Source organism: Shimia biformata, assembly GCF_016888515.1.
Lineage (GTDB): Bacteria > Pseudomonadota > Alphaproteobacteria > Rhodobacterales > Rhodobacteraceae > Shimia_A > Shimia_A biformata.
In genome coordinates this window covers 1190426-1304625 of record NZ_JAFEJK010000001.1, presented here as the reverse complement: position 1 = coordinate 1304625, position 114200 = coordinate 1190426, and the positions used below count along the sequence as shown (strand labels likewise).

The window sequence follows — 114200 nt, the reverse complement described above, 5'->3', positions numbered from 1 at the left end:
AGGTTCTGTCGGCGATGGGACCAAATGCCGAGGTCGGGCTGCACCCGATTTCCAACTGGAACAACCCCGAACCCGAGATCGTGCTGGCCGTGTCTTCAAAAGGCCGGATCGTGGGCGCAACGCTGGGCAATGACGTCAACCTGCGCGACGTCGAAGGGCGCTCCGCGCTGTTGTTGTCCAAGGCCAAGGACAACAATGCATCCTGCGCCATCGGGCCGATGATCCGGCTGTTCGACAAATCATTCAGCCTGAACGACGTGCGTGCCGCGGAACTGGACCTGACGGTGACAGGTGAGGACGGGTTTGTCCTGAAAGGCCATTCGTCGATGAAGGAAATCAGCCGTGGCCCCGAAGACCTGGTTACGCAGACCATAGGGCGGCACCATCAATACCCTGACGGGCTGGTCCTGTTCCTGGGCACGCTGTTCGCACCGACGCAGGACCGGGATGTGCCGGGTGAAGGCTTCACCCACAAGGTCGGAGATGTGGTCGAGATCACGTCCGCCGGGTTGGGCACATTGCGCAATACCGTGCGCCTGTCGACCGAATGCGCCGAATGGACTTTTGGTGTCAGCCACCTGATGCGAAACCTCGCGGCGCGCGGCCTGCTCTAGCCCATCGCACGGGTCAGCGCGGCGTCGGCCAAGGGGCGGTGTTTCCTGACCGCCTCGTCTTTCACTGGCCCATAGCCGCGCATCTCAAGCGGTGCGGACAGGAATGCGCGCACGTCGCTGGCGTTTTCGTTCGTGACCTTGCCGCCAAGCCGTTGCAGCCCGGCTTCGAACCAGTTGATCAGGTCGCGTTCCATCCGGCGTTCCGCCGTATAGCCGAACGGATCCAGCGCGGTTCCACGCAGGCGTTTCAACCTGGCAAGTCGCCGCATCGCTGCGGCCATCCAGCCCCCGAAGGCGCGTTTCATCGGCCGTCCGCGCCCATCGCGGCCCGGAGACAGCAGGGGCGGCGCCATGTGGTATTTGACGGTAAAGCCCGGCTCGAACATCTGGTTCAACTTTTCCTCAAACCCCGCGTCCGTGTGCAGTCGCGCGACCTCGTATTCGTCTTTGTAGGCCATCAACTTGAACAGTGATTTCGCGGCAAGCGAGGTGAATTCCTCGGACACGTCCGCAGGCAGTCCGGTGGAAAAACCGTCGATGGCCTGCTTGTAGCGCCTGGCATATGCGTCATCCTGATAGCTGGTCAGAAACTCGGCACGGCGCGCGACGATGTCCGCCGCTTTCATTGGGTCCGGTCGGTCATCGTTCAGTCGCACCGCCTCAGGGGTCGCCGCCGGACCGCGCCCGAGATCAAACGCGCGGGCGTTCTTTTCGACTGCCACGCCGTTCAGCAGGATCGCCTGTTTCAGCGCCGCCTCGCTGACCGGCACCAGCCCCTGCTGCCAGGCGATCCCCAGCATCAGCACATTGGCAAAGACGCTGTCGCCGAGAAGGGTCTCGGCGGCCTTGTTTGCATCGAAACCAAGGACGTTTTCGGCCCCGACCGCATCGCGGATCACCTGCTCTCGCGCGGCAACCGCAAGGTCGGCATCGCGGTGCAGCACAACATCCCCGGTCGGCATCTCGGCGCGGTTCAGCACCATGCGTGTGCCGGGGCGATAATGCACCGATGCCTTGGGAGAGGACGACACGACGATGTCACAGCCAATCACCGCATCCGCGTGTCCCTGATCAATCCGCACCTGATGGATCGCGCCGGGTGTCTCGCCCAGCCGAATGAAGCTGAGAACCGTACCGAATTTCTGCGCGAACCCGGTGAAGTCAAGCACGGACGCCCCCCGCCCCTCGAGATGTGCCGCCATGGTGACAAGTGCGCCAACCGTCACAACCCCGGTACCGCCCACCCCGGTCACCAGAAGGTCAAACGGCTCGGACAGCGACGGCAGTTCAGGCGCGGGCAATCCGGCCAGTAGCGCGGGCACATCGATGTCGGCGCTCTGCCGTTTGCGGCGGCTTGCGTTCTCGACCGTGACAAAGGACGGACAGAACCCGTTGAGACACGAGAAATCCTTGTTGCAGTTCGAAAGGTTCACACGGCGTTTGCGGCCGAATTCCGTTTCGACGGGTTCGACGGACAGGCAGTTCGATTCAACCGAACAGTCGCCGCAGCCTTCGCAGACCAGTTCATTGATCACGGCAAAACGTGGCGGATCATCCATCTTGCCGCGTTTGCGGCGGCGGCGTTTCTCGGTGGCGCAAGTCTGTTCATAGATCAGGGCCGTGACGCCCTTGATTTCGCGCAGTTCGCGCTGCACCGCATCCATCTCGGCGCGGTCGTGGAACGAGGTGCCGATGGGGAAATCGGCGCGGTTGAACTTGCCTGCATCGTCGGACACCAGCGCGATCCGCTCTACCCCCTCGGCGCGGCAGGTCTGGGCGATGCCTGCGACCGAGACCGGGCCGTCGACGGGCTGGCCGCCGGTCATCGCAACCGCATCGTTATAGAGGATCTTGTAGGTGATGTTTGTGTTGGCGGCGACCGCCTGACGGATCGCCAGCGACCCGGAATGATACCACGTGCCTTCGCCGAGGTTCTGGAAAATGTGCTTGCCGCCATTGAACTTCGACGCCACCACCCACGGCACGCCCTCGCCGCCCATTTGGGCATAACCGACCGTCTCTCGGTCCATCCAGCTTGCCATCACATGACAGCCGATGCCGCTGGCCGCCTTTGAGCCCTCGGGCACTTTGGTCGAGGTATTGTGCGGGCATCCCGAGCAGAAATAGGGCGTGCGGGTCGCGCCGTCGACCTTCAGGACAGGGGGTTTGGTCGCCGTCAGTTGTGCCGCCTTTTCAAGCAGATTTTCCTCCGGGAAAAACGCATGCAGCCGTTCGGCGACAACAGGAACCAGTTGCAGGGGGCTGAACTCACCCGTCCATGGCAGCAGCGGGTCCCCTGCGGCGCGGTGTTTGCCCACCATCTTTTTCGGCTTGGCGCCGGGCCAGTCATAGAAATACTCCTTGAACTGGCTTTCGATGATGCCGCGCTTTTCTTCGATCACCAACACCTCTTCCTTGCCCTGCACGAAGTCCAGAGCATCGCGCCGGGCCAGAGGCCAGACCATGCCGACCTTGTAGATGTCGATCCCCAAACGACGGCAGGCGGTCTCATCCAGCCCCAGAAGGCGCAGCGCTTCCATCAGGTCGAGATGGCCCTTGCCGGTGGTCACAATGCCATAGCGGGCATTGGGGATTTCATAGATATGCCGGTCAATGGGGTTGGCTTCGACAAAAGCCTCGACCGCGTCCAGCTTGAAACCGATCCGGGTTTCGATCTCGGGGCTGGGCAGGTCGGCGTGGCGGACGTGCAGCCCACCGGGGGGCAGCTTGATTTCGGGATGAATGAACGCGCGGTCCTCGGGCAGGTCCACCGACATGCCGGATTCGACCGTTTCCGAGACGGCCTTGAACCCGACCCATGTGCCGGAAAACCGGCTGAGGGCCAGCCCATAGGCGCCATACTCAAGATACTCGGCCACATTTGACGGGTTCAGCGTCGGCATGAACCACGACATGAAGGCGACGTCGGATTGATGGGGCATCGACGACGAGACACAGCCATGGTCATCGCCCGCGACCACCAGCACACCGCCTTTGGGGGCGCTGCCATAGGCATTGCCGTGTTTCAGCGCATCGCCCGAGCGGTCCACCCCCGGCCCCTTGCCATACCACATGGAAAACACGCCTTCGACCTGCGCGTGGGGGTCAAGGCTGGCTTGTTGCGCGCCCAGAACGGCCGTGGCGCCAAGGTCTTCGTTCACAGCCGGCATGAACTCGATCCGATGCTCTTGTGTCAGATCGCGGGCGCGCCAAAGCTCAAGGTCCAGACCGCCCAAAGGAGAGCCACGATAGCCCGAGACGAAACCAGCGGTGTTCAGCCCCGCTGCCCGGTCCCGGCGCGCCTGGTCCAGCATGATCCGAACCAGCGCCTGCGTGCCGGTCAGAAAAACGCGGCCCGAGGTGCGGGTATAGCGGTCTTCCAATTGATAGGTGGTGAAATCGTGTGACGTTTTGGTCATGGCGCGCCTCGTTCCTCCCGAGAGTGAAATGGTACGACGCACAAGCTGCAAAATCTGACCAATTTACCGTGGTTATCGCGCCATTTTCGGGTATTCTTGTCAAACGAAGCCACAAAGATGAAAGGCATTTCCGAAAATGCGACTGGACCAGAGAGATTGGACCCTATTGTCCCTGTTGCAGCGGGATTGCCGCATTTCCAATGCAGAGCTTGCAGAAAAGGCGGGTATGTCGGCCTCGTCTTGCTGGCGGCGGGTGCGGACCTTTGAAGAGGCTGGGCTGATTTCGCGCTATGGTGCGGTGGTCGAGCCTGAGATTGCCGGGTTAGGATTTCAGGCCATCGTGCATGTGCAACTAACGCGCCATGACCGCGAGAAGCTGGACGAATTCATCGAGGTGATCGGGAAGTGCCCGGAAGTGATCGAGTGTTTCGCTACAACGGGACAGGCCGATTATCACCTGCGCGTGGTGGTGCCGGACATCGCCGCCTATAACCGCTTTCTTGAGGACACGCTGTTTCGGCTGCCCGCCGTCGACAGCGCCCAGACCAATGTCGTGCTGCGCCGATTGAAGCAGAACGCGGGGCTTGCACCGCGTCGTTAGGGTCAGTTCGCCGCGACCTGCGCGCGGACCTCGGCCAGGGCCGCGCTGTCGGGCAGGATCGCCATCGCCTCATCAATCACCGACGTCGCCTTGTCGCGGCCCTCGGCCACCATCGCGATCCGGGCCAGCATGACCCAGGCATCTTCGCGCTGGGGATCCATGCGGACCACCTGTCGAAACGCGCCCTCGGCCGCCCGTGTGTTGCGCATCGTCAGCGCCATGCCGCCCAGAACCATGTGCGTTTCGGGGAAATCGGCCCGCGCCTGAAGCGTGGCACGCCATTCTGCCATCGCTTTTTGCAGCGAGGCCTTGGTGTTCACGGTCAGCCGGTCGGCGGGGGCATCGAGAAATGTCTTGGCCGCCTCGATCCGCACCATTCGAAGCGGATCGTCGAGAAGCTTGCCCATTCGCTGTGCGCGCACCTCGGGCATCGCGCCACGCTGGACCGAGATCGCCCCCGCCCGCACCAGCGGGTCAGCGTCCCGCAACAAAGGCGCGACTGTGTCCGCAACCTCCTTGTGCGGCACCTGCGACAGCAGCCACAGCGCGGTTGCGCGGGCAATCCCCGGCATATCTCCATCCAGCGACAGCGCCAGAAGCGGATCGCGTGCGGCCACCGGGTCTGCGCGCCCTGCCGCCAGCGCCCGGCCGAAATGCGGCCGTTTGGCCGCGTTTGGATAGCGTTTGGCGATCTCGGCAGCGGCCCATTCCGCGCCTTTGTCATCGTGGCAGTCATTGCAGGCATTCGGCGTGCCCAGCTCCACCGACAGGTCCGGGCGCGGGATGCGGAAACTGTGGTCGCGCCGCCCGTCGTTGCCCATATAGACCCGCTCGATCATGTGGCAGCTTTTGCACTCGGCCCCGATCGACCCTTTCGGGTGGAAATGGTGGTCGGCGCTGTCATAGTCTTTCAACGTCAGGCTGGTGAAATCCGGGTTTCCTGCGGGTGAGTGGCATTGCGTGCAGACCGTGTTGTCCTCGGCCTTGGGTGCGCCGCTGTGGGCATCGTGGCAATCCATGCAACCCACCCCTTTGGCATACATTTTCGATTGCAGGAAAGATCCGTGGACATAGACCTCGTCCAGAATCTGACCATCGGCGTGGTAGAGGCCGGGTCTCAGGATGGCGAGGCCATAGGCATCGTCAAAGGGGGTGCCGGGCACCGGGTTGCCGGCACCAAATGGTTCGCGCCGCGAGTGGCAACCGGCGCATTGCGCGATTGTTTCTTGCGTCCCGGCACTGGCGAAATCCATCGAGAACCCGTAGCCCTTGGGCGCGGGCAAACTGGTTTTGGTCCAGTCCACATGCTCGGATCCGGGGCCATGACAGGCTTCGCAGCCGACCCCGATCTCGGCCTGGGATGACGCGTAAGTGTCACGCGCCGGGGAATAGCGTTTCTGGAACCCGGTGGCATGGCACTCGGCGCAGCGGGCATTCCAGTTCTTGTATGGGCCGGACCAGTGCAAACCGTCGTCCGGCGGCAGGGATTGATCGGGATAGAGGTGGAACCACCCGCCCTTCTCGACGTCCCAGACCACGTCGAAGCTTTGCAACCGCCCCGGCTCGGTCTCGATCAGGTATTGCTGCAGGGGCGCGATGCCGACGACGGAATGAACTACATATTCGTTGACCGTACCATCGGCTCCGATGATGCGGACACTGTATTGCCCGTCAGCTTCGGAAAACTGATAAAACACCCCGTCATGGGCATAGTCGGTGCCGTTGAAATCGGCCAGCACATTGGAGGCGCTGGCCTTGGTCCAGGCCTTGGCGTGATGCGACTGCGTCCAGGCCGCGCCCGCCTTTTCGTGGCAAGCGATACAGGTTTCGGAACCGACATATCCTGCCCCCGACTGCCCGGGCCGCGCTTCTTGTGCGGCGGCGGGGAAGATGATGTCGGTCATGAGAACGGCAAGCATGGCAAGGACGCGGATCATGAAAAGCTCTTGTTGTCGTGTTGGACCGGGTTCAAAGGCGCAAGCCCATCCGCGCGGGTTTTCGCTGGCATGTCAATCTTCAGGCCGCGGATGGCCTGTTCAAGCGCGCCCCATGCGGCGTTCTGATCGCCAGCCCCGTCGCCATAGGTTGCGGCCCCAAGAGCGGTCAGCGCGTTGCGCACCCGTGCCTGGGAAGTCGCGTCGATTGTTACGGCGCGCGCCGTGATCAGGTCCAGCCCGGCCATTACCCCGGCAAGGTCACGCCCCTTGCACGCGGCAAGCGCCTTGTCGCGGCCAAACCGGGACGAGGCCATGTAGCGCGCCCTGCGAACTGCCTGCCATTCGACCACGCGCCGACATATGACACGGCGCAGGAGAAGCAAAACTGCAATCAGCACAAGCGCCCCACCCCCCAAAAGCACCAGGATTTGGGGCGACAGGCGGGATCGGTCGCTGGCAAAAGGCGCATCGACCGCCAGCGGGACCGCATCAACCACCGCCGTCTCGATCTTGCCGGTGTCGAGGTTGAACCATTGGATCGAAACCGCATCCGCCTGCCCGCCGCCACCGGATTGCGCCAGGTAAGTCACGCTTTCGGTGCGGCTGCCACTGATCTCGCCGCGCTGAACCTTTTCCTCAAGCACGGGTTCGGACGGGTAGATCGATACGCCCTCGATCTGTTCCGGCTTCAGCAGCGGAGGCAGAAAGACAGGAGACGTGCCTTCTACCTTGGCCACAAGTTTGCGGGTGACGCTGTCGCCCGGCAACAGCGGCGCTTCGGCACCCTCGATGGTCTGGGTCAGGGTCAGCCCGGTCGCAGCAAGAAACGGGTCCAGCCCCTCGGCCCCTGCCGGCACTTTGCCCAGCAGTTCGACCGAACTGATAGTGACCCGGTCTTCGCGGGGTTGGTTGGTCTCGGGGTCGGCCCAGGTGACAAGTGCCTCTTGCTCGGGAAAGACAAAGCGTCCCGGCACCATGGGCGACACCTGATAGCGCCGCGATACCCCGGACCAGGCGACTCCGCCGACCTGTTCGGTCACCGGGGTCGTGGCCCGGTCGGGCAGGCGCACGATCATGTTGATCAGTTCGAAACTGGGAAAAACGACCGGTTGGGTCATCCATGTCGGCACAAGAATGGTGACACGCAAATCAACGGCCTGACCGGGGATGGTCTCGGACTCTGACAGCTCGACCCGGACCTCGGGTCGCACGGTCTCCTGCGCCGCAAGGCCAGTCGCGACGCAAAAGGCAAATATCAGGGCAAGGACGCGGATCATTCCCCCTGCCCCCCTGATGCACCCGCGTTGTTGACCGACTCGAACAGGAAGCGAGAGCGCAGGAAATCGCCGGTGCTGGTGTCGACGGTGTTCATCCATTGCTCGGTTGTAAGTATCTGGTCGTCGCCCCGTGGCTGACGGTCAGTTTGGGTTTCCGCCCCTCGGCCTTCCTCGTTGTCAAAGACCACGTCGTCAGCGCCGATGCCGCGTTCCTCGCCGGTATCGGACGCTTCGCGCGCATCCTCGACATAGGCGACGATCTCGCGGGCAAGCTCAAGGTTCTCCGCCGCACCGGGGAAATCCGGGTCACGGTCCAGCGCGACTTCAAAGGCGCGGACCCCGTCACGGTATTGGCGGAACCGGATATGGGCATTGCCCTGCAAAAACGCGGCCTCGGGCGTGTCGAGCCGGCTGGCAACCTCGATCGCCTCTTCGTAGCGCCCTGAACGGTAAAGCGCATAGGCTTTCCACATGGGATCGGCAAAAAGGTCGGCCGCGCGGCTGAAATCCTTGCCGCGATAGGCAAGATATCCCTGCTGATCCGGGGTCAGGAACCAATCGGCAATCCCATCGGCCCGCGCCTTGTCCGGGGCAGCGGGGATTATGGACAGCGCCAGCAAAAGCGCCGACCAGCGCATGGTCCAACCCTGCCGGAACCAGAACAGCGCCAGAAGCGCCGCGGGGATCGCCAGCCACCAGCCTCGGTCCTCCCACGGCTGGTCGGAATCCTGCAACAGCGCTCGACGATAGTCGGCGTTCAACAATCGGTCCAGGCGGTCGATATCGGCATTGTCCGGCGTCGCGCGCACAACCGGGCGGCTGCCCAACTGGTCCAGTCCACGGTCGTCGACCCCGTCGGGCAGCATGGCCAGCACCGCGACCGTTTCAGCCCCACCTGCCCCGTTCAAGGCGGCAAGGTCCACCGTCTCGATCCCATCGGTCACGAACAGGATCGCACCGGCGGTTTCGGTTTCCAGGATCGTCGCGGCAAGATCGAGTGCAACCGTGGCGTTGTTGCCCTCTTGCGGCATGATCTCGGGCGTCAGCCCTTCGAGATAGGGCAGGATCACGTCCGGATCCTCGGTCAGAGGCAGCACGCGATGCGCGGTTCCGGCATAGGCAACCAGCGCCGTGCGCCCGCCATTGCGCAGCGCCAGAAGGTCGCGGATTTTGAACTTTGCCCGCTCCAGTCGGCTGGGCGGCAGGTCGGGCGCGGTCATCGAGGGCGTCACTTCCAGCGCAATCACCAAGGGGCCGGTCTGGGCAAGAAACGGGTCGACCTGCCGGGTCCAGCTTGGCCCCGCAGCGCCGATCACGCAGCACAGCAGAACCGCCGTCGCATGGTCGATGGCCAAAATCCTGCCCCGTCCCCGGTCACCGACCAGAAGCGCGTCGCGCAGATGCGGCGCAAGACCGGGCATATCGGCATCCTCTTTCGTCGCGGCACGGCGATTGAGCCACCACAGAACGACCAGAGGCAGCACCAGCAGCAACAGCCAAGGCCGCAGGAAATGAAACGCCTCAAGCGCCAGGGCCAGATCGGTGAGGATGGCCTCGTTCATGCCGCATCCCCCTGCCGGATACGGCCATAGGTCAGGACAGTCATCGCCAGCAGCCCCAGCACCGCAGCCACCGCAAGGAACCAGCCCGCCAATGCGGTCTTGGGACGATAGCTGACCGTCTCGACCAGCCGGGGTGTCAACGCGTCGATGCGGTCATAGACGTCGGCCAACCCCGCCACGTCGGAGGCAAAGAAGGAACCGCCCCCGGTCCGCTGCGCGATCCCTTCCAGCGCGGCCACATCAACCCGGTTTTCGCCTGCCCCGGCCGGGTCACCCACCGCGACAGTGTGGATCTCCACCCCTTTCGAGGCCGCGATCTCGGCAGCGTTGAGCGGGCTCATCCGGCTGCCGGTGTCAGCGCCATCTGACAGAAGGATCATCAGCCGCTGGTCAACCTCACTGACTTCGAAGGTGCGGATGCCAAGGCCAATGGCGTCTCCGATGGCAGTATGCGGCCCGGCCATCCCCACTTCGGTCTGGTTCAGCAGGTCCTCGATCGTGGTCAGGTCGGCGGTCAGGGGCGCCTGCAGGAAGGCGCGGGTACCAAAGACAATCAACGCCACCCGGTCGCCGGACCGGTTGGCGACAAATTCGCCAACCACGTTTTTGACAGCTTGCAGGCGTTGCAGCCGCTCGCCAGAGGCGGTCTCGAAATCGACCGTGTCCATCGAACCCGAGATGTCGATGGCCAGCACAACGTCGCGTGCTGACTTGGTCAGTTCTACCGGCGCGCCAAGGCGGGCGGGCTGCGTGAGCGCCACGACAAGCATCGCCCAAACCAGCACCGCAACCGCCATCTGCAACCGCGTGCGGCGCAGGATGACCGACCCCGCCGCCGCCTCGACCTGACCGACCGTCACGATCTGGCGGAAGAAGGGAAAGCGCAGCGCCGGGACGCGTTCGCGCCGGGGAGCAAAGAACCGCCACACCACGAATGGCAGCGGCAAGAGGACCAAGGCCCAGGGCGCGGCGAAAGAGATCATGCCACCCCCTCGCGTCGATGGTGCTTGATCCAGTTTGCCGCGGCCTCGCGCAAGGCGGTCACGTCCGGGGGCGGCGCGTCAACGGGCGCACGATACGGGCTTTGGGTTACAAGGCGGCCCGGTTCTGCGGGAAACCCGCCGGTTCTGTCGAGAAACCGCAACCAGTCGTCGCCCGACAGGCTGGCGACCTCTGTTCGGGGAAAGCCCGACAGCGCGGTGCGCCGCAGGGCCTCTGCGATCCGGCCGGGATCATTGCCCGCGTCAGCAAGTGCGGCCAGCCCGTGCCGCCGATAGGCGTTTTCGCGACGATGGGCCAGCCAACGCCAGCCGCCATAGGCCAGAGCAACGAGAACCGCCGCGCCAAGCACCGCCCAGCCTGCCGTCTGCGGCACCATCGAAATCGCCGGTGGCTCAGCTGGAGGAACCAGCTGGTCGATAAGGTCGGCCAGCGTGACCGGGGCGTCTTTGGTCTGGTTGCTCATACCGGCCCAAGCCCCATCAGGCGGCGCATCTGCGGCAGGCTGTCCTCGGTCGTCGACAGGGGCAGGACCGGCACGCCCAGACTGCGCTGCCAGTCATGCACCGTGGCCAGACGCCCCCGCGCCATATCCGTTAAGTCGCGGTGCATCTCCTTGTCGCCGGTGTTGATTTCGGCCTGCATGACGCCGTCAGAGATCACCATGCGCAGCCCTTGCGGGATCTCGTCCGCCATCGGATCCGAGACCAGTCCAAGCACAAGGTCATTCTTGCGCGACAGGGCAGAAATCAGCTTGTGCGTCAGGCCGTCGATCACGTCGAAGTCGGAAAACACAAGGATCAGGTGATTGCGTGGTGCGATCCGGCGCACCGACTGCAGGACCTGGTTCAGGCTCATCGGGGCGACATTGGGTGCATCGGCCCTGAGCAGGCTGTTGGCATCCGCGATTGCGGTCAGAAAGCGGTTCAGCGCGACGCGGCTGCGCTGGGGGCGGATCTCGGCGATATGGGTGTCGCCAAAGACGATCCCGCCGACCCGGTCGCCCTGATCGAGAATGCGATAGGCGGCCAGCGCCGCGCATTCCGCCGCGGTCACGGATTTCATCATGTGGAGCGAGCCGAAGAACATCGACATGCGCTGGTCCACGACAATCAGGGTCGGGCGGTCCAGTTCCTCGGTGAAAACACGCACATGGGCCTTGCCAGTGCGCGCCGTGACCTTCCAGTCGATCGAGCGCACGTCATCCGAAGGCAGGTATTCGCGCAACTCTTCGAAATTCAGCCCCCGCCCCCGCATCCGCGAGGCGTGACGGCCGTTCAACGCGCTGCCGACGGGCTGGCGCGGCAGGAAGGACAACGAGCGCGCACGCCCCTCAAGCTGGCGCAGATGTGCCAGGCTGACCGACACACGATGGTCGGCTGCAGGATCATCGGGACTGGCGGGAAAGGTGCCTGTCCTTATGCGCGCGGCCCGATCCATCAGCCCGCGATGCTCATGTCAACGCGACCTGGGACAAAAGCTCCTCGACCACGCGGTCGGGGGTGACACCTTCGCCCTGCGCCTCATAGGTCAGGCCCAGACGGTGGCGCAGCACATCCGGTGCGATGGCGCGGATATCGACCGGGTCGACGTAATCGCGCCCGTTCAACCACGCATGGGTCCGCCCGCATTTGTCCAGCGCGAGCGAGGCGCGCGGGCTGGCGCCGACCTCGATCCAACGCTTCAGGTCGGGACCGAAAGCGTCGGGAAACCGGGTCGCATTCACGATATCGGCCATGTAGCGATCCATCGCGTCCGAGACATGGATCGCCACGATCTCGCGCCGGGCGTCGAAGACCACATCCTGAGAGATCGTGACCTTTTTCTTCGATTTGCCCCCCGACTGCGCGGTGGCGCGGGCCTCTTCGCTGCGCACCAGGCGGATCACCTCGACCTCGTCCTCGACCGGGGGATAGGTGATCAGGACGTGCATCAGGAAACGGTCCATCTGGGCCTCGGGCAAGGGATATGTGCCTTCTTGTTCAATCGGGTTCTGGGTCGCCATCACCATGAACAGCGGCGGCATTCTGTGGCTGGTGCCCGCCACGGTGACCTGCCGTTCCTCCATCGCCTCCAACAATGCCGCCTGCACCTTGGCAGGGGCGCGGTTGATTTCATCGGCAAGGACGATATTGGCAAAGATCGGCCCCGGTTCAAACCGGAACTCGGATCCCTTGTCGGATTGGTAATAGACCTCGGTGCCGGTCACGTCCGACGGCAGAAGGTCCGGGGTGAACTGGACGCGGCTGAACTCGCAATCCAGGTTTTTCGCCAGCGCCTTGATCGCGCGGGTCTTGGCCAGGCCCGGCAACCCCTCGACCAGAAGGTTGCCATTTGCCAAGAGGCCGATCAGCAATCGGTCGATCACCTCGCGCTGGCCGATGATGGCTTCGCCCATCAGCCCGCGCAGGGTTTCGATCTCGTCCCGTGCGGTCATGTTCTTCTCTCCTGTGGTGTCAGAGGTCTCGTGGCGCCTTACTTCGGCGCCACGGGAAAGACCTTGGCCCAGTCATCCGCCATATCGACCAGCAGCCAGCCCCGGTCCGCGGCCTCGTCCTGACCCCGGTTCAGAACTCCGACATGACCCTCGCGGTCATAAGCGAATTCCCGTTCCGCGTCGGTGTGATGCACGATCAGCCCCAGCCGCGCGCCATCGCCGCCCGTTGTGAACTCCAACATCTGGAAATCCCCGTCCGAATTCCCCGCCGCCAGAATCGGACGCCGTCCGATGTGGTGCATGATGCCGACGGGCTTGCCTGCCTTGTCATCGACGAAGAAAAGGTCCGCCCCCTTGATGATCTGCGGCACGCCATCGACCACCTCGTAGCGCGACGTCACGGACGAACCGATCACCTGTTCCGGCGGGATGCCATAGGCGTCCTCGGCAAAGGCGCGGATGAACTGCACACCGCCGCCCGAGACGATATAGGTCGAAAAGCCCTCGTCCCGCAGATAGGTGAGAAGTTCCAGCATCGGCTGATAGATCATCTCGTCATAGCGCATTCCGGTCGTCGGGTGGCGCGCTTGGTCCAGCCAGGACGAGACATTGTCCATGAACTCGTCCAGCGGCACGTCCGAATGCGAGGCGCGCACGACCTCGATCAGACCTTCCTCGCCGGTTTCCGCAAGTGCGTGATAGTCCATGGCAGCCGCCGCCCTGAGTGCGTCCGTGGTCAGAATCGACGGATCCGCCGCGGCCATTTCGGCGACCTGTTCAACCGCGAAGATCAACTGGAAATAGACCGGCTGTTCCGCCCAAAGCGTGCCGTCATTGTCAAAGACCGCAATGCGGGCCGACGGTGTCACGTAATCCGCGCTGTCGGGATCGGTCACAGTCTCGACAAATGAAATGATGGCCGATTTATTCGCCCCTTCATTCCAGGACGGCAGGGGATCGGACAGCGCGGGCGTTGCCGCCAAAAACAGAGCCAAAATCAGTTTTTTCATAAATCAGTTCCTTTCAAATCCACCGTCACGCCACATGGCCCCGACATTTCGTCTCTTGTGCAATTTCGCTGGAATCGCACAGCTTTCACGTCCACCGGGGAAATCCACCCGGACGTTTGCGAAGAATGTATCCCGGTTTCGGACCAAGACAATGCATGTTCTGACTGCTGCACAATCAGGCATGTATTTGCCGCCCCCTGCCCCACCTGGGTCAGACGGAAACCCGGGCTGGACATTTGTCAAAAAACCAATTCAGTTATGGCGGTCCAATGAACAGGAGTGTCCCATGTCCCTACGTCTTTCCGTTGCATCGCTTGGCCTGATTGCCGGCCTCGCCGCCAGCCCCGCCATTGCAGCCGGGGATTGTGCCGCCGGCAAGACGCTGGAAGATGGCAAACTGACCATCGCCACGGGCAACCCGGCCTATTTCCCCTGGGTGATCGACGACGCGCCGGAAAAAGGCGAAGGCTACGAGGCCGCCGTTGCCTATGCCATCGCCGCCGAAATGGGATTTGCCGCCGACGACGTCGTATGGGTGCGCGCCGGGTTTGACGAGTCGATCCAACCGGGCGCCAAGAGTTTTGATTTCAACCTTCAGCAATTCTCGATCACGCCGGATCGCGAGAAGGTCGTTGATTTCTCTCTGCCATATTATACTTCGGCGATGGCCGTCGTGACCACACAGGCCGTGATTGATGGCGGCGCGGCCGCGACGCTTGAGGGGCTGAAAACGCTGAAATGGGGCGCGGATGCCAATACCACCGCAGTTCCGATGCTGATGGACCTTGTTGCGCCCGACAGTGACCCGCTGCTTTATAACGACAACACGGATGTCACCGCCGCAATACAGGCGGGCCAGATCGACGCGGCGCTGTTTGATCTGCCCACCGCGCTTTATCTGGCTGCAGTCGTGGTCGAAAACGGCGCGATCCTTGGTCAGTTCCCGGCCGACCGCACGGACAACCCCGACCAGTTCGGTCTGTTGATGGAAGATGGCGCGGCAATCAAAACCTGCGTTGACGAGGCGATCACCGCGCTCACCGCAAGCGGTAAACTGGCGGAAATCGAAGCCACCTGGCTGTCCGAAACCACCGGCGTCCCCGTCATCGAGTAATGGCGGGCAATCAAGGCGGCGTGACACGTCGCCAGGAATACGAAAAAAGATTGCGGCGTCGGTCGCTTTTTGTCGCGGCCAGTTCCACACTGGCCGTGCTGCTGGCAATTGTCGTTCTGGTGCCGCGTGCACCGGGCTGGGAGCGTGTTCAACAGAGCTTTTTCAATGCCGAGGTTATTGCCAAGACATTTCCCAAGCTCTTGAACGCCTTTCTTCTGGACGTGGCGATCTTTGCCTGGTCCGCGCCCCTGATCGCGGTTCTGGGGCTGGCGATCGCGCTGGCGCGTGATGTGCGCAACCCGGTACTCTACCCGCTGCGGTTGTTCGGAATCGTCTATACCGACATCTTCCGCGGCGTGCCTGTTGTGCTGGTGGTCTACCTGATCGGGTTTGGCATTCCCGGCCTTGGCCTGCCCCGCCCGTGGAACTCCCCTTACATATGGGGCACGCTGGCGCTGGTGTTGACCTATGCGGCTTATGTTGCCGAGATTTTTCGGTCGGGGATCGAAAGCGTACATGCCTCTCAGCGCAACGCCGCGCTGTCACTTGGTCTGAGCGGTGCTGATGCGATGCGTTTCGTGGTGCTGCCCCAAGCCATTCGCAGGGTCATCCCGGCGCAGATGAACATGCTGATCGCGCTGCAAAAGGACGTGGCGCTTCTGTCCTTCATCGGCCCGGTCGAGATCTTTCGTCAGGCCGGGGTGTTCAAGTCGCTTCTGGCGAATTTCACGCCTTATGTCGTGGCCGCGGCGATCTTTCTCGTGGTCACGGTTCCCGCAACCCGTCTGGCCGATCATCTGATTGCCAAGCAAAACAGGGCGCGCACGTGAAACTTCGACTGGAAAACCTGCGAAAGTCCTTCGGCGACACTCTGGTTCTGGACGACATTTCCCTCGATGTCGCAGAGGGCCAGATGGTCTGTCTGATCGGAGCGTCGGGTTCCGGCAAATCGACGATCCTGCGCTGCATTAACCTGTTGGAACCGCTGGACGATGGCGCCATCTGGCTTGACGGACAGGACATTGCCGCACCAGCCCTGGACCCGCAGCCGATCCGCCAAAGGATCGGCATCGTGTTCCAATCCTTCAACCTGTTTCCGCACATGACGGCGGCAGAGAACGTCATGCTCGCCCCGCGCCGGGTCCACGGCAAGTCGCGCGATGCGCTTCTCCCCGAGGTTTCCGCCCTGTTCGAACGCTTTGGTCTGGGCGACCGGATGGATCACTATCCCGACCAGCTGTCCGGCGGCCAGCAGCAGAGGGTTGCCATTGTGCGCGCCCTTGCCATGAACCCCGAGATCATGTTGTTCGACGAGATCACATCGGCCCTTGATCCTGAACTTGTTGGCGAGGTTCTGGAAGTGCTGACAACGCTCAAGCGCGAGGGAATGACCATGATCCTGGCCACACATGAAATGGATTTCGCCCAAAGCGTCGCCGATCATGTCTGCTTCCTGGACCGAGGTCGCATCATCGAACAGGGGCATCCCGACAAGATTTTCGACGCCCCGACGCAACCGCGCACGCAGGATTTTCTGTCACGCGTATTGCGTCGGCGGTAAGCCGCCATTCTTGTCAAAATTCCTTAAAAATACCGCAGATCGCGTTGACAAATCTTAATTTGGACACAATTCCTCGATACAACCCAGAGTAACGCGCACCAAACAAAAACCGCTGTATGAGCGTATTGAGTAGGTTAGTCGATGAAGATACTGGCAGTTGATGACGATCCGCTAATCATCCACATGTTGGACGGCACCCTGAGCAGTCTCGGGTATACCGATGTGGATTTCGCGCTTGGTGCAGAAGAAGCGCTTGAGATGATGTCCGCCGCGACCACACCCTATGAGTGCTTCCTTCTCGACATCCAGATGCCGCAGGTCACCGGGATCGAGCTGTGCCGGACGATCCGGTCGTCGCGCCAATACTCCAACACTCCGATCATGATGCTGACGGCAATGAAGGAGAAGGTCTATATCGATGAAGCCTTCGCCGCCGGTGCCACCGATTACCTGACCAAGCCGTTCGACGTGTGCGAACTCGGCGCGCGACTGCGGGTCGCCTTTACACTGCGCACCGAAGCCCTGCGGCGCCAGGAGTCGGAACGTACCGCCCATTCCCTGATGGTCCAGGTCGAAGAGAACCGCCGCTTCGATCTTGACGAGGCGGTGACGATTGCGGGCATTCCGCGGGTTCTGAATGCGCTCGCGCTTGAAAATTATATGTTGCAGCTGTCGCGCGGGACACGATTCCGTTTTGCCGCGATCGGCGTGGCGATCGAGAACGTCTCGGCCCTTTATGCCCACAACAGCCCGACGGAATTCTATGACCTTCTGACCGAAGTCGCAGATGCGCTGTTCGAGGCAACCCGCGGCACCGAGACGATGATTTCCTATCTCGGAAGCGGCATCTTCGTCCTGGTGGTTCCGCGTGTGAACAACCTGGATTCAGAAGCCATCCGCGATCAGGTGAATGCCGACCTTCAAGAGGTTTTGGAATTTGACGACCAAAGTGCAGGCGGCATCACGATCCGCACCGGAGAACAGGTAAACTCTTCGTTCTTTGGCAGCGATCCCGTTCGGCTTGTTCAGCGCGCGACCGAAGCCCTTGTCGCGCCCTCAGCTCAAATGCGGTCGAAATCCTGGATTGACCTGAGAGCCGGTTGACGTCATTGATTTGAACATGATGACACAAGATATCCCGCCCGAGATTGCAAAGGCGCTTGCAGAGGTGCGCCGCAGTTTTTCCGGCGATCTGGTCTATGTGATCAATGAAATTGAAGAAGCGAAGAAGCTTCTTGGCAGTTCGGCGACGCTGCGGGCGGGGCTGGACAAAATTGCTTTCGAAATCCACAAGATCAGCGGCGTTGCTGGCGGCATTGGCTTTGGTGAGCTGGGCGATGCTGCGGGTGATCTGGACATGCGCGTGAAGGGATTGCTGCGTGCAGGGGATCCGATCAGTCTGCCCAGTGATCTGGAGGACGAGATCGAGACTGTCCTGGACATGATGGAAGATCTGATCGAATTCTGATCGGATATTCAGGCGGGCACAACCGCCATTCCTAGCTCGCCCTAGCCGGCGGTTTGCTGACACTTATTCCAGATTTCGGCCACTTGCGAAGGCAACTCAATGGGGTTGAACGGCTTTACAATAACATCCGCCGCCCCGAGTTCCCGTAGCTTGTCATAGTCCGATTGCGCCGCCCGAGCGGTCAGGAAAACCGCCGGGATCTCCCAATAACCGGGAATCTTGCGCAGCTCCTTCAAGGTCGTTTCACCATTCATTCCCGGCATCATGAGATCCAGCAGAATGATGTCCGGCGTCAAGTCGGGGGCCGCCGCAAGCGCAGCTTCTCCGCTTTCGAATTGATAAAGCTCGTATCCACCCACGCTGACCAAGGAAATCTTCGCCAGATCGCGAATGTCGGCGTTGTCTTCAACATGCAAAATCGTTTTAAGCAATTGCTTGTCCTCCAAGCTGAGTTTCGCGTCACTCTCTATCGTTTACTTCACCATTTCCGTCCCGCGCCGTGTCCCAGCGTGGCAGGGTGAACTTGAACACGGTTCCCACGCCCATTTCGCTGCTCACCGAGATAGAACCGCCATGCAATTTGACCAGTTCGTGGGTGATCGCCAGCCCTAGCCCCAGGCCTGTGCTATTGCGCTCTTGGGACGTGTCGGCCTGCACAAACCGTTCAAAAATATTCGGCAGTGCTTCTTGCGGGATACCTGTTCCGGTGTCTTTGACCTCAAACTGGATCATGTCCCCCACCGGCCGAGACTTGACCGAGATTTCCCCGGATTCGGTAAATTTAAGCGCGTTGCCAACCAGGTTAATCAGGATCTGCCGGAACCGCAGTTCATCGCACCAAAGCGGGGCGTCGTCGACATTCTCGGTAATCGTCACCTTGCTGTCGGGATGCAGCGACTTCAGCTCGCTCAACACGCTTTCAACCACGGGAACCGGCTGAACCTTGGCCCGTTCAATGCGCATCGTGTCGGCCTCGATCTTGGACAGGTCGAGGATATCCACGATCAGTTGCATCAGTTGATTGCCGGAACTGCCAATGCGCTCGGCCAGCCTGACCACTTCGTCCCTGAATGCGCCGGCCTTTGTTTCAAGGTCTTCCGATGCAACTGCGCTGACCTCAGCCTCAAGCTCGCGGTAGGCCGGTAAAAACTCTGGTTTGGTGAGGAAGGCATTGTAGCCCAGCATCACCGTCAAAGGTGTCCGCAATTCGTGGCTGACCGAGTTCAGGAAGTCGGTCTTGGACTGATCCGCTTCCTGCGCCGCGCGCATGGAGGAATAGATCCAAGTTACATTGGACGAAACACCGCGATACCCTTGGAATTCGCCGTCCGAACCGAACTTGGGCCGTCCCGAAGTGCTCATCCAGATCGGTGCGCCGCTGCCATCGGTGAACTTGGTGATGTAATTTGAAAAGCCGCGCCGCTGAGACAGTGCACTGCGGACCCGGTCACGTTCGTCGCGTGCTTCACCCTTGGCTCCGACGTCGAACAGATCGCTGCGGCGCTTGCCGAACAAGGTTTCGACCGGAATGCCCGTCGACCGAGAGAACCCCTCGGAGATAAAGACGATCCTGTCGTCGGCATCGACTTCCCAGAACCACTCTGCCGACAGGTCCGACAAATCGCGGAACCGTTCCTGCAATTCGTCTCGCTCGGCAAGCGCCTCGGTCAGTTCGGCATTTGCTTTTGTCAGCGCCTCTTCCTGCCGCTTGAGGTCCGTCACGTCGACGCGGAAGGAGGCCATCCCCCCTTCGCTGGTACGGCGGTTTTCACCGCGCAGGTGCAGGTTTTCAGCGGTGGTTTCTTCTATGGCCCCGGACTGGGCAAAGAACATGTCCATCCGTTCCTTGAGCCACTCTTCCTCGCGGCCAATGGCATCGGGATACTGCCCTTTGCTGATCCCCTTCCGAAGCAGGTCTTCAAGTTTCTCGCCTGGCTGCACATAGCCGCTGCTGCGAGGATACATCGCGCGCGCGGCGGAGTTTATCATCAGCAGGCGGAAATCGGCGTCATACAGCCAGAAGCCAAATGGCAGCGCTTCAATGGCATCCTTGAACCGGCGCTCGGCCAGTTCCGCCCGCTCACGGCTTTGCACCAACTCGGTGTTGTCGGTCCAGATCCCGGCGCGGCCGCCATCGGGGGTGCGTGTTTCGATCACGCGAAGATGCCTGCCGTCACTCAGCGCCTGAGCAATTGCGCCATCGGCCTGCTTGTGTTGCAACAGTCGGGTCTCAAGCCATTCTTGTTCCCGTCCCTTGGCTTCCTGGTAAAGCCCCTTGGTCAACCCGTATTCGAGAATTTCCCGAAACGTCGCCCCTTCTACAATCGCTGAAGACGCACCCTTGTAGATTTCGCGGAACTTTTCATTAAACAGGACCAGCCGGTCTTCGGAATCAAACAGGGCAAACCCGTCCGGCAGCGCCGCAACCGCATTTGAAAGCCGCCGTGCCATCATCTGATTGCGCAGCCGCAGAGTCATGATCGAGTGATAGACGCCGCAGGCCAGAAGCCCGGCAACCAGCCAGAATGACATGATATTGCGGGCATGGGGCGAAATCGTCGCCCAACCACCGATAGGCAACGCTGCAACTTGCCAGGTTTCGGAAAGCGCTTGCAGTTCAATCTGAATGGCGTCCGTGCCAAAAAGCGCTTGGTCTCCGTAGATGTCCTGCCCCGTTGTCACGTCAGACGGCTTGCGGCGGATGGCAAAGTCGAAGCGTTTGGCGAAGGCGTCCATGCCCGCCTGCTGGTAAAACTGTTCGGCCGACATCACCACCGATACCACCCCACGGAAAAGCGGCGGTTGATCGTCGCCCGAGTACACCAGGATTGGCTCTCGGATCACATAGCCGTCATATCCCTGAAGCAGTCGCGTCGGGCCATCCAGTATGACCTGTTGCTCCCGCTTCGCGCGTTCGACTGCGGCGACCTGTGCCGGAACTTCGGCCAGACTGCGCCCAAGAACCCCGGCGTTTTCCTCGAGAGGATGAACATGGGTCAGCGTCAGATCACGCACAATCGCAATATTCACGACGGCATCGTCAGAATGCAGAATCCGCGCTGCCTGGATGCTGAAATCTTCCTGGCTGATATCCGAGTTCAGTTCGATCGCACCCGCCAGCCCGCGTGCCGCCAGCTGTTTTCGGGTCAGGTTCACCGATACGTGGTCAGCAAATGGCACAACCTGGTCAAAGACTTCGCTGCGCTGAGTGCTGAGGTAATCTCTAAAACTCAGACGCTCCGTGACCAGCCCGACCGACGCGAAGGTCACGAGAACCAGTAGATATCCAAAGGCAAACGTCTTTCCGATCTGCACCCGCTGTCACCTGCTCAACTTATACGCACATCCTTGCACAAAACTTCCACCCGGGGAACCCATCTCTTGCCCGCACTTTCAGAACCGTGTTCCGGGTGCGGGTCGCTGGACCTGCAACCGGCGCGTTCAGTGACGGTCAAAGTTGGACATGGGATCATTTGGCTGGAAGTCTGCTCGGTGCCTGCACGTGTTATTGCCTCACCAATACCACGCGTATCGGCAAGGTCAAATCCAAGAGGTCACGCCAACGCCTTATGTCCTGACAGGAGCGACGGCCCCTGGATTGATCTTGGGATCAATCCTCCGACAGAAGGGCTGTCTCGGCATTCGGCGGTTGGCCCGTCTACCCTCGGTCGATGTTCACGAGGTCGCTGGTCACCTGGTCCATACGGGTCACGCCCGACAGGGCCATCGCAACCGTGGCCTCTCGTTTGAAGGCCGACAGCAGGTCGACGACCCCTTGTTCGCCTCGGGCAGCAACGGCAAAGGCCCAGGGACGGCCGATCATAACCCCGCTTGCGCCCTGTGACCGGGCGCGGAACACGTCAAGGCCGCTGCGCACGCCACCGTCCATGATGATTTCGGCCCGATCCGCCAACTTCTCGACCACCGCGGGCAGCGCCGAGATGCTGGAGGCGACCCCATCCAGCTGGCGACCGCCGTGGTTCGACACGACAACCCCATCGGCCCCCGCGTTGACGGCGCTTTCGGCATCTTCCGGGGTCAGAACGCCCTTGATGATCAGCTTGCCCTTCCAGATGTCGCGCAGCCACTCGATGTCTTTCCAGGTGACCGAAGCGTCGAACTGGCTTTCCACCCATTCGCGGTATTCCGCGACATTTGTCGCGGCGGGCACATAGGTCGACAGGTTGCCAAACAGATGCGGCTTGCCCTTGATCCCGACGTCCACAAGCCAGCTCGGATGGCTGAGGTAGGACAGCAGCCCCGACCGAAGCCGGCCCCAGGCGTTGGCGCCCCCGGCAATGCCGTTGCGCGTATCGCGATACCGTTCCCCGACAACCGCAAGGTCGACGGTGAACACCAGGGTGCGCACGCCGACGCCCCAGGCCCGCTCCAGAATTTCTTTCACCACCTCGCGGTCGCGCAGCATGTAAAGCTGGAACCAGAACGGAATGTCAGAGACACCGGCCACTTCTTCCAGCGAACAGATCGACACGGTGGACAGGGTGAATGGAACGCCTGCGCGATCTGCGGCGCGCTTGGCCTGAACCTCGGCCCGGCGCGCGAACATACCGCACATGCCGACCGGCGCCAGCGCCACAGGAAGCGCGGCCGGGGTATCGGCGATGGTTGTCGACGTATCCACACCCGAAACATCGCACATGACCGTCTGGCGCGGCGATAGGCGCTGAAAGTCGCTGACATTCCGGCGCAGGGTGACCTCGCCATAGGCGCCGCCGTCGATGTAGTCGAACAGGAAGCGGGGCAGCTTTCGTTCAGCGATCCGGCGGTAGTCTTCGGTCGTGACGGGAACAAGGTTCATCGTTGGCATTTCGCGTTACTTTCTGGATCGCTAAGGGGTTACCGCTGCGGCATCGGAACCGGGTTGAGTGGCTGCCCCTTCGTCAGGAAGGCGGCCACGTTGCCGACGAAGCACTGGACCATATCGGTCCGGCATGCGCCCGTGGCGCTGCCGATATGCGGCGTCAGAACCACATCGTTGCGGGCCAGAAGCTCGGGCCGGACCGAGGGTTCCCCGTCAAATACATCGAGACCGGCACCGGCCAGATGTCCGCTTTCCAGCGCGTTGCACAGAGCGATTTCATCGACGATCCCGCCACGCGCGGCGTTGATCAGGACACTTCCCTTTTTCATCGCCGCCAGCGCATCGGCGTCGATCAGGTTGCGGGTCGCTGGCGTCAGAACCGTGTGAATCGAAACGATATCCGCCTGCGCCAGCATGTCATGCAGGTTTTCGACATAGCGCGCGCCGATCTCTTGTTCCGCATCCGTCATCTGGGCCAGGTCGGTATAGATGATCTCCATCCCGAACCCCTTGGCGCGGCGGGCCACAGCACGGGAAATCGCACCGAACCCGACCAGACCCAACGTCTGCCCGTGCACTCGCACACCCAGCGGCGGCGCGGATTGCGCATCCTTCCACTGCCCTTCGCGCAGGAAACGCTCGCCTTCTCCTACCCGGCGACAGGCCGCCAGGATCAGGGCAAAGGCGAGGTCGGCGGTGTCTTCGGTCACCGTCGGCGTGTTCGAGACCGTGATACCCCGATCGGCGGCAGCCTCAAGGTCGACATTGTCGAAACCGACACCGATGTTGGCGATCAGCTTGACACTGTCGGGCAGCGCTTCGATGGCCGCACGGTCCACCGGATCAAGCGCGGTGCTGCCATAGATACGGGTGCCGGCAGACACCTCGGACGCGGCGGCGACAGGTTGAAAGCGAAGTGTATCCTCACCCAAGGGAATCTCGGGCAAGGGAAGCGGACGGGAAAGGGCGACGACGTGGTCCATGTCGGGTCTCCTGATTATCCTTCGGCGGAAAGGCGTTCGAGGCGGGCAAGGCGTTCGGTATCGCGCGCGCCCCCCTTGTCGGCAGAAGCCGCAATCAACCCATAGACACGCAGCGAGGTCGACACATCGCGCACACGCGACGTGGGGCGCCATGCCTTGTCGCCACGGGCGTTCATCTCGGCGCGGCGGCGGTCCAGTTCCTCTTGCGGCACATCAAGGGTGACGCTGCGGTTGGGAATGTCGAACTCGATCGGGTCGCCATCCTGCACCAGTGCGATCACACCGCCCGCGGCGGCCTCGGGCGAAACGTGTCCGACCGACAGGCCAGAGGTCGCGCCAGAGAAACGGCCGTCCGTGATCAGAGCAGCCTTGTCGCCCAGCCCGCGGGCCTTGAGCAAACCGGTCGGCGTCAGCATCTCACGCATACCCGGCCCGCCGCGCGGACCTTCGTAGCGGATCACGACGACGTGGCCTTCCTTCACGGTGCCGTCCTGGATCTTCTCCAGCGCCTCTTCCATGCTCTCGCTGACAATTGCGGTGCCTCGGAATTTCCACAGCACATCCGGCACACCCGCCGATTTCACCACGCAGCTGTCCGGTGCAAGGTTGCCACGCAGAACCGCCAGACCGCCGTCCTTGGTAAAGGCGTGTTCGGCGCTGCGGATCACGCCGTTCTCTCGGTCTGTATCCAGCGATTTGAACCGGCTCGACTGAGAAAACGCCTTGATCGAGCGGATGCCGCCGGGACCGGCCGAAAACAGCTCTTGCGCCTCGGCGTTGCCGGGGTTGGTGATGTCCCAGTCGCCGCAATATTCCGCGACCGGCTTGCCCAGCGCGGTCGGGTTGTTGCCATTGAACAGCCCCGCTTTCAGCAATTCGCTGGCCACGGCCATCACGCCCCCGGCGCGATGCATGTCTTCGATAAATACCTCATGCGCGGACGGCGAGACCTTGCACAGGCACGGCGTTGTCCGGCTGATCCGGTCGAAATCGTCGATGGTGAATTCGACGCCGGATTCCTGAGCCACGGCCAGAAGGTGCAGGATCGTGTTGGTCGATCCGCCAATGGCCATGGTCATGCGCACGGCATTCTCCAGCCCCTCGCGCGAACAGATCGAGCGCGGCAGCACGCTGTCGTCACCGTCACGGTAATAGGCATAGGACATCTCGACGATGCGATGCGCGGCCTTCCTGAACAGGTCTTCGCGGTCGGTATGCGTGGCGACGATCGTGCCGTTCCCCGGCAACGCCATGCCCAGTGCCTCGGTCAGGCAGTTCATCGAGTTCGCGGTCCCCATCAACGCGCAGGACCCGCAGGTCGGACAGGCGTTTTCTTCAACGGCATCGATCTCTTCCTGGGTCGCATCCGCGGCGCCCGCGACATAGATCGTGTCGATGGCATCGATCTTCATGTGCTTGCCGCGATAGTCGAACTTGCCCGACTCCATCGGCCCACCCGAAACAAAGATCGTCGGAATGTTCAGACGGTTGGCGGCCATCAGCATGGCCGGGGTGATCTTGTCACAGTTGGACAGGCAGATCAGCGCGTCGATGGCGTGGGCGTTGGCCATGTATTCCACCGCGTCCGCGATAATCTCACGGCTTGGCAGGGAATACATCATCCCCTCGTGACCCATGGCGATACCGTCATCCACGGCAATCGTGTTGAATTCCTTGGGGACCCCGCCGGCCTTGCGGATTTCGCGGGCCACCAGTCGACCCAGCGCCTGAAGGTGGACATGCCCCGGCACCATTTCGGTGAACGAGTTGGCAATGCCGATGATCGGTCGGCCGAACTCTTCCGGCAGCGTTCCCGTTGCACGCATCAGGGCGCGCACGCCGGTGTTCATGTGTCCAACGGTAACCTTGTCTGATCTCAGCTTCATGGCAGCAATTCCTTATGCATTTTCCGACATCCGCCGCTGCGCGAGCAACTGGGCGGCAGCGTCGGTTGTCATGTTGTCTTGGGTGGCAATCGCAAAGATTGCGGCAAGCGTTTCGCCAATGCCGTCGATCTTGGCATCGCGTTCTTCAGGAGTGATCAGCCCGGCATCCTTGCAGCCGTCAATGGCGCCTCCGGCACTGACCACATAGTCAGGGGCCCACAGGATCCCGCGCGCAGTCAAAAGATCGGCGCAGTCCGGGGTGGCCAGTTGATTGTTGGCACAGCCACAGATCGCTTGGGCCTGGATCGTGGGGATGGTCTCGGGCGACAGCACCGCGCCCATGGCGTTGGGCGACAAGAGATCGACATCGGCGGTCAGGATGTCCTCGGTCGAAACCACGGTAGCGCCTGCCGCACGCGCATTTGCCAGCGCGGCCTGATCGATATCGGCAACCAGAACGGTGGCGCCGTCCCGGATCAGCATTTTGACCAGTTCGCCACCGACACCACCGGCGCCCTGCACCGCGACGCGCAGCCCATCGAACCCCTCGCGGTCAAAGGCGGCCTGCACGGTCGCTTTCATTGCCGCCATACAACCCAGCGCCGTCGGCAGCGCGGTTGACCCCGACTGGTCGGCGCGCCCGGTGACGTAACGCGTGCTGCGGGCCAACTCGGTCATGTCCTCGGCGTTGGTCCCGACATCAGGCCCGCCCACATAAAGCCCGTTCAGACCTTCGATATAGCGCCCATAGGCCGCCAGAAGCGCGGGTGTCTTGAGCTGTGCAGGATCGCCGATGATCACCGATTTGCCACCGCCAACGGGAATCCCGGCCAGCGCAAACTTCTGACTCATCGCCTTGGACAGGCGCAGCACGTCGGTCAGCGCCTCGTCATCGCTTGCATATGGCCGAAAGCGGATCCCACCGCCCGACATGCCGTTCACAGTCCGATGCACGGCATGGACCGCGCGCAGCCCGGTGTCGGCATCCGTGACATGCGTGATACGCAAATGGCCGTCATATTCGATATGGTCGAACACGCTCATGCGACCTGCGCCTCGGGCGATTGAATGGCGGTTTTCAGCTCTTCCCGGCGTTTTGCGGCGGCCTCGGCGTGACGTTCACGCACATGGCCATAGCCGCGGATATGCTCTGGGAGGTCGAGAAGTTCCGTGAGTGTGGTGGCCGTTGTGTCGGTCCAGTTTTCCAGAGCAAAGTCGATATCGGCCTCATATTCGGCCAAAAGTTTGCGGGCGAGTTTTGCCTCGGCATTGTTGCGGAAGGGATCAAGAACCGTGCCGCGCAGTTTGCGGAACCGGTTCATCAAGCCAAAGAACCGCATCGCCGTCTTGCCCTTGACCGCCCCCTTGACCGCCTTGCCGGTCTTGGGATCGGTGCCGCCATAGGGCCACGCACCGAAATAGAAGGTCAGGTCCATGTCCCCTTCGAAGCTTTCTTCCAGCTGTTTCTTGAACTCAGGCCGGGTGTAGAGGCGCGCGACCTCCCACTCGTCCTTGACCGCCATGAGCTTGTAATACCCTTTGGCGACGGCCCGCTGTGCGGCCTCGTCCAATCCGGCGGCTTTCACGCGCGCCAGCATGTCCGTGTAGCGCTTCGCGAACCCGGCGTCCTTGTAGGCGGTCAGTTGCTCAACCCGGATCGCGATCACCTCGTCCAGCGGCGTCTCGCGGCGCGCATCCAGAAGGATGGGCGCATCGTCACCGGCCAGCTTCGCCGCCGCCTCCGGGTCGGCCATGGCCAGACGGCCAAGGTCAAATGCGCGCTTGTTCTTTTCAACCGCAACACCGTTCAGTTCGATCGCACGGTGAATGGCGTCCATCGACAGCGGAATACCCCCCTGCTGCCAAGCCGCGCCCATCAGAAGCATGTTGGCAAAGACCCGGTCGCCCATGATCTTTTCCGCCAGGTGCTGGGCATCCATGCCTCGTGCCGCGTCGCCAAGAACGCGGTCCAGACGCTCAAGCTGCTCGTCGCCGTTCAACTGCCAATCCGGGTTTTTCGAAAACTCGGACGTGGGCACGACGGTTGTGTCGGTTACCGCAACCGATTTTCCCGGAGTCAGCTTCGACAGTGCCTCGTCGCCCGCGGCAACAACAAGGTCGCAGCCAATCAGCGCGTCCGCCTCGCCCGCTGCGATACGCGTGGCGCGCATGTCTTCCGGCGACAGGGCAATCTTGATGTGGCTATGCACCGCACCGTATTTCTGCGCCAGCCCGGTAATGTCGAGGTTCGAGGAATAGTAGCCATCGGCATGGGCGGCCACGGCCAGCGTCTGACCAACAGTCACGACCCCTGCCCCACCGATCCCGGAAACCAGAACCGACCATGAACCGTCGATGGGACGGGCGGACGGCATTGGCAGATGGCTGACGTCGATCGCGGCATCCGATGCCTTGGCCTTGCGCGGCTGCGCGCCGCTCACGGTCACGAAGGACGGGCAGAAGCCTTCGACACAGGAAAAGTCCTTGTTGCACGAGGATTGGTTGATCTGGCGCTTGCGGCCGAACTCGGTTTCCAGCGGTTCGATCGCCATACATGCCGACACGGTCGAACAATCGCCGCAGCCTTCGCAGACGGCGGGGTTGATGAAGGCGCGCTTGTCCGGGTCGACCCACTTGCCGCGCTTGCGCAGACGGCGGCGCTCGGTGGCGCAGGGCTGGTCATAGATCAGCACGGTCACGCCGGGCTTCTCGCGCAGTTCCTTCTGGACCAGTTCCAGCTCGGTGCGCGGATGCAGGGTTACGCCGCCGCTGATGAACGGCTTGCCCGCGAACTTGTCGGTCTCGTCGGTGACAAGCGCAATGCGCTCGACACCCTCGGCCTTCAACTGCTCGACCATCTGTTCCGGGCTGATCTCGCCGTCATGCGGCTGGCCGCCGGTCATCGAAACAAACCCGTTGTGCAACAGCTTGTAGGTCATCGGCGCACCGGCAGCGATGGCGGCGCGGATGGCCATCAGGCCGGAGTGGAAATAGGTGCCGTCGCCCATGTTGGCAAAGACGTGTTTTTCGTCCGTGAAGGGGAACTGGCCCAGCCACATGCCGCCTTCGCCGCCCATATGCGAGACCGAGTTGGTCTTCATCGGGTCGCGCAGCATCGCCATTGTGTGACACCCGATCCCGGCCAGCGCGCGGCTGCCATCGATCACTTGAGTCGAACGGCCATGCGGGCAGCCCGCGCAGAAGGACGGCAGACGCACCGCACCGCCACCCAGCGCCGGCGGCTGCTCGGGCGGGTTGGGCAGGGACAGTCCGGCATCGGCGTCGGTTTCGTTTGCAACCCGCACCAGAACCTGCGTGATCTGGTTCGGGTTGATCTCGCCATGGCCCGGAAAAGCACATTCCGCCGAGTCCGAGGCATAGGCCTGCCCTGCAAAGGTCTTGCCCACGATGCGCGGCGCAAGATCCGAGCCATAGAGGATCGCCCGGATCTGATCTTCGAGAAGCGGGCGCTTTTCCTCGACCACGATCACCGTGTCCAGACCCTTGGCGAATTCGCGGATCGCTTCGTCATCCAGCGGCCAGACCATGCCGACCTTCAACAGGCGCGTGGGCAGATTGCCCAGCTTGCCATCCTGATAGCCCAACCCGGCCAGAGACTGGTTCAAGTCCTGCCAGGACTTGCCCGCTGCGATAATGCCGATGCGGGCGTTGTCCGCACCGCTTTGCTGGTTCAGGTGGTTTGCGCGGGCATAGGCCAGCACTTTCTTCAGCTTCACATCCCACAGCAGGCGTTCCTGCTCGGGGATCGGCGTAAAGGGTTTGATGGCCGTTTCCGCCGGGTTACCCTCGGGAATGACGATTGCGGGGCTGTCGGGCGCGACATAGACAGAGCCGCCGCCTTCGACCACGTCCGTGACCAGCTTCATCCCCACCAGCGTACCGCTGAATCGGCTCATCGCGATACCGTGAAGACCGAAATCGAGGACATCCTGCGCATTGGCCGGCGCCAGAAGCGGCGCCCCGAGCGAGGCAAAGCTCAGGTCCGAATAGCAGGCCAGGGTCGAGGATTTCGCGCCGTGGTCATCCCCCACCAGCAACAGCGTGCCGCCCTTGGGGTTGGTCCCGGCAAGGTTGGCATGCCGGATCGGGTCCATCGAGCGGTCAAGCCCAGGTGCCTTGCCATACCAGATCGAGAAAACCCCATCGACCTTCGCACCGGGAAACAGGCCGACCAGCTGACTGCCCCAGGTCGCGGTGGCGGCCATGTCCTCGTTCAATCCGGGCTGGAAGACGATGTTGTTTTCCTTCAGCGCGGCCTCGGCCTGCCACAGGCTCATGTCATAGGTGCCGACGGGCGAGCCGCGATAGCCCGAGATGTAACCCCCGGTGTTCAGCCCCGCCGCCGCATCGCGCTTGCGCTGCTGAATCGGCAGACGCACCAAGGCTTGCATGCCGGTCATGTAGACCCAGCCCTCTTCCTGCGTCAGGCGGTCCTCCAGCGTCATTTCAAGGCGTTTGGTCGGTACGTGCTGGGTCATCGTTAAATCTCCTGGCAAATCAGTTCAGGCAAGCAGGTCACTGGTGGCAATCGGGCGCAGATATCGGGTCAACTGCATGTTGGGGGTGGTCGAGAAATAGGCGATCACAAGATCGCGGTCGGCCGAGACATAAAGCCCCTGATCCATGAAACCGCCCTTGTAGAAATCGCCGTCGGGCCAGATGCAGTCCCATTGCCGGGCATTGCCCAGCATGGTGTCGTCCCCAAGGCGATCGACGAAGACCGGCCCGTCATACCCGTTCATGAAAAAGGCTTTGTCACGCACGCCGCCGCGAATGCGGGCGATTACGTCGTCGCTGACGACTTGCTGTATGGAGATGCGCGACCAACTGGGCGTATAAAGCATCCCGAACCGCGCCATGTCCCGCAGAGTCGTGGAAACGACCCCATGTGCCAGCGCGACACCATCGGGCGTCAGATGAGCCTGAAACGGACCGTCAGCGCGCAGATGGGACCAGACGTTCCGGCGGAACTGTTCAGCCCAGGGCAGTCCCGCGACTGTTTCGGCGAGGAACACAAGAACTTGCGTGCAGGGCGAACCATATTCGAATTTCTCGCCCGGCGTCCCGACGCGGCGGCTGGATTGCAGCACCTCAAGAAGGGTTTCGACCTTGCCGTTCACGGGATGTCCGAATTCGGCAAGAAACGCCCGGATCGCGTTTGAAGTCGGATCCGCGCGCGTGGCCTCGTTTTCCTCACAATCCATGCCCGGGGTCATGTCCATGACTTGCCGGACGGTGACATCATGCCATTCGGTGTCGCGCAGCGCGGGAATGTAATCGCCGATCAGACCGTCATCATCGATCAACCCGGCGTCGATCAGATACTCGATCATCAAACCTGCTGTCGGCTTTGCACAAGATGCCCAGAGATGCGGTTGGTCGGCGCGCAGGTCTGGATAGCTTTCGACGACGATCTTGCCCGACTTGACTACAATAATCCCGCGCGCGCCACTTTGCGGATGCTCGAGAAAATCCTTCAGGGAGAGCGTGCCAAGGTCGGTTTCCGCCTCGATTTCCATCACCGCGTCATTGGGCGCGTCTTCTAACCCACCGGGCGCGTGCGGCGAATGCACCAGCGCCGTCGGCATGGTCTCCGAGATATGCGTACACCACCAATGCGCAACCTCGCCGCATTCCAGCAGTTTCGGCACAGAAACCTGGGCACGCATTCTGTATCTGTGATCGGCAGAACGATCGGGCATGGTTTCCTCCTGCTATTGCGCCAGCGTGTTTTTGTGAATCGCACCGTTTTTCATGATCAGGTGCAGTGTTTCCGCCGGTCGGGTAACAACGTCGATATCGTCAAGGGGATTGCCGTCGATCAGCAAAAGGTCCGCAAACGCGCCTTCTTCGATCACGCCAAGCTTGCCCTTGTAGGGATTGCGCGGGCCGCTCATCGCCAGCAACTCGCCGGAAAGCGCGGTCGCCTGCCGCATCACCTCAAACGGGGTGAACCATTTGGTGCGGAACTTGAACTCGTCATTGACGCGGGCCAGCAATTCGGGATCGGTGATGATGTCCGAGCCAAATGCGATCTTCTCAAAACCGATTTTCCGCGCGGTCGTCATCATGTTGTCGATGCCATCATAGGCTTCGTCATGCTTGGCTTTCTGATCCTCGGTATATCCAAGGGGATGCTTGGTATAGACAATCACCTGCGGCGAGAGCCAGATACCCTGATCCATCATCATCCGCAGCGTCTGTTCAGTGGCAAGGTTGGCATGCTCGACGCATTGCACCCCATTCTCCACCGCGCGGCGGATGCCCTCATCGTGGTAGGCGTGAGTGCAAACATAGGTGCCCCAGTCCTTGGCGGCGGCAACGGCAGCCTGCACTTCACAAGGCAGGAATTGCGTCACATCCAGCGGGTCGGCATAGGACCCGGTGCCGCCCGTGGTGCAGATCTTGATCTGGCTTGCACCGCGCCGGAACGCCTCGCGCACCGCCACCAGCACACCGTCATGGCCATCGGCCACGGCAACCATGTGGTATTTCATCGGCACCGACGGTTCATTCAGGATCGCGGCGCATTTCTGGCAATCCTGGCGGTGATCCGAGTGACCGGATGTTTGCGAGATCATCGGCCCCGAGGGATAGATGCGCGGTCCCGCCAGAACCCCAGCGTCGATATTCTTTTTCAGGGAAAAGCAATTGCCGCCCACATCGCGGATCGTGGTAAAGCCGTTCATCAGGTAGGTTTCAGCCGCGGCGGTCGCCTTGTATGCCCAGTAAAACTCGTCCGAACCGAATGCTTCGGGAAAAGACATCTGGAACATCACGTGGGCGTGGGCGTCAATGAAGCCCGGGCTCATCACGCGACCGGCTGCGTCGATCACCTGCCAGCTGGCATCGGCATCGATGCCCTTTGCGATATTGGCAATACGGCCATCGGCCACCAGCACGTCATACCCGTCCAGCAGTGTGTCGGATGTGCCGGTAAAGACGCGCGCGTTACGAAACAGAACCGGCGTGCCGTCACGTTGCCCTAGGATCGGGCGCGGGTGTGTGCTTGTCTGTTCCATCATTACCTCACATTTCCGACTTCAAGGAGCAGCCGCCATGTTTCAGTCACTACTCGTTGTACGCGTCCTACCCGGTCAGGGACCGGCGGCCATGAAGACATTTCTCGACCGCGGCGTTCTCAGCGAATGCGCCGATGCGATTCCGGGGTTCATCGACGGCGAGTTGCGCGCCAGTGTCGAAGATCCCGACCGGGTTTGTGTCCTTGCCCGCTGGCGTGACGCGGAAAGCTATCACGCCTGGGGCACACATCCGGCGCGCGCCGCCCAGCTTGCCGACATCGGCCACCTTGTGGCTGAAATCGAGCTGGCCGAAGTCTTCGGCCCTGTCTTTCAGGGCTGAGACGGCGCGCGTCATTACAGCAGACCCAGCGACAGCCACGGGAACACGGTGATCAGGATCAGGCCCAGAACCATGACGGCGATATAGGGCAGAACCGACATCACCAGTTCGCCAAACTTCTGCTTGAACGTGACCATGGCCACCATGAGGTTCATGCCAACCGGTGGTGTCAGGTAGCCGATCTCAAGGTTCACGATCATGATGATCCCGAAATGCACCGGATGGAACCCATAGGCCTGTGCCACCGGCATCAGGATCGGCCCCAGGATCAGGATCGCCTCGTTGGTGGTCATGAAAGCACCGACGATCAGCAACAGAACGTTCACGATCAGGATAAAGGCGATTGGGTTGGTGATCCACATCTCGGCCAGTTCCACCATCTGCGCCGGTACACGGTATTCCGTCAGGATCAGGTTCAGCGACAGGGCCACAGCGATCAGCGGGAACAGCGCCCCACCCAGCTTGGCGGTTTCGGTGACCACGTTGAAATACCCTTTCAGGTTCATTTCGCGGTGGATGAAGAACTCGATGAACAGGGCATAGACCAGCGCCACGGCCGCACTTTCGGTGGGCGAGTAATAGCCTGAATAGATACCGCCCAGCAGGATCACAGGGAACAGCGCCGCCCAGATGCCTTCGCGCAGCGCCTCACGCAACTCGGTCCAGTCCATCTTCTGCGGCGGCTGGTTGCGGTTGGCCCAGATCGCATAGGCCGTCATCAGCCCGATCAGTACCAGCCCCGGCAAAATGCCAGCCAGGAACAGGTCGACAATCGACGTCTCGGTGACGAGACCATAGAGGATCAGCGGGATCGACGGCGGGATGATGATACCCAGCGTACCGCCCGAGACAACCGTGCCCAAGGCAAAGCGGTTGGTATAACCCGCTTCGCGCATGGCCGGATAAAGCACCGAGCCAACCGCGATCATGGTCACGATCGACGAGCCCGAGATGGCCGCGAACACCGCACAAGAGATAATCGCCGCAACACCCAGCCCGCCACGGGTCGGAGCAGTGATGGCGCGCACGATCCGCACAAGACGGCGGGCGGCGGTGCCTTCGGTCATGACCGCGCCGCACAAGAGGAACAAGGGCACCGACAGGATCAGTTCCTTGTTGAGCGAGGTCCACATGTCTTCGACGATGTAGTCGAGATAACCGTGGCCCCAGACAAGGTGAACGTAGGCGATCGAAGCGATCAGGATGACGGTCAGGGTCTGGCGCAGAACCAGCAGACCAAGAACAAGAGCGAGAAGTCCAAGGGCGCTCATTCTGGAATCTCCTCACGTGCGGGGGCGCTGCCCGGCCAGATTGTAAAAATGAAATAGCGGATGGCCGCTGACAGGAAGCCGATGGGAATGGCCGCCTGGATGATCCAGACCGGCGTATCCAGCCCCGGCATGACGGTGCCAATGTCGCGCGAGGCGCTGACAAAGACCCAACCGTAATAGGCGACAGCGGTGAAGACGAGGCCGCTCAGCAGATTGGACAGGCGATCGACATGCGGGCCCCAGCTTTCCGGCACCCATTTGAAGGCGATACGCGGCACGATCTGGGTGCCGGTGGCAACGCTGACCCCAAGACCGGCAAAAGCCCCGATCACCAGCAGGAACAACGAAACCTTACGGGCGCCATAGATACCCGTTGCCCCCATGTCAAAACCCAGTGCTGTTCCCACGGGACCAACGAATTCTCGACCAGCGACATCCGCAAATATCAGCGCACCGATCAGGGAAAAGGCAATTACGGCGATCCATCGCTCAAGGACATGCCATATCTTCAGAAGTGCCGAAACCGGCACGGGGACGGATTGATTTGTCATGGGATCCGCTTTCGGATTTGGGGGGATGCCGCCCCGACGGTATCGGGGCGGCGCCTTTTGGTTTCAGGCGGTTCGGCTCAACCTTTGCAGGCAGCTTTGCCGTCTTCCATCAGCTTCAGGATAGCCTTGCCATCGTCGCCGTGGTCGGCGGCCATGGCTTCCCACCACGGCGGAAGCTTGTCACGGAAGCTGGCGATCTGCGCGTCATCCAGAGTGACGATCTTGCCGCCCTGGGATTCGTGCAGTGCGCGCATCTTGTCCTCGAAGGCAAAGATTTCGTCCATGATCGCCTTGGACGAGAAGGCAGGGTCAGCAAACGCGCGTTTGATGGCCGCTTGATCTTCTTCGCTCAAGCCGTCCAAAACACGTTGGCTGACTGCCCACATGCCGGGGCCGTTGGCATAGTTATACTCGGTCACAACCGGGTAAATCTTGCTCAGGCCAGAGGGAATGTAGAAGGTATAGACCGTCGGATAGACGTCGATCAGGCCGGTCGATGCGGCCGAGGCAACCTCGCCCGGGCTCAGCGGAACGGGGTTGGCACCGAATACTTTCCAATGCTCGGTGTTGATCTTGTTGACCGACATCCCGACCTTCAGACCTTTCAGGTCTTCGGCGCTGGTGATTTCGCGGTCCGACATCACATAGCCGTTGCCGACTTCCGCCCATGCGCCAAAGTAAACGCCCTTGGGTGCCAGACGTGCGCGGATATCTTCGGTCAGGTGATTGTCCTGCACGCAGGCGCGCTGGTCGTTGTTGTCGAAATAGCCATAAAGTTGCATCAGGCCAACTTCAGGGGCTTGCTGGCCCGCGGCGCTGACCGTGAACAGACCCATTTCGATCCGGCCCCGCGCCAGCTGTGCCAGCGTGTCATTCTCGGTGCCGAGCTGCGAGTTGAAGTAGGGCTCAACCTTGAGGCGGCCGTCGCTTTCCTTGGCAATCAGTTCGGCCAGACGGTTCACCTGAACACCCCAGGGGGTTTGTTCCGGCGCTGCCGTGGCAAGCTTCAATACGGTTTCGGCATGTGCAGATGACGCGGTCGCAAGGGCCACAAGGCCGGCGATCGCAAGTGATTTGATGGTTTTCATTTTGCTCCTCCTTGCCGCGTCAGGTCTGGTCCGGACGTTGGCGATCCCCAGTATCGGAGAGAGACAACATTCATTCCAATACAATTTTTTAATAACAACATTCACTTGACGAATGTTATCAACAAAAACTAGCCTTCTCGGGAACTTGGGCGTCCCAGTGCGCGCGGTGACGCAACGTAAGATACGCAGAAAAGACATCGGAAACCGAACCCATGCAGAATTTGACCCAACTCCAACATTTCAAACTGGTCGCACAGGAGCGCAGCTTCGCCCGGGCTGCAGAGCTGGCCAATATCTCTCAACCCGCGCTAAGCAACTCGATTCGCAGCCTTGAAACTCGCTTGGGAATGACGCTGATTGAAAGGTCGGAACGCCCCGTCCGTCTGACCTCGGCGGGACGAAATATTTATGACCGGGTCGAGGCCGTCCTGTTCGAAGCGCGCAACCTGGACCAGACGATAGCCAACCTGGGCACAGGTCAGACCGGACATATTCGCGTCGGCATGACTGCGGTCTACTCCACCTCGCTGGCCGGGCCGATTATCGCAGAGTGGCACGATGCGCATCCCAACGTCAGGCTCGATCTGATCGTGGATGAGACGACGCATCTCGTCGCGGGCCTGCGTGACGAAACCTATGATCTGATTGTCGGTGACGCGCGGGATCTGCATTCGGATGTGGACGATCTGGACCTGACACAACTGCCACCGCAAACCAGCGGCGCGTTTTGCCGATCGGGGCATCCGGTCTTGAAGATAGTGAAGCCAAGGGTCTCTGACCTGTTGCGCTACAAACTCGCCGGAACCCATTTTCCAAAGGATTTGCTACGCGAATTCGCAAGCGCCCTGGGCGTCGAATTCGCCAATTCCCCGCCTTTGATTGCGATCAACAGCACCAATATCGCTGCGCTGCGCGATGCCGTGCTGGACAGTGACCTCGTTCTGATGACAACAACCGGAACCGTCCGAAATCAACTTGCCCTTGGCCTGTTTGAACAGGTCCCGATTGACCTGGGCATTTCGGGCAAGTGGATGATTGCGACAATGCGAAACCGGGTGCCCCACCCCAGCGTCCCCAAGCTGCACAACAAAATCCTGGAAGTCAGCCGGCGCGAGTATGAAAGAAGACTGCCCTCGCCCCCCGGCATCTTTGCTTCGCACTCCTGATAACGCCTTGATCCAATCAGGCGAGATGGCAGCACGTGGCCGCGCCCGGCTGCTGGTTTGAAAAGCGCAGAAAAGACGTCCCTGCGCTTCGGTGTGACGACGCTTTGTGGGACTGTTGCGTACCGGCTCTTCCCGGTTCACCACCCGCCGAAGGCAATGGCATTGCCTGTCGACCTTCAAGAATTCCTCGTCCAGGCACCAACACCATCGGCCCGATTTCATCACCCGTTTTCTGCGGCGACACTCCCCAAATCCTGGACTAATGGACACGCGCCGTTTCGCCCAAACGGTCAAAAAACTTGCGCCAAAGGTGATTGAGTGCTTGGCTAGCCAGATGTTCTTGTCGAGCTACCGTCAGTGCGCGACCGGATTCAGGTTACTTGTCATGTAACCGGACATACACGATTGAACCATGTCCCAATAGGAATCCGCCGTGCTTCCCTCAAAGGAGGCGTACTTGATGACTAAGTTTAGTGGGTTTCGTGAATTTGCAATTCTGAAAGGTTTTCCCGAAGGGCCAGTGGCGCTTGGCGATGGCAGTTTGCTTGTTGTGGATATCCGGAATGGCGACCTGGTTCATATCGTTGAGGGACAGGAACCGGAGGTAGTCGTGCATCTCGGGGATGGCCCGAATGGGGCCGCCGTCGGACCCGATGGCGCGCTTTATGTTTGCAACAATGGTGGTGTTTACAATTTTGTCGACGTTCACCCATCTGACCTCAATCCCAGGGCCAAGGCGCCGCAGTCGGGCGGGAAAGCGGCGTCGGACAAAAAAGAGCCGACGATCACGATCCCTGATCCGGCGGGCCCCTCAGCGAATTTTTCGGGCGGGTATATCCAACGCGTTTGCCTTCAGACATTCAAAGTCACGAAACTCTATGACAACGTCGGCCTTCTGACGCCGGATGACATCGTGTTCGACGAAACCGGCAAATTCTGGTTCACAGACACAGGCGTTCAGTATCCCGACAAGCTGATCAAGGGCGCAGTTTACCGCGCCTCGATCGATGGAACTTCAATTCAAAAGGTCGCGACCCCCACGACCCCACATGGCGAAGGATTTGAAACGCCCAACGGCATCGGCCTGTCGCCACCGGGCGAAAGTGACTTGCCCGATGGGGTCAAAACGGTGCTTTACGTCTCGGACACGGTGTCGGCCCGGCTATGGGCACTGGACCTTGATGAGAAGCTGACCCCGCTTGCCGGGGAACTTGCCGGGATGCCGGGGCGGGTTGTGGCAACGCTGCCGGGGTATCAGTGGCTCGACAGCCTCAAGGTTGCCGCCGACGGCAACATCGTGGTTGGCACGTTGATTAATGGCGGGCTTACGATCTTCGACCATACCTGCAAGACACCGCCGAAACATGTTCCTTTCGAGGACATGATGACCACGAACCTGTGCTTCGGTGGCCCGGATATGAAGGATGTCTGGGTGACCGCTTCGACCACAGGAAAAATCTTCAAGGGGCGCAGTGATACGCCGGGAGTTACCCTGCATTTCAATGATTTGGCCAGGCTGACGCTTGGAAGCCCGGTCAAACCGCAACTGGCGGAAACGCTGGTGAACCAACTTTATTCATCCGTTGGCCGCAAGCCCGAAGCGGGCGGAATGCGGCCAGTTCACGCCTTTGGTGTCTGCGCCACGGGCCATTTCACCCCGTCCAAAGTCGCCAGCCGGTATTGCCGGGCAGCACATTTCGATCTTGAGGCCCTGATCCAGAGGGCAAAACCCAGACCAGATCGCGAAAATCCGGCCGGGGAGCCCGACAAAAGACTGGGTGTCCCGGTCACGGTCCGTTTCTCGAACGGATCTGGCGCGGCGTCCCGGCGCGACGGCTGGTCTGACGTGCGCGGGATGGCGACCCGCTTTCACCTGCCAGATGGATCCGACACCGACTTGATCGCGATGACCCTGCGAGAGTTCTTCACGTCGACTCCCGAACAGTTCTATGACTTTGCGCTTGCGGCAGAGCCCAAGAAGTTCTCGATGGAAAGACCGCTGGCCAAGATCGGTGACTACCTGCGCCTGATGTTGCCGAGGCGTGACCCCTACCCCGGCGAGGTTTATCGCCCGGATGAAGGCGCAATGAAATACGCCAAGGAAAACCCGTTTGCGCGTCAGGCCGTGCTGGACGCCGCGTCGATTGGTGCGCCCAGTTCATACAACCGCGCGGCCTATTTTGCGGTGCATACTTTCATTGTGACCGGTGCGGGACAGGACGCCAACAAACGATATGTGCGATTTGAATGGCAGCCAGTGGACGGGGTCGCTCCGATTGACACAACCACGGCCGCCGATGCGAACAAGCTGACCGAGAACTATCTCAACGACGCGTTGAAAGAACGGCTTGAGCCGGGACCGACCAGGTTTCTTCTGATGATGACGATTGGCGAGGACGGCGACGACTTCAAGGACCCCGCGCGCGCTTGGCCACCGCATCGCCCGCGCGTAATCATGGGCACCTTGACGCTGGACAGGTTCATGGGTCAGGCGGCGGAGGACCTCAGCTTTAATCCGATGCTACTGACCGATGGCATTGACGCATCGGAAGACGAGGTTCTGCAAATCCGCAAGCTGGCCTATGAAAAATCCAGTGAATGGCGCGACGCCAAGCCCTGCCCATTCGCAAAGGAGAGCGCAAATGAGGGATAAACCCGGCTGGCTCGACCAATATGTCAATGACCTGCCCAAGAAGGGCTGGTTCCGGTTCTTGTCGCGCGTCATCGTCATTCCATACTGGAAATGGCGCGATCCCAAGCCCAAGCTTCCGGGCGGGCCGCGTGAGGCGACGCAACCAAGCGAGAACCTTCAACGTATGATGAACCTCATCATGCCGCTCAAGGACCCCTCTCCGCTTGGCCGCGCCGAGGTTGCACAGGCGATTGCGCAGAATGCCGATGAAATTTTCGCCGGTCTTGACAGTGTCGGCACGGTGCATTTCGCCCGGTTTCTGCTTGTTGGGAACAATTTGTGCATGATCTCGGCGTATGATGGTGATTTCAGCAACTACATCCGCGATTTCATTGTCGCGATCGGCAATGTTTTCGACGCGATCATGGATCATGTTGAAGGGGGCGAAGCGCTCAAGCCGACATCTGAAAATGCCGACAAATTCATTGACTGGGTCCATGCCCATGACCTTTTTCAGGTTCCGGATTTTCCCGGTGATCTGTTTGACCTTCAGGATCAGGCAAAAGGGATCGCACCGGGAACGGAACAGCATGATTTGCGCACCCTGCCGCGCGCCATGGTGCTGCAATTCACCGCTAACCCGAATGTCTCTCTTGGCGGGGGATACCGTGCCTATCCCGGTATCGCGGCGGCGCAAATTCGGCAGAAATTCGGAGAAGGCTGGTGAGCGAACACTTCGACCCTGACGAGCTTCAAGGCAATATCCTGCGCGGCTACAAGTTTGATCGCGTGCGGTACCTGATGCTTGAAATCATCGACCGGCGCAAAGCATGCGGTTTCCTGGCCCTCGCGGCCGAGGCGGGGAACGAGTTTGTTCCACGTATCACGCGCGAACGGCAATGGGCGCCCCCCGGCCCGGACCGTTGCTTCAACATCGGAATTACCTTTCAGGGGTTGCGGGCTCTGGGATTGACAGCCGCGGACCTTGCCCAGTTCCCAACGGATTTCCGCGAAGGCATGGCACATCGCGCCACCAAGATCGGGGATGTCGGGACAAGCGCGCCGACCCATTGGGATGCTCCGTTCAATCACCCAGAGCGCATTCACCTGGTCGCATCCATCTATTCCGATACCGAGATGGTTCTGGACGGGGTGCAAGTCCAGGTCAGTCATTTCTTCAACATACTTGGCACACGAGACGGGATCGCATTGCCCAATGACAAGGTGTTCTTCGGATACAGGGACAGCATCTCGCAACCCAAGATCGACGCGGTGCATGATCGGGACCAAAAAGACGTCTCGGAACCAAGCGACCCGCTGGGGACGCTTCTGCTGGGGCATCCCAGCCTGCACGACAGTGTCTGGTTTGGCGGGCGGCATCCCAGCGTTCTGTTGAAGAACGGCACCTTCGATGCGTTCCGCGTGCTTGAACAGGACTGCGCCGGTTTTGAGAGCTGGCTTTCGGCCTCTGCAAGGGTTCTTCTGGAAAACGACCTCGCCAAGGACTTGCTGGATCTCGATGATCCGTGGTGGGTGTCCGAGGGTCTGGATCTGCATGGGGCGCTGCGCGAATTGGTGGCAGCACAAATGTGCGGCCGCTGGCGCAAGGGCACACCTGTTGAAAGCTCACCGGAAAGCCCGAACCCGCCGCAGGGTGTCTCGCTTACGAATTTCGATTATAACGTCGTCTCGCGCTGCCCGGCCGGGGCGCATATGCGCCGGTGCAATCCGCGTGGTGGCCCCATTGTTCAGCGCATGGCCAACTACACGAGGCGCCTGGTGCGTCGGGGCATGCCCTATGGCCCCCCGTTTGACCCGAAGAACCCGGACACTGAAAAACGCGGACTCTTGGGGAACTTCATTGGCGCAAGCATCAGCGCGCAGTTCGAGGCGATCATGTCCGACTGGCTGAACCTGGGCTTGCAAGACCCCGAAATCACCGGTTCAAACGACCCGCTTCTGGGCGCCAATTGCCGCGACACGAGCTGGTTTGACATGAAATTGCGCGATGGCGGGCGTTTCCGCCTTCACGGTCTGCCGCGCTTTGTTCACCCTCGAGGGGGGGCTTATCTGTTTTTGCCAAGCCTGCCGGCCATTCGTAGCATGGCGGCACAGGGTCTATGATCCCCGCTGATACGTGCTGTCCGAACTTGCCGCATCACTTGGAACAGTCTGCATAGGCCTTTTCGATCCGTTGCAACATCGGTGACGGTCCGAATTGGACAATGATCTGTCGCGCTTTGCCCAGATGGACGCGTGCCAGATCACGTTTCTTGCGCGCCGCATAGAGAAGTCCCAGCAACATTTCACAGCGCCCGACATAGTGGCCATCCGCATCGTATTGCGGGTTTTCGCGCACTTTTTCGACCAGCCTTGCAACAGTCTTTTCACCCGAAAGCATGATCCTGAGAATGCTGCGGCGATTGCGCCAAAGCACCCCAAGCGACGCATCCCCTTCGCCGAACAGAACAGAGAGGTAGAGTTCACAGAGATAAAACCGCACCAGATCGGCGGACCCCACACGGCCTGCCGCGTCGTGCCCTGCGATGATCGCCTCAAGGTCTTTGACGGCTTCGTCGATGTCGCCTTGAATCGCACGCGCGATGGCCAGTGTCGGTTCTGGTCCGGTCAGGATCAGTTGCAACCCGCGTGACCTGCACGAGTCGACAAATGCGGCGACGTCCGGTGCCGCCTCAAGTTTGCCCGACGGGATCAGCGCCCCGAACCGAGCGGCGCTGGCGATGCTCTTTTCGAATTCCACGCGGCTGAACTCATGCGCCAGTTCGGAAAGCTGCAGCGCAGTCGCGTAATCATCCGAAAGCATTGCGATCAATGCCAGCATTGCCGTGCCATAGCCAAGCGCCCGCGGATCGTTGGTCGCGTGGCCGTGAGCAATCATTTTTTCGGCTTCCAAGCGCGCATCATTCACGCGGCCGCGGGTCATGGCATCCCACCCCATGTGCGCCCGGTGGAAATTGTCCAAGTACGGATCGTCCACTTCCGCCAACAACGCATCTATTCTTTGCCGGGCCTCGGCAAATATCGCATTTGACTTGGGAGCGGCGTAAATGGAAATCGCAAGCTCGGTCACACGTCCATATGCATCGCTTACCGGGTCATCCAGGCGGTTTGAGATTTCAACCAGTTCGCAGGCCGCGCGATACCCGTCCGGGAACCGCCCATTCCAGGTCAGAGCAATGGAAAAGTGATGCATGAATATGGCCCGGGCGCGACTGTCACCAACGCGTTGGAATATCGGCAAGGCCTCATCCGCGAGCGACAAAAGTGAATTGATCTTGAGCGACAGATCAAGGCAGCGGGCGTAATCGGCCAGGAATTCGCCAAGCGCGGCATCCTCGATCACATCCGGGTTCTTGTGGTATGCGTCAAAAGCCGCGACAAACGCGTTTTCCGCCTCTCCGAGGGAAAACACGCGCATGCTGCGACGGCCGGCCCGCACCGAATAGTAAAAAGCCCGTTCCGTACATTTGGTCAGTCCGAAGTGATAGGCCAGTTGCGCCGCCGCTTCGCCCGGCCTTTCTCCACTTCGCTTCTCGATGCTTTCGGCGATCTTCAGGTGCAGCGCCTCGCGCTGGTCGTTGAGCAACGTGTCATAGACGCAATCCTGCAAAAGCGCGTGTTTGAATACATATTCCGTCGCGCCATCCTTTTCCTCTTGGCGCAGCATGTCCAATGCGGAAAGAGCGTGAAGTGATCCGCGCACCCCGGCAGGGTCATCCATCACAAGGTCCAGCAGGCCGGTATCAAACCGCCGTCCAATTGCGGACGCCACCTGCAAAAGCCTGCGCTGATCGGGCGTCAACCCATCGACGCGGGCGGCAAGCAGAACCGTGACACTAGTGGGCAGGGTTGCCGCACCTGCTGTCGTGTCAAAAGTCGCCTTGCCGTCGGTAACGATCAGCGCCCCGGTCTCAAGCAGGAATTGCACGATCTCTTCGGCAAACAGCGGGTTGCCACCAGAGCGCTCGGCCAACTGCCTTTCAAGGTCCGCCGGGATTTCAGGCACATCAAGCCGCTCTGCCACGAAGTCCCCAATTTCCTTCTCGCCGAGGGGCCGCAGGCGGATTTGGCGGCAACTTGGGCAGTCTTCCCATGACATCGGATAACCGGTTCGCCGGGTATGAATGATAAGAAGGTTCGAGACCGCCTCGTTCTCGATGATGCGTTCCAGCAGATTTGCCGAGGCCTGGTCAATCCAATGGATGTCTTCCATCACCATAATGACCGGACCGGACTTGCAGGATTCCTCAAGCAAGGCTTGCAGAAGATCACGAGTGCGCAGACCGATCAGGACGCTATCCAGCCGCTGCAGCGGTTCAGATGGCGCCTTGAGACCAAGAAAGTTCAGAAGCAGCGCCTGATTTTCGGCGGACGCCAGCCCGGATGCCTTGAGACCGGCAGAAAGGTGTGACGCGATCTCTTTTTGGGACATCGTTTCGCGGATTCCGAATGCTGCGCGCACGATCATCTCGAACGGCAAAAAGGCCGTGTCCCCCCCGTCAGCGGCGCATTGGCCAAGGAACACCCGTGGTTCTTCCGGTTGAATGCGCTCAAGAAACTCATGCACCAGCCGAGACTTCCCGGACCCCGGTTCGGCGACGACATCCACCACGACATGCCCTTTCTTCGAGTCGCGATGCGCCGTCAGAATTGTGTCCAGTTCGCTATCTCGTCCCACAAAAAGGCTGAGACCACGGGCGCGGGAGGCATCGAACCGCGTCGCCCCCGGCACAATGGACTTCAATTTCCACAGGGTTTGCGGCTTGGTGATCCCGGATATGGTCTTGACCCCGAAATGCTCTACCTCGGCCAGCCCAGCAAGCATGCTGCGCGTGGTATCGCAAATCAGTGTATTTCCCGCACCGGCCAGCCCCTCAATCCGTGATGCCAGGTTAACCGTGTGTCCAATCAGCGTGGGCGACGACCCGTCATCATCCATAAGAGCAACAATTGCATGACCGGTGCTAATTCCGACCCGCATGCTGGGTAATATGCCGAACCTCTCCCGCAATGCAGCCGCCTGCCGGTCAAACTCTTCATGCACGGCCAAGGCTGCGTGACTGGCGTTCAGCGCCGGGTTTTCATGCCGTTCAGAAAGGCCGAAAATCCCCATTATGCTGTCGCCGCCAAACCCGCTGACCCGACCACCCTCTGCATGCACAGCATTGCATAGGAAGTCGTAGATCTCGCGTGTTAACGAAAGCGCCTCTTCTGGGTCGAGGGGTTCAAGCGCAGCAGTATAGCCCACCATGTCGGCAAACATGACCGACACATGCCGTCGCTGCTCCATGGCCGATGACGGCGCTGTCTCAGGGGCTGGCCTCGACGCTGATGGCATGCATTAAACTTTACAAATTCAACAGCATCTGGAGAAGGGTTTGTTTGTGTCAGGTCATCTGCACCTTGGCTGGAAGGGTGAAAAACGGGGTGCGAGGGGGCCGCAACAGCACCAACGCTCAACCAGGGATTGTTCGGCCCGGCATTTTATGACCTTGCGCAGATATTCCGCGCAAGGTCTGGCAGGCCTGCAGGCCGTCTAGACCGCCTGCATCTGCGCCGATGGCGTGGATTGCGATATCTCGCGCTCCTCTTCGGTCATCTCCTCGGCGATGCCATCAAACAACGGTGTTGAAAGATACCGCTCGCCCGTATCCGGCAACATGACCAGGATCGACGCCCCTTCCGGGGCCGTTTCCGCAACTTTCATTGCCGCGGCAAAGGTCGCACCCGCAGAAATGCCAACGAAAATCCCTTCTTCGGCGGCCAGTCGACGGGACCATTCGATGCCCTCCGGCCCAGGCACTTTGACAAGTTCGTCATAAAACCCGTTATCAATGCTCTCCTGAAGGACAAAAGGAATGAAATCCGGCGTCCAGCCCTGAATTGGATGCGGCTCAAACGACGGGTGGCTTTCCAGCGGCTGGTTGTTGGCATTTCGCTTGTTGACGTATCCCGAGGTTACAATTGCTGCGTTGGCGGGTTCCGCCAGGATGATTTTCGTATCGGGGCGTTCTTTTCGAAGCACACGCGCCACGCCGGTGACGGTTCCACCGGTGCCATAACCGGTCACCCAGTAATCGAGCGACGCCCCCTCGAAATCCGCCAGGATTTCGCGCGCAGTTGTTTTTTCATGAACGTCGGCATTGGCTGCCGTCTCGAACTGACTGGCCAAGAACCAACCGTTTTCTTCCGCCAGTTCCTTGGCTTTGGTGTACATTCCAAACCCTTTGAGTTCCCGCGGGGTCAACACCACCTTTGCCCCGAGAAACCGCATCAGTTTCCGCCGCTCAACAGAAAAACTGTCCGCCATCGTCACCACAAGCGGATAGCCCTTGGCCGCGCAGACCATCGCCAGTCCGATCCCGGTATTGCCCGACGTTGCCTCGACCACGGTCTGCCCCGGTTTGAGCGTTCCGTTCTTTTCCGCCGTTTCGATGATACTCAGCGCCAAACGATCTTTCACGGAACCTGCCGGGTTGAACGCTTCCATTTTGACATAGACCGAAACGTGGTCAGGCGCGATCCGATTGACACGTACGACGGGCGTATTGCCGATCGTGTCAAGAATACTGTCAAAGCGACAAGTGCGGCCGTTGGTTGAAATAATGGACATCGTGTCCCCCTCATAAATTCGGTTTCAATAAAACAGTCAGCCCAAATTGGGCTTAACGCAAGCACGACTGCCGAACACTAGCACAGTCCCAACAACTTCGCGGTGAAAAGCTTTTGGGCAGGTGCTGCCAGACGAATTCGAACCAGTCTCTACAAGGACAGTATCACTGTCCCTATCCCGCGCAGAGACTGCGCCACTCAGCGAGAGCGGCGGCGCGGTTGAGCTAGAATGTTGATCTTGAGTAGAGGCTGCGTTCTGAATTGAAGAGGTTGTAGATTGAAGCATGGACGGCGGCGAATTTCTGTAGACGTCGCATGCGCCTGAAACGCAACATTGCCCGCTCCCTTCGTCGAAAAGGTAAGTGCCGGTGCTGTCAGACAGCTTCGAACTAGTCCCAGCCCGGACAGGATTACTGCCCTTTATTCAGCACAAAGTTGGCGCCGCTCGGCAAGAGCTGCAGAACGGTTCAACTTGAAACTTGGTCTGGAATGAAGGCTACGGTCCGAATTGAAAAGGTTGAGAACAGATGCGTGGACGGAGACGAATTTCTGCAGACTTCGCAATCGTCGAAAGCCTTTCATCGCCCGTTCTCGTCGTCGAAATGGCAGATGAGAATTCTCGGCCCGATTGTTCTGCCAGCGCCCAGTTTCCTGCCGACGTACGTTGCCAATTTCCTTCATCGCAGCACCGTAGGACCGGAGCCCATCAGTCACGATCGCTTTCGGTCGGCCATACCTACGCATTGATTTCTTGAGGAATTTCAATGCAGCTTGCTTATCACGAGCCTTCGTGACAAAACTTTCCAGCACTTCGCCCTCGTGATCGACAGCTCGCCACAAGCAGTGCCGCTCGCCGTTGATCTTCACAAACAACTTGTCCAGGTGCCACTTCCAGTTTGAATAGTGCCGCATCGATTGCGATCGTTTCCTGCGAATTTCAGAGGCGATTTTCGGCCCAAACCTCTGCCACTAAAAACGGACAGACTCGTAGCTCACGTCGATGCCGCGCTCATGCAACAGTTCTTCGACATTGCGAAGTGATAATGGAAACCGGACATACTTCATCACCGCAAGGCGGATGATCTCGGGTGAAGTGCGAAAGTAGCGGAACGGCGATCGATTGGTCATTGCCGGACGCCATGTCAGCACCTTGCACGCTGTGACCTGAGTTCCTTTGACAGCGCCGTTGTGGCGGAGACGAAGGGATTCGAACCCTCGAAACGGTTTCCCGTTTACTCCCTTAGCAGGGGAGCGCCTTCGACCACTCGGCCACGTCTCCGCTGACCCGTCTATCAGGGGGGGCGCTGGAAGAACAAGAGCAAAAACGCAACTTTTTCGCGGGCATGGCCATCGTTGAAGCAGAAAGCAAAACGCCCCGCGGCGGCGGGGCGCTGCGGGGCGTTAGAAACGGGCCTGGCACAGGTCAGGTATTGAACAGGAAGTGCATCACGTCGCCATCCTTGACGACATAGCCTTTTCCTTCGGCGCGCATCTTGCCGGCTTCCTTGGCACCCTGCTCACCACCACAAGCGACGAAGTCGTCATAGGCGATGGTTTCGGCGCGGATGAAGCCCTTTTCGAAGTCACCGTGGATCACCCCAGCCGCCTGAGGCGCGCTCGTGCCTTTGCGGATGGTCCAGGCGCGGGCCTCTTTCGGGCCGACGGTGAAATAGGTCTCTAGCTGCAACAATTCGTAGCCCGCCTTGATCAGCCGGTCGAGCCCCGCTTCTTTCAGCCCCATCTCGTCGAGGAACATCGCCGCCTCGTCGTCTTCAAGCTGGCTGATCTCTTCCTCGATCTGGGCCGAGATGATCACATGTGCGTTGCCCTGGGCGGCGGCCATTTCCGCAACCTTGGCGGAGTGTTCATTGCCGTCTGCCGCCTCGGATTCGCCGACGTTGCAGACAAACAGCACCGGCTTCGTGGTCAGAAGTTGCAGCATCTTCCAGGCGCGGGCGTCTTCGGCATCCACGTCGACCACGCGGGCAGGCTGTCCGTTTTCCAGTGCGGCTTGGGCGGCGGCCAGCAGGCGATCCTGCTGCTGGGCTTCCTTGTCATTGCCCTTCAGCTTGCGCACGAGGTTGGCGCGGCGCTTCTCGATCGACTCGAGATCGGCCAGCATCAGTTCCGTTTCGATTGTTTCGGCGTCGGCCACCGGATCAACGCGGCCCTCGACGTGAGTGACGTCGCCATCCTCGAAGCAGCGCAGCACATGGGCGATGGCGTCGACCTCGCGGATATTGGCCAGAAACTGGTTGCCCAGGCCCTCGCCCTTGGAGGCGCCCTTCACCAGGCCCGCGATATCGACAAAAGTCATGCGGGTCGGGATAATCTGCTTGGACTGGGCGATCTCGGCCAGCTTGTCGAGCCGCGCATCCGGCACGCCGACCTCGCCCACGTTGGGTTCGATGGTGCAGAAGGGGAAATTCGCGGCCTGCGCCGCCGCGGTGCGCGTGAGCGCGTTGAACAGGGTGGACTTGCCCACATTCGGCAGCCCGACGATACCCATCTTGAAACCCATTTCGGCCTCCTGTCACAATACCGGGCTGCTTCTAGGGACAGTTTGGGACAGGCGCAAGGCGCGTGTTAGGCTGCTGAGAGGAGGATTTCCCAATGGCTTTCATTCCCTATCTCAATTTCGACGGCAATTGCGCCGAGGCGATGCAATTCTATGCCGATCTGTTTGGCGCGACCGAGGTGCAGATATTGCGTTTCTCTGACGCGCCTTCGACCGAGGGCATGCCGCCCTCGGACCGGGTGATGTATTCCCACATCATGCTGGGCGAGTTCTGCCTGATGGGATCGGACTACCCGCCCGGAATGGAAGCGCGGCCGCAAGAGTCGGTTTCGGTCAACCACCCTGTTGCCAATGTGGAGGGCGGACAGGCGCTGTTTGACAGGCTGGCCGAAGGAGGCCAGGTCACGATGCCTTTTGCCGCCACATTCTTTTCCCCCGGCTTCGGAATGGTGCGGGATCGGTTCGGCACCAACTGGATGATCGGAGTTCCCGGCGAATAGCATTAGCGCGCAGCATTGAGGGCATTGATTTTCCGGCCCGAAACGGGCAATCCCGTGCCGACCAAGTGAAAAGGGATCGCCATGACTCGTATCGACGCCAAATTCGCCGCGCTGAAGGACCAGGGCAAGAAAGGCTTTGTCGCCTATGTCATGGCGGGCGATCCCGATTTCGACACCTCGCTCGAGATCGTGAAGGGTCTGCCGGGGGCGGGTGTGGACGTTATCGAACTGGGCCTGCCCTTCACCGATCCGATGGCGGATGGGCCGACGATCCAGAAGGCGGGTCAACGGGCGTTGGATGGCGGGATGACGCTGAAGAAGACGCTGGCGCTGGCGACCGAGTTCCGCAAGGGCGACGACACCACGCCGATCGTGTTGATGGGCTATTACAACCCGATCTATTCTCATGGAGTCGAGACATTCCTCACCGACGCCAAGGCCGCCGGGATCGACGGGCTGATCGTCGTGGACCTGCCGCCCGAGGAAGATGACGAACTGTGCCTGCCTGCGCAGGCGGCGGGGATGAACTTCATCCGCCTTGCGACGCCGACCACCGATGACCGCCGACTGCCCAAAGTGTTGGAGAACACGTCGGGCTTTGTCTATTACGTCTCGATCACCGGAATCACCGGGTCCGCCGAGGCGCAGGCCACCGATGTCGGCCCGGAAGTTGCACGGATCAAGGCCAAGACAGACCTGCCGGTGATTGTCGGTTTCGGCATCAATTCACCTGAAAAGTCCCAGGCCATCGCCAGTGTCGCAGATGGGGCCGTGGTCGGGTCGGCGATTGTCGGCAAGATCGCCGAGGGCAAACCCGTGGCCGAGGTGCTGGACTTTGTCAAAACCCTCGCGGACGGCGCGCACCGGGCCTGACCCTGCCGGGAACTGTCACGGGCATCAACCAAGAATGCCCGGCCAGTTTGCCATGCCCTTCTTGATGTTGCCGGGCACGTCCTGAAGCCAAAGTTCCCGCGCCCGCAGACTGAAATTCAAATAGAGGCGATCCTCGTGGATCGTCCATGCCTCGGGCACGGTGGGGGCAAGATAGCCCTTTGACGCCGCAAACGCGCAATAGCCGCCAAAGACCGGGGCATATGCCTCGGGTTTTTCCGAAAACTTGGCCGCATTTTCGGCGTTGGCAAAATGCCAATCAGCGCCGTTCCACATGACCTTGTGGTTTGCCGACCCCGCCACGGGTTTACCTTCCGTGAAGTAGGCCACCGGGTCGGTGCCGTTGATCGCGACCGGGTTCTGAAACACTTCGGGTTCCCGCGCCAGCGCAGCCGTTGGCGCCAGCGTGCTTGCCACGGGTGCCAGCGTCATCAAGGCAAGTGTTTTGCGTCGTGTCAGCATCTCATCTCCTCCAGATTGCTGCCTCACCCTACGCGCCATTTCCGCCCCTGTGACCCCGCCTGACCGGACTGTGATCGGCCCGTGATCGGGCTTGTGAACATGCCGGGGCCTTGTGGCGACGGGCCGCACCCTGCCGGCGCGATGCGTCGATTTTCAATATTGCCCAAACACCCCCTTATTGGTAAAGAACCCTTACCAATACGAGGGATTTCTGAGCCATGGCGGTCATTACCTGCATCGACGACCTGAAGACCATCTACCAGCGCCGCACACCGCGCATGTTCTTTGACTATTGCGAAAGCGGAAGCTGGACGGAGCAGACCTTCCGCGAGAACACGTCGGACTTCGACAAGCTTTACCTGCGCCAGCGCGTTGCGGTGGATATGTCGGACCGCACCACCAAGACCCAGATGATCGGACAGGATGTGGCGATGCCGGTGGCGCTGGCCCCAGTTGGGTCTACCGGGATGCAGCACCCGGACGGCGAAATTCACGCCGCCCGCGCCGCCGAGAAATTCGGCGTGCCCTATACCCTTTCGACCATGTCGGTCTGCTCGGTTGAGGCAGTGGCGGAGGCCACGACCAAACCGTTCTGGTTCCAGCTTTATGTCATGCGTGACAAGGATTTCACCCGCCGCATGATCCAGCGCGCCAAGGACGCGGGCTGTACGGCTCTGGTGCTGACTTTGGACCTTCAGCTTCTGGGGCAACGTCACAAGGACCTGAAAAACGGCCTCAGCGTGCCGCTGCGCCCGACCCTTGGCAATATTGTCGACCTCGCCACCAAATGGCGCTGGATCGCGGGGATGGCCAAGACCAAAAACCGGACTTTTGGCAACATCGTCGGCCATATCGATGGCATCACCGACATGTCATCCCTGTCGGTCTGGGCGGCCGAGAGTTTTGACCTCCAGCTTGACTGGGATGACGTCAAGGAGATCAAGGAGATGTGGGGCGGCCCACTGATCCTGAAAGGCATCCTTGATGCCGATGACGCGAAGATGGCGCTAAACGTCGGCGCGGACGCAATCGTGGTCTCGAACCACGGCGGACGGCAGTTGGACGGCGCGGTCAGCTCGATCAGCGCCCTGCCCAGCATCATGGATGCGGTTGGCGACAAGATCGAGGTCCATCTGGACAGCGGCATCCGCTCGGGCCAGGACGTGCTGAAGGCCCTGTCTCTGGGCGCCAAGGGCACGTTCATTGGCCGCGCCTATATCTATGGGCTTGGCGCGGATGGCGAAGCCGGTGTCACCAAGGCGCTGGAGGTGATTCACAAGGAACTGGATTACTCGATGGCGCTGTGTGGCAAGCGCGACATCAATGATGTCGACCGCGATATCCTGTTGATGCCCGAGGGGTTCGGCGGCGGCTGGCAGTCGTAAAGCCCGCCCCACGAAAGCCTTTTGACTTCTCCTGTCCCGCCGGGCCATAGTTCCGGCGGGCAGAAAACAGGTCATTCGTGCAGGTCTATTTCAAACAGAATCTGGCCTTTCTCTCGGTTCCCAAGACGGGCACCACGGCTTATGAACAGGCGTTGCGGAAATATGCCGACATTGTTTTCACCAAACGGGTGAAGCACATGACTGTTGGCAAGTACCACACTCGCTTTGCGCCGTTTTTGGAAAAGTCCTTTGGTCAACGCCCTGAACGTCTGGCCGTAATGCGCGACCCGATCGAGCAGATCCGAAGCTGGTATCGCTATCGCAGCGCCGAACGGCTGGGTCGGGGACGGAAATCCACTGGCGGGCTCAGCTTTGACGAATTCGTGCTGGACGTGATCTCGGACAGGCCGCCCGCCTATGCCGGGATCGGCAGCCAGTTCAAGTTCCTGTCGATCCGCGACGGCAGCGTTCCGGTGCATCACCTGTTCCTGTATGAAAACCAGCCCCTTTTGCGCGAATTTCTGGAAGACCGTTTCGAGGACGAAATCACGTTCAAAGAGCGAAACGTCTCGCCCACGGTGGATGCGCCACTGTCCAGAGACGTCGAGAAAAAGCTGCGCGCCGCGCGTCCCGAGGAATTCGCACTATATGCGCGGATACAGGATGCCGGGGGCGTTCTCCGGCAGGATTTCTGACGTCACATTCCGCTGGCGGCGCGGATTCGAGCCACCTGCCCGCAGCACAGGCGCAAATAGGGGCGAATCCCTCTTGGCAATTGTGCCGGAACGCGCTATTGGCGCGGCTTCACGCGGGGTTACAGCCTTGGAGGAACCCTGCCCTATCTATTGGAGTATTCAAAATGGCTGGTCAGATTCCTGATCTTCACGCCGAAGCACGTACGGGGACAGGCAAGGGCGCCGCTCGTCAGGCACGTCGCGACGGTTTTGTTCCTGGTGTTGTCTACGGTGGTGAAGCCGAACCGCAAGCGATCCAGATCCCCTTCAACGTCCTGCTGAAAAAGCTGAAGGAAGGCCGCTTCCTGTCGACCCTGTTCAACCTCAAGGTTGAAGGCCAGGACGACGTGCGCGTGATCTGCCGCGGCGTTCAGCGCGATGTCGTGAAGGACCTTCCGACCCACATCGACCTGCTGCGCCTGCGCCGCACCTCGAAGATCAACCTCTTCATCCACGTTGAGTTCATCAACGAAGAGCAGGCCCCCGGCATCAAGAAGGGTGGCGTTCTGACCGTTGTGCGCCCCGATATCGAGCTGCGCGTGACTGCCGGTGACATCCCCGAGAAGATCGTCGTCGATCTGGCCGGTCTGGATGTCGGCGACGTCATCACCATCAGCGATGTGACCCTTCCGGAAGGCGCCAAGCCGACCATCGACCGTGACTTCGTGATCGCCAACATCTCGGCTCCGTCGAGCCTGCGTTCGTCGGATGATGACGCCGACGAGGGCGAAGCAGCCGAAGCACCGGCAGAAGAGGCAGCAGCAGAGGAATAATCCTCTCGCGTCTTTTTCGAACGTTTTGAAACGCGGCCCTCCAGGGGTCGCGTTTTTTCGTTTTCGGCACGGCAATTGATTCCTTCGGCGCACGCCCCTAGAACCGTGCCATCAGGCGCAGCGAAACGGATGGCACATGAAACTCTTTGTCGGCCTGGGCAATCCCGGCACGAAATACGCAGGCAACCGGCACAATATCGGCTTCATGGCGTTGGACCGGATCGCGGATGATCACGGCTTTGCCCCGTGGCGTGGCAAGTTCCAGGGATCGCTGACCGAGGGGCGGCTGGGCACGGAAAAGGTGCTGCTGCTGAAACCCGAGACCTTCATGAACCTCTCGGGCCAATCCGTGGGAGAAGCGATGCGGTTCTACAAGCTCACGCCAGAAGACGTGGTGGTGTTTCACGACGAACTCGATCTGGCGCCGGGCAAGTTGCGGGTGAAGCAGGGCGGCGGTCATGCTGGCCACAATGGCTTGCGCTCGATCCATCAGCATATCGGCGAGGCTTATGGCCGCGTGCGCATCGGCATTGGGCATCCGGGCCGCAAGGATCTGGTGTCGCATTACGTCCTCCACGATTTTCACAAGGCGGATCAGGATTGGCTTGAGGACCTGTTGCGCGGCATCTCGGACGGCGCGGCGCAGCTGGCGGCGGGTGACACAGGCAAGTTCATGAACGCCGTTTCATTGCGCACTGCCCCGCCCCGGTCATCGAAAACGCCTGCCGCAAAATCGGCGGAGGCACCACAAACTGAGCCCGATCCGAAACCAGACGACCGCTCGGCCCTGCAAAAGCTGGTGGACAAGTTCCGGTGAGTGCGGTCCTGCGCGACGCCTTCCGTGAACAGGCGGGACATTGTGCAGCGCTGGACAGTCCCTTCATGGCGCGGCTGCTGACCCTTCTCGCCGGTGACTGGCCGGAAGACACCAAGCTTTCACGGAAACTGACGGGGTTCCCCGGCGATATCGGTCCGATGGGCGCGTCGCTGCCGCTGCGGGTGGCAGGAGGGTTACATGCGCTGCACTTGCAGGGGATCGACCCCGACCTGTCGGCGGTCTACCCGCCCGCCAATCCGCCCGAAGATCTGTTCCGTTCCGCCATTATCTACGCTCTATATGCCCATGACACCTTTCTGACGGACTGGGTCACGCACGCCCCCCAGACCAACGAGCTGCGCCGTGCCGCCGCCCTGATCGCGGGTACACGCCTGCTGACCACGGCCTTCGATCTGCCAATACGGGTGTCAGAACTGGGGGCCAGCGCCGGTCTGAACCTGATGTTCGATCAGTTCGCGCTTGAGACGTCGCAAGAGCGTTTGGGGCCTGACACCTCGACTTTGACCCTGTCGCCGGACTGGACCGGGCCCCTGCCAGAAGGCCCGGCATCCCGGATCATTGAACGGCGCGGCGTCGACCTGAATCCGCTGAACCCGCGCTCAGAGGACGGGCGACTGCGCCTCATGGCCTATCTCTGGCCCGATCAGGTCGACCGGCTCGCCCGCACCCGCGCCGCCATCGCCGCCCATGACGCCGAGGTCGACAAAGGCGATGCGATTGACTGGCTGGCGGGACGGCTTGAACATGAGCCGGGACGAATGCACCTGATCTATCACACGATTGCATGGCAGTATTTTCCCGCCGAAGCCCAGAAACACGGAACCTCGCTGATCGAAGCGGCAGGCAAGCGCGCGACTGATGATGCACCGTTGGCATGGCTCAGGATGGAAGGTGATGACGCGATACCGGGCGCAGCACTGGACCTGCGTCTTTGGCCTGGAGATCGCCATATCCAACTGGGTCGAATCGATTTCCACGGTCGCTGGATCAACTGGACGGGCCCTTTTACCCTTACGTAACGCTTGCCCGACGAAATCCCTTGCGCTCTGATGCCGTTTCAAAGGGAGGATTTCATGCGCACGTTTGGAAAATGGCTTGGCCGTATCCTGTTGATACTGGTGGTGGTTGTGGCCGCCCTTGGCATCTGGAAACGGGAACAGATCACCCGGTTGATGGCGGTGAACACCCTATTTTCCGAAGACAAGATCGTGACCAACTTTTCCAACATGAGCGCCGCTTTCCTGACCCGAGAGGTGGCGCGCGGCGATGGCCCCGTGTCTGACCTGCCTGACGGAACCGCGATCACCTTGCCGGAAGAGGCCGCGAAATGGCTTGAAGACCGATCCGTCACCGCGCTGGTGGTCCTGAAAGACGGGCAGATGGTGCATGAAAGCTATTACAAAGACACCGCCGACACCGACCTGCGCATTTCCTGGTCGGTCGCCAAAAGCTTTCTTTCGGCGTTGATGGGCGTTGTCGTGGAGGAAGGGCATATCGCATCGCTGGACGATCCGGTCACCAAATACGCTCCGCTTTTAAAAGGCAGCGCCTATGACGGCGCGACAATCCGCAACGTTTTGCGCATGTCCTCGGGCGTGACCTTTGACGAGGACTATCTCGACCCGTGGTCCGATATCAACAAGATGGGCTATGTGCTGGCGCTTGGCGGCTCGATGGATGGGTTCGCCGCTGGCCTCTCGGAAACCTTCACGGCGCCGGGAAGCCAGTGGCAGTATGTGTCGATCGATACCCACGTGATCGGCATGGTCATTCGCGGCGCGACCGGGCGGGATGTGGCGTCTTTGCTCTCCGAAAAGATCATTCAGCCGCTGGGTTTCGAACAGAGCCCTTATTACGTGACCGATGGCAATGGCGTCGCCTTCGTGCTGGGCGGTCTCAATATCCGCACCCGCGATTATGCCCGCTTTGGCCAGATGTTCCTGCAGAACGGCGTCTATGACGGGAAACAGGTCGTCCCCGCCGACTGGGTCGCCGAAAGCACCACTGCAAGCGCCAAAACGAAACCGGGCGACCTGCAATATGGCTATCAATGGTGGATGCCGCGCGATGCCCGTCCCGAGGAATTCTTTGGCATCGGGGTCTATGGCCAGTATGTTTATGTCAACCGCCCGCTTGGGGTGGTTATCGCGATGAACTCGGCCGACCGAAAGTTCAAAGAAGACGGGGTCACCGACGCCAATATCGCGATGTTCCGCAAGATTGCCGAGGTCGCGACCAAAGGAGAGTGAACATGATCGAACCGGCCCCCTCAATCAACGTTCTGGGTGAGCCGCTTCAGATCTGCTCGACCAACCCGCTGACCGGGTTCTTCCGCGACGGCCATTGCAACACCTGCGCCGAAGATACCGGCGCGCACACCGTCTGTGCCATCATGACAGCAGAGTTCCTGGCCTATTCGAAATATGTCGGCAACGACCTGTCGACCCCGCGCCCAGAGATGCACTTTGCAGGGTTGAAGCCGGGTGACCAGTGGTGCCTGTGTGCCGCGCGTTTCCTGCAAGCCCATGACGAGGGCTGCGCACCCAAAGTCAATCTGGCCGCCACACATCGCCGTACGCTGGACGTCGTGCCAATGCGGATTTTGAAGGACTATGCTGCATAAAGAAGGGGCACTTACCGCGCCCCTTCTTTCTTGCCCAATTACTTCTGACGGCGGCATCTGCCACCAAAAAACTATCAGTCGCTTTCTTCCATGTCGAAGCCCAGGTGACGGGCAACGGTGAAGATGTCCTTGTCGCCCCGGCCACACATGTTCATCACGATGATATGGTCCTTGGGCAGATCCGGTGCGATCTTCATCACATGGGCCAGCGCATGGCTGGGTTCCAGCGCGGGGATGATCCCCTCCTGCTGACAACAGAACTGGAACGCTTCCAGCGCCTCCTTGTCGGTGATCGAGACATATTGCGCGCGGCCGATATCATGCAGCCAGGCGTGTTCCGGCCCGATACCAGGATAATCCAGCCCCGCCGAAATCGAGAAACCCTCAAGGATCTGGCCGTCGTCGTCCTGCAACAGGTAGGTCCGATTGCCGTGCAACACGCCCGGGCGACCGCCGGTAAGCGAGGCACAATGCTCCATCTTCATGTCCACACCTTTGCCGCCGGCTTCGACACCGATGATGTTCACCGACGGGTCGTCGAGGAAGGGATAGAACAGGCCCATGGCATTCGACCCACCGCCGATCGCGGCAATCACCGTGTCAGGCAGACGCCCCTCGCCTTCCTGCTCGGCCAGTTGCCAGCGCACTTCCTTGCCGATGATCGACTGGAAGTCGCGTACCATGGCCGGATAGGGATGCGGACCGGCCACGGTGCCGATGCAATAGAACGTGTCGCGCACATTGGTTACCCAGTCGCGCAGCGCGTCGTTCATCGCATCTTTCAGCGTGCCGCGCCCGGACGTCACCGGCACCACCTCGGCTCCCAGCAGACGCATGCGGAACACGTTGGGGGCCTGACGCTCGACGTCATGGGCGCCCATGTAGACCACGCATTTCAACCCGAACCGGGCGCAGACCGTGGCGGTGGCGACGCCGTGCTGCCCAGCGCCGGTTTCGGCAATAATCCGGGTCTTGCCCATGCGCCGCGCAAGGATGATCTGACCAAGCACGTTGTTGATCTTGTGCGCGCCGGTGTGGTTCAGTTCGTCCCGCTTGAGATATATCTTGGCACCACCCAGCGCCTCGGTCAGGCGGGGCGCATAGTAAAGCGGACTTGGACGACCGACGTAGTGCTGCCAGAGGTCGTCCATTTCGGCCCAGAACGAGTCATCCGTCTTGGCCTTTTCATATTCGGCCTCAAGGTCAAGGATCAGCGGCATCAGCGTCTCACTCACGAACCGCCCGCCGAAAATCCCGAAGCGGCCCTTTTCGTCCGGGCCACTCATGAAACTGTTGAAAAGATCGTTCGCCATATCTTTGTCCGCCTTTGTCTGCGCCCACTGTGCTTACGGCTCGCGCACATGATTTTCTAGCGATTTATAGCCGCAAGAGGCACTTTCCAGAAAGTTTATCGCCCAGTTGCCGCCGCTACGAAACGCGCGATCATGTCCCGGTCCTTGATCCCCGGCGCGCTTTCCACGCCCGAGGCCACATCGACCTGCCGCGCCCCTGTCATGCGCACCGCGTCGGCGACGTTTTCGGGCGTCAGGCCACCGGCCAGCATCCAGGGCTTGGGCCAGTATTTGCGGTTCACAAGCCGCCAGTCAAAGGTCAGTCCGTTTCCGCCGGGCAGAATCGCATTCTTGGGCGGTTTGGCATCCACCAGAAGCTGGTCCGCGACAGCGGCATAGGTCGCAATCTGGGCAAGGTCGCTTTCCTCGGCAATTCCGATCGCCTTCATCACCGGCAAGCCATAGCGATCACGGACCTCGGCCACACGTTCAGGCGTTTCCGAGCCATGCAATTGCAACATGTCCAACGGCACCTCGCCTGTAATCCGGTCAAGGGTCTCGTCATCGGCGTTCACCACCAGCGCGACCTTTGCCAGTCCTACGGGGGCCGCCAGCGCCAGTTCTCGCGCCACGTCAACATCAACAAAACGCGGCGACTTGGGAAAGAAATTCAACCCGGCGTAATGCGCGCCCGCCTCGGCGACGGCCTCGACCTGCTCCACCGTGGTCAGACCGCAAATCTTGACGCGTATTTCCATGGTGCCCCCAAAACGACAAAGCCCCGGACCATTGCCCGGGGCCGAATTACCGGTTCAAACCGACACTTAGCTTGCTTCGTCCAGAAGCGCCAGAACCTCGTCCTTGCCCTCGGATTGCTTGCCCTTGACCCGGCGCAGGTCGCGCTGAGTCTTGGCCAGTTCACGTTCAGCCCTGGTCTTGCCGGACCGATGTTTGTGTTCCCGTAGCCATTCCCAGACGAACCCAATCAGGACACCAACGATCAGGCTGCCGAAAATCACCACGAACAGCGGCAGCGAAATCGAGTGGTCCAGCCCAAGTAAATCCGACAGCGCATCCGGCAGCAACACCAGCGTCACGCTGCCGCGATTGGCCAGCGCCACAGCGACAAGCACCACGCCAAGCGTGGCTAGAAAGGCGTAGCGGATGTAACGCATCAACTTTTGACTCTTACTCTTTCCCGTTCAGGCGGTCGCGCAGCAGTTTGCCGGTCTTGAAGAACGGGACGTGTTTTTCCTCGACCTCGACCGCCTCGCCGGTGCGCGGGTTCCGGCCCACCCTTGCATCCCGTTTCTTCACGGAAAATGCGCCAAAACCTCGCAGCTCGACCCGGTCTCCGCGGGCCATTGCCGTCGTGATTTCTTCGAAGATCGTGTTCACGATCCGCTCGACATCGCGCTGGTAGAGATGCGGATTTTCATCGGCAATTTTCTGGATCAGTTCCGAACGGATCATTGGTTTTTGTCTCCCTGGATGTGCACGTTTTTGGGATCGTGCATCGAAAACGACTATAGGGCGGAACCGTCTGATCGGGAATAGAGTCCCGTCACCGATTGGTGGAAAAACGGCGTGAATCTCTGCATTTCGGCCGCTATGGGCGGATGCTTGCCCATGATTTTCGCCCGCAACCAAAGCGTATCGGCTGCGCCGCACCGCAGAGAAGCCATTGATTCGGTTTGCGAAAAACGAACGGACGATCCCCGAACCGCAACATCAGCGCCGCAGGGCGGGAAGGCCGACGCCAGTGCATTCAAAGCCGCCATCAACGGCAATTGTCTGCCCGGTCACATAGCTGGCCCCGTCCGACATCAGGAAGGTGATGACATTGGCGATCTCATCCTCGCTGCCATACCGATTGAGTGGGATCGCGTCGTGATAGGCGTCGATTATGTCTTGCGTGTGAACGGCCATTGCCAACTTTGTGCGTACCGGGCCGGGACAGACGCAATTGGCCCGAATTCCGTATTCACCAAGTTCCGCTGCCTGCTGTTGCGTCAGTTGGATGACACCTGCCTTGGACGTGCCATAGGCCACACGCAGCGTCGAGGCGCGCAAGCCCGAAATCGAGGCGATATTCACGATCACCCCACGGCTTTCCTTCAAAGCGGGCGTCGCCGCCTGCGAACACAGGAACATTCCATCCAGATTGGTTTCAAACACGGTGCGCCAACGGGCGAAATCCGTCTCTTCGATGGGGCCGAAGTCCGCGACCCCGGCATTGTTCACAAGCCCGTCGATACGTCCGAATTTCTGGATTGTGTCTGCAATCATCAGGTCGACCTGATCCGGATCGCTTATGTCATAGGGCAAAGGCAGGACCTTGCGCAATGGCAGCACGGCCTCGGTCAACGCGTCGATGTCGCGGTCAACCATGACCACCCGCCAGCCCTGATCCAGCAGCTGTTTCGACGTTGCCAGCCCAATTCCACGCGCCGCGCCGGTGACAATCGCCACTTTTGATCCACCAGATTTCATCGACAATTCCCTTCGTCGCCGCCCCCGACCGGCACGTTATCCCGCCGGGCCCCGCTTTGAAAAGCCCTGCATTCAACGCAGTCCAAAACAGAAAAAGCCCCACCGGAGGGGCGGGGCTTTCATTTTTCTCGGGAAGGCGGAAGGATCAGTTATCACCCAGGTGTTTCGCAGCCTGACGCAGGAAACCCATCATCCGATCTTCGCCATACGGGGGCACATAGCCATTGGTCGAATAATAGACGCCGACGAAATCACGTTCGGGATCGACATAAATGCCCTGGCCGACATTGCCGTGTTTATACAATGCGCCGTCTTCGAAAACCGCGTCCCATTGCATTGAATTGTATTTCGGTTCTTCGCCGAATTCGTCGGTCAATCCGGCGAACTTCGCGCCTTTGCGGAATGCCTCGCGGTCACCCGAGTTCTGAAGACGTTTCAGCACCTCATCGGACACAATGCGCTCATGCGCGGTCTTGTCCCAGCTGGGTGTGAAGATCATCCCGAAGCGGGCAAAATCTTCGAGTGTGGTCGAAATCAGACCATGCGCAACCGCCGTGCCATCCGGCATGAGGTGGTGCATCATGTCCTGACGCGCGCCGACCTTGCTCCAGACGCGTTCCTGGAACACATCGGCCCAGGTCATGTCATCCAGCATTTCGGCAGCAAGAACGCTGACCTGCGTCACGGCCGAGGAATAGCGGAACACGTCGCCCGGCGCTTCACCTTCGATCTTTTCCGCCGTTTTGAGGATATCAAGCCAGTTCTCCTGCTCGCCGGTCACCGGATTGGGGGCGCCGAACTCGGCCGAGAAGAACCGCACGATGATCGACGACGGGTCGATCAGCGAAGGAAGGGTTTCTTCCAGTGCCAGCCCGGTCGCCATGTTCAGCGCGTCCAGAAGCGGCACGCCATCCCAGTTTGTTCCTTTGAGATCAGGCACATAGTCGACAACTTCACGCGAAAGGTCCAGTTTGCCCTCTTCCTCCAGAAGCGCCATCACCAGGCCGACGGTCGCCTTGCCGGGCGACATCCAGACATGGCGGTCCATCGGGTTCATACCCGGATACTCCTCATAAACCACCTTGCCCTTGTGGATCATCATGACCCCCTGGACCCGGTGGTTTGGGTGCACCGAATACTCGGCCAGCGACATTTCGCCTTCCTTGGTGGTCCAGCGAACCGCCTCTCCGAGGCTTTCATCAATCGCACGCTCAAGCGGCATGAAGTCCGGGTGCGGCGAGGAATAGGATGTGTGCAGCGACTCGCTGAGGTTCTGGTTGTAGTAAAGCGCGTGGTCGCCGCCCATCTGGTAGTGGAAGTTCTCGAACGCGGCTTGCGCATCGCGCGAGAAGTCAAGCGACCAGGGTTTCTTTGCTGTCTCGACCGGCAACGTCGTCTTCGCGCCAGGAACCGAGAGGTATTTGTCGAGCGGCCCATCCTGGGCCTGCGATGTGGATACAGTCGTCATAAGGGCTATCGCGCAGGTTGCTGTGGTCAGAAAACGTTTCACTTGGTCAATCCTTGTCTAACTTTAAAAAAGTATTGGGTGAAGTGAGAATGCCGGAATACTCAGACCACCACTTCCTAGCTTGTCCGGTATCTATGTTGCACCAGTAAAAATTCAATCGGTGAAAAAAAGAAACCCCGCCAGTATTGGCGGGGTTTCGCTTATTCGAACTGGTGTCCGAATTTCTTTTATTCGTCGCCGGTTTTCAGCGCTGCGCCCAGGATGTCGCCCAGCGATGCGCCCGAGTCGGACGAACCATACTGTTCCACGGCTTCCTTCTCTTCGGCGATCTCGCGTGCCTTGATCGACAGGCCCAGACGACGGGTCTTGCTGTCGACATTGGTGACGCGAACGTCGACCTTGTCGCCAACCGAGAACCGCTCGGGACGCTGCTCTGCGCGGTCGCGCGACAGGTCCGAACGACGGATGAAGGATTTCATGCCTTCATACTCGACCTCGATGCCGCCGTCTTCGATCGCGGTCACTTCGACAGTGATGACCGAGCCACGCTTCACGCCGCCAACGGCATCAGCGAACTTGTCGCCGCCAACTGCCTTGATCGAGAGCGAGATACGCTCTTTCTCGACGTCGACTTCCGAAACCACGGCCTGGACGATGTCGCCCTTGCGGTAGTTCTGGATGGCATCCTCGCCACGCTCGTCCCACGACAGGTCGGACAGGTGAACCATGCCGTCGATGTCGCCGGGCAGGCCAACGAACAGACCGAATTCGGTGATGTTCTTGACTTCGCCTTCGACCTGGGTGCCCTCGGGATGGGTTTCTGCAAACACTTCCCACGGGTTGCGCATGGTCTGCTTGAGGCCAAGCGACACACGGCGTTTGGCCTGGTCGATTTCCAGCACCATGACTTCCACCTCTTGCGAGGTCGACACGATCTTGCCGGGGTGGACGTTCTTCTTGGTCCAGGACATTTCCGAAACGTGGACCAGACCTTCGACGCCCGGCTCCAGCTCAACAAAGGCACCGTAGTCGGTGATGTTGGTGACGCGACCGGTGTGGACCGATTCCAGCGGGTACTTGGCAGCAACCAGATCCCACGGATCGTCTTGCAGTTGCTTCATGCCCAGCGAAATGCGGTGGGTTTCCTTGTTGATCTTGATAACCTGAACCTTGACGGTCTCACCGATCGACAGGATTTCCGACGGGTGGTTGACACGGCGCCATGCCATGTCGGTGACGTGCAGCAGGCCGTCAACACCGCCGAGGTCAACAAATGCACCGTATTCGGTGATGTTCTTGACAACACCGTCCACGGCCTGACCTTCGTGCAGGTTGCCGATGACTTCGGCACGCTGTTCGGCGCGCGACTCTTCCAGGATGGCGCGGCGCGACACAACGATGTTGCCACGGCGACGGTCCATTTTCAGGATCTGGAACGGCTGCTTCAGACCCATCAGCGGGCCAGCGTCGCGCACGGGGCGGACGTCAACCTGCGAACCGGGCAGGAAGGCCACGGCGCCGCCGAGGTCGACGGTGAAGCCACCTTTGACACGGCCAAAGATCGCGCCTTCGACGCGCTGATCGTCAGCATAGGCTTTTTCCAGACGATCCCAGGCTTCTTCGCGGCGGGCCATCTCGCGCGAGATAACCGCTTCGCCGCGGGCGTTTTCAGCCGCGCGCAGGTAAACTTCGACCTCGTCGCCAACGGCGATCTCGGGCGCTTCGCCGGGATTTGCGAATTCTTTGAGTTCGACGCGGCCTTCCATCTTGTAACCGACATCGATAATGGCTTGGCCCGCTTCGATCGCGATGACCTTGCCTTTGACAACAGAACCCTCTTCGGGCGTGTCCATTTCGAAGCTTTCGTTAAGGAGGGCTTCGAATTCCTCCATGGTTGCGTTAGCCATGTGGCGTCTATTTCCTTTATCAGGTTTTCTGGCCGAGCGGTTGTCTCCGCCGGTCTTGCAGGTTTCGTTGGTCAGACGGGCCACAAAACAAAGAGGGCCGGTATCCCGACCCTGCTCGTCTTTTTGTTCTGTGGCGGTTTCCGCCTTGTCGACGGGCGCGATATAGGCGAATGCGCCAAGGAAAGCAAGCCAGAAGCGCGTTTCAGGCGGCGATGGGCTTCCCGATCCGGCAACGCGCGGGATTGCGCCCCTGTCCAAGCCCAAGATAGGCCAGCAACATGTCGCCCTCGCGCCGGGTCAGGCCGGTGCGGGCCAGTGGACCATAGTCCCGCCAGTCATCGGCCATGTCGGGAAAACTGGCGGCAAGCTGTTCGCGGGCCACATCGGTCAGGCTGGCGACCGCCGTATCGCCGGGATAAAGGCTTTCGCAGGCAAGTCCGTTGGCAAAAATGACCTCGTGCCTGTCGAACATCAGGTGAAAATAGCGCACCCCTTCGGGGATCGACGCCCGCCGCGAACCGCGCAGGTTGCCAAGACATGTGGCGGGGAAAAGCACGTCCTCGCTTTGGAACAGAAGATCGGCTTCCCAGCCAGAGAACATGATCCGGTGTTGCGGCGACAGCCACAGGTCACGATACGGCGCACCCGGGCCAAACGTATCCCTGGCCACACAAACCGGGCGGAATTTCGGCGTTCGCAACAACTCGGTAAACCCCAGTTTACGCTCGGCGACAAAGCGTATCGGCACCGGCCCGCCATCCATTCGGTTGACCAAATCGCCGGGACGCAGGGTTTCAACGGGAACGTCCCCCGCAGGGGTCGCAATCAGACTGCCAGCCACGAAGCAGACGGGGATGATGGCAACTTCGGTATACCCTGTCAGGTCATGCGCCCCGTTGGGAAACGAGTTCAATGTTGCCTCGGACACGCCGTCCGGCAAGAAGAACAACCGCTGACCGTTTTCAAGCGTGATGACGACGATCGGCTCCCCTCTCAGGTCCTCGCCGTTCACGTTCTTCAGCTTGTTGGAAGACGGCAGAAAGCCCGAAAACTCGACTGTGAATGTCATTTCGACCCCGTCCACGATCACTGTGGTATCGGGATCCGGCAGTCCGCCATTGGGCTCAAGCTTCAGGTCGCCATCTGTACCGCTTGAGAAGGTGATTTCAGTCGTAGGAGTGGTGTTCGTGTTCTGAGCATTCAGAACAGCGTTGTTTGCGGTACTGCTGTCACCGCGCGCAAAGAAAGAAACCTCTGCCATCGTTACTTGCCTGCCTCAACTCAGGCCATACCCCTGTTTTTTGGGGTTTTTATTGTATGTCCAAACCTCTGGGTCACTCGGTACATCGCCACAATATGGCGCAAATGTGGCGGAAATGGGGCGCTCCCTAGCTCCTTGCCTGATCAATTACATCAATTGCCTTGGCCAGAGCAGCAGGAATATCCAGTTCCGTTGTGTCGATTGTAATCGCGTCATCCGCCGGTTTCAACGGCGCGTCTGCGCGGTTCATGTCGCGGTCATCGCGTTCTTTCACATCGGCAAGTACCTGTTCGCGGGTTACGTCGCTGCCGCGGTCCCGCAGTTCGAGGAACCGGCGCTCGGCGCGTGTTTCGGCGCTGGCTGTGATGAACAATTTGACCTCAGCGTCCGGGCAGATCACCGTGCCGATGTCGCGCCCGTCCAGAACAGCGCCCCCATCACGACGCGCAAAAGCCCTTTGAAAGTCGACCAATGCCGCACGCACTTCGGGAATGACCGCCACCCGGCTGGCCGCCTGTGCCGCATCCGACCCGCGAAGATCGCCAGAGTCCAGATCTTCGGCCACAAGTGCCTTTGCCGCCGCAACCGGGTCCGCCCCGGCCAGAACCTTGATGCCGACCGCACGATAGAGAAGCCCGGTATCGAGATGCGCAAATCCGTAATGCGCAGCCACCGCCTTGGACAGCGTGCCCTTGCCCGCGGCTGCGGGTCCGTCAATGGCGATGGTAAACGGCATGGATATCTCCGGTTTTTCGTGGCCCCGCGACATATCTCAACCCTCGAAAGAAGGTTCAAGCCCCCGGCGGCGCCTCAGCCCACGACACGCCGCCAGACCAGTCGCCCCGCCCCAAGCAACAAGGCCGCGAAACAGATCGTGGTCGTGATCGACTTGCTCATCGTCCAGAAACTGGCCACGCCGACAAGCCGTGAATCGATCTCGGCCGGAGGAGTCAGCAACAGGGTCGTCACGAACTGGTTTTCCAGGAAATCAGACGCAGCCCCCATCAAGGCCAGCACCCCCAACACGGAGGACCACGGCCTGCGATAAAGAAGCTGAAGCCCCAAAACCAGCGCCAGCGCCAGTAAAGCCGGATAGATCAGGTCAAGCCGGTGTTGCGTGCCAAGATAAAACGCCCGCCCACGCTCGGATATCCCTGCGACAAATGCCTTTGCCTCATCCAGGTCATACCCCATCGGGCGCATGTCGAACGGAACAAGGCCGCCCGCTTCCGACGCGATGAAGGGCAGCGACCACAGTATCATGGTCAGGTAAACGGCACCTGCCGCAATGAAGCTGAACCAGAAAGCGCGCTGCACGGGCCCCTCCTGCCGAAGAGCGCTCTAGACCGCATTCCGGCGAAATTTGCCGATAATCATGGCGATCATCACCACAAAAGCAACCGAAACCGTGACATATTTCGAGATCGTATAACTACTTGCACGGGAAACCAGGTCGGGGGTGATCGCGTCCGGCCCCAGCCGCAACATGGTCCCGATCAGCGCGTTTTCGGCCAGGTCCATGATCGCATAGCTTGCCGGAACCACCAAAAGGATGACCCGCGACCAGGTATTCAGGCCAACGCTGCCCCACCACGTCATCGCGCCCAGCCACAAGGCCAGAAGCACTGGAAAGGCAGTGTCGATCCGACGCAGCAGACCGCCATACAGCGCGATTGCCTCGGCGTCGAGCCCGCGCAGCAATGCCTGAGCTTCGTCAAAGGAATAGCCCATGGGCCGCAGATCAAACGGCTTCATCCCTTCGGGCTTGGTTACCAGACCGGTTGTGCCAAGCCAGATCAGCACGCCATAGGTCACCGAGGTAACAATGGTCAGCGCGATCAGGGCCTGGGCAAAACGGCTCATGACACAGTGCGCTCCACCTTGGCCCCCAGCTTTGCCATCAAGGGTTCGAAAATCGGGAAGGATGTGGCGATCGGGCTGCCGTCATCGACACTGACCGGCTGCTGCGCCGCCATGCCCATTACCATGAAGGACATGGCAATCCGGTGATCCAGATGGCTGGCGCATGTCGCACCACCGGGCACATTTCCGTGGCCAAGGCCGTGAACGATCCACCAATCTTCGCCCTCGTCGACAGCGACCCCGTTCAGGCGCAGGCCCGTGGCCATGGCGTCGATCCGGTCGCTTTCCTTCACGCGCAGTTCCTTGACACCTCTCATCACGGTATCGCCCTTGGCAAATGAGGCAACCACCGACAGCACCGGATATTCGTCGATCATACTGGCGGCGCGGGCCGGGTCGACCTCGATCCCTTTCAGATCGGGCGAGAAACGGGCGCGCAGGTCCGCCACCGGCTCGCCGCCTTCTTTGCGCTCGTTTTCATAAACTAGGTCCGCCCCCATTTCGCGCAGCGTGGTGAACAACCCCGCCCGGGTCGGGTTCAACCCGATATTGGGCACCAGGACGTCCGAACCCGGCGTGATGATCGCGGCGCAGACAGGGAAAGCCGCCGAAGACGGATCGCGCGGCACGACAATCGTTTGCGGCTTCAGTTCGGGCTGTCCGGTCAGGGTGATGACACGGCCTTCGTCAGTGTCCTCGACCGTGATCTCGGCACCAAACCCGGCCAGCATACGCTCGGTATGGTCGCGGGTGGCCTCTTTCTCGATCACCACGGTCTTGCCGGGGGCATTCAGCCCGGCAAGCAGCACGGCGGATTTCACCTGCGCCGAGGGCATCGGCACGGTATACCGCACCGGCACCGGGTCGGCGGCACCGACGATGGTCATGGGCAATCGTCCACCCGAACGCCCTACCGCACGCGCCCCGAACAGGGCTATCGGATCGGTGACCCGCGCCATGGGACGTTTGTTCAGACTGGCATCGCCGGTAAATGTCGCGCTGATCCCCGTGGTGGCCATGGCCCCCATGATCAACCGCACCCCCGTGCCGGAATTGCCGCAGTCAATTACATTGTCAGGTTCGGCAAACCCGCCAACCCCGACACCGTGCACTGTCCAGTTGCCCTGCCCGTGCTCGGTCACTTCGGCCCCGAAGGCACGCATCGCCTTCGCGGTGTCCAGCACGTCCTCGCCTTCCAGCAGGCCGGAAATCCGGGTTTCGCCTACCGCCATCGCACCCAGGATCAGGGACCGGTGCGAGATCGACTTGTCGCCAGGCACATGCGCCTCACCCGACAGCGGGCCGCAAGGGGACGAGGTCATCGGGATCGGTGTGCCGTGGCCGGACATATGCGCAGTTCCTTTAGAATGAAGTTGCCCAAGCTGTTAGCGCAACCCGCGCTGCAGAACAATGTGCCAATTGCCGCTTCTTCTTACGACAAATACCTCGGGGGTGAAGCTTGGAAACCCGCAAGGTTTTCAAGCGAGGGGGCAGCGCCCCCTCCCCGCCAACGCCGGATCACACCCGGCGGAAGGTCAGGTAATGTGGCACGCGCCCTTCGCGCAACGCCTTTTGCTCATACCGGGTCGAATGCCAGTCCTCCCAGGGTTCGCGCCAATCCGACGGCCCCTCGGCCAGCCACTCGAACCCGTGGCGCGGAACCTGTTGCAGAGTCTGGCGCACGTAGTCGGGAATGTCGGTTGCAACGCGGAAAATTGCGCCGGGCTTCAGCACCCGCGCCAGCGGTTCTAGATGTTCTGGCGTCACAAAACGGCGGCGGTGGTGGCGTTTCTTCGGCCAGGGATCGGGATAAAGCAGAAAGGCGCGCGCGATACTTGCCTCGGGCAGCACGTCGAACATGTCGCGCGCGTCGCCGGGATGGACCCGGATGTTGCCGGCCTCGGCTTCGCGGATCTTGCCCAGCAGCATGGCGACACCGTTGATGTAAGGCTCGCAGCCGATGATCCCGACATCCGGGTTCGACACAGCCTGATGCACCATATGTTCGCCGCCGCCAAAGCCAACCTCAAGCCAGACGTCACGGTCCCCGAACAGACCTTTCAGGTCGATCTTCTCGCGCTCCGGGTTCTCGCCCCAGCCCACCTTGCCCGGCGACAGAGCGGCAAGGTCCTCGTCCAGATACGCCTCTTGGCTAGGGCGCAGCCCCTTGCCCTTGAAGCGCCCATAGAAGTTGCGCCAGGGGGCGCCCGAGGGATGTTTTCCGCCGTTCATGAAGCTATTCCGTCTATCCGTCGCTCAAACCTTGTGATCGGGGCCGGGGTTTGCACCCTGACCGCCCCAAGGTCAAGCGCGGCCGAACAGCGCCTTCAGGACAAACATGCCCGGGATAGTGACGAAATACATTGTGATCCCGTAAAGCGCGGCAGGCACCGCAAATTCCGGGATGCCTCCTGTCTGGGCCACCAGCCCGGCGACGGTGATACCCAGCGCCGCGTTCTGCACCCCCATCTCGACCGAGATGCACAGCCCGTCGCCGCCCGCCAGCCCGAGGACACGGGCGATCAAGATGCCAAGGACCAGCAGCACCAGGTTCATCACGATCAGCAGCGGCCCAAGGGTGCCGATATTGGCAAGAAACAGATCCCAGTTGGTGACCAGCGCAGCAATCACGATCACCACGAACAGGACCATGGCGATCAACGAGATGCGCGGCTCGGTCCGCTCGGCGAACTCGGTGACGGCGAAGCGCAGCAGGACGCCGATCGCAACCGGGATCGCAGTGATGGCGAACATGGAAAAGCCGATCGCGGCAACATTGATCACGGGGGCATCTGCGCCAAGAAACGCGCCGGATGCCCATCCGACCAGCACCGGGACCGTCAAAACGGACAGAAGGCTGACAACGGCGGTCAGCGTGATCGACAGGGCGACGTTGCCGCCCGCCAGCTTGGTCAGGATGTTCGATGTGACTCCACCTGGACAAAAGGACAGGATCATCACGCCAAAGGCCAGCGCCGGTGGCAGGTCGGCAAACATCAAAAGTACATAGGCGATTGCCGGCAGCACGATCACTTGCCCGGCCATACCCACCAGAACTGCCCGAGGCATGGTCAGAACCCGACCGAAATCGGCGAATGTCAGCCCGAAACCGAGCGAAAACATGATGAATGCCAGCGAGAGCGGCAGGAAAACGTCGATCAGCATTTGGATGTCCCTCTTGTTCGCCCTGCGAAACTGGCACGGAAATGCAAAAAGACCAAAGCATTCCGTCGGAAAGGCTTTGGTCCTGATGTTCTCCGGTTGGTCCTGACGGGTCTCAGACCGCCTTTTTCAGCGCGTCGACCAGGTCGGTTTTTTCCCAGCTGAACCCGCCTTCGGCATCCGGTTCACGGCCGAAATGGCCATAGGCGGCAGTGCGCTGGTAGATCGGCTTGTTCAGTTGCAGATGCTCGCGGATGCCGCGCGGGGTCAGGTTCATGACACGACCCACGGCCTTTTCGATCGCAGCGTCATCGACATTGCCGGTGCCGTGAGTGTCGACATAGATCGACAGCGGTTTGGACACACCGATTGCGTAGGACAGTTGCAGCGTGCATTTGTCAGCCATGCCCGCCGCCACGACGTTCTTGGCCAGATAGCGCGCGGCATAGGCGGCCGAACGGTCGACCTTGGTCGGATCCTTGCCGGAAAACGCCCCGCCGCCATGGGGCGCAGCGCCGCCATAGGTGTCGACGATGATCTTGCGACCGGTCAGCCCGGCGTCGCCATCCGGCCCGCCAATCACGAACTTGCCGGTCGGGTTAACGTGCCACTCGGTCTCGTCCGTCAGCCAGCCGTCGGGCAAGACCTCTTCGATATAGGGCGCGACAATGGTGCGAACATCCTGTGAGGTCAGGCTTTCATCCAGGTGCTGGGTCGACAGGACCAGCGACGACACCCGAACCGGCGCGCCGTTTTCATAGACCACCGACAATTGCGACTTGGCGTCCGGGCCAAGAACCGGCTCGGCGCCTGACTTGCGTGCCTCGGCCAGCCGACGCAGGATTGCGTGGGCATACTGGATCGGCGCCGGCATCAGTGCCGGGGTTTCATTGGTCGCATAGCCGAACATGATCCCCTGATCGCCTGCACCCTCATCCTTGTTGCCGGAGGCATCGACGCCCTGGGCGATATGCGCCGATTGCTCGTGCAAGAGGTTCGTCACTTCGACCGTCTCGTGGTGAAACTTGTCCTGTTCGTAACCGATATCCTTGATGCAGGCGCGGGCGATCTCGTCGATGCGGCCCATATAGTCCTGCAGCTTGGCCTTGTCCGACAGACCGACTTCGCCGCCGATCACGACCCGGTTGGTGGTGGCAAAAGTCTCGGCCGCGACACGCGCCTCGGGTTCTTCGGCGATAAAGGCGTCCAGCACCGCGTCGGAAATCCGGTCACAAACCTTGTCCGGGTGCCCCTCCGAGACGGACTCGGAAGTGAAAATATAGTTGTTTCGGGTCATGAAAGCGCTCCATTAGGTTTTCATCGCCACGCCAGGAAGCCGTTGTGACGACGGTTCAAAACGGCTTAGTTCGCTTGCTCTGGATCGTCAACGACTTTCGCCCTTTTGCGGCGAGCTGTGACGGAAAGTCCCGTCGCCGCGACCAGAAGGAAAACCATCAGCGGGCCGTCCCCGGTCCGGGCATATAGCGTTGGTGACAGGGCTGAAGGGATCGCGGCATCCAGAAAACCGGGTTCATTTAGTGGCAGTTCGGCGACAAGCTGACCACGCGGGCCGATCACCGCAGACACCCCGGTATTGGCGGCACGCAGAACCGGCAGCCCCTGCTCGATCGCCCGCATCCGCGCCTGTGCCAAATGTTGATAGGGGCCGGAAAAACTGCCGAACCACCCGTCATTGGTAATTTGCAACAGCATATCGGGGCGCTCGTCGGTGCGCGCATCCTGCGGGAACACCGCTTCATAACAGATCAGAGGCAGCGCCGTGCCAGCCACTCCAAGGTCCAGGATCACCGGACCGGGACCAGCCGAAAAACCGTTGCCATCTTCGGCCGCCAATCCCTTGAGGCCAAACCGCGCCAGAAGGGACCCAAAGGGCAGGTATTCGCCAAACGGAACAAGGTGGTGTTTGTCATAGACCTGGCGTGTTTCGCCATCGGGATCCGTCACCGAGGCCGAGTTATAGGCTTTCACCCCCTCAAACCGGCGCACGCCCGCAACCAGCACGGCATCCCCCGCCTCTGCCCGGATCACCGGCAGATCGGCTCGGGCCGCATCCAGATCCGAAGGGATTGCCGTTTCCGGCCAGACCACAAGGTCCACCCCCTTCCCGTCCCCTTTGGTCAGTTCATAGGCGCGTTGGTAGAAGGTCCAGACATGGTCAGGATGCCATTTCAGGCGCTGCGGTGCATTGGGTTGAACCAACCGAACAGTGGCACCAGTGAAATCCGGCGCAGGCAGTGAAACCGGCAGGATCAACACCACGCCTATCGCAGCCAATGCCCCCTTCTGCCCCCAATTGCCCGAGACCCGCATACTGGCCAGAGAAGCCGCCGCAAAAAACATCAGCAGATTGACCCCATGGGGGCCGACAAGTGCCAGCATTTGTCCCGGCCACCGGTCAATCAGTGTCTGAGACACCATCCCCCACGGCAATCCGGTGAAGACATAGGCCCTCAGCATTTCGGCAAGCGTCAACCACAGGACCAACGCCCACCGCCCGCCGCCAAGCCACGCCGTAAGCACCGCCGCGAGCGCCCAGAACAGGGCAAGCCCGACGGAAAGGAAGATCAGGGCAAACGGGGCTAGGATGCCGTGGCGGGCAATATCGACCAGAAACGGCTCGACGATCCAGTGCAGCACAGTCAGGAAATAGCCCGCCCCGAATGCCAACGCCCAGAGTGCCGTTGTCCGCAGATGCCTTGTGGCGGGGATCAGGCGAAAGAACAGGACCAGCCCGAGAAAGGTCAGGATCGGTTGGTTGAACGGCGCCTGCCCCAGCCCAGTAACTGCTCCCAGCACCAGGCAGATGGCAGGCATCGCCCAGCGCGGCAGCGGCCGTCCGACCGGAGATTCCGGCGCTGTCTCAGCCATCGCCATGGATGGGCAGGATGACCCGAAGGCGCTTGATCCGGCGCGGATCTGCATCGACGACCTCGAACTCAATCCCGTCGGGATGCGGCACAACCTCGCCTCGTGACGGTACGTGGCCCGCCAGCATGAAGACCAAACCGCCAAGCGTGTCGATGTCCTCTTCGTCGATCTCGTCATGATCGGTCAGCGCCTGGCCGATCACCTTTTCGAACTCATCAAGCGGCGTTCGGGCCTGCGCCAGGAACACGCCGGGTTTTTCCTCTGTCCACAGCGCATCTTCTTCGGCGTCGTGTTCATCCTCGATCTCGCCGATCACCTGTTCGATCAGGTCCTCGATCGTGACCAGCCCATCGACCCCGCCATATTCATCAATCACAAGGGCAAGGTGACGCCGTTCGGCCTGCATCTTGGCCAAAAGGACGCCAATCGGCATCGACGGTGGCACAAACAACAACGGCCGCAGCATCTTGCGCAGGGCAAACCGCTCTCCTGATCCGTTGAACCCGTGCTTGATGGCAAAATCCTTGAGGTGGACGAAGCCAAGCGGCGTGTCCAGCGTGCTTTCATAAACCGGCAGACGTGTGAATCCGCTTTGGTGAAACACCTGCACCAGATCGCTTTTGGTGATGGTGACCGGGACCGATACGATCTCGACCTTGGGAATGGCCACATCCTCGACCCGCATCCGGCGAAGGTTGATCATACCATGGGTGGCCTGCGCGGGCGCCGGGGCCACACGTTCGGGCACGTCGCGTCCCGCCTCAGCGGGACTCAGCGCCTCATAAATACGACGGAAGAAACCGCTCTTGCCTCTTTCCGAATTTCCGGGTTGCGCGCTTAGCGCTGCGCTAGAAGACCCGTCCGAACTCTCGCCCATCCTATCCTTTCCAAACCGGGGACCGCCCCGCATCATTCCCTATATGGGTCAGGAAGCCCCAATTTGCCAAGTATCGCCACCTCATGCCCTTCCATCAAAGTGGCATCCTTGTCACGAATGTGATCAAAACCCAGCAGATGCAGCGTACCATGCACCATCAGGTGAGTGACATGGTCAACCATCGGCTTGCCCGCCTCGGACGCCTCCCGCGCGCAGGTGTCATAGGCAATGGCGATGTCACCCAGTTCGCTGTCCGGACCGGGTTCAGGCAAGTCCGGCATGTCCCCGTCCGCCTCTGCCCCACGTTCCTCGTTGGGCCATGACAGAACATTGGTCGCTGTCGGTTTGGCGCGGAACTCGGTGTTGAGATCGGCAATCCTGGCATCGTCACACGCAAGAACCGCGATCTCGAACGAGACCGGGTCAAGCCCAAGGTGAGCCAGGGTTGCGGTGGCCGCAGTTTCGGCAAGTTGGGTCAGGCCAAGCCCGTCCCAGCGCTCATCTTCGATGATCGTGTCCGTCAGCATGTCGTCCCAAGCGTGACCCGAAGGTCACCCCCGCGCCCCCTTCTCGGCCATCATGCGCTGGCTGTCGGCGTCATAGGCTTCGATGATCGCGGCCACCAGCGGGTGGCGCACCACATCCTTGGCGGTGAAGTAGTTGAAGCTGATATCCGGGATCGACCCCAACAGCCGTTCCGCATCAGCCAGCCCCGATGGCACCCCGCGCGGCAGGTCGACCTGGCTGCGGTCACCGGTGATGACCATGCGGCTGCCTTCACCCAACCTGGTCAAAAACATTTTCATCTGCATGGTGGTGGCGTTCTGCGCCTCGTCAAGAACGACGAAGGCATTGGACAGGGTGCGCCCACGCATGAAGGCCAGTGGCGCGATCTCGATCCGCTTTTCTTCAATCAGCTTGGCGGTTTGCTTCCCCGGTAGAAAGTCGTTCAGCGCATCGTAAAGTGGCTGCATGTAGGGATCGACCTTGTCCTTCATGTCACCGGGCAGATAGCCCAGCTTTTCGCCCGCCTCGACAGCCGGGCGCGACAGAATGATACGGTCGACATGGCCGCCAATGAACATGCTGACACCCACAGCCACCGCAAGATAGGTCTTTCCGGTCCCAGCCGGGCCGATCCCGAATGCCAGTTCATTGTTGAACAGCGACTGGACATAGGCCTTTTGCGCATCGGTCCGCGGCTCGACCAGCTTCTTGCGGGTCTTGATCTCGACCTTGCCGCCCTTGAACATTTCAAGCTGGTCGCCATCCCGGACGCCGGTGCCATCATCCGACCCACCCATGCGAATCTCGCGATCGATATCACCGCGCTCGACGGACTTGCCGGTTTCCAGCCGTTCATAAAGAGATTGCAGCACCTCCACCGCCTCGGCGCGCGCGGCGTCCTCGCCGTGAATCACAAGCTGATTGCCTCGGCGCACGATCTGAACACCCAGTTTCTGCTCAATTTCGGCGAGGTTGCGGTCGTATTCTCCGCACAGGTCGATCAGCAAACGGTTTTCCGGGAATTCCAGCATGGTTTCGGATGGAATTTCGGAAGCGGGCGGTGGGGTCAATGCGCCAATGGCCAATCAGGTCTCCTGTGCAAAAACGAGTCTCTTGGTGAAAGGGTGCCAAGTCGCGCCGCAAGGCGCAAGCGCTGGCTGGTCACTTTTCATCAAACAATTACAAAAAAGCCGCGCATCCCGTGATGCGCGGCTTTTTGAACAGGCAGTCTGCACAATCAGATCGGATCGGTGACCGGCGTCCCCTTGTTGTATGGCCCCGTGGCCACCCCCGGAGGCGCCACGCCCGAGCAGACCGGCTTGCCGTACTTGTCGTAGCGGCGCATCCAGTAGCCTTCGGCGCCATCGTCGATCAACCACGTGTCGCAGCCGTCCGGGTCAACGAGGATCCCGGCCTTCAGTGTCGACAGGTGTTTGCTGTCGATGAAGCGGTCAACCGTTTTGTCCTGTTTTTCACCACAAGCCGCGACAAGCGCGCCAGCGGTGACGAGAAGAGCGATTTTTCCAAATGTCATGGTCTTGTCCCTTCTCAACGGAAGCACAGGATTTCAACGCGGCGGTTCTTCGCCATGTTTGCCGCGCTGGTATTGGGCACAGCAGGTTTGCGTTCACCATAGCCGCGAACGTCGATGATGCGGGCGCCGGTGGACTTGCCGATCTTGGCGACCGAATTCGCGCGGTTCAGCGACAGGCGCATGTTGTATTCATCCGAGGCGCGGCTGTCGGTGTGGCCGATCACCGAAAACGCAAACGCGTCCGACTCCTTGAAGAACTTTTCCAGCCGGGCCCGGCCCGACGCATTGATGCGATAGCTGTCTGTCTTGAAGAATTGGTCGGTGTTCACCACACCACACACGTTCACGTCGTGACAGACCGGTGTTCCGTCTCGGCGGATGCGGTTTTCACCATAGCCTTCCCAGCCATCGTCCATCACCCAATGTTCACATCCATCCGGGTCGATCCAGATCGTGGGCACGTATTTCTTGCCCTTGATCGTGCGCGTGTTCTGGGCGCTCGCACCGTCAGCAGTGGCAGCAAGCAAAAGGCCAACAGCCGCCACCGCGCCAGCGGCACTTCTGAGTGCCTTAATAATTCCTTTGGACACAGTCAAATCCTCTGCCTATCCCCCGGGCGCACGCGGCAAAAAACCGGCACGCCAGGACGCCCCCACAATGCGAGCGAGTTTAGCAAATGCGGGAAAGTTGTGAAGAAATAATAACAAGATACAGTGTTTTTGACGCCAAATTTTTGCCACAACGCGGCTCATTTGGAGACGACTTTATCCGTTCCCGCGACAAAGCATCCGGCCGCTTGGTAATTGTTTCTGGAACCTGGATCAGTCCGTCACAATCTCGCCACGAAGGGAATTCGGACCGCTCTCAACGATTCTCACCTCGGCAATCTCGCCCACGGCGGCGCCACGGGCTTCCACGTGGACGGCATGAAGGTGATCGGATTTGCCCACCAGTTGCCCGTCAAGCCGACCCGGTTTCTCGAACAGGACGCCGACATTTCGGCCGACCATGCTGTCCTTAATCTCGCGCTGCTGCTTCGTGATCAGCGCCTGCAGGCGATAGAGACGCTCGGTCGCAACAACATCGTCAACCTGCGCACGTTCGGCCGCCGGCGTGCCGGGCCGGGTGGAGTATTTGAAACTGAAGGCCTGACCGTATTTGACCTCTTCGATCAGGGCCATCGTGTCTTCGAAATCCTGGTCGGTTTCTTCGGGGAAACCGACAATAAAGTCACCCGAGATCAGGATGTCGGGCCGCGCGGCGCGGATCCGTTCGATCAGACGGAGATAGCTGTCACGGTCATGGCTACGGTTCATGCGCTTCAGAATGCGGTCGCTGCCCGACTGGACCGGGAGGTGCAGATAAGGCATCAGCTTCTCGCATTCGCCGTGGGCCGCGATCAGGTCGTCGGTCATGTCGTTGGGGTGGCTGGTGGTAAACCGGATGCGCGCCAGCCCGTCGATCTCGTTCAGCCCCCAGATCAGCTGCGCCAGCGACCAGTCGCCATCTGGCCCGGCACCGTGATAGGCGTTCACGTTCTGACCCAGAAGTGTGATTTCGCGCACGCCGCGCTCAACCAGATCACGTGCCTCGGTCAGGATGCGGTCGACCGGGCGGCTGACCTCGGCACCGCGTGTATATGGCACCACGCAGAAGGCGCAGAATTTGTCACATCCTTCCTGCACCGTCAGAAAGGCGGTCGGGCCGCGCTTGGCCTTGGGGCGGGATTTCAGCCGCTCAAACTTGTCCTCTTCGGGGAAGTCGGTATCCAGCGCCTTTTCCCCGGCGCGGGCCTTGGCCTCCATCTCGGGCAGGCGGTGATAGGCCTGCGGCCCGACAACCAGATCGACAAGCGGCTGACGGCGCATGATCTCTTCACCCTCGGCCTGCGCGACGCAGCCCGCCACGCCGATCTTGAGGTCCGGCTTCTCGGCCTTCAACCCCTTGAAGCGGCCCAGTTCGGAATAGACCTTTTCCGCCGCCTTCTCGCGGATGTGGCAGGTGTTGAGCAGGATCATGTCCGCGTCATCGGGGCTGTCGGTTTCGACATAGCCAGACCCACCCATGGCCTCGGCCATGCGCTCGCTGTCATAGACATTCATCTGACAGCCATAGGTCTTGATATACAGCTTTTTCTGATCGCCCATCGGCCCCGCTCCGGTCTCATATTCAGGGCGCCTGACTACATCAAAACCGACATGGCTTGCAATGCGGGTCGTTTTCGCCAAGTGTTGGGGCGGGCAGAGCAAAAGACATCATGCAATACAAATCCGTTAATGACTTTGTTTCCAATGGGAAAATCGCGCTGGCCAAAGGGCCGGTCGCGCTGATTTTCGCCGAGGACGAAACCGAGACCGACAGCACGCTGCGTCACCACCTGTCGCTTGGCTTTGCCTCTGTGTGCCTGTTCGCCCCAAAAGCGTTCGCGGTGTCCGCCGATCTGCAAGACGGCATTGCCCGGATCGACATGGCCCATGTTGGCACGGCATCAGCGGTTCAGACCATCAATGCCGTTGCAAGGTCAGCGCAGCCCGGCACGTGGTTCTATTACTGTTTCAACGCCGAATACCTGTTCTTTCCGTTCTGCGAGACTCGCACCGTTGGCGAAATGCTGACCTTTCATGTCGAGGAACGGCGCGATGCGATGCTGACCTATGTGGTCGATCTCTATGCCGGCGACCTCGATGCCCATGCCAATGCGGTCTCGATCGAGGATGCGATGATGGACCGGTCGGGATACTACGCATTGGCCCGCAAGGATGCGGCCAACCACGACCACCCGAAGGAACGGCAACTGGACTTTTACGGCGGCCTGCGGTGGCGTTTCGAGGAACACGTCCCCGAGGCACGGCGACGGATCGACCGGGTTTCGTTGTTCCGCGCGCGGCCCGACCTGACCTTGCGCGATGACTTCACTTTCGACGACGAGGAATACAACACCTATGCCTGCCCCTGGCACAACAACCTGACCGCAGCGATCTGTTCGTTCCGCACGGCAAAAGCACTGAAACGCAACCCCGGAAGCCGGTATGACGTCACCGATTTCCGCTGGCACAATTCCGTGCCTTTCGAATGGCATTCCCGGCAATTGCTGGATCTTGGCCTGATGGAGCCCGGCCAATGGTTTTGACACCAACCCTGCCCCGCCTGCTAGCGGTCGCGGCAAGCGTAATCCTTGTGTCCTGCACCCAGCCACCGCTGGATGCTCCGCGAGAGGTCACGCGGTTCAACATCGTCGATGGCAGCCCCTACGATGGGCGCAAGGTCTCTGTGGCCCAAGACAGGAACCAGTCGGTTTACTTCGACCTGACCGAAGGCCGCGACGCCCTTGGCGCGCGGATGAACATGATCGGCAATGCCCGCAAGACCATTGACGTGTCTACATTTCTTATCAAGCCGGACACCGCAGGCCGTCTGTTTGCCGCAAAGCTGATTGAAGCGGCCGACCGCGGGGTGCGGGTACGGCTTTTGATCGACGATGTGTTCACCACAACGCGCGACAGCGATCTTGCCCTTGTGGACGCGCATGAGAACATCGAAGTGCGGATGTTCAACCCGTCCGCCCGCGGCGTTCCCAAGGCGTTGGCTTTCCCGTTCGATTTCAAACGGCTGAACCGCCGGATGCACAACAAGATGTTCGTGGTCGATAATGCGATGGCCATCATTGGCGGACGCAATATCGCGGACGAGTATTATCAACTCGACACTTCGGCGGTATTCGCGGATTTCGAGATTTTCACCGCCGGGCCCGATGCCGCAAAGCTGGGCGGTTTGTTCGACACGTTCTGGAATGACAAATACGCCGTGCCGCTGGACATGATCGTCACTGATACCGCACGGCGCCGCGCGGACGCGCAATTCGTGGACTGGGATGTGGATGCCCACCCCGAGGAACGGGCGGCCTATCGCGACGCGCTTGCCTCGCCCTACCTCAAGCGCATTCTGAACGGTTCGGAAAAACCGCATTTCGGCAAGGCCTGGATCATCACCGATCCACCGCAGAAGCTGCGCAATCCGGTGGCCGAGGGTCCGCATGCAATTGCAAACGCCCTGTTTACCGAGATGAAGCATGCCAAACGGGAAGTTGTCATGCTGACACCCTATTTCGTGCCGGAAGACTATGGCGTGAAGTTCTACAAAAGCCTGGTGGACAGCGGAATCCGGGTGCGCATCGTCACCAATTCTCTGGCGGCTAACAATCACCCCTATGTCCATGGCGGCTATCAGCCCTATCGCAAGGACCTGCTTCAGGCCGGTGTCGAGCTTTACGAGGTGCGCGCAGATGTGCCCGAATTGCTGGGCGTCGATGATGACGGTGTCGGGCCGGACAAGCTGACGATGCATTCAAAGATGGGTATCATTGACAATGACAAGGTGTTTGTCGGGTCGCTGAACCTCGATCCGCGCGCGATCAAGCTGAACACCGAACATGGCATGATGATCCATAGCCCGTCGCTGGCCCGAGCGCTGCGCGGCAACATCGACAGCGCCCTGCGCAACTATGCGTATCGTGTCGATCTGGACGAGAACGGCAACCTGGTCTGGGACTATTTCGGTTTCGGCAAGGCGGAAAGGCGGCTGTCGGAACCTCAGGCAACCGGTTTCCAGAAATTGATCGCCAATATCACTGATCTGCTTGGTGTCGAGTTGCAGCTCTAGGCTTGCACCAGCACCGCGCCCCTGCGCCCGCCTGCCTCGACCAGTTCATGGGCGCGCGCGGTTTCGGCCAGTGGCACGATCTCTTGCACCGGGCAGGTCAGCGCGCCCTCGGTCAATGCCTTATGCAGAAGAGTGATCGCCGCCGCGCGCGGTCCATCGGGCAGGATATAGATCAGCACGATATCCAGCTTCAGCGCCTTGAACAGCATAGGGCCAAAAGGAAGGGTCGGTGTCATGTCCTTGGCTGATCCATAGATTGCAACGGTGCTATTGGGAGCCATCACCTCGGCCAGAAGCGCGGCGTTGGGGCCGAACTCGACTTCGACGCCACGGTCAATCGGGGCCCCGTCATTGGCCGCAATGATCTGTTCAGCAAGGTCAGGCGCACGGTAGTCCAGCACATGCGCCGCGCCTGCCGCGCGGACCCGGTCGGCATCGCGCGGGCTGGCCGTCGCGATAACCTTGGCTCCGCCCCAGGCAGCCAGTTGCACCGCCAAATGGCCCACGGTCCCAGCACCGCCGCTGACGAGCAGCGTTTTGCCCGAAACATCGCCGCCGCCAAAAACGCATTGCGCCGCCGTCAGCCCGGGAATGCCCAGCACCGCGCCTGTTTCAAGCGATACGTCGTCCGGCAAGGCCACTGCCTGCGCCTGCGGTAGCGCGACGTACTCAGCCGCCGTGCCAAACGGACGCTGCCACTGGCCATTCCAGATCCAGACCCGTTCGCCGATACGTGCCGGGTCAACCCCTGTGCCCACAGCCTCGATCACGCCTGATCCGTCGGAATGCGGCACGATTTGTGGAAACGGTGGGGTCGTGACACCGGGCCGCGCGCCACCCCGCGCCTTGACGTCCGACGGGTTCACCCCAGAGAAGGCCACCCGCACCAACACTTCACCGGCTGCGGGAACCGGTGTTTCGACATCGGCAAGCGTCAGGACTTCAGCCGCCGGGCCAAAACGGTCGTAGGTTATGGCTTTCATGGAAACCCTCAGTTGTTCGGGATCAATACTCAGGCGCGGCGCAGCCGGATCACCACATCGACCTTGGCGACCTCGGCCCCTTCGGGGGCATCCGGCAACCGGGCGATCTTCAGCTGGTCCGCCGGCGCATCCGTCAGCACGCGGTCGTCTTCCCAGAAGAAATGCGGGTGGTCATGGGTGTTGGTGTCAAAATAGCTTTTGGTGCCATCGACCGTGATTTCCTGCATCAAATCGGCATCGCAGAAAGCACGCAACGTATTGTAGATCGTCGCCAGCGACACGCTCTCGCCCCGGTCGCGCACCTCGGCGAACAGGCTTTCGGCGGTCACGTGCCGATCCTTGCCGTCCCCCACAAGAAGCGACGCCAGCACCACGCGCTGCCGCGTCGGGCGCAGCCCGCCCTTGGCCAGCCAATCGCTTCCTATCGAGATCGCATCCGGTGTCATAAGCGCCCCATCTGGTGTTCGACACTGAATATAATGTGCAAATGCTGCATGTTTCAAACGGAAATCCCAAGGAATTCCCAGCGACCTGACGCTCCGTCCCGTATCACAACCCGCCCGCCAGCACTCTTGCAGGACCCTTTGAGGCGGTGTTACAGGGTGAAAGACAATGAAAGATTTCGTGAGGTGAGCCCCCCATGGCCGACTATCCAACCAGCTTCGACAAAGAGGACCTGCTGAAATGCGCCCGTGGCGAATTGTTCGGGCCGGGCAACGCCCAGCTGCCCGCGCCGCCGATGCTGATGATGGACCGGATTACCGATATCTCGGGCGACGGTGGCGCACATGGCAAGGGTCACGTTCTGGCCGAGTTCGATATCACTCCCGACCTGTGGTTCTTCGATTGCCACTTCCCCGGCAACCCGATCATGCCCGGCTGTCTGGGTCTTGATGGGTTGTGGCAACTGACCGGCTTCAACCTCGGCTGGCGCGGCTGGCAGGGGCGCGGTTATGCGCTGGGTGTCGGCGAAGTCAAACTGACCGGCATGGTCCGCCCCGACCGCAAGATGCTGACCTACAAGATCGACTTCACCAAGGCCATCCAGACCCGCCGCCTGACCATGGGCGTCGCCGACGGCATCGTCGAGGCGGACGGAGAAGTCATCTATCAGGTCAGGGACATGAAAGTCGCACTCAGCGAAAGCTGATCGCCTCGGGTCACAAACCAAATCTCAGACAGGAGTGCGCACATGCGTCGCGTCGTAGTAACCGGACTGGGGATTGTCTCGTCCATCGGAAACAATGCCGAAGAGGTCACCGCCTCATTGAAAGCAGGCAAGTCGGGGATCGTCGCCAGTGACGAGATGGCCGAACATGGCTTTCGCAGCCAGATTGCAGGCACACTCAAGATTGACACCAAGGAACACATCGACAAGCGCACATTGCGGTTCATGGGTGACGGGGCGGCCTATGCCTATATCGCGATGCAGCAGGCGATCGCGGATGCCGGGCTGACCGAAGATCAGATCGTCAACGAGCGCACCGGCCTTGTGGCCGGGTCTGGCGGCCCCTCGACCAGCGCCATGCTGACCGCGCATCAGACCGTGCTGTCCACCGGCGCGACCAAGCGGATCGGACCGTTTGCCGTGCCGAAATGCATGTCCTCGACGATCTCGGCGAACCTGGCGACAGCGTTCAAGATCAAGGGCATCAACTATTCCATCACTTCGGCCTGCTCGACCTCGCTGCATTGCATCGGCAACGCGGCAGAGCAGATCATGATGGGCAAGCAGGACGTGATGTTCGCAGGCGGCGGCGAGGAACTGGACTGGACCCTTTCGTGCCTGTTCGACGCGATGGGTGCGATGTCGTCGAAATACAATGACACACCCGAAAAAGCCTCGCGTGCGTTTGATGAAAACCGCGACGGGTTCGTGATCTCGGGCGGCGGCGGCATTGTGGTTCTGGAAGACCTTGACCATGCGCTGGCGCGCGGGGCCAAGATCTATGCCGAGGTCACGGGCTTTGCCGCCACTTCGGACGGCCATGACATGGTGGCCCCGTCGGGTGAAGGCGGTGAGAGGGCGATGCGTCTGGCGCTGCAATCGCTGCCCGAGGGCCGCAAGGTCGGTTACATCAATGCCCACGGCACATCGACTCCTGTTGGCGACGTGGGCGAGGTCGAGGCCGTGCGTCGCGTCTTCGGCGACACCCATCCGCCGATCTCGTCGACCAAATCCATGACCGGCCACGCGCAGGGGGCCGCCGGTGCGCTTGAGGCGATTTTCTGCCTTCTGATGCTGGATCAGGACTTCATCACACCGTCGATCAATGTCGAAACCCTTGATCCAGCGATCAATGAGGGCGAAATTGCAACGGCTTTTGTGGAGAATGCGGGGCTGGACTCGGTCATGACGAACTCGTTCGGGTTTGGCGGCACCAACGGGTCGATGATCCTGTCGAAATACAAAGGCTAAGCGAGAAGGGAGAAGGCGCATGTCGGACCTGTTGAAAGGCAAACGCGGGCTGGTGATGGGCGTGGCCAATGACCGCTCGATCGCGTGGGGCATTGCCAAGGCCATGCACGAGGCCGGGGCGGAACTGGCCTTTACTTATCAGGGTGAGGCGTTCGGCAAGCGCCTTGAACCGCTGGCGGCAAGCGTCGGCAGCGATTTCATGGTCGATGTCGATGTAACCGACGATGAGTCCCTTGACCGGGCGTTCGAGGAATTGGGCGCGCGCTGGCCCACCATCGACTTTCTCGTCCACGCCATTGCCTATTCCGACAAGAATGAGCTGACCGGCCGGTTCATCGACACCAGCCGGGCGAATTTCAAGAATTCGCTTGATATCTCTGCCTACTCGCTGATCGAGGTCAGCCGCCGGGCATATCCCCTGATGAAGGACAACGGCGGTACGATCCTGACCCTGACCTATCAGGGGTCGAACCGGGTGACGCCGTTCTACAACGTCATGGGCGTCGCCAAGGCCGCACTTGAGGCGGCGACGCGATACCTCGCCAATGACCTTGGGCCTGACGGCATCCGCGTGAACGCAATCTCGCCCGGTCCGATGAAGACGCTGGCGGGCGCGGCGATCGGCGGTGCGCGCAAGACCTACAAGCACACCGACCAGAACGCGCCGATGCGGTCGAACGCGACGCTTGAGGCGGTGGGCGGCACAGCGGTCTATCTGGCGTCGGATGCTGGCTGCTATACCACGGGTGAGATCATCCGCGTCGATGGCGGCTATCACGTGCTTGGCATGCCGCAGCCGGAAAACATCTGATCGGTCTGGAAGAAATTGAAAAGGCGCCGGATTGCTCTGGCGCCTTTTTTCAGCCTTTGGCCGCTGCCTCAAGTGCAGCCGCGTCCGGGGTCATCAATCCCAGAACCGCGCCACCAGGATCCTTGAGGATCGCGATTCTCCCTGTGCCCGGAATGTCGAACGGCGCGCGGATCACTTCACCACCCGCCTCTGCCGTCGCCTTGGCCGCCGCATCGACGTCATCCACGGCAAAATAAGTCATCCAATGGGCGGGAACCTGGGCAAGATGCTCCATACCGGGCATCTTTTCCATTCCGGTCATGTCCATCATGCCGGTGATCATCGTACCGTGCGCCTTGCCGATATAATAAGTACCGTCATCACCCATGGGCATCTGGTCGATCTCCCATCCGCAGGTCTTCGTGTAGTAATCCAGCGCACCCTTGATGTCGCGAGTCATCAACTCGCTCCACCAGACCATTCCATGTGTCTTTGACATCCAACTTCTCCCTGAAAATAACTGAGAGCAGTATGCCACGATTCTCAAACAGAACAAAACAGAAACATTTTCCTGAAATCGGCACAAAAAACCCGCCGGCGGCAACCGGCGGGGTGTTCTGTCACTGTTTGACGGCAGAGATCAGGCGATCTCGACCAGCTCCAGCGCGAAGGTCAGGTCCTTGCCCGCCAGCGGGTGGTTGGCGTCCAGTGTCACGGTCTCGTCCGTCAGGGCAACGACGGTGACCGGGATCACCTGTCCCGTCGGGGCCTGCATCTGCAACTGGATACCCAGTTCCAACGGGATCTCGGCCGGGATCTGAGCGCGCGGCACGTCCTGTTGGGCATCGGGGTTTTTCTCGCCATAGGCGTCGGCGCAGGGGATTTCGACCGTTTTCTTGTCACCCACCGACATGCCGGTCACACCAGCGTCGAAGCCTGGGATTACCTGGCCCGAGCCAAGGGTAAACTCCAGCGGATCACGCCCTTCTGACGAGTCGAACACCGAGCCGTCCGAAAGTGTGCCGGTATAGTGGATGCGGACGGTATCGCCCGATTTTGCAACAGTCATATCTAGTCCAATTCTGGTTCACGGAACCGGCCTCTTGACCGGCGATAAAGGCGGCACACTATGTCGATGCGGCATGGAATGCAAATCCACCGGCTTTCCCCCTTGGATAGGCCTGCGCAAGGTGCAACACTACGCGGGCTTCGGGAGGGCGACATGACGATCACAACCTGTATTTTTGACGCTTACGGCACGCTGTTTGACGTCTCCGCCGCCGCACGAGAGGCCGCCGCCGAACCGGGGCGCGACGCGCTGGCGCAGAAGTGGCTGGAACTGGCGAACGCCTGGCGGTTGAAACAATTGCAATATACCTGGCTGCGCGCGATCACCGATGCCCATACTGACTTCTGGGATGTTACCCGGGACGGGCTGGACTGGGCGCTTGAGGCCACTGGGCTGAATGGTGACCCCGACCTGCGCGAACGCCTGCTGCAACTTTACTGGGAGCTGTCGGCCTACCCCGAGGTCCCGAACATGCTGGCGGCCCTGAAACAGCGGGGGTTGAACACGGCAATCCTGTCCAACGGGTCGCCCGACATGCTGGACGGGGCGGTTCAATCCGCGGGCATCGGCGCATTTCTGGACGATGTCCTCAGCGTCGAGGACGTCGGCATCTTCAAGCCGGCCCGCGTGGTTTACGACATGGTTGGCGCGCGGTTCGGCTGCACACCGGAACAGGTGCTGTTCGTCTCGTCCAACGGCTGGGATGCGGCGGGCGCAGCGGGCTATGGTTTTGTCACGGCCTGGGTCAACCGCGCGGGCGAGCCGATGGACCGCCTGCCCTGGAAACCAGGTCACGTTCTGAACGACCTCACAACCATCCCCGACATCGCAGGAGGCTGAATGCCACGTTTCATCACGACAGACGGGCTGTCGCTGCATTTCACAGATACTGGCGGCGAGGGCCTGCCGGTCATATGCCTGTCAGGTCTGACCCGCAACGGCACCGATTTCGACTATGCTGCCCCGACCCTGACGGGCACTCGGATGATTACGCTCGATTATCGCGGCAGGGGTCAGTCCGACTGGGCCACGGATTTCATGACCTACAACATCCTGCGCGAAGGTCAGGACGCGATCGAATTGCTGGACCACCTTGGCATCGAAAAGACCGCTGTACTTGGCACCTCGCGCGGGGGGCTGATCGGCATGATGCTGGCCGCGACACAACCGCAGCGCCTGAGCGGGCTTTGCCTTGTCGATGTCGGCCCCGTTCTGGACACGTCTGGATTGGACGTCATCATGGGCTATCTCGGGCGCAACCCGGTCTGGAAGACCCATGCCGAAGCCGCCGCCATGATCGGCAGCCGGATCGCGGGGTTCGACAACGTTCCCGCCGAACGCTGGCAGGAAGAGGTCGAAAAACACTTCATCCAGACCGGCGACGGGCTGAAGATCAACTATGACCCCAAGCTGCGCGACGCGATCCTGGCCTCGATGACCGAGTTCGCGCCGGACCTTTGGCCCCTGTTCGAGGCGGCCAAGTCGATGCCGCTGGCACTGATCCGGGGGGCGAACTCCGATCTTCTGTCGCAGGAAACCGCACAAGAAATGCAGACCCGCGCGCCCGACATGGTCTTTGCTGACGTGCCGGGCCGGGGCCATGTACCCTTCCTTGACGAGGTCGAATCCGTCGCTGCATTGACCAAGTGGCTGGGGAAGATGACATGAATATTGACATGATCCGCGCGGCAGCGAAACGACTTGATGGCCACGCCCGCAAGACGCCGTTTCTGTCGTCGCCCTTTCTGGATGAGATTGCCGGGCGGCGGGTTCTGGTGAAAGCGGAATGCCTGCAACACACCGGCAGCTTCAAGTTTCGCGGCGGCTGGTCGGCGGTCTCGGCGCTGGATGAGACGACACGCAGCCGGGGCGTGATCGCGTTTTCCTCGGGCAACCACGCCCAGGGGGTCGCGGCGGCGGCAACGGCGCATGGGGTGCCCTCAGTCATCATCATGCCCAATGACGCGCCGCGCCTGAAGATCGAGAACACCCGCGCGCTTGGGGCCGAAGTGGTGCTTTATGATCGTCCCGGCGGCGAAAGCCGCGAGGCCGTGGGTGCAGCCATAGCCGCTGACCGCGGACTGACCCTGATCAAGCCCTATGACGAACCGCAGGTCATCGCGGGACAGGGCACCACTGGCCTTGAAATCGCGGCGCAGGCCGCAGAGCTGGGCATTGATCAGGCCGAGGTTCTTGTCTGTTGCGGTGGCGGCGGGCTGACTTCCGGTGTCGCACTGGCGCTTGAAGCGGATGCGCCCGGAATGCGCATTCGTCCGGTCGAGCCCGAGGGGTTCGACGACACGGCCCGGTCGCTTCTTTCGGATCAGATTGAGCGCAACGACCGCCAGTCCGGGTCGCTCTGCGACGCGATCATCACGCCCGCGCCGGGCGACATTACCTTTCCAATCCTGAAACGACTGTGCGGACCTGGCCTTGTGGTCACGGAAAAAGAGGCGTTGCAGGCGGTCGCCCAAGCCTTCCTGCGGCTGAAGATCGTGGTCGAGCCGGGCGGCGCGGTGGCACTGGCAGCCGCCTTGTTCCACGGTGATCAACTCGACGGCGACACTGTCATCGCGGTCTGCACTGGCGGCAATGTCGACCCGGATGTCTTTGCACAGGCGCTGGCCACGTTGGAGTAACGGGAAGGGACGCCATGCAGATCATCGAAGGTGACCTGATCGCGCTGGCCAAGGCGGGCCGCTTTGACGTGATCGCGCATGGATGCAACTGTTTCTGCACCATGGGGGCTGGCATCGCCCGAGCGATCGCCGCGGCTTTTCCCCAAGCGTATGAGGCAGATCGGGCCACCGAAATGGGCAGCCGCGACAAGCTGGGTAGGTTCAGCGCAGCAGCCATTGACCCGCCCGACCGCGAGTTGACAGTTGTCAACGCCTATACACAGTACGATTTCAGCGGCCCCGGCAGGCTGGTCGACTATGATGCCGTTGCAACAGTCTTTGCCCGCATCGCCACTGCCTTTCCAACTGCCCGGATCGGTTATCCCCTGATCGGCGCAGGGCTGGCAGGCGGCGACTGGTCCCGCATTGCCCCCCTGATCGACACCGCCCTTGCCGGACGTGACCACGCGCTGGTCATTTTGCCCGGCACATCCATCCCCGGAGGATCGACATGACCCGTTTCACCATCGCTTCGTTCAACGTCAAAAACCTGATCGGCCCGGACCGCGAGTTTTACCAGTTCATGTCCTACACGCCCGAAGAATACGCGTGGAAAAAGGACTGGATGGCGAACCAGATCCTGTCGCTGGACGCCGATATCGTCGGGTTTCAGGAGATTTTCGAGGAAGACGCCCTGCGCGACGTCATCGCCGAGGCCGACCGGCGCGGCATCACTATGAATGATGCAGTCCTGCCCGAGCGCGGCACCAGCTATGCCAAGAAAGCGATTTTTCGGAAACTGGGCTACACGCCCTATTCCGACGCCGCGCTTGCATTTGCGCCCAATGCCAACGACGGCGCGCCGGGACAGAGGCGTCCGGGCCTGGCGATCCTGTCTCGGTTCGGATTCACCGAGGAACCCGAGGCGATCCAGTCCCTTCCCGCCCCCCTGCACATCCCGTTCCGCGAACTGACTGGCGAGGACGCGGGTCACTACACCGTCACCCGCCTGTCGCGGCCGATCCTGAAGGCACGCATCCCCGTCGGCGACCGCGTCATCACGGTTTTCAACTGCCACCTGAAATCGAAGTTGGGCGAATACCTGAAACCAGCGGGCAACGAGTTCGCGCCAGAACAGGACCTGACCCGCTATGATGCCTCGGGCCGCGCCATGGGTGCCCTGCGCGCCGCCGTGCGTCGCATGGCCGAAGCCTGGGTCCTGCGCCGCGCCATTCTGGATGAGCTGCGTCAGGACCGTCCGGTCATGGTGCTGGGCGATTTCAACGATGGCGAACATGCCGTCAGTTCCGAGATCATCTCGGGCGAAGTGCCATTCCGCAACTATTCCTGGATGCTGCGCCATGACGCCAAGGACTATAACGATCGCTATTCGCGGGACGAGAACCTGAAGATCACCGAAGCGGTGAACGCGGTGCATCTGACATCGGCAGAGGCGTTGTTCGTGCAGAAATCCCTGCGCGACATGGTCTATACCTCGGCTTTCAACGGCGTCTATGAAAGCATCGACCAGATTTTCCTCAGCCGTCACTTTCATCCGCAATTCGAAGGCAAAATCGGCGAGATGGAGTATTTCAGCGTGTTTAACGATCACCTTACCGATGGCAGCCATGCTGAAGCGCCCTATAACAAATTGGCCAGCGACCACGGACAGATCATGGCGCATATGCGCCTGACGCGTTAGGTATCGCGCAACAGTTTTCCTTATTCCAAGTTCGACGACCGGAGACCACGATGAAGATTGCAGACCTTGACGGCATTCGCCTGCACTACCGCGTTGATAGGGACCCTGACGGGGCGCCCGTGGTTTTTGCCAATTCTCTTGGCACCGATTTCCGGCTGTGGGATCCGATCCTGCCGCACCTGCCCGCTGGTTTGAAAATCATCCGCTATGACAAGCGCGGCCATGGACTGTCGGAATCTCCCAAAGGGCCTTACACGATGGGCGCGCTGGTGCGTGATATCGAACAGCTATTGGACTATCTGAAAGTCAAGGATGCGATGTTCGTTGGCCTGTCGATCGGCGGCTTGATCGCCCAGGGGTTGGCGGCCAAGCGGCTGGATCTTGTGCGCGCAATGGTGCTGTCCAACACTGGCGCCAAGATCGGCACGCGCGAGTTGTGGCAAGACCGGATCGACGCCATTTCCAAGGGCGGGATCGCGGCAATTTCCGAGGCCACGATGCAGCGCTGGTTCTCAAAGGATTTCCTTGCCACGCCCGAGCTTGCTCTGTGGCAGAACATGCTGGAGCGGCAACCGGCCGAGGGCTATTGCGGCTGCGGCGCGGCGATTGCGGGCACTGATTTCTATACGCCCACCGCCGCCCTGCGCCTTCCTGTTCTGGGCATCGCCGGGTCCGAGGACGGCGCCACCCCGCCCGACCTGGTGCGCGAAACCGTTGACCTTGTGCCGGGTTCGCGGTTCGAACTGATCCGCCGTGCCGGGCATCTTCCTTGCGTCGAGAAACCCGAGGAATACGCCGCGATCCTGACCGGGTTCCTGAAAGAAACCGGGCATGTCTGACATCCTTCTGGTGCATGGATCGGGGCATGGCGCGTGGTGCTGGCGCGACGTGATCCCTGCCTTGCAGGATCTTGGTCATTCGGTCCGCGCCATCGACATGCCAAGCCACGGGGAAGACAAGACGCCGCTTTCCGAGGTGACGCTGGAAAACTGCGCCGAGGCCGTAGTCGCTGGGCTGGGGGATGACACCGTGGTTGTCGGCCACAGCTGGGGTGGCTACCCGATCAGCCGCGCCGTTGATCTTGCGCCGGGCCGGGTGTCGCGGCTGATCTATCTCTGTGCCTATGTCCCGCGCGACGGGCTGTCACTGGCCGAAATGCGCCGCCTTGCCCCGCGCCAGCCCCTGCTACATGCTGTGGTGAAATCTGACGACGGGATCAGTTTCACCATCGACCCGGACAAGGTCGTCGACGTTTTCTATCACGACTGCCCGGTCGAGGCTGTGGCATTTGCCGCCCGCAACTTGTCTCCCCAGGCGATCGCGCCGCAGGAAACGCCGATTGCCCTGGGGCCGGGCTTTGCCGCCGTTCCGAAATCCTATATCCGCTGCATGGGCGATCGCACCATCCCGCCCGAGTTTCAGGTCGAGATGACCGCCGATTGGCCCACCGTCGACGTCTTCGAGATGCCGACCAGCCATTCGCCGTTCTTTTCCGATCCGGTGGGTCTTGCCCGTCTGATCGACGACATCATCTAAGGAGGCCCCATGGCCGGTTCCGTCTTTGACAGCCCCCTATATTCCAAGCTTTTTGCGCCCGGAGAGGCAGGCCGCCTGTTCACCGACACCGCCGAGGTCCGCGCCATGCTTCTAGTCGAGGGCGCTTTGGCCAAGGTTCAGGGCGAACTGGGTGTGATCCCCGAGGACAGCGCGTTCTTCATCCACCGCTCGGCGATGGAGGTGCAGATCGACCCGGCGGGTCTGGCGGCATCGGTTGGCACCAATGGCGTTCCGGTGCCGGGGCTTCTGGCCGAGTTCCGAAAGGCGATGGAAGCGCCGGACCACAGCCAGTATGTGCATTGGGGCGCGACGTCTCAGGACATTGTCGACACCGCGATGATGCTGCGCCTGCGTCAGCTTCTGGGTCTTTGTGATACCGCCCTCTCAGACGTGCTGACAGCCCTTGCCGAACGCGCCGATGCCCATGCCGCTACCCCGATGGCGGCGCGCACCTGGGGGCAGCATGCCACGGTCACGACCTTCGGCGCGCAAGTGGCGGAATGGGGTCAGCCGATGGCCGATCTGCATGATGAACTGACAAACCTCATCGCCGCCGGGCTACCGGTTTCACTGTCGGGAGCAGCGGGAACGGCAAACGCGCTGGGTCCAAAAGCGCGTGAAACCCGGGCGGCTCTGGCCAAAGCGCTTGGCCTGACCGATCCGGGGCGCTCGTGGCATGTCGATCGCGGGCCAGTGCTGCGCGTCGCAAGCTGGCTGACCCGACTGACCGTGGCGCTTGGCAAGATGGGCGAGGATGTCAGCGCGATGATGCAGACCGGCATTGGCGAGATCACGCTTGTCGGCGCGGGCGGATCCTCGACCATGCCGCAGAAACAGAACCCCGTTGCGCCATCTGCGCTGGTGACGCTTGCGCGCATGGCCACCGCGCTCAACGCCGCGCTGCAGGGGGCTGGCATGCCCCGCGCCCAGCGCGACGGGGCCGCAATGATGACCGAATGGATGAGTCTGCCGCAACTGGCCCTTGGTGCGGCGGCGGCGCTGAACCATGCCAAGGCACTGTCAGACGCAATCGCCCCGAACACCGAGGCAATGGAAGCCGCGCTTGACGGTCAGCTGGGTCTCATTCACGCCGAGGCGCTGTCGTTCGCACTGGCCAGCCGGATGCCCCGCCCTGACGCCCAGGCCACGACCAAGGCGCTGTGTCAGGAAGCCGTGAAATCGGCAACGCCACTTGACCAGCTTGTGGCGCGGGACTGGCCCGATCTCGACAGTGCGGACCTGTTCCGCCACGAGGCACAGACCGGAACGGCGGCCGACGATGCCCGCGCTTTTGCCTCCCGGGTTCGCACCGGAACCAAGGCCTGAGGGCGCTGCTTCGCAAATGTCGAAACAACTGCAAATCACCTTCATCCTGACCACGGTGGTCATCGACGCCATGGGGATCGGTTTGATCCTGCCGGTGATGCCTGACCTGATCCGGGATATCGGTGGCGGCGACATCGCCGACGCCGCCGTCTGGGGGGGCATATTGGCCACCGCCTTTGCGGTGATGCAATTCCTGTTCGGTCCGATTATCGGCAACCTCTCGGACCGCTATGGGCGCAGGCCCGTGCTTTTGGTGTCGCTTTTTGTGATGGCGCTGGACTACGTGGTGATGGCCGTCGCAGGGGCAATGTGGCTTCTGCTGCTGGGCCGGATTGTCGGAGGCATCACTGCCGCCACCCACTCGACCGCGTCGGCCTTCATCGCCGATGTCTCTGCGCCGGAAGAAAAGGACCGCAACTTCGGCCTGATAGGGGCCGCATTTGGCATCGGCTTCGTGTTGGGCCCGATTGTCGGCGGGCTTTTGGCCGAGTTCGGAACACGTGCGCCGTTCTGGGCGGCCGCCTGCCTGTCCTTTGCCAACGTGATCTTTGGCGCGCTGGTGCTGCGGGAAACCGTTACGGATGCCATCCGCCGCCCGTTTTCGTGGAAACGCGCCAACCCGCTTGGCGCGTTTCGTGCGGTTGGCAGGCTGCCCGAGTTGAAACTTCTGCTAGTCGTCTTCTTCCTCTACCAGGTGGCCGGTGCGGTCTATCCGGCGATCTGGCCCTATTTCACAACCGAGCGTTTCGGCTGGAGCCCCGGCATGATCGGCCTCTCGCTGGCGCTTTACGGTGCCGGATTCGCGCTTGTTCAGGGTCTGTTGGTCAGCCCTTCGGTGCGACGGTTCGGAGATCGCGCGACGGTGACCATTGGCCTGACCATCGAAACGGCCACGATGATTTTCCTTGCCTTCGTCTGGACCACGGCGGCGTTGTTTGCCTCGATCCCGGTCGCGGCGTTGGGGGCGATCGGCCTGCCGGCGTTGCAGGCGATCCTGTCGCGCCGGGTCCCGGATGACGCGCAGGGCGAATTGCAGGGTGTACTGGCCAGCCTGATGTCGCTGGCCACGATTGTAGCGCCTATCGCCATGACCCAGACGTTTGCCTACTTTACCCGCCCCGAGGCGCCGTTCTACCTGCCCGGCGCTCCGTTCCTGTTGTCGACAGTTCTGATGCTGGGCACTCTTGCGCTTTTCGCCAAAAGTCGCCGACGGGGATAAGGGGTCGGATTACGACACGTGATGTCTCATTCAGCCTTGCCAGCGCGCCCCTTCACGGGCCACGCTGACCAAAAGGAATGGGGAGTCAGTCCAGATGCAGAAAATCAGGGCCGCCGTGTGCCACGAGTTCGGCAAGCCGCTTGTCATAGAAGAGGTCAACCTGCGCGCGCCCGAGATGGGAGAGGTCGAAGTCACGCTGGATGCCGTCGCCATCTGCCATTCCGATATATCCTATGCCGAGGGCGGCTGGGGCGGGTCGCTGCCTGCGGTCTACGGTCACGAGGCCGCCGGACGGGTGACGGCGGTGGGTGCAGGTGTCAGCAGGTTCGCGCCGGGCGACCCGGTTATCGTCACCCTGATCCGAGCCTGCGGGTCCTGCCCGTCCTGCACCAGCGGCAAACCAACGGTCTGCGAAACGCCTTATGATGGCGACAAGGGGCCATTGACCACCGCAACGGGCAGCAAGCTGCATCAGGCGATGGCCTGCGGCGCCTTTGCCGAAAAGGTCGTCGTTTCGCAAAGCCAGATCGTCAAGGTTCCGGGTGATTTGCCAATGGACGCCGCCGCGTTGATTTCCTGTGGTGTGATCACCGGGGTCGGCGCGGCGGTAAACGCCGCCGGGCTGCGCGCTGGACAGGACGTGGTTGTTATCGGCGCAGGAGGGGTTGGCCTCAATGCAATACAAGGGGCACGGATTGCAGGCGCACGCCGCATCGTTGCCGTCGACATGAGCGAAGACAAACTGGCCATCGCCCGCGACTTCGGCGCGACGGACGGCGTCCTTGCCACCCAGAAGAAACCCTGGATTGCGGCCATGCGTGCCATGGGGCGCGGCGCGGATGCGGTGCTGGTCACAGTTGGCGCCATTCCCGCCTATGACGACGCCCCACGCTACCTGGCCCCCACCGGCAAGGTCATCATGATCGGAATGCCCCATTCCGGCGCGATGTCGACCTATGAACCGGTTATCCTCGCCGCGCTTGGTCAGGGCATGATCGGTTCGAAAATGGGCGACGTCGTGATCCAGCGTGACATCCCGTGGCTGGTTGACCTCTACCAACAAGGGCGGCTCAAACTGGACGAGCTGATTTCCGGCCGCTGGACCCTTGACCAGATCAACGAGGCCATTGCCGACACCAAGACCGGCGCCGCCAAACGCAATGTGATCCTGTTCGACCAAAACTGATTTCTTTCTTGCCGAAAATACTCATTATCCCGGAGCTAGCGTTATGAAACTGACCGATCTGGATGTCATCGTGACCTCCCCTCCGGCACCGGGCTGGGGCGGGCGCTACTGGATATTTGTCAAGCTGACCACCGACAGCGGCATTACCGGCTGGGGCGAATGCTATGCCTCGTCCGTTGGCCCCGAGACCATGCGCGCCGTGATTCACGACCTGTTTGACCGCTATTTCCACGGCGAGAACCCGGAGAACATCGAAAAACTGTTTCGCCGGTCTTATTCCTCGGGCTTCACCCAGCGGCCCGACTTGACCGTGATCGGCGCATTCTCGGGGCTTGAGATCGCCTGCTGGGACATCCTTGGCAAGGACCGCGACCGCCCGGTTCACGCGTTGATTGGCGGGCGGATGAATGACCGTCTTCGGGCCTATTCCTATCTCTATCCCCTGCCCCACCACGATCTGGACAAGTTCTGGGTCTCGCCCGAGATGGCCGCCGAAAGCGCGCTGGATCTTGTGGCCAAGGGCTATACGGCGGTCAAATTTGACCCTGCCGGGCCTTACACGATGCGCGGTGGCCACATGCCCGCGATGAGCGACATCTCTCTTTCCGTTGCCTTCTGCAAAGCCATTCGCGAGGCGGTGGGCGACCGGGCGGACCTGCTGTTCGGCACCCACGGGCAGTTCACCACCGGCGGCGCAATTAGGCTGGCCAAGGCGATCGAGCCCTATTCACCGCTTTGGTACGAGGAACCCGTGCCGCCCGACAACATCGCGGCCATGGCCCGTGTTGCTGCCGCCACGTCGATCCCCGTCGCAACGGGTGAACGGCTCTGTACCAAGGCTGAATTTGCCCCGGTATTGCGGGAAGGTGCTGCGACGATCCTGCAACCGGCGCTAGGTCGGGCTGGCGGCATCTGGGAGATGAAAAAAGTTGCCGCCATGGCCGAGGTCTATAACGCGCAGATGGCTCCGCATCTTTACGCCGGACCGGTGGAATGGGCTGCGAATATTCAATTGGCCGCCTCAATCCCGAACCTATTGATGATCGAAACCATCGAAACCCCGTTCCACGACGCCCTGATCCGGTCGTCCCTGACGGTGGAAGACGGCTTTGTTGTCCCGACCGACGCGCCGGGGCTGGGCATCGATTTCGACGAGGAACTTGCCCGCGCCCATCCTTATGACGGCGACGGTCTGCATTTGCAGATGCAGGATGACCCATGCAGCTATGTCGGCGCGAACAACTTCGGCGGAGGGTCACCGGTCAAAACCTGACACGAACGCCATCGCGCTGGCCACGATCCGCACACTCTCTCGCACTTTGAGAAATCACGTGCTAGATATTGCCTGGATCAACAGGAGTCCCTTGACGTGAACGTGCAGCAACCACCCGCGCCCCCGTCCGAAATGGCCTCTAGCGCGCAAAGCGCAGCGGCCTTTCTCAAGACGCTGGCCCATGAAGGGCGGCTGATGATCCTGTGCCACCTTGGGTCTGGCGAAAAATCCGTGGGCGAGTTGGAAGAGCTTCTGGGAATCCGGCAGGCTGCTGTCAGTCAGATGCTGGCGCGTCTGCGCGAGGAAGGCATGGTCACCACCCGACGCGATGGCAAAACGATCTATTACAGCCTTGCCAATGAAAGCACGTCCGAGGTGATTGCGCTGCTCTATCGCCTGTTCTGCGCTCCCGACGAAGGCTGACCCCCGTGGCCGAGACCCGGCTTCCCGACACATTTCAGGACTGGTTTTCGCGGCGGGGATGGTCTCCGCACCCGCATCAAATCGACATGTTGCAACGGGCAGATGCACCCGCGCTGTTGCTGATCGCGCCGACCGGGGGTGGCAAAACCATGGCGGGGTTCCTGCCGACACTGGTTGACCTTGCCGATGGCGAGCATGACGGCCTGCACACGCTTTATGTCTCGCCTCTGAAGGCGCTGGCAGCGGACATCAAGCGCAACCTGCGCACACCGGTTGACGAGATGGGGCTGGATATCCGCATCGAAGACCGTACGGGCGATACCTCAAACACCGCCAAGAAACGCCAGCGTGCCGACCCACCGCATATCCTTTTGACCACACCCGAAAGCCTGGCACTGCTGACATCTTACGAAGACGCCCCGCGCATGTTCAATGGGCTAAAGCGGGTGATCGTTGACGAGATCCATGCCCTTGCCGAAAGCAAGCGCGGCGACCAGTTGATGCTGACCCTGTCGCGCCTGCAGGGCATGTGTCCAGATCTGCGTCGGGTTGGGTTATCGGCCACGGTCGACAAGCCCGAAGAGATCGCCGCTTTGCTGGCCCGCCACCCCGATCCCTGCCCGATCCTGATGGCCGATCCGGGTCCCGATCCAGACATAGCGATGCTGACCACGGAAGACGCGCCGCCGTGGTCCGGTGGCGGTGCAGCCTATGCGATCCCGGCGGTTCTGGAACAGGTCAAGCGCCACAAGACCACGCTGATCTTCCACAACACCCGCGCACAGGCCGAGATTTTCTTTCACAACCTCTGGCTGGCAAATGACGACGGTCTGCCAATCGGCATCCATCACGGATCGCTTGACCGCACCCAGCGCGAGAAAGTCGAGGCGGCGATGGTGCGGGGCGAATTGCGGGCGATCGTCTGCACCGGCAGTCTCGATCTTGGCATCGACTGGGGCGACGTGGACCTTGTGATTCAGATCGGTGCGCCGAAGAACGTCAAGCGTCTGGTCCAGCGGATCGGCCGCGCCAACCACCGATACAACGCGCCCTCAAAGGCGCTTCTGGTGCCCGCCAACCGGTTCGAAGTGATCGAATGCGTCGCCGCGTTGCAGGCTGTGAAAGCGCATGACCTCGATGGCGAGACAAGGGCAAGCGGCCCACGCGATGTGTTATGCCAGCACATCCTGCTGACCGCCTGCGCTGGCCCCTTTGACGCGGACGCACTCTATGTCGAAGTCACGTCAGTCGGGGCGTATACCACCCTGACTCGGGTGGAATTCGACCGCTGCCTCGACTTCGTGGCGACGGGGGGATACGCGCTGAAAGCCTATGACCGCTATCAGCGGTTGATGCAACGGGCGGATGGGTTGTGGCAGCTGCGCGACCCGCGCGGTGCGCTGCGCATTCGCATGAACGCGGGCACCATTCAGGACACCGACACGCTGAAGGTGCGTTACCAGCGCAGTCGCGGTGGCGCGCCTTTGGGCGAGATCGAGGAAGGCTTTGCCGCCTCGCTGACACCCGGCGACACCTTCCTGATGGGCGGCAAGGTGGTGCGATTTGAATCGATGCGGGAAATGACAGTCGAGGTCAGCCGCAACGCCACCCGCAAGCCAAAGATCGCCACCTTCATGGGCACGAAATTCGCCACGTCAACGCAACTGTCGCAACGCATCCTCCGCATGTTCCAGCAGCAGCGGTGGCCCGAACTTCCGCCCCATACCGCCGACTGGCTGGCGCTGCAGCGGGACGTGTCGCAACTGCCGCAACCGGGCCGGCTGCTGATTGAAAGCTTCCCCCATGACGGGCGCAACCATGTCTGTGTCTATGGGTTTGCGGGCCGCAACGCCCAGCAGACGCTTGGCCTGTTGCTGACCAAGAGGATGGAGGAACAGGGGTTGGCGCCGATGGGGTTCGTGTCCACCGATTACGCCACGCTGATCTGGGGGTTGGACGCGGTCACCGATCCCGCGCCGCTTTTGGACCGGGATCGGCTGCACCAAGGGCTGGACACCTGGCTTGCCGGCAATTCCCTGATGCGCAAATCCTTTCGCGCCGTGGCCACCATATCCGGGCTTCTCGACCGCAACGTGATCGGCCAGCGCCGCACCGGGCGTCAGACCAGTTTCTCGTCTTCAATCCTCTATGACACGCTGATGAAATATGACCCCGGCCACCTGCTTCTGGACATCACCCGTGAAGAAGCGATGCGCGGGCTGGTCGATTTCGCCCGTATCGACGAGATGCTGGAGCGCGTGGGCGACCGGATCGACCATGTGACACTGGACCGCGTGACGCCACTGGCCGCACCACTGTTCCTTGAGGTTGGCAAGGTCTCGGTTCCCGGCAGCGCCGACGAGCGCCTTCTGGCAGAAGAAACTGCCGCGTTGATGGCCGAAGCCGGGCTTGGTGGGTCTTAGGCAGTGATTGCGCTTGCTTTGTCCGGCGTGCTTTGGCTAGGTCAGCATCATGCTTGGGCAAGACTTCTCTCTGGCGGGCGCGCGCCTGACCGCGCTTGGAACGGGCGCGTTATGGTGGGCCGAAAAACGGCTGCTGTGCGTATCGGACCTGCACCTTGGAAAATCCGAGCGCATTGCCCGCAATGGCGGCGCCCACCTGCCACCTTATGAAACCCGTGACACCCTGATCCGGCTGGAAAACGACCTGATGCGAACCGGCGCGGCGACAGTGATCTGCCTAGGGGACAGTTTCGACGACCTTGGCGCTGCACGGGGTTTGCCCGACGAGGACCGGCTGTGGATCAACCGCCTTCAGGCGGGCCGTCGCTGGGTCTGGATCGAGGGCAATCACGACCCCGGACCGGTCGACCTGGGGGGCAGCCATCTGGCTGAACTGCCCCTGCCGCCGCTGACCTTCCGCCATATCGCACGGCCCGGTCGCTCGGGCGAAGTTTCGGGACACTATCACCCCAAGGTTCGGGTACAGACCCGTTTGCGCGGCATCTCGCGCCCCGCTTTCCTGTTTGACAGCGATCGGGTGATCCTGCCGGCCTATGGCACGTTCACCGGCGGATTGCGGTCGTCGGACGAAGCGCTGGCCGGTCTCATGCGCCCAGAGGCCATGGCCATTGTCACCGGTCAGACTCCGCGCATTCTGCCGATGCCGCGTGGCTGAAAACTCGGGGCCACTCAGTCGCGCAGATACCGCTCCAACGCCGGCAGGTAGGTGCGACTGACCGGGACACGAGCCCCGTTGGTGAGCGCGACAAAAACCCGGCCCTTGGATCGTTCGATTCTGTCGATGGCATGTTGCGCCACCCAATGCGACCGATGCACGCGAATGCCCAGAACCCCATCCATTTCGTCAATCGCGTCGCCAAACCGCATCCGCAGCCTTTCCTCGCGGTGATTGTTGGCGACGATGACAAGGTGATCCTCGACCGAAAGGTTGAAGATCTGCCCCTCCCATTGCGCCGACAAACGGCGCAGAAGCCTTGGTTGACACGCATCAGGCAAAAGCGCAGGCGCGGATACAGGCCGGGATTCTTCCGGTGGCGCGTCTTTTCTCGTGTGATCAATCTGGCGCTGCGTGAACTGGTCAATCACATGGCGCGCGACGCCGCCCAGCGCGGTAATCAGAAACACGAACGCGGCAAGTTCCCGGAGTGGTGGCGGTCGGGAGTTTGTAGCTTTTGCAAAAAAGTAGGTTTCGACCCAAACCAGCCCTGTGATGAAAACAGATCCCAGCAGGACAGCACTTGCATTTCTTACAAGTAGGCTACGGTCACGGAAAAACGCCAGGCTGATCGCGTAAGCTGCATAGCCCAGCGGCACCGACAGCACCACAAGGCTCCCCCAGTAGGCCATTCGCGCCAATGGGGTGAGCGCGGAATAGGTCCCAAAGGGTCCAGCCACCCCAGCCGCCGCTGCGCACAGGATACAAAACAGCAGCACAGGCCGGGAGTTCAGGCCAGAGAATGTTTCGGAAAACGCGGTCTTGAAATCGTCCCCGGAAGGAAAAGTCATCATTCAATTGGCTCAAAAATGGCATTTCGGACGTTGCGGCGCGCTTGACGGGCGCGACACGTCATCTGAGGTTGGTGCTTAGAATACAGGCACTTTCAGAAAAGGGTAAAGACCTGCATGTTGTCTCCTGAAATTGCGACCAAGATTGAAAAAAGTTTTGAAAATCAATCTATGATGGCAACACTTGATGCGTCCATATCGGAAATCTCTGAGGGCCGCGTCACTTTGACCTCGTCCATTCCTACCACTTGCCGGCAGCAACAGGGCTTTGCCCATGCCGCGCTGACATTCGGGATCGGGGATTCGGCGGCGGGTTATGCGGCACTGTCGCTGATGCCTCGGGACGCCGATGTCCTGACCACCGAGATGAAAATAAACCTGCTGGCCCCCGGCACCGGCGACCGGCTGGTCGCCACGGGGCGGGTGATCAAACCCGGGCGACGGCTGATGATCGTTCAGGCCGATGTCTGGGCCGAGGAAAACGACAAGCGGCTGCATGTCGCGCTGCTGACCGGCACAATGATGCCGGTCTTTCCCAAAGGTTAGACTCAGGCCGTCAGGCCCTCGGGTTCTTCCAACCCGTTGGCACGGCAGCAGGCGGTCACGGTATTGGCAAGGAGGCAGGCAATGGTCATCGGCCCGACACCGCCCGGCACGGGCGTGATGGCACCTGCCACCTGAACCGCGCTGTCAAAGTCCACATCCCCGACGAGACGAGTCTTGCCTTCGCCTTTTTCTGGCGCGTCGATGCGGTTAATACCTACATCAATCACGGTCGCGCCGGGTTTGATCCAGTCACCCGGCACCATCTGCGGACGGCCGACCGCTGCCACCACGATATCGGCGCGGCGCACCACGTCGGGCAGGTCCTTGGTGCGGCTATGGGCGATGGTTACGGTGCAGCTGTCCCCCAGAAGAAGCTGCGCCATCGGCTTGCCAACAATGTTGGAGCGGCCAATGACCACCGCATCCATACCCGACAACGAACCGTGGTGATCGCGCAGCATCATCAGGCAGCCCAGCGGCGTGCAGGGCACCATGGATTTCTGCCCTGTCCCCAGAAGGCCGACGTTGGAAATATGAAACCCGTCGACATCTTTGGCCGGGTCAATCGCGTTGATCACCAGGTCCTCGTTCAGGTGTCCCGGCAAGGGAAGCTGCACCAGGATGCCATTCACGGCGGGGTCATTGTTCAGCTGGTCGATCAACGCGAGAAGGTCAGACTCGGACGTGTCGGCCTCAAGCTTGTGCTCGTATGAGTTCATGCCGACCTCGACCGTCTGCTTGCCTTTCGAGCGGACATAGACCTGGCTTGCCGGGTCTTCGCCCACCAACACAACTGCAAGCCCTGGCGTGATGCCGTGATCGGACTTCAGCCGGGCGACATGGGCCGCCACCTTCTCGCGCACCGTTGCTGCAAATGCCTTGCCGTCGATGAGGATTGCCGCCATGTCGTTCTCCGTTTCTGTCCCTGATACCGGGGATTACTCTGCCGCGAGGACCCGCGCTTCGCGGTCAATGGACCAGTCAATCAAGTGACGCCAAAGGGTTTCGGCAAGTTCGGCGTCCAGCCCCTGTGCCACGGCCGCGGCGCGAACTTTCTGCACCACGTCCTCGACCCGCGATGGGATGCGCGCCGGCCAGCCGTTTTCCTGTTTCAGCTCAATCGCCCGGTCAATATATCCCGCCCGGTCCCGCAACAGCGCCACTAGGTCTCGATCAAGCAGGTCGATCTGGTCCCTGAGGCCCCCCATGTCGAGGCAATCTTTGGGTGGGATGCGGTCGGTCATTGATCTGTCCTACGGCCCGGCAAGCAAGAATCTCACGGGGCCGCAGTACCCTGTTTTGCCGCCTTAGAACAAGCCCTCGACATGGCCTGCGTCATTCAGTCGGATGGCTTCCGCCGATGGAACGCGCGGCAGGCCCGGCATGGTCATGATCTCACCGCAGATCACAACAATGAACCCCGCCCCCGCCGACAGCCGCACCTCGCGGACCGGGACCGAGTGTCCAGTGGGCGCGCCGCGCAGGTTCGGATCGGTCGAGAAGGAATACTGGGTTTTTGCCATGCACACCGGAAGATGCCCATATCCGGCGTCCTCCCAGGCGCGCAGCTGGTCGCGGATCTTCTTGTCCGCCAGCACTTCGTCGGCACGATAGATTTGTTTGGCGATAGTCTCGATCTTCTCGAACAGCCCCATGTCGTCGCGATAAAGCGGCGCGAACTGGCTGGCGCCGCTGTCGGCGATCTTGGCAACACGTTCGGCCAGATCGGTGACCCCGGCCGAGCCTTCGGCCCAGTGCTTGCACAGGATCGCCTCCGACCCCTGGCTGGCGACATAGTCCTTCACCGCCTGAACCTCGGCGTCGGTATCGCTGACGAAGTGGTTGATGGCGACCACAACGGGCACACCGAACCGTTTGAGGTTGGCGATATGGCGGCCCAGGTTGGGGCAACCTTTCTCGACCGCCTCGACATTCTCAGTTCCAAGATCGGCCTTGGCGACACCGCCGTTCATTTTCATCGCCCGCACAGTGGCCACGAGAACCACGCAGTCCGGCGCAAGGCCGGCCTTGCGGCACTTGATGTTCATGAACTTCTCGGCGCCAAGGTCAGCACCAAAACCGGCCTCGGTCACCACGTAGTCGGCAACTTTCAGCGCCGTCGTGGTCGCAATGACCGAGTTACAACCATGCGCGATGTTGGCAAACGGTCCGCCATGCACGAAGGCCGGGTTGTTTTCCAGCGTCTGCACAAGGTTCGGCTGCATCGCGTCCTTGAGAAGAACCGTCATCGCGCCATCGGCCTTGATGTCACGCGCATAGATTGGTTTGCGCTCGCGAGTATAGGCGACGATGATGTCCCCCAACCGCTTTTCAAGGTCTTCCAGATCGGTCGCCAGGCAGAGGATTGCCATCACTTCAGACGCAACGGTGATGTCGAACCCGGTCTGGCGGGCGAAACCGTTCGGCACGCCGCCCAGCCCGACGACCATATCGCGCAGCGCACGGTCGTTCATGTCCATCACCCGGCGCCATGTGATCCGGCGCTCGTCGATTTCCAGCGCGTTGCCCCAGTAGATGTGGTTGTCGATCATCGCCGACAGCAGGTTGTGCGCCGCCGTGATCGCGTGGAAATCCCCGGTGAAATGAAGGTTCATTTCCTCCATCGGCACAACCTGCGCATATCCACCGCCGGCGGCCCCGCCTTTCATCCCGAAACACGGCCCGAGCGAGGCTTCGCGGATACAGATCGCCGCCTTCTTGCCAATTGCATTCAGCCCGTCACCAAGCCCTACCGTGGTCGTCGTCTTGCCCTCCCCCGCCGGTGTCGGGTTGATCGCCGTAACAAGGATCAGCTTGCCGTTCTTGTTGCCGTGGACGGACTGGATGAAATCCTGGCTGACTTTGGCCTTGTCATGGCCATAGGGCAGAAGGTCGTCCGACCCGATCCCCAGCTTCGCGCCGATCTCTTGTATCGGGCGCTTTTTCGCTTCGCGGGCGATTTCAATGTCTGATTTGAAACTCATTGTCTTTCCCCTGTTGAGGCCTTGGCCGCAGTGTTTGACGCTTTGATAGCGCGGCGGCAACGGCACAAAGAGGGAGAATCCGACATTTTCCGCGCTGCTTGCGTCGAAGCGGGAAACAAGGGTTTCCGTTAGGTGGATTTTTGCCCGATGGCGCGCCAGATCGCTGCCACGCGGCAAAACTCATGCGCTGGATCGAACTTCGGCCAGCTGCGCCCAAACCGGTTGGTCAGGGACGTGAAGCCGCATGCGGCCTCCGACCTGGATCTCACCCGGCCGTTCGACCCACGCCGTCACGCCGCGACGGTTTGTGGCGGCGGGCTTGAACTTCTTTCCCGCACCGGGAAAATCAGCCTCGATGACCCGCCCCGGAAAAATGCAAGGACGGTTTTCCATGTCCACAACCAGCGTCGCACCGCTATCGGCCTGCAAGCGTGACGACGGAGGGATGTGGGTGAAGTCGGGAATGCCGCTGAGAACAAGCGAAGCACCGACATAAGAAGGATGCAACGCATCCAACCCGATCTCGGCGGCAATCGCGTCAAGGTCTTCCTGGCTGACAATCGACAATTGACGGACGTTGGCGATCTCGGTTCCCTTTGGATGCTGGCTGGTTACACGGCTGCACGAAAGGCGCGTCAGCCCGCCGTGACATTCTCCAGCGATCCCACCGAATTGCAATGTCGCGTGTGACAAAGGCGCGGCCTTCAACGAGGATGCACTGTCGGCGACGCGGCCGATCCAAGTAATCTCGGCATAGTAGTCGGTAGGGATCAAGGCGGGCATCGGCGGTCTCCTGCTGCGGCGTGCGCCCAAGCTGGCCAGTTGCCGCAACCGGTTCAACCCTGTTTTTCCCTGCGCATTCAGAACTTGCCAGGATAGGCCTGCATCATAAACTGGATATCAATATCGCTGGTAAAGGCATCGGGATTTGTCTCGATCACGTCGCGGATGAAATCACGGCGTGCGCGGTCCATGTTTTCTTGGTCTCTGGTGACCGGATCGCTTGTCGGACGGTTGCCGGGGAACACGCGCATCGACATCTGAAACAGCTGCGACATGAACGGCGGGGCAAAAGCGGATAGCGTTGTCATACTGGTCATCTCCGGTTGCTTGGGCTGGTTTCCCTGCATCCTAGCCCGGCCAAAAAGCGCTTGGTATCCGGGCTGGCGATGTGCTGTTCTACAAAAATGAAGAGCGATTTCGACAATTGGTCAGATATTCGCGTGTTTCTTGCCGTGATGCGGACGGGGTCGACCCTGGCAGCCTCGAGCGAGCTTGGTATTGCCCAGCCAACCGTTGCGCGGCGCATTGATGCCTTGGAACACGTCCTTGGGCTTGTTCTGTTTGAACGCGACACGCGCGGGTTCCGACCAACGCAGAACGCGCATTTGCTGAGGGACGAGGCAGAACGGATGGAAAGCGCCGCCCTGTCCTTTGCTGAAAAAGCGTCAACCCTGCGGCGCCCACGGCCAATCCGCATTACCGCCTTTGCCGCCAATCTTAGCGGCAGATCGACCGACATCTTCAACGACTTCAGCGCGCGCCACCCCGAGATCGAGTTCGAGTTCCTGCCTGGTGCGCGGGTATTTGACCTGATGGCGGGTGAAGCCGACATCGCGCTTCGACTGGCCTGGACACAGCCCGACCCCGAGTTGGTCTGTCGAAAGGTCAGCACGGCGCAGTTCACGATGTTCTGTGCGGCCAGCTATGCGGAAAGGCACGGGTTTCCTGCATCGCCGCAAGAGTTGAAGGACCACAAGATCCTTGCCCTGCGTCACGACGCCATCACGCCCAGGATTTATAAATGGCTCAGACAACAGGTTCCAGAAGAACGGATCTATCAAAAATTTAGCGAAGCAAGCCTGCGTGATGCCGCGGTACGCACAGGTCAGGGCGTTGGACTGATGAATGTTCGGATGGCCGAGTCCGACGTGAAGAACGGCACATTGATACGGTGTTTCGATCCCCCCGAGGCCCTCAACGTGCCGCACCTGATCCTGATTTCGCCGGACGCTTATCGCCGCCGGGAGGTCAGAACTTTCGTGAAGTTCTTTGCGCCCCGATACGCGGCAATTTACAAGTAATACACCGAACAGGCGTTGCAGAATGCAAACGCCCGGGATCATGTCCCGGGCGTTATTAGCTATCTTGTCAGGCCGAAGGTTCCGGTTCCATCCCGCCGTCGCCTTTGGGTTTGCGCGGCTTGGTTTTGGGAATCGCCGTGACCGAAGGCGCGTTGCCTTCATCCGGCGTATCGTCGCCGTCATCAGGTGCCTGCGGCGGCTCGCCTTCCATGACGCGCTTGATCTCATCCCCGGTCAAGGTTTCGTATTCCAGCAGCCCCTGCGCCAGACGTTCCCATTCGTCCTTGTTGTCGGTCAGGATCTGGAAGGCACGGTCATAGCCAGCCTGGATAAAGCGCTTCACCTCTTCCTCGATCAGTTCCTTGGTATGGGCCGACACAGAGAAGCCGCCGGTATTGCCCTGATAGCCCTCATGGGCCTCGGCATAGTCGATGTTGCCGACCTTGTCCGACATACCCCAGCGCATCACCATGGCACGCGCCAGTTGGCTGGCCTGCATGATGTCGCCTGCTGGCCCGTTCGAGACATGGTCCTCACCGTATTTGATGACCTCGGCGGCCTTGCCCGCCATGGTCATCGCCAGTTTCTGTTCGCATTCGTCGCGGTGCCAGTTCAGACGGTCCATCTCGGGCAGGCTGACCACCATGCCAAGCGCACCGCCGCGCGGAATGATCGTCGCCTTGTAGACCGGGTCGCACTCGGGCAGCTTCAGCCCCACGACGGCGTGGCCGGCCTCGTGATAGGCGGTCTTTTCCTTCTGGTCCTGCGTCAGCACCATCGAGCGGCGCTCGGCCCCCATCATCACCTTGTCCTTGGCGTTCTCGAAATCTTCCATCGTCACGAAACGCCGCCCGACACGCGCCGCCATCAGCGCAGCCTCGTTCACGAGGTTGGCAAGATCGGCGCCCGAGAAACCGGGCGTGCCGCGCGCAATGATGCGCAGATCGACGTCCGGACCCAGCGGAGTCTTGCGGGCATGCACGCCAAGGATCTTCTCGCGGCCCTTGATGTCGGGGTTACCGACGGTGACCTGGCGGTCGAACCGACCGGGGCGCAGCAGCGCCGGGTCCAGCACGTCTTTGCGGTTCGTGGCAGCCAGGATGATCACACCTTCATTGGCCTCAAACCCGTCCATTTCGACCAGCAGCTGGTTGAGCGTCTGTTCACGTTCGTCATTGCCGCCGCCATAACCGGCCCCACGATGGCGACCCACGGCGTCGATCTCGTCAATAAAGACGATACAGGGCGCGTTCTTCTTAGCCTGCTCGAACATGTCACGGACACGGGACGCACCGACACCGACGAACATTTCCACGAAGTCGGAACCAGAGATGGTGAAGAACGGCACGCCCGCTTCGCCCGCAATCGCACGCGCCAGAAGCGTCTTACCGGTGCCCGGAGGACCAACCAGCAGCGCGCCTTTCGGAATCTTGCCGCCCAGACGCGAGAATTTCTGCGGGTTGCGCAGGAATTCGACGATCTCTTCCAGCTCTTCCTTGGCCTCGTCGATGCCCGCGACGTCGTCAAAGGTCACCCGGCCATGTTTCTCGGTCAGCATCTTGGCCTTGGACTTTCCAAAGCCCATTGCGCCACCTTTGCCGCCGCCCTGCATGCGGTTCATGAAATAGATCCAGACACCAATCAGCAGAAGGAAAGGCAACAGGCTAACGATGAACGAGGTGAACCCGGACGTTTCCTGGCTTTTCGCGCGTACCGGCACGTCATTCGCGATCAGAAGATCGGTTACCTTGGCGTCTTCAGGCCGGATCACAACATAGTCGCTGCCGTCGGCCCCGCGGAATTGCACCTTTTCGCCGTCCAGCGTCACGTTCGACACGGTGCCGTCCTCGACGGCGGCGACGAAGTCGGAATAGCTGATCTCGCGGCTTTGAAGGGTCGAATTTCCGCCGCTGAACAGATTGAACAGGGCCAGGATCAAAAGAAACAGAACCACCCAGAAGGCGATATTGCGTGCGTTGCCCAAGGCAAATCTCCCAAGCGTATTACCTCGCCGTGCCTAGCACAGCGGTATGGGATGTTAAATAGACATCACCGGCCAAGGTTCAATGCGATTGTCGCCTCACAAGGGCAGATATGCGGCGAAATTGGCCTTTTCGGGCAGAAGTTCCGCGCTCCAGCCGTTTTCCAGACCGGCCAAAGGCGCCGCAACTAGGCGATCCTCAAGCCAGATCGAAGGTGACGCGGCAAGGCTTTGGCGCGGTAACCCGGCATTGCGCCACTCTGTACACTGGTGCAGACCGGCTTCGGAAAGCGCGCGGATTTCCATGCCGTCCTGCGCCGGTCCGATCAGACGCCAGCGTCCGTCCCAGACTTGATCAGGTGCACATGCCAACCCTGCCACTGCAGCCGGTTCGCGGGAGACCCTCAGCCGCTCGGCATCAAAGGTCAAAAGACAGCCGTGCAGTGTGGCAGTTTTGCGCGATGCCAAGGTCTGCGCCAGACGGTCAAATCGCGGGCGGTACTGCTGACCCGAAACAAAGCTCAGAGCAGCGGCAAGAACACGGTGAGCGGTCTCAAACTCAGTGGCCTCCAGCGCCGCCAGATCCAGCATCAAATCGCCGCGATCCATTGCAACGGTTTCCACCGCTTGGTGGCGCGCGGCGCGCCTCAGGACCGTGCGCGCCGATTGCATCTGTTGCGCCGTGCGTGTCAGGCGGTCGACGGTCAGTCCCAAAGGCGCCAGCGCCGAAAGCAATTGCCGCGCGCGGACACGGTCGAAACGGGGATCATCATTTGACGGATCATCCGCCCAAGACGCGCCTTTTGCCGAAAGGTATGCCCGCAGGTCAGCGCGGCGCAGGCCAAGCAAAGGTCGGATCAGGATCAAGTTGGGTTGAGTGCTGCGCGGCTCCATCGCAGCAAGCCCGTCCACACCCGATCCCCGCGCCAGTCGCAACAGGACGGTTTCGGCCTGATCGTCGGCGGTGTGCCCAAGCGCCACCGCATCAAGTTTGGCCGTTTGCTGCCACTCGGAAAAGGCGGCGCGTCGCGCCTGCCGCGCCGCGTCCTGCAAGTTGCCGCCCCCGTCCCATCGCCAGTCGTTGGATTGATGCGCAACGCCAAGCGCGGCGCACTGGCGTGCGGCAAGCGCGATCTCATCCTTCGCCTCGGGACGGAAACCGTGATCGACACTCAACGCCTCAACTATGGTTCCGTTTTGCCGGGCCCAATTGACCAGCAACAGAAGCAGAGACATGGAATCGCCGCCACCCGACAACCCTAAGCCCAACCGCACCGGGGGCGAGTCGGGAAACAGGCTTTCCATGGCCGCGTCAAAGGCGGGTTGGATTTGATCCGGGGTGTTCACCCGCACAATCTCGGACAATCGCGGGACGGCTGCAAGCTGATCAGGAGCACCCCAATCGCAGCATCTCGGTATCGGCATCGCCGGCGTAGCTTGAGTCTGGATAGCGATAGCCGACCTCGCCCAGCGTGACGCAGGCTTCGTTCTGCTGGTTCAGCCTGCCCAACGTCGCGCCAAGACGATACAGTGCCTCGGGTGCGGTGGCCCCGGTAGGGTTGCGCGAATAGGACTCAAGGTAAGCGCGCGCGGCGCCTGTCAGCTGCTCTAGCCCCTCAAGCGCCTGACCGCGCCGCAAATGGGCCTCGGATTCAAGCGGACTGCCGGGATAGGTGGTGGTAAAGGCTGCAAACTGGTCCGACGCGCTTTGAAAATCGCTGCCTTCAAGCGCCGCGGTCGCACGATCGAAATCGGCGCGTTCACCCACGGCCAGTTCTGTCGGCTGCGCCACCGTCCCGGAACCGGCGTTTGAGCCACCGGTCGAGGGTGACCCGGTTTCGACGTCGCCACCCAGTGTCGTGGTCTCACCCAAGGTGCTAACGTCGCCGCCTTCCAGTTCGACCAGACGGAACTCAAGATCACCGACCCGGTTGGTGCCATCCTCGACAACCCGCTGGATGCGGAATTCAAGCTCTTCCGTCTTGTTGGTCAGGCGCTGCAATTCGCGCTCGATCAGGTCCATGCGCTCCAGAGCCGACCCGCCCCCGGTACTTTGGCCGAACACCCCTCCGGTCGTCGACAGCTCTCTCTTCAGCCGCTGGACGTCACCGTAAAGCAGGGTAAGTTGCTGACGGATATCCGCCAGCGTTTCCTGTTTTGTCGACTGCGCCGACACCGGAAGCGCCAGCGTGACTGCAAGGGAAAGGACCAGAACCGGGATCAGGCGCATCTTGTTACCTGCCTTCTTATCCGCTCAGGCCAGCCGCCGACAGCACGGTCACGGCGCGGCGGTTCTGGGCGTAGCATGCCTCGTCCGAGCAGATCTCGATCGGGCGTTCCTTGCCATAGCTTACCGTTCTCAGACGCGCACCAGCGACGCCCTGCGACACGAGAAACTCTTTCACGGCATTGGCGCGGCGTGCGCCCAGGGCAAGGTTGTATTCCCGCGTGCCCTGTTCGTCGGCATGACCTTCGATGACCGCGTCATAGTCGGTGTTGGCCATCAGCCAGTTTGCCTGCGCCAACAGAACAAGCCGCGCGTCCTCGTTCAACGACGACTGGTCGACTTCGAACAGGATGCGGTCCCCGATCGCCTGCTGGAAGTAGGCGGGCGAGGTCTCGTCGCTGACGCTACCCGGGGTGATGCCATTTGCCGACGGGTTGGAAAACGGGCCGCTGCCCGAACCGCCGGGATTTGCACATGCGGCCAGGGTGAGCGCACCCAGGACCAGCGCAATGCGTGTCATATGTTTCATGGGTTGTGCCTCTCGTTTTATCGTTTTGCCCAACTGCTTCGGGCGCTTCATATCACATCGTCCCCACGGGTGGGAACGCCCGTTATTTCAGTAGCGGCGACCAACTCGGGTCCGACCCGCCGCCTTCCAGTTTGACCCGTTTCAGGTTCCGCCCCGACACGTCGACCGAATAGAGCGAAGATGTCCCGGCCGCGCCCTGCGTTTCGCGGGTAAACATGATTACGCGGCCGTTGGGCGCCCAGGTGGGGCCTTCGTCCAGGAAAGATGCGGTCAGAAGGCGCTCCTCGCTGCCGTCTGTACGCATGACGCCAATGTGGAAACGGCCCTTGTTTTGCTTTGTGAACGCAATCAGGTCACCGCGCGGTGACCAGACAGGCGTGCCATAGCGCCCCTGCCCGAAACTGATGCGCTTGGGTTCACCACCCTCGGCCGGCATCACGTAGAGTTGCTGCGTTCCCGAGCGGTCGCTTTCGAACACGATCTGGCGACCGTCCGGGCTGAACGAGGGCGCGGTGTCGATCGCCGGGGATGACGTCAATCGTAGGATCTGGCGGGTGGCAATATTCAGCCGAAAGATATCCGTATTGCCCCCGGTCTCGGACGAATAGACCACTTCCTGGCCATTCGGCGAAAACCGCGGTGCGAAGGTCATGCCGCCGTCGCTGCCACCCAGCGCCTGCCGCTGCACGTTCGCCACATCCAACGTATAGATCTGGGGCACACCACTTTCGTAGCTGGTATAAAGAATCCGGTCACCAAGCGGTGAAAATCGCGGGTTCAGGACGATGGTCGAGGCATCCGTCAAATATTGCAGGTTTGCGCCGTCGTAATCCATGATCGCAAGACGTTTCTGTCGATCACCCTTGGGCCCGGTTTCGCTGACAAATGCGACGCGGCTGTCGAAATAGCCGCCTTCGCCCGTGATCCGCGAATAGACCTCGTCCGCAACCTTGTGGGCCATGCGGCGCCAGCCTTCGATCGTGCCTGTAAACCGCAAGCCATTGCCCAGTTCCTGCCCGGCGAACACATCGTAGACGCGGAACTTGACTTCAAGCTGACGGCCTGAAACCGAAACCGCCCCGGTAATCAAAGCCTGCGCATTGATCGCCTTCCAGTCGGCGAATTGTACCGGGGAAGAGAAGTTGGTGATCTGGCTGATGAAAGCGCTTTCTGGAATTTCGCGAAACAGCCCCGTGCCCGTCAGGTCGGCGGCGATGACCTTGCTCAAACCGTCGGCATATTGTGCCGCACCGCTGCCCTCGGCTACAAAGGTCGGCACCGCAAACGGCAGGGGTTCGATCACGCCCTCGGTGATTTCAATCCGCAAGGGACCGTTCTGCGCATGCGCCGGTGAGACCGCGAAAGGCGCGGCAAAGCAAAGGACAGTGCAAAGAGCGGTCAGGATGTTTGCTGGAAATCTGGTCATCGGGACCTCATTTTCTCTGGATTGAAAGTAATCTCGACGTCACGCCACGAGTCGTATTTCTCGGGCGGTAGTTTATAGCCGTCTTTTTGGCAGCGCAGAATTGCACGCCGCGCGGCCTGGAACGCGGTATTTGCGGCGGTCGAGTCGCCGCCGGTGGCACCGATAAGGCGAATGTCACCCTGCACCCGCCCATTACGGTCAAGCGACATGCCGACCGTCACAGTGACATTGGCCGCCTGGCTGCCGACATCGACGACCCAGCAGTCCTGCACCGCGATCCGCAGCCCGTCCTTTTCCGCCGAAGTCAGCGGCGGGCCGGATGGGGCGGCGGCTGTGTCCGCAGTGTCGGCCGCCATCGCCTCGGCCAGGGCCGCGTTCACGGCATCGCTTTTGGCCGGTGTCGAGTCCGCCGGTTTCGCAGCAGCGGTTTCTGTTGGTGTCTCTGCCGGTTTCTCAACCGGGCGAGTGGGCCGCATCTTGGGCCGCAGCGACGCAGCAGGAGCGGCATTGGCTGTCTGTTTCGGCTCGGTGACGATCTGGTCGGTGGCCTCTTCCGGGGCGGTTGCCTCTTCCACCGGTTTCACCTCGGCGGGCGCTTCGGCCGGCTCAGAGGCTTCGCGCAGCGTATCGTCAATCTTGCTGTCTGGCGGCGGCGGAGCCACCGGTTGCGGCGCGACGCGCGGCGCAGGGCGCGGGCTTGCGTCAGGCGCCGTGCGTGGTTTCAGCGCGGCGGTATCGGTCTCGGGCTGCGGAAGTTGCGGCGCGTCGTCCGTCACATCAGCGGGCTGCGGCGCGGATATGTCGCTGAGGTCGGGCTTT

General features: G+C 60.9%; 105 protein-coding genes, 1 tRNA gene, 2 pseudogenes and 1 riboswitch (2 of these 109 running past the window's edge). Of the genes and pseudogenes, 42 read left to right on the top strand and 66 right to left on the bottom strand.

Annotated features, from left to right (window positions below):
• A protein-coding gene (locus tag JQ863_RS06385) for a fumarylacetoacetate hydrolase family protein (RefSeq protein ID WP_204113472.1) crosses the window boundary here: on the top strand, window positions 1–614 show its 3' portion. It extends 532 nt beyond the left edge of the window; 614 of the gene's 1146 nt are visible here — the last part of the coding sequence; its start codon lies off the left edge, out of view; it ends in the stop codon at window positions 612–614.
• Here the strand turns inward: JQ863_RS06385 and JQ863_RS06380 are convergent.
• Complete coding sequence (locus tag JQ863_RS06380) at window positions 611–4033, bottom strand: indolepyruvate ferredoxin oxidoreductase family protein (protein WP_204113471.1); 3423 nt, start codon at window positions 4031–4033, stop codon at window positions 611–613. The two genes, JQ863_RS06385 and JQ863_RS06380, sit on opposite strands and share 4 nt — an antisense overlap.
• Before the next feature lie 136 nt (window positions 4034–4169).
• On the opposite strand from JQ863_RS06380, the gene JQ863_RS06375 reads away from it, so the two are divergent.
• Window positions 4170–4634 carry an Lrp/AsnC family transcriptional regulator gene (locus tag JQ863_RS06375; protein ID WP_204113470.1) on the top strand — a complete coding sequence of 155 codons (465 nt, stop codon included), beginning with the start codon at window positions 4170–4172 and terminating at the stop codon, window positions 4632–4634.
• A 2-nt stretch (window positions 4635–4636) separates the two neighbouring features.
• On the opposite strand, the gene JQ863_RS06370 is transcribed toward JQ863_RS06375, so the two are convergent.
• The 8 genes from JQ863_RS06370 to JQ863_RS06335 are packed head-to-tail and all read right to left on the bottom strand — an operon-like array spanning window position 4637 to window position 13856.
• Window positions 4637–6571, bottom strand: coding sequence for a multiheme c-type cytochrome (locus JQ863_RS06370; RefSeq protein WP_239113220.1), 1935 nt, complete (start codon window positions 6569–6571; stop codon window positions 4637–4639).
• Complete coding sequence (locus JQ863_RS06365; RefSeq protein ID WP_204113469.1) at window positions 6568–7848, bottom strand: BatD family protein; 1281 nt, start codon at window positions 7846–7848, stop codon at window positions 6568–6570. The genes JQ863_RS06370 and JQ863_RS06365 overlap by 4 nt, the downstream gene beginning before the upstream one ends.
• Entirely contained in the window at window positions 7845–9410 is a 1566-nt protein-coding gene (locus JQ863_RS06360) for a VWA domain-containing protein (protein WP_204113468.1), read from the bottom strand. The genes JQ863_RS06365 and JQ863_RS06360 overlap by 4 nt, the downstream gene beginning before the upstream one ends.
• Complete coding sequence (locus JQ863_RS06355; RefSeq protein WP_204113467.1) at window positions 9407–10393, bottom strand: vWA domain-containing protein; 987 nt, start codon at window positions 10391–10393, stop codon at window positions 9407–9409. Before JQ863_RS06355 ends, JQ863_RS06360 begins: the two co-directional genes overlap by 4 nt.
• Window positions 10390–10875 (bottom strand): DUF4381 domain-containing protein, encoded by a 486-nt coding sequence (locus tag JQ863_RS06350; protein ID WP_204113466.1) that lies wholly within the window; start codon window positions 10873–10875, stop codon window positions 10390–10392. The genes JQ863_RS06355 and JQ863_RS06350 overlap by 4 nt, the downstream gene beginning before the upstream one ends.
• On the bottom strand, window positions 10872–11849 hold the full coding sequence (locus JQ863_RS06345; RefSeq protein WP_239113219.1) for a DUF58 domain-containing protein: 978 nt from the start codon (window positions 11847–11849) through the stop codon (window positions 10872–10874). The genes JQ863_RS06350 and JQ863_RS06345 overlap by 4 nt, the downstream gene beginning before the upstream one ends.
• 13 nt (window positions 11850–11862) lie before the next feature.
• On the bottom strand, window positions 11863–12846 hold the full coding sequence (locus JQ863_RS06340) for an AAA family ATPase (protein ID WP_204113465.1): 984 nt from the start codon (window positions 12844–12846) through the stop codon (window positions 11863–11865).
• Window positions 12847–12884: 38 nt separating this feature from the next.
• The gene (locus tag JQ863_RS06335; RefSeq protein WP_204113464.1) at window positions 12885–13856 is read right to left on the bottom strand and encodes an HAD family hydrolase; all 972 of its coding nucleotides are present in this window, start codon (window positions 13854–13856) and stop codon (window positions 12885–12887) included.
• Between the two features lie 286 nt (window positions 13857–14142).
• On the opposite strand from JQ863_RS06335, the gene JQ863_RS06330 reads away from it, so the two are divergent.
• The 5 genes from JQ863_RS06330 to JQ863_RS06310 all read left to right on the top strand — a co-directional run bounded on the left by JQ863_RS06330 (window position 14143) and on the right by JQ863_RS06310 (window position 17999).
• Window positions 14143–14970 carry an ABC transporter substrate-binding protein gene (locus JQ863_RS06330; RefSeq protein WP_204113463.1) on the top strand — a complete coding sequence of 276 codons (828 nt, stop codon included), beginning with the start codon at window positions 14143–14145 and terminating at the stop codon, window positions 14968–14970.
• Window positions 14970–15800: an amino acid ABC transporter permease gene (locus tag JQ863_RS06325; protein WP_204113462.1), complete on the top strand. Its 831-nt coding sequence runs from the start codon at window positions 14970–14972 to the stop codon at window positions 15798–15800. Before JQ863_RS06330 ends, JQ863_RS06325 begins: the two co-directional genes overlap by 1 nt.
• The gene (locus JQ863_RS06320; RefSeq protein ID WP_338055494.1) at window positions 15797–16531 is read left to right on the top strand and encodes an amino acid ABC transporter ATP-binding protein; all 735 of its coding nucleotides are present in this window, start codon (window positions 15797–15799) and stop codon (window positions 16529–16531) included. Before JQ863_RS06325 ends, JQ863_RS06320 begins: the two co-directional genes overlap by 4 nt.
• 141 nt (window positions 16532–16672) lie before the next feature.
• Window positions 16673–17635 carry a response regulator transcription factor gene (locus JQ863_RS06315; RefSeq protein ID WP_204113461.1) on the top strand — a complete coding sequence of 321 codons (963 nt, stop codon included), beginning with the start codon at window positions 16673–16675 and terminating at the stop codon, window positions 17633–17635.
• 16 nt (window positions 17636–17651) lie between these two features.
• Window positions 17652–17999 (top strand): zinc-binding metallopeptidase family protein, encoded by a 348-nt coding sequence (locus JQ863_RS06310; protein ID WP_204113460.1) that lies wholly within the window; start codon window positions 17652–17654, stop codon window positions 17997–17999.
• Between the two features lie 41 nt (window positions 18000–18040).
• Here JQ863_RS06310 and JQ863_RS06305 read toward each other — a convergent pair whose 3' ends face one another.
• From JQ863_RS06305 to JQ863_RS06265, 9 genes are all read right to left on the bottom strand, one after another.
• The gene (locus JQ863_RS06305; protein ID WP_204113459.1) at window positions 18041–18430 is read right to left on the bottom strand and encodes a response regulator; all 390 of its coding nucleotides are present in this window, start codon (window positions 18428–18430) and stop codon (window positions 18041–18043) included.
• A gap of 28 nt (window positions 18431–18458) precedes the next feature.
• Window positions 18459–21314, bottom strand: a complete 2856-nt coding sequence (locus tag JQ863_RS06300) for a PAS-domain containing protein (protein WP_204113458.1) — start codon at window positions 21312–21314, stop codon at window positions 18459–18461.
• 343 nt (window positions 21315–21657) lie between these two features.
• Window positions 21658–22818 carry an L-lactate dehydrogenase gene (locus JQ863_RS06295; RefSeq protein ID WP_204113457.1) on the bottom strand — a complete coding sequence of 387 codons (1161 nt, stop codon included), beginning with the start codon at window positions 22816–22818 and terminating at the stop codon, window positions 21658–21660.
• Window positions 22819–22856: 38 nt separating this feature from the next.
• Entirely contained in the window at window positions 22857–23804 is a 948-nt protein-coding gene (locus tag JQ863_RS06290; protein WP_204113456.1) for a 2-hydroxyacid dehydrogenase, read from the bottom strand.
• Window positions 23805–23818: 14 nt separating this feature from the next.
• Window positions 23819–25690, bottom strand: coding sequence for a dihydroxy-acid dehydratase (gene ilvD / locus JQ863_RS06285; protein ID WP_204113455.1), 1872 nt, complete (start codon window positions 25688–25690; stop codon window positions 23819–23821).
• A 12-nt stretch (window positions 25691–25702) separates the two neighbouring features.
• The gene (locus JQ863_RS06280) at window positions 25703–26734 is read right to left on the bottom strand and encodes a Glu/Leu/Phe/Val dehydrogenase (protein ID WP_204113454.1); all 1032 of its coding nucleotides are present in this window, start codon (window positions 26732–26734) and stop codon (window positions 25703–25705) included.
• Entirely contained in the window at window positions 26731–30189 is a 3459-nt protein-coding gene (locus tag JQ863_RS06275; protein WP_204113453.1) for an indolepyruvate ferredoxin oxidoreductase family protein, read from the bottom strand. The genes JQ863_RS06280 and JQ863_RS06275 overlap by 4 nt, the downstream gene beginning before the upstream one ends.
• Before the next feature lie 24 nt (window positions 30190–30213).
• Window positions 30214–31413, bottom strand: coding sequence for a serine hydrolase domain-containing protein (locus JQ863_RS06270; RefSeq protein ID WP_204113452.1), 1200 nt, complete (start codon window positions 31411–31413; stop codon window positions 30214–30216).
• Window positions 31414–31425: 12 nt separating this feature from the next.
• Window positions 31426–32733 (bottom strand): metal-dependent hydrolase family protein, encoded by a 1308-nt coding sequence (locus JQ863_RS06265; protein WP_204113451.1) that lies wholly within the window; start codon window positions 32731–32733, stop codon window positions 31426–31428.
• Between the two features lie 91 nt (window positions 32734–32824).
• On the opposite strand from JQ863_RS06265, the gene JQ863_RS06260 reads away from it, so the two are divergent.
• A complete protein-coding gene (locus tag JQ863_RS06260; protein WP_204113450.1) occupies window positions 32825–33073 on the top strand; it encodes an antibiotic biosynthesis monooxygenase family protein in 249 nt (82 codons plus the stop codon).
• 14 nt (window positions 33074–33087) lie between these two features.
• Here the strand turns inward: JQ863_RS06260 and JQ863_RS06255 are convergent, their stop codons facing one another.
• The 3 genes from JQ863_RS06255 to JQ863_RS06245 form a co-directional block, all read right to left on the bottom strand.
• Complete coding sequence (locus JQ863_RS06255) at window positions 33088–34344, bottom strand: TRAP transporter large permease (RefSeq protein ID WP_204113449.1); 1257 nt, start codon at window positions 34342–34344, stop codon at window positions 33088–33090.
• Window positions 34341–34895 carry a TRAP transporter small permease gene (locus tag JQ863_RS06250; RefSeq protein WP_204113448.1) on the bottom strand — a complete coding sequence of 185 codons (555 nt, stop codon included), beginning with the start codon at window positions 34893–34895 and terminating at the stop codon, window positions 34341–34343. Before JQ863_RS06250 ends, JQ863_RS06255 begins: the two co-directional genes overlap by 4 nt.
• Window positions 34896–34972: 77 nt before the next feature.
• The gene (locus JQ863_RS06245) at window positions 34973–35983 is read right to left on the bottom strand and encodes a TRAP transporter substrate-binding protein (RefSeq protein ID WP_204113447.1); all 1011 of its coding nucleotides are present in this window, start codon (window positions 35981–35983) and stop codon (window positions 34973–34975) included.
• A 212-nt stretch (window positions 35984–36195) separates the two neighbouring features.
• Between JQ863_RS06245 and JQ863_RS06240 the strand changes: the two genes are divergently transcribed.
• The 4 genes from JQ863_RS06240 to JQ863_RS06225 all read left to right on the top strand — a co-directional run bounded on the left by JQ863_RS06240 (window position 36196) and on the right by JQ863_RS06225 (window position 41905).
• On the top strand, window positions 36196–37149 hold the full coding sequence (locus JQ863_RS06240; RefSeq protein WP_204113446.1) for a LysR family transcriptional regulator: 954 nt from the start codon (window positions 36196–36198) through the stop codon (window positions 37147–37149).
• 460 nt (window positions 37150–37609) lie between these two features.
• Window positions 37610–39802: an SMP-30/gluconolactonase/LRE family protein gene (locus JQ863_RS06235; RefSeq protein ID WP_204113445.1), complete on the top strand. Its 2193-nt coding sequence runs from the start codon at window positions 37610–37612 to the stop codon at window positions 39800–39802.
• Window positions 39792–40508 carry a hypothetical protein gene (locus JQ863_RS06230; protein ID WP_204113444.1) on the top strand — a complete coding sequence of 239 codons (717 nt, stop codon included), beginning with the start codon at window positions 39792–39794 and terminating at the stop codon, window positions 40506–40508. Before JQ863_RS06235 ends, JQ863_RS06230 begins: the two co-directional genes overlap by 11 nt.
• Complete coding sequence (locus JQ863_RS06225; protein WP_204113443.1) at window positions 40505–41905, top strand: Dyp-type peroxidase; 1401 nt, start codon at window positions 40505–40507, stop codon at window positions 41903–41905. The genes JQ863_RS06230 and JQ863_RS06225 overlap by 4 nt, the downstream gene beginning before the upstream one ends.
• A gap of 34 nt (window positions 41906–41939) precedes the next feature.
• Here JQ863_RS06225 and JQ863_RS06220 read toward each other — a convergent pair whose 3' ends face one another.
• From JQ863_RS06220 to ychF, 6 genes and pseudogenes are all read right to left on the bottom strand, one after another.
• The gene (locus JQ863_RS06220) at window positions 41940–45092 is read right to left on the bottom strand and encodes an ATP-binding protein (protein WP_204113442.1); all 3153 of its coding nucleotides are present in this window, start codon (window positions 45090–45092) and stop codon (window positions 41940–41942) included.
• A gap of 246 nt (window positions 45093–45338) precedes the next feature.
• On the bottom strand, window positions 45339–46415 hold the full coding sequence (cysK, locus tag JQ863_RS06215) for a cysteine synthase A (RefSeq protein WP_204113441.1): 1077 nt from the start codon (window positions 46413–46415) through the stop codon (window positions 45339–45341).
• Between the two features lie 223 nt (window positions 46416–46638).
• Window positions 46639–46788: pseudogene (locus JQ863_RS19430) on the bottom strand (IS6 family transposase); the annotation flags it as partial.
• A 46-nt stretch (window positions 46789–46834) separates the two neighbouring features.
• Window positions 46835–47542 (bottom strand): annotated as a pseudogene (locus JQ863_RS06210) (IS6 family transposase).
• Window positions 47543–47603: 61 nt separating this feature from the next.
• Window positions 47604–47693: transfer RNA gene (locus tag JQ863_RS06205), tRNA-Ser, on the bottom strand.
• Window positions 47694–47837: 144 nt separating this feature from the next.
• On the bottom strand, window positions 47838–48935 hold the full coding sequence (ychF, locus tag JQ863_RS06200) for a redox-regulated ATPase YchF (protein ID WP_204113440.1): 1098 nt from the start codon (window positions 48933–48935) through the stop codon (window positions 47838–47840).
• 92 nt (window positions 48936–49027) lie between these two features.
• On the opposite strand from ychF, the gene JQ863_RS06195 reads away from it, so the two are divergent.
• Both JQ863_RS06195 and trpA read left to right on the top strand, forming a co-directional pair.
• Window positions 49028–49432, top strand: a complete 405-nt coding sequence (locus tag JQ863_RS06195) for a VOC family protein (protein ID WP_204113439.1) — start codon at window positions 49028–49030, stop codon at window positions 49430–49432.
• Between the two features lie 81 nt (window positions 49433–49513).
• Window positions 49514–50305 (top strand): tryptophan synthase subunit alpha, encoded by a 792-nt coding sequence (gene trpA / locus JQ863_RS06190; protein ID WP_204113438.1) that lies wholly within the window; start codon window positions 49514–49516, stop codon window positions 50303–50305.
• A 24-nt stretch (window positions 50306–50329) separates the two neighbouring features.
• Here trpA and JQ863_RS06185 read toward each other — a convergent pair whose 3' ends face one another.
• A complete protein-coding gene (locus JQ863_RS06185) occupies window positions 50330–50785 on the bottom strand; it encodes a YHS domain-containing (seleno)protein (protein ID WP_204113437.1) in 456 nt (151 codons plus the stop codon).
• A gap of 218 nt (window positions 50786–51003) precedes the next feature.
• On the opposite strand from JQ863_RS06185, the gene JQ863_RS06180 reads away from it, so the two are divergent.
• The 7 genes from JQ863_RS06180 (at window position 51004) to JQ863_RS06150 (ending at window position 57138) form a co-directional block, all read left to right on the top strand.
• On the top strand, window positions 51004–52170 hold the full coding sequence (locus JQ863_RS06180) for an alpha-hydroxy acid oxidase (RefSeq protein WP_204113436.1): 1167 nt from the start codon (window positions 51004–51006) through the stop codon (window positions 52168–52170).
• Window positions 52171–52247: 77 nt separating this feature from the next.
• A complete protein-coding gene (locus tag JQ863_RS06175) occupies window positions 52248–52865 on the top strand; it encodes a hypothetical protein (protein WP_204113435.1) in 618 nt (205 codons plus the stop codon).
• Between the two features lie 164 nt (window positions 52866–53029).
• Window positions 53030–53677 carry a 50S ribosomal protein L25/general stress protein Ctc gene (locus JQ863_RS06170; RefSeq protein WP_204113434.1) on the top strand — a complete coding sequence of 216 codons (648 nt, stop codon included), beginning with the start codon at window positions 53030–53032 and terminating at the stop codon, window positions 53675–53677.
• Window positions 53678–53813: 136 nt separating this feature from the next.
• Window positions 53814–54494 (top strand): aminoacyl-tRNA hydrolase, encoded by a 681-nt coding sequence (gene pth, locus JQ863_RS06165; RefSeq protein WP_204113433.1) that lies wholly within the window; start codon window positions 53814–53816, stop codon window positions 54492–54494.
• Window positions 54491–55534, top strand: coding sequence for a DUF2332 family protein (locus JQ863_RS06160; protein WP_204113432.1), 1044 nt, complete (start codon window positions 54491–54493; stop codon window positions 55532–55534). Before pth ends, JQ863_RS06160 begins: the two co-directional genes overlap by 4 nt.
• Window positions 55535–55588: 54 nt before the next feature.
• A complete protein-coding gene (locus tag JQ863_RS06155; RefSeq protein ID WP_204113431.1) occupies window positions 55589–56764 on the top strand; it encodes a serine hydrolase domain-containing protein in 1176 nt (391 codons plus the stop codon).
• A gap of 2 nt (window positions 56765–56766) precedes the next feature.
• The gene (locus tag JQ863_RS06150; protein ID WP_204113430.1) at window positions 56767–57138 is read left to right on the top strand and encodes a DUF2237 family protein; all 372 of its coding nucleotides are present in this window, start codon (window positions 56767–56769) and stop codon (window positions 57136–57138) included.
• Window positions 57139–57212: 74 nt separating this feature from the next.
• Here JQ863_RS06150 and trpB read toward each other — a convergent pair whose 3' ends face one another.
• The 22 genes from trpB to miaB form a co-directional block, all read right to left on the bottom strand.
• The gene (trpB, locus tag JQ863_RS06145) at window positions 57213–58451 is read right to left on the bottom strand and encodes a tryptophan synthase subunit beta (protein WP_204113429.1); all 1239 of its coding nucleotides are present in this window, start codon (window positions 58449–58451) and stop codon (window positions 57213–57215) included.
• A gap of 95 nt (window positions 58452–58546) precedes the next feature.
• Complete coding sequence (locus tag JQ863_RS06140; protein ID WP_204113428.1) at window positions 58547–59188, bottom strand: phosphoribosylanthranilate isomerase; 642 nt, start codon at window positions 59186–59188, stop codon at window positions 58547–58549.
• Window positions 59189–59254: 66 nt separating this feature from the next.
• A complete protein-coding gene (locus JQ863_RS06135; RefSeq protein ID WP_204113427.1) occupies window positions 59255–59605 on the bottom strand; it encodes a lipopolysaccharide assembly protein LapA domain-containing protein in 351 nt (116 codons plus the stop codon).
• Window positions 59606–59618: 13 nt separating this feature from the next.
• Complete coding sequence (gene ihfB / locus JQ863_RS06130) at window positions 59619–59903, bottom strand: integration host factor subunit beta (protein ID WP_204113426.1); 285 nt, start codon at window positions 59901–59903, stop codon at window positions 59619–59621.
• Between the two features lie 258 nt (window positions 59904–60161).
• On the bottom strand, window positions 60162–60923 hold the full coding sequence (locus tag JQ863_RS06125; RefSeq protein ID WP_204113425.1) for an SDR family NAD(P)-dependent oxidoreductase: 762 nt from the start codon (window positions 60921–60923) through the stop codon (window positions 60162–60164).
• A 145-nt stretch (window positions 60924–61068) separates the two neighbouring features.
• Window positions 61069–62391 carry a serine hydrolase domain-containing protein gene (locus tag JQ863_RS06120; RefSeq protein WP_204113424.1) on the bottom strand — a complete coding sequence of 441 codons (1323 nt, stop codon included), beginning with the start codon at window positions 62389–62391 and terminating at the stop codon, window positions 61069–61071.
• Between the two features lie 227 nt (window positions 62392–62618).
• Window positions 62619–64382, bottom strand: coding sequence for a 30S ribosomal protein S1 (gene rpsA, locus JQ863_RS06115; RefSeq protein ID WP_338055492.1), 1764 nt, complete (start codon window positions 64380–64382; stop codon window positions 62619–62621).
• Between the two features lie 118 nt (window positions 64383–64500).
• Complete coding sequence (locus tag JQ863_RS06110) at window positions 64501–65559, bottom strand: Hint domain-containing protein (RefSeq protein ID WP_204113422.1); 1059 nt, start codon at window positions 65557–65559, stop codon at window positions 64501–64503.
• 127 nt (window positions 65560–65686) lie between these two features.
• On the bottom strand, window positions 65687–66295 hold the full coding sequence (locus tag JQ863_RS06105; RefSeq protein WP_204113421.1) for a (d)CMP kinase: 609 nt from the start codon (window positions 66293–66295) through the stop codon (window positions 65687–65689).
• A gap of 74 nt (window positions 66296–66369) precedes the next feature.
• A complete protein-coding gene (locus JQ863_RS06100; protein WP_204113420.1) occupies window positions 66370–66876 on the bottom strand; it encodes a hypothetical protein in 507 nt (168 codons plus the stop codon).
• 24 nt (window positions 66877–66900) lie between these two features.
• A complete protein-coding gene (locus JQ863_RS06095) occupies window positions 66901–67422 on the bottom strand; it encodes a hypothetical protein (RefSeq protein ID WP_204113419.1) in 522 nt (173 codons plus the stop codon).
• Entirely contained in the window at window positions 67419–68771 is a 1353-nt protein-coding gene (aroA, locus tag JQ863_RS06090) for a 3-phosphoshikimate 1-carboxyvinyltransferase (RefSeq protein ID WP_204113418.1), read from the bottom strand. Before aroA ends, JQ863_RS06095 begins: the two co-directional genes overlap by 4 nt.
• Window positions 68772–68940: 169 nt before the next feature.
• Window positions 68941–69654 (bottom strand): tRNA (guanine(46)-N(7))-methyltransferase TrmB, encoded by a 714-nt coding sequence (trmB, locus tag JQ863_RS06085; RefSeq protein WP_204113417.1) that lies wholly within the window; start codon window positions 69652–69654, stop codon window positions 68941–68943.
• A gap of 72 nt (window positions 69655–69726) precedes the next feature.
• Window positions 69727–70587: a bile acid:sodium symporter family protein gene (locus JQ863_RS06080; protein WP_204113416.1), complete on the bottom strand. Its 861-nt coding sequence runs from the start codon at window positions 70585–70587 to the stop codon at window positions 69727–69729.
• Between the two features lie 112 nt (window positions 70588–70699).
• The gene (metK, locus tag JQ863_RS06075) at window positions 70700–71881 is read right to left on the bottom strand and encodes a methionine adenosyltransferase (protein ID WP_204113415.1); all 1182 of its coding nucleotides are present in this window, start codon (window positions 71879–71881) and stop codon (window positions 70700–70702) included.
• A gap of 5 nt (window positions 71882–71886) precedes the next feature.
• Window positions 71887–71935: riboswitch (SAM-SAH riboswitch) on the bottom strand.
• 11 nt (window positions 71936–71946) lie between these two features.
• The gene (gene lnt / locus JQ863_RS06070; protein ID WP_239113218.1) at window positions 71947–73473 is read right to left on the bottom strand and encodes an apolipoprotein N-acyltransferase; all 1527 of its coding nucleotides are present in this window, start codon (window positions 73471–73473) and stop codon (window positions 71947–71949) included.
• Entirely contained in the window at window positions 73466–74350 is an 885-nt protein-coding gene (locus tag JQ863_RS06065) for a hemolysin family protein (RefSeq protein WP_204113414.1), read from the bottom strand. Before JQ863_RS06065 ends, lnt begins: the two co-directional genes overlap by 8 nt.
• A gap of 32 nt (window positions 74351–74382) precedes the next feature.
• A complete protein-coding gene (ybeY, locus tag JQ863_RS06060; RefSeq protein WP_204113413.1) occupies window positions 74383–74877 on the bottom strand; it encodes an rRNA maturation RNase YbeY in 495 nt (164 codons plus the stop codon).
• Window positions 74878–74901: 24 nt separating this feature from the next.
• Window positions 74902–75942 (bottom strand): PhoH family protein, encoded by a 1041-nt coding sequence (locus JQ863_RS06055; protein ID WP_420826230.1) that lies wholly within the window; start codon window positions 75940–75942, stop codon window positions 74902–74904.
• Window positions 75943–76094: 152 nt separating this feature from the next.
• Window positions 76095–76391: a hypothetical protein gene (locus JQ863_RS06050; protein ID WP_204113412.1), complete on the bottom strand. Its 297-nt coding sequence runs from the start codon at window positions 76389–76391 to the stop codon at window positions 76095–76097.
• A gap of 14 nt (window positions 76392–76405) precedes the next feature.
• Window positions 76406–76981, bottom strand: a complete 576-nt coding sequence (locus JQ863_RS06045; RefSeq protein WP_204113411.1) for an OmpA family protein — start codon at window positions 76979–76981, stop codon at window positions 76406–76408.
• A gap of 231 nt (window positions 76982–77212) precedes the next feature.
• Entirely contained in the window at window positions 77213–78538 is a 1326-nt protein-coding gene (gene miaB, locus JQ863_RS06040) for a tRNA (N6-isopentenyl adenosine(37)-C2)-methylthiotransferase MiaB (RefSeq protein ID WP_204113410.1), read from the bottom strand.
• 110 nt (window positions 78539–78648) lie between these two features.
• On the opposite strand from miaB, the gene JQ863_RS06035 reads away from it, so the two are divergent.
• Together JQ863_RS06035 and JQ863_RS06030 are read left to right on the top strand one after the other, a co-directional pair.
• A complete protein-coding gene (locus tag JQ863_RS06035) occupies window positions 78649–79521 on the top strand; it encodes a hypothetical protein (RefSeq protein ID WP_204113409.1) in 873 nt (290 codons plus the stop codon).
• Complete coding sequence (locus tag JQ863_RS06030) at window positions 79512–81050, top strand: phospholipase D-like domain-containing protein (protein ID WP_204113408.1); 1539 nt, start codon at window positions 79512–79514, stop codon at window positions 81048–81050. The genes JQ863_RS06035 and JQ863_RS06030 overlap by 10 nt, the downstream gene beginning before the upstream one ends.
• On the opposite strand, the gene JQ863_RS06025 is transcribed toward JQ863_RS06030, so the two are convergent.
• Both JQ863_RS06025 and irr read right to left on the bottom strand, forming a co-directional pair.
• Entirely contained in the window at window positions 81047–82033 is a 987-nt protein-coding gene (locus tag JQ863_RS06025; RefSeq protein WP_204113407.1) for an NADPH:quinone reductase, read from the bottom strand. The genes JQ863_RS06030 and JQ863_RS06025 overlap by 4 nt on opposite strands.
• 29 nt (window positions 82034–82062) lie before the next feature.
• Window positions 82063–82479, bottom strand: a complete 417-nt coding sequence (gene irr, locus JQ863_RS06020) for a Fur family transcriptional regulator Irr (protein ID WP_204113406.1) — start codon at window positions 82477–82479, stop codon at window positions 82063–82065.
• Window positions 82480–82673: 194 nt separating this feature from the next.
• Between irr and fabA the strand changes: the two genes are divergently transcribed.
• From fabA to JQ863_RS06005, 3 genes are read left to right on the top strand one after another with little or no spacing between them, the layout of a single operon-like run.
• Window positions 82674–83183 (top strand): bifunctional 3-hydroxydecanoyl-ACP dehydratase/trans-2-decenoyl-ACP isomerase, encoded by a 510-nt coding sequence (gene fabA / locus JQ863_RS06015; protein WP_204113405.1) that lies wholly within the window; start codon window positions 82674–82676, stop codon window positions 83181–83183.
• A gap of 42 nt (window positions 83184–83225) precedes the next feature.
• Window positions 83226–84452: a beta-ketoacyl-ACP synthase I gene (gene fabB / locus JQ863_RS06010; RefSeq protein WP_204113404.1), complete on the top strand. Its 1227-nt coding sequence runs from the start codon at window positions 83226–83228 to the stop codon at window positions 84450–84452.
• Between the two features lie 19 nt (window positions 84453–84471).
• Window positions 84472–85263: an enoyl-ACP reductase FabI gene (locus JQ863_RS06005; RefSeq protein WP_204113403.1), complete on the top strand. Its 792-nt coding sequence runs from the start codon at window positions 84472–84474 to the stop codon at window positions 85261–85263.
• 49 nt (window positions 85264–85312) lie between these two features.
• On the opposite strand, the gene JQ863_RS06000 is transcribed toward JQ863_RS06005, so the two are convergent.
• Together JQ863_RS06000 and JQ863_RS05995 are read right to left on the bottom strand one after the other, a co-directional pair.
• On the bottom strand, window positions 85313–85741 hold the full coding sequence (locus JQ863_RS06000) for a VOC family protein (RefSeq protein ID WP_204113402.1): 429 nt from the start codon (window positions 85739–85741) through the stop codon (window positions 85313–85315).
• Between the two features lie 141 nt (window positions 85742–85882).
• Window positions 85883–86311, bottom strand: coding sequence for an FKBP-type peptidyl-prolyl cis-trans isomerase (locus JQ863_RS05995; protein ID WP_204113401.1), 429 nt, complete (start codon window positions 86309–86311; stop codon window positions 85883–85885).
• A 153-nt stretch (window positions 86312–86464) separates the two neighbouring features.
• Between JQ863_RS05995 and JQ863_RS05990 the strand changes: the two genes are divergently transcribed.
• The 14 genes from JQ863_RS05990 (at window position 86465) to pdeM (ending at window position 100753) form a co-directional block, all read left to right on the top strand.
• Window positions 86465–87151, top strand: a complete 687-nt coding sequence (locus JQ863_RS05990) for a haloacid dehalogenase type II (protein ID WP_204113400.1) — start codon at window positions 86465–86467, stop codon at window positions 87149–87151.
• A complete protein-coding gene (locus JQ863_RS05985; protein WP_204113399.1) occupies window positions 87152–87979 on the top strand; it encodes an alpha/beta fold hydrolase in 828 nt (275 codons plus the stop codon). It abuts the gene before it with no gap.
• Complete coding sequence (locus tag JQ863_RS05980) at window positions 87976–88950, top strand: threonine ammonia-lyase (protein ID WP_204113398.1); 975 nt, start codon at window positions 87976–87978, stop codon at window positions 88948–88950. The genes JQ863_RS05985 and JQ863_RS05980 overlap by 4 nt, the downstream gene beginning before the upstream one ends.
• Window positions 88951–88964: 14 nt before the next feature.
• Window positions 88965–89444 (top strand): macro domain-containing protein, encoded by a 480-nt coding sequence (locus JQ863_RS05975; RefSeq protein WP_204113397.1) that lies wholly within the window; start codon window positions 88965–88967, stop codon window positions 89442–89444.
• Window positions 89441–90631, top strand: coding sequence for an endonuclease/exonuclease/phosphatase family protein (locus tag JQ863_RS05970; RefSeq protein WP_204113396.1), 1191 nt, complete (start codon window positions 89441–89443; stop codon window positions 90629–90631). Before JQ863_RS05975 ends, JQ863_RS05970 begins: the two co-directional genes overlap by 4 nt.
• Before the next feature lie 50 nt (window positions 90632–90681).
• Window positions 90682–91470 carry a 3-oxoadipate enol-lactonase gene (gene pcaD / locus JQ863_RS05965; RefSeq protein ID WP_204113395.1) on the top strand — a complete coding sequence of 263 codons (789 nt, stop codon included), beginning with the start codon at window positions 90682–90684 and terminating at the stop codon, window positions 91468–91470.
• Window positions 91463–92167, top strand: coding sequence for an alpha/beta fold hydrolase (locus tag JQ863_RS05960; RefSeq protein WP_204113394.1), 705 nt, complete (start codon window positions 91463–91465; stop codon window positions 92165–92167). Before pcaD ends, JQ863_RS05960 begins: the two co-directional genes overlap by 8 nt.
• A 9-nt stretch (window positions 92168–92176) precedes the next feature.
• Window positions 92177–93514 (top strand): lyase family protein, encoded by a 1338-nt coding sequence (locus tag JQ863_RS05955; RefSeq protein WP_204113393.1) that lies wholly within the window; start codon window positions 92177–92179, stop codon window positions 93512–93514.
• 16 nt (window positions 93515–93530) lie between these two features.
• Window positions 93531–94733, top strand: a complete 1203-nt coding sequence (locus JQ863_RS05950; protein WP_204113392.1) for a TCR/Tet family MFS transporter — start codon at window positions 93531–93533, stop codon at window positions 94731–94733.
• A gap of 94 nt (window positions 94734–94827) precedes the next feature.
• Window positions 94828–95919 carry a Zn-dependent alcohol dehydrogenase gene (locus tag JQ863_RS05945; protein ID WP_204113391.1) on the top strand — a complete coding sequence of 364 codons (1092 nt, stop codon included), beginning with the start codon at window positions 94828–94830 and terminating at the stop codon, window positions 95917–95919.
• 43 nt (window positions 95920–95962) lie between these two features.
• Window positions 95963–97192, top strand: coding sequence for a mandelate racemase/muconate lactonizing enzyme family protein (locus tag JQ863_RS05940; RefSeq protein ID WP_204113390.1), 1230 nt, complete (start codon window positions 95963–95965; stop codon window positions 97190–97192).
• Window positions 97193–97324: 132 nt separating this feature from the next.
• The gene (locus tag JQ863_RS05935) at window positions 97325–97615 is read left to right on the top strand and encodes an ArsR/SmtB family transcription factor (protein WP_204115066.1); all 291 of its coding nucleotides are present in this window, start codon (window positions 97325–97327) and stop codon (window positions 97613–97615) included.
• Between the two features lie 5 nt (window positions 97616–97620).
• The gene (locus JQ863_RS05930) at window positions 97621–100038 is read left to right on the top strand and encodes a ligase-associated DNA damage response DEXH box helicase (RefSeq protein WP_204113389.1); all 2418 of its coding nucleotides are present in this window, start codon (window positions 97621–97623) and stop codon (window positions 100036–100038) included.
• A gap of 49 nt (window positions 100039–100087) precedes the next feature.
• The gene (gene pdeM / locus JQ863_RS05925; protein WP_204113388.1) at window positions 100088–100753 is read left to right on the top strand and encodes a ligase-associated DNA damage response endonuclease PdeM; all 666 of its coding nucleotides are present in this window, start codon (window positions 100088–100090) and stop codon (window positions 100751–100753) included.
• Window positions 100754–100767: 14 nt separating this feature from the next.
• On the opposite strand, the gene JQ863_RS05920 is transcribed toward pdeM, so the two are convergent.
• Entirely contained in the window at window positions 100768–101223 is a 456-nt protein-coding gene (locus JQ863_RS05920; protein WP_204113387.1) for a LytTR family transcriptional regulator DNA-binding domain-containing protein, read from the bottom strand.
• A gap of 552 nt (window positions 101224–101775) precedes the next feature.
• On the opposite strand from JQ863_RS05920, the gene JQ863_RS05915 reads away from it, so the two are divergent.
• On the top strand, window positions 101776–102150 hold the full coding sequence (locus JQ863_RS05915) for a PaaI family thioesterase (RefSeq protein WP_239113215.1): 375 nt from the start codon (window positions 101776–101778) through the stop codon (window positions 102148–102150).
• Window positions 102151–102152: 2 nt separating this feature from the next.
• Here the strand turns inward: JQ863_RS05915 and folD are convergent, their stop codons facing one another.
• The 5 genes from folD to JQ863_RS05890 form a co-directional block, all read right to left on the bottom strand.
• Window positions 102153–103055, bottom strand: coding sequence for a bifunctional methylenetetrahydrofolate dehydrogenase/methenyltetrahydrofolate cyclohydrolase FolD (gene folD / locus JQ863_RS05910; RefSeq protein WP_204113385.1), 903 nt, complete (start codon window positions 103053–103055; stop codon window positions 102153–102155).
• 33 nt (window positions 103056–103088) lie between these two features.
• Window positions 103089–103394, bottom strand: coding sequence for a chorismate mutase (locus JQ863_RS05905; RefSeq protein WP_204113384.1), 306 nt, complete (start codon window positions 103392–103394; stop codon window positions 103089–103091).
• Window positions 103395–103457: 63 nt separating this feature from the next.
• The gene (locus tag JQ863_RS05900) at window positions 103458–105134 is read right to left on the bottom strand and encodes a formate--tetrahydrofolate ligase (protein ID WP_204113383.1); all 1677 of its coding nucleotides are present in this window, start codon (window positions 105132–105134) and stop codon (window positions 103458–103460) included.
• A gap of 180 nt (window positions 105135–105314) precedes the next feature.
• Window positions 105315–105917 carry an MOSC domain-containing protein gene (locus JQ863_RS05895; protein ID WP_204113382.1) on the bottom strand — a complete coding sequence of 201 codons (603 nt, stop codon included), beginning with the start codon at window positions 105915–105917 and terminating at the stop codon, window positions 105315–105317.
• A 77-nt stretch (window positions 105918–105994) separates the two neighbouring features.
• The gene (locus JQ863_RS05890; protein WP_204113381.1) at window positions 105995–106225 is read right to left on the bottom strand and encodes a hypothetical protein; all 231 of its coding nucleotides are present in this window, start codon (window positions 106223–106225) and stop codon (window positions 105995–105997) included.
• A gap of 96 nt (window positions 106226–106321) precedes the next feature.
• Between JQ863_RS05890 and JQ863_RS05885 the strand changes: the two genes are divergently transcribed.
• Window positions 106322–107218 (top strand): LysR family transcriptional regulator, encoded by an 897-nt coding sequence (locus JQ863_RS05885; RefSeq protein ID WP_204113380.1) that lies wholly within the window; start codon window positions 106322–106324, stop codon window positions 107216–107218.
• A 67-nt stretch (window positions 107219–107285) separates the two neighbouring features.
• On the opposite strand, the gene ftsH is transcribed toward JQ863_RS05885, so the two are convergent.
• The 6 genes from ftsH to JQ863_RS05855 all read right to left on the bottom strand — a co-directional run.
• A complete protein-coding gene (gene ftsH / locus JQ863_RS05880) occupies window positions 107286–109202 on the bottom strand; it encodes an ATP-dependent zinc metalloprotease FtsH (RefSeq protein ID WP_204113379.1) in 1917 nt (638 codons plus the stop codon).
• Window positions 109203–109298: 96 nt separating this feature from the next.
• Window positions 109299–110564 (bottom strand): tRNA lysidine(34) synthetase TilS, encoded by a 1266-nt coding sequence (tilS, locus tag JQ863_RS05875; RefSeq protein WP_239113214.1) that lies wholly within the window; start codon window positions 110562–110564, stop codon window positions 109299–109301.
• A 22-nt stretch (window positions 110565–110586) separates the two neighbouring features.
• On the bottom strand, window positions 110587–111429 hold the full coding sequence (ybgF, locus tag JQ863_RS05870) for a tol-pal system protein YbgF (protein ID WP_204113378.1): 843 nt from the start codon (window positions 111427–111429) through the stop codon (window positions 110587–110589).
• 16 nt (window positions 111430–111445) lie between these two features.
• Window positions 111446–111955 (bottom strand): peptidoglycan-associated lipoprotein Pal, encoded by a 510-nt coding sequence (pal, locus tag JQ863_RS05865; RefSeq protein ID WP_204113377.1) that lies wholly within the window; start codon window positions 111953–111955, stop codon window positions 111446–111448.
• A gap of 82 nt (window positions 111956–112037) precedes the next feature.
• The gene (gene tolB, locus JQ863_RS05860) at window positions 112038–113381 is read right to left on the bottom strand and encodes a Tol-Pal system beta propeller repeat protein TolB (protein ID WP_204113376.1); all 1344 of its coding nucleotides are present in this window, start codon (window positions 113379–113381) and stop codon (window positions 112038–112040) included.
• Window positions 113378–114200, bottom strand: the 3' portion of a protein-coding gene (locus tag JQ863_RS05855) for an energy transducer TonB (RefSeq protein ID WP_204113375.1). 296 nt of this gene lie beyond the right edge of the window; only the last 823 of its 1119 coding nucleotides appear in the window; the start codon falls outside the window, past its right edge; it ends in the stop codon at window positions 113378–113380. Before JQ863_RS05855 ends, tolB begins: the two co-directional genes overlap by 4 nt.

What these genes read in the sequence shown, in the direction of transcription:
- JQ863_RS06380 (WP_204113471.1), bottom strand. Translation starts at nt 4,033, where the DNA reads ATGACCAAAACGTCACACGATTTCACCACCTATCAATTGGAAGACCGC.
- JQ863_RS06375 (WP_204113470.1), top strand. Translation starts at nt 4,170, where the DNA reads ATGCGACTGGACCAGAGAGATTGGACCCTATTGTCCCTGTTGCAGCGG.
- JQ863_RS06370 (WP_239113220.1), bottom strand. Translation starts at nt 6,571, where the DNA reads ATGATCCGCGTCCTTGCCATGCTTGCCGTTCTCATGACCGACATCATC.
- JQ863_RS06365 (WP_204113469.1), bottom strand. Translation starts at nt 7,848, where the DNA reads ATGATCCGCGTCCTTGCCCTGATATTTGCCTTTTGCGTCGCGACTGGC.
- JQ863_RS06360 (WP_204113468.1), bottom strand. Translation starts at nt 9,410, where the DNA reads ATGAACGAGGCCATCCTCACCGATCTGGCCCTGGCGCTTGAGGCGTTT.
- JQ863_RS06355 (WP_204113467.1), bottom strand. Translation starts at nt 10,393, where the DNA reads ATGATCTCTTTCGCCGCGCCCTGGGCCTTGGTCCTCTTGCCGCTGCCA.
- JQ863_RS06350 (WP_204113466.1), bottom strand. Translation starts at nt 10,875, where the DNA reads ATGAGCAACCAGACCAAAGACGCCCCGGTCACGCTGGCCGACCTTATC.
- JQ863_RS06345 (WP_239113219.1), bottom strand. Translation starts at nt 11,849, where the DNA reads ATGGATCGGGCCGCGCGCATAAGGACAGGCACCTTTCCCGCCAGTCCC.
- JQ863_RS06340 (WP_204113465.1), bottom strand. Translation starts at nt 12,846, where the DNA reads ATGACCGCACGGGACGAGATCGAAACCCTGCGCGGGCTGATGGGCGAA.
- JQ863_RS06335 (WP_204113464.1), bottom strand. Translation starts at nt 13,856, where the DNA reads ATGAAAAAACTGATTTTGGCTCTGTTTTTGGCGGCAACGCCCGCGCTG.
- JQ863_RS06330 (WP_204113463.1), top strand. Translation starts at nt 14,143, where the DNA reads ATGTCCCTACGTCTTTCCGTTGCATCGCTTGGCCTGATTGCCGGCCTC.
- JQ863_RS06325 (WP_204113462.1), top strand. Translation starts at nt 14,970, where the DNA reads ATGGCGGGCAATCAAGGCGGCGTGACACGTCGCCAGGAATACGAAAAA.
- JQ863_RS06315 (WP_204113461.1), top strand. Translation starts at nt 16,673, where the DNA reads ATGAAGATACTGGCAGTTGATGACGATCCGCTAATCATCCACATGTTG.
- JQ863_RS06310 (WP_204113460.1), top strand. Translation starts at nt 17,652, where the DNA reads ATGATGACACAAGATATCCCGCCCGAGATTGCAAAGGCGCTTGCAGAG.
- JQ863_RS06295 (WP_204113457.1), bottom strand. Translation starts at nt 22,818, where the DNA reads ATGAACCTTGTTCCCGTCACGACCGAAGACTACCGCCGGATCGCTGAA.
- JQ863_RS06290 (WP_204113456.1), bottom strand. Translation starts at nt 23,804, where the DNA reads ATGGACCACGTCGTCGCCCTTTCCCGTCCGCTTCCCTTGCCCGAGATT.
- ilvD (WP_204113455.1), bottom strand. Translation starts at nt 25,690, where the DNA reads ATGAAGCTGAGATCAGACAAGGTTACCGTTGGACACATGAACACCGGC.
- JQ863_RS06280 (WP_204113454.1), bottom strand. Translation starts at nt 26,734, where the DNA reads ATGAGCGTGTTCGACCATATCGAATATGACGGCCATTTGCGTATCACG.
- JQ863_RS06275 (WP_204113453.1), bottom strand. Translation starts at nt 30,189, where the DNA reads ATGACCCAGCACGTACCGACCAAACGCCTTGAAATGACGCTGGAGGAC.
- JQ863_RS06270 (WP_204113452.1), bottom strand. Translation starts at nt 31,413, where the DNA reads ATGCCCGATCGTTCTGCCGATCACAGATACAGAATGCGTGCCCAGGTT.
- JQ863_RS06265 (WP_204113451.1), bottom strand. Translation starts at nt 32,733, where the DNA reads ATGGAACAGACAAGCACACACCCGCGCCCGATCCTAGGGCAACGTGAC.
- JQ863_RS06260 (WP_204113450.1), top strand. Translation starts at nt 32,825, where the DNA reads ATGAAGACATTTCTCGACCGCGGCGTTCTCAGCGAATGCGCCGATGCG.
- JQ863_RS06255 (WP_204113449.1), bottom strand. Translation starts at nt 34,344, where the DNA reads ATGAGCGCCCTTGGACTTCTCGCTCTTGTTCTTGGTCTGCTGGTTCTG.
- JQ863_RS06250 (WP_204113448.1), bottom strand. Translation starts at nt 34,895, where the DNA reads ATGACAAATCAATCCGTCCCCGTGCCGGTTTCGGCACTTCTGAAGATA.
- JQ863_RS06245 (WP_204113447.1), bottom strand. Translation starts at nt 35,983, where the DNA reads ATGAAAACCATCAAATCACTTGCGATCGCCGGCCTTGTGGCCCTTGCG.
- JQ863_RS06240 (WP_204113446.1), top strand. Translation starts at nt 36,196, where the DNA reads ATGCAGAATTTGACCCAACTCCAACATTTCAAACTGGTCGCACAGGAG.
- JQ863_RS06235 (WP_204113445.1), top strand. Translation starts at nt 37,610, where the DNA reads ATGACTAAGTTTAGTGGGTTTCGTGAATTTGCAATTCTGAAAGGTTTT.
- JQ863_RS06230 (WP_204113444.1), top strand. Translation starts at nt 39,792, where the DNA reads ATGAGGGATAAACCCGGCTGGCTCGACCAATATGTCAATGACCTGCCC.
- JQ863_RS06220 (WP_204113442.1), bottom strand. Translation starts at nt 45,092, where the DNA reads ATGGAGCAGCGACGGCATGTGTCGGTCATGTTTGCCGACATGGTGGGC.
- cysK (WP_204113441.1), bottom strand. Translation starts at nt 46,415, where the DNA reads ATGTCCATTATTTCAACCAACGGCCGCACTTGTCGCTTTGACAGTATT.
- ychF (WP_204113440.1), bottom strand. Translation starts at nt 48,935, where the DNA reads ATGGGTTTCAAGATGGGTATCGTCGGGCTGCCGAATGTGGGCAAGTCC.
- JQ863_RS06195 (WP_204113439.1), top strand. Translation starts at nt 49,028, where the DNA reads ATGGCTTTCATTCCCTATCTCAATTTCGACGGCAATTGCGCCGAGGCG.
- trpA (WP_204113438.1), top strand. Translation starts at nt 49,514, where the DNA reads ATGACTCGTATCGACGCCAAATTCGCCGCGCTGAAGGACCAGGGCAAG.
- JQ863_RS06185 (WP_204113437.1), bottom strand. Translation starts at nt 50,785, where the DNA reads ATGCTGACACGACGCAAAACACTTGCCTTGATGACGCTGGCACCCGTG.
- JQ863_RS06180 (WP_204113436.1), top strand. Translation starts at nt 51,004, where the DNA reads ATGGCGGTCATTACCTGCATCGACGACCTGAAGACCATCTACCAGCGC.
- JQ863_RS06170 (WP_204113434.1), top strand. Translation starts at nt 53,030, where the DNA reads ATGGCTGGTCAGATTCCTGATCTTCACGCCGAAGCACGTACGGGGACA.
- pth (WP_204113433.1), top strand. Translation starts at nt 53,814, where the DNA reads ATGAAACTCTTTGTCGGCCTGGGCAATCCCGGCACGAAATACGCAGGC.
- JQ863_RS06155 (WP_204113431.1), top strand. Translation starts at nt 55,589, where the DNA reads ATGCGCACGTTTGGAAAATGGCTTGGCCGTATCCTGTTGATACTGGTG.
- JQ863_RS06150 (WP_204113430.1), top strand. Translation starts at nt 56,767, where the DNA reads ATGATCGAACCGGCCCCCTCAATCAACGTTCTGGGTGAGCCGCTTCAG.
- trpB (WP_204113429.1), bottom strand. Translation starts at nt 58,451, where the DNA reads ATGGCGAACGATCTTTTCAACAGTTTCATGAGTGGCCCGGACGAAAAG.
- JQ863_RS06140 (WP_204113428.1), bottom strand. Translation starts at nt 59,188, where the DNA reads ATGGAAATACGCGTCAAGATTTGCGGTCTGACCACGGTGGAGCAGGTC.
- JQ863_RS06135 (WP_204113427.1), bottom strand. Translation starts at nt 59,605, where the DNA reads ATGCGTTACATCCGCTACGCCTTTCTAGCCACGCTTGGCGTGGTGCTT.
- ihfB (WP_204113426.1), bottom strand. Translation starts at nt 59,903, where the DNA reads ATGATCCGTTCGGAACTGATCCAGAAAATTGCCGATGAAAATCCGCAT.
- JQ863_RS06125 (WP_204113425.1), bottom strand. Translation starts at nt 60,923, where the DNA reads ATGAAATCTGGTGGATCAAAAGTGGCGATTGTCACCGGCGCGGCGCGT.
- JQ863_RS06120 (WP_204113424.1), bottom strand. Translation starts at nt 62,391, where the DNA reads ATGACGACTGTATCCACATCGCAGGCCCAGGATGGGCCGCTCGACAAA.
- JQ863_RS06110 (WP_204113422.1), bottom strand. Translation starts at nt 65,559, where the DNA reads ATGGCAGAGGTTTCTTTCTTTGCGCGCGGTGACAGCAGTACCGCAAAC.
- JQ863_RS06105 (WP_204113421.1), bottom strand. Translation starts at nt 66,295, where the DNA reads ATGCCGTTTACCATCGCCATTGACGGACCCGCAGCCGCGGGCAAGGGC.
- JQ863_RS06095 (WP_204113419.1), bottom strand. Translation starts at nt 67,422, where the DNA reads ATGAGCCGTTTTGCCCAGGCCCTGATCGCGCTGACCATTGTTACCTCG.
- aroA (WP_204113418.1), bottom strand. Translation starts at nt 68,771, where the DNA reads ATGTCCGGCCACGGCACACCGATCCCGATGACCTCGTCCCCTTGCGGC.
- trmB (WP_204113417.1), bottom strand. Translation starts at nt 69,654, where the DNA reads ATGAACGGCGGAAAACATCCCTCGGGCGCCCCCTGGCGCAACTTCTAT.
- JQ863_RS06080 (WP_204113416.1), bottom strand. Translation starts at nt 70,587, where the DNA reads ATGCTGATCGACGTTTTCCTGCCGCTCTCGCTGGCATTCATCATGTTT.
- metK (WP_204113415.1), bottom strand. Translation starts at nt 71,881, where the DNA reads ATGACCCGAAACAACTATATTTTCACTTCCGAGTCCGTCTCGGAGGGG.
- lnt (WP_239113218.1), bottom strand. Translation starts at nt 73,473, where the DNA reads ATGGCTGAGACAGCGCCGGAATCTCCGGTCGGACGGCCGCTGCCGCGC.
- JQ863_RS06065 (WP_204113414.1), bottom strand. Translation starts at nt 74,350, where the DNA reads ATGGGCGAGAGTTCGGACGGGTCTTCTAGCGCAGCGCTAAGCGCGCAA.
- ybeY (WP_204113413.1), bottom strand. Translation starts at nt 74,877, where the DNA reads ATGCTGACGGACACGATCATCGAAGATGAGCGCTGGGACGGGCTTGGC.
- JQ863_RS06050 (WP_204113412.1), bottom strand. Translation starts at nt 76,391, where the DNA reads ATGACATTTGGAAAAATCGCTCTTCTCGTCACCGCTGGCGCGCTTGTC.
- miaB (WP_204113410.1), bottom strand. Translation starts at nt 78,538, where the DNA reads ATGGGCGATCAGAAAAAGCTGTATATCAAGACCTATGGCTGTCAGATG.
- JQ863_RS06035 (WP_204113409.1), top strand. Translation starts at nt 78,649, where the DNA reads ATGCAATACAAATCCGTTAATGACTTTGTTTCCAATGGGAAAATCGCG.
- JQ863_RS06030 (WP_204113408.1), top strand. Translation starts at nt 79,512, where the DNA reads ATGGTTTTGACACCAACCCTGCCCCGCCTGCTAGCGGTCGCGGCAAGC.
- JQ863_RS06025 (WP_204113407.1), bottom strand. Translation starts at nt 82,033, where the DNA reads ATGAAAGCCATAACCTACGACCGTTTTGGCCCGGCGGCTGAAGTCCTG.
- irr (WP_204113406.1), bottom strand. Translation starts at nt 82,479, where the DNA reads ATGACACCGGATGCGATCTCGATAGGAAGCGATTGGCTGGCCAAGGGC.
- fabA (WP_204113405.1), top strand. Translation starts at nt 82,674, where the DNA reads ATGGCCGACTATCCAACCAGCTTCGACAAAGAGGACCTGCTGAAATGC.
- fabB (WP_204113404.1), top strand. Translation starts at nt 83,226, where the DNA reads ATGCGTCGCGTCGTAGTAACCGGACTGGGGATTGTCTCGTCCATCGGA.
- JQ863_RS06005 (WP_204113403.1), top strand. Translation starts at nt 84,472, where the DNA reads ATGTCGGACCTGTTGAAAGGCAAACGCGGGCTGGTGATGGGCGTGGCC.
- JQ863_RS06000 (WP_204113402.1), bottom strand. Translation starts at nt 85,741, where the DNA reads ATGTCAAAGACACATGGAATGGTCTGGTGGAGCGAGTTGATGACTCGC.
- JQ863_RS05995 (WP_204113401.1), bottom strand. Translation starts at nt 86,311, where the DNA reads ATGACTGTTGCAAAATCGGGCGATACCGTCCGCATCCACTATACCGGC.
- JQ863_RS05990 (WP_204113400.1), top strand. Translation starts at nt 86,465, where the DNA reads ATGACGATCACAACCTGTATTTTTGACGCTTACGGCACGCTGTTTGAC.
- JQ863_RS05985 (WP_204113399.1), top strand. Translation starts at nt 87,152, where the DNA reads ATGCCACGTTTCATCACGACAGACGGGCTGTCGCTGCATTTCACAGAT.
- JQ863_RS05980 (WP_204113398.1), top strand. Translation starts at nt 87,976, where the DNA reads ATGAATATTGACATGATCCGCGCGGCAGCGAAACGACTTGATGGCCAC.
- JQ863_RS05975 (WP_204113397.1), top strand. Translation starts at nt 88,965, where the DNA reads ATGCAGATCATCGAAGGTGACCTGATCGCGCTGGCCAAGGCGGGCCGC.
- JQ863_RS05970 (WP_204113396.1), top strand. Translation starts at nt 89,441, where the DNA reads ATGACCCGTTTCACCATCGCTTCGTTCAACGTCAAAAACCTGATCGGC.
- pcaD (WP_204113395.1), top strand. Translation starts at nt 90,682, where the DNA reads ATGAAGATTGCAGACCTTGACGGCATTCGCCTGCACTACCGCGTTGAT.
- JQ863_RS05960 (WP_204113394.1), top strand. Translation starts at nt 91,463, where the DNA reads ATGTCTGACATCCTTCTGGTGCATGGATCGGGGCATGGCGCGTGGTGC.
- JQ863_RS05955 (WP_204113393.1), top strand. Translation starts at nt 92,177, where the DNA reads ATGGCCGGTTCCGTCTTTGACAGCCCCCTATATTCCAAGCTTTTTGCG.
- JQ863_RS05950 (WP_204113392.1), top strand. Translation starts at nt 93,531, where the DNA reads ATGTCGAAACAACTGCAAATCACCTTCATCCTGACCACGGTGGTCATC.
- JQ863_RS05945 (WP_204113391.1), top strand. Translation starts at nt 94,828, where the DNA reads ATGCAGAAAATCAGGGCCGCCGTGTGCCACGAGTTCGGCAAGCCGCTT.
- JQ863_RS05940 (WP_204113390.1), top strand. Translation starts at nt 95,963, where the DNA reads ATGAAACTGACCGATCTGGATGTCATCGTGACCTCCCCTCCGGCACCG.
- JQ863_RS05935 (WP_204115066.1), top strand. Translation starts at nt 97,325, where the DNA reads ATGGCCTCTAGCGCGCAAAGCGCAGCGGCCTTTCTCAAGACGCTGGCC.
- pdeM (WP_204113388.1), top strand. Translation starts at nt 100,088, where the DNA reads ATGCTTGGGCAAGACTTCTCTCTGGCGGGCGCGCGCCTGACCGCGCTT.
- JQ863_RS05915 (WP_239113215.1), top strand. Translation starts at nt 101,776, where the DNA reads ATGATGGCAACACTTGATGCGTCCATATCGGAAATCTCTGAGGGCCGC.
- folD (WP_204113385.1), bottom strand. Translation starts at nt 103,055, where the DNA reads ATGGCGGCAATCCTCATCGACGGCAAGGCATTTGCAGCAACGGTGCGC.
- JQ863_RS05905 (WP_204113384.1), bottom strand. Translation starts at nt 103,394, where the DNA reads ATGACCGACCGCATCCCACCCAAAGATTGCCTCGACATGGGGGGCCTC.
- JQ863_RS05900 (WP_204113383.1), bottom strand. Translation starts at nt 105,134, where the DNA reads ATGAGTTTCAAATCAGACATTGAAATCGCCCGCGAAGCGAAAAAGCGC.
- JQ863_RS05895 (WP_204113382.1), bottom strand. Translation starts at nt 105,917, where the DNA reads ATGCCCGCCTTGATCCCTACCGACTACTATGCCGAGATTACTTGGATC.
- JQ863_RS05890 (WP_204113381.1), bottom strand. Translation starts at nt 106,225, where the DNA reads ATGACAACGCTATCCGCTTTTGCCCCGCCGTTCATGTCGCAGCTGTTT.
- JQ863_RS05885 (WP_204113380.1), top strand. Translation starts at nt 106,322, where the DNA reads ATGAAGAGCGATTTCGACAATTGGTCAGATATTCGCGTGTTTCTTGCC.
- ybgF (WP_204113378.1), bottom strand. Translation starts at nt 111,429, where the DNA reads ATGCGCCTGATCCCGGTTCTGGTCCTTTCCCTTGCAGTCACGCTGGCG.
- pal (WP_204113377.1), bottom strand. Translation starts at nt 111,955, where the DNA reads ATGAAACATATGACACGCATTGCGCTGGTCCTGGGTGCGCTCACCCTG.
- tolB (WP_204113376.1), bottom strand. Translation starts at nt 113,381, where the DNA reads ATGACCAGATTTCCAGCAAACATCCTGACCGCTCTTTGCACTGTCCTT.